Annotated in this window: 107 protein-coding genes, 2 tRNA genes and 1 other RNA gene (1 of these 110 running past the window's edge); 68 read left to right on the top strand and 42 right to left on the bottom strand. The window is 58.7% G+C overall.

What is annotated here, in order from left to right; all coding sequences use genetic code 11:
- The 3 genes from ACQZ63_RS07450 to ACQZ63_RS07460 all read right to left on the bottom strand — a co-directional run.
- Window positions 1-1257, bottom strand: partial view of a 5'-nucleotidase C-terminal domain-containing protein gene (locus tag ACQZ63_RS07450; RefSeq protein ID WP_035199683.1) — the 5' portion only. Its footprint begins 675 nt before the window's first position; the window shows 1257 of its 1932 coding nt (coding positions 1-1257); it begins with the start codon at window positions 1255-1257; its stop codon lies off the left edge, out of view.
- Window positions 1258-1474: 217 nt separating this feature from the next.
- Window positions 1475-1849 (bottom strand): outer membrane lipoprotein Omp10, encoded by a 375-nt coding sequence (gene omp10, locus ACQZ63_RS07455; protein ID WP_003511448.1) that lies wholly within the window; start codon window positions 1847-1849, stop codon window positions 1475-1477.
- 148 nt (window positions 1850-1997) lie between these two features.
- Window positions 1998-3443 (bottom strand): homospermidine synthase, encoded by a 1446-nt coding sequence (locus ACQZ63_RS07460; protein ID WP_019564920.1) that lies wholly within the window; start codon window positions 3441-3443, stop codon window positions 1998-2000.
- 323 nt (window positions 3444-3766) lie between these two features.
- Here ACQZ63_RS07460 and ACQZ63_RS07465 point away from each other — a divergent pair, with 323 nt between their 5' ends.
- Window positions 3767-4675, top strand: a complete 909-nt coding sequence (locus tag ACQZ63_RS07465; protein WP_003511446.1) for a sensor domain-containing diguanylate cyclase — start codon at window positions 3767-3769, stop codon at window positions 4673-4675.
- Here the strand turns inward: ACQZ63_RS07465 and ACQZ63_RS07470 are convergent.
- Together ACQZ63_RS07470 and ACQZ63_RS07475 are read right to left on the bottom strand one after the other, a co-directional pair.
- Window positions 4672-5307: an aminotransferase class IV family protein gene (locus ACQZ63_RS07470; protein WP_035199681.1), complete on the bottom strand. Its 636-nt coding sequence runs from the start codon at window positions 5305-5307 to the stop codon at window positions 4672-4674. The genes ACQZ63_RS07465 and ACQZ63_RS07470 overlap by 4 nt on opposite strands.
- Window positions 5308-5349: 42 nt before the next feature.
- Complete coding sequence (locus ACQZ63_RS07475; RefSeq protein ID WP_035199679.1) at window positions 5350-7200, bottom strand: M3 family oligoendopeptidase; 1851 nt, start codon at window positions 7198-7200, stop codon at window positions 5350-5352.
- A gap of 169 nt (window positions 7201-7369) precedes the next feature.
- Here ACQZ63_RS07475 and ACQZ63_RS07480 point away from each other — a divergent pair, with 169 nt between their 5' ends.
- Window positions 7370-8914, top strand: coding sequence for a sigma-54-dependent transcriptional regulator (locus tag ACQZ63_RS07480; RefSeq protein WP_003511442.1), 1545 nt, complete (start codon window positions 7370-7372; stop codon window positions 8912-8914).
- A 176-nt stretch (window positions 8915-9090) separates the two neighbouring features.
- Complete coding sequence (locus tag ACQZ63_RS07485; RefSeq protein WP_003511441.1) at window positions 9091-10998, top strand: DUF882 domain-containing protein; 1908 nt, start codon at window positions 9091-9093, stop codon at window positions 10996-10998.
- 85 nt (window positions 10999-11083) lie between these two features.
- On the opposite strand, the gene pyk is transcribed toward ACQZ63_RS07485, so the two are convergent.
- Both pyk and ACQZ63_RS07495 read right to left on the bottom strand, forming a co-directional pair.
- The gene (gene pyk, locus ACQZ63_RS07490) at window positions 11084-12523 is read right to left on the bottom strand and encodes a pyruvate kinase (RefSeq protein ID WP_003511440.1); all 1440 of its coding nucleotides are present in this window, start codon (window positions 12521-12523) and stop codon (window positions 11084-11086) included.
- Window positions 12523-12927: a DUF1036 domain-containing protein gene (locus tag ACQZ63_RS07495; protein WP_370647635.1), complete on the bottom strand. Its 405-nt coding sequence runs from the start codon at window positions 12925-12927 to the stop codon at window positions 12523-12525. The genes pyk and ACQZ63_RS07495 overlap by 1 nt, the downstream gene beginning before the upstream one ends.
- Window positions 12928-13200: 273 nt before the next feature.
- Between ACQZ63_RS07495 and ACQZ63_RS07500 the strand changes: the two genes are divergently transcribed.
- The 3 genes from ACQZ63_RS07500 (at window position 13201) to ACQZ63_RS07510 (ending at window position 14719) form a co-directional block, all read left to right on the top strand.
- Entirely contained in the window at window positions 13201-13989 is a 789-nt protein-coding gene (locus ACQZ63_RS07500; protein WP_035199675.1) for an N-formylglutamate amidohydrolase, read from the top strand.
- Between the two features lie 15 nt (window positions 13990-14004).
- Window positions 14005-14310 carry a DUF1244 domain-containing protein gene (locus tag ACQZ63_RS07505; RefSeq protein ID WP_035199673.1) on the top strand — a complete coding sequence of 102 codons (306 nt, stop codon included), beginning with the start codon at window positions 14005-14007 and terminating at the stop codon, window positions 14308-14310.
- 151 nt (window positions 14311-14461) lie between these two features.
- Window positions 14462-14719: a DUF2312 domain-containing protein gene (locus tag ACQZ63_RS07510; protein WP_006314683.1), complete on the top strand. Its 258-nt coding sequence runs from the start codon at window positions 14462-14464 to the stop codon at window positions 14717-14719.
- A gap of 69 nt (window positions 14720-14788) precedes the next feature.
- Here ACQZ63_RS07510 and ACQZ63_RS07515 read toward each other — a convergent pair whose 3' ends face one another.
- The 5 genes from ACQZ63_RS07515 to ACQZ63_RS07535 all read right to left on the bottom strand — a co-directional run bounded on the left by ACQZ63_RS07515 (window position 14789) and on the right by ACQZ63_RS07535 (window position 17700).
- Window positions 14789-15409: a tetratricopeptide repeat protein gene (locus ACQZ63_RS07515; protein WP_003511434.1), complete on the bottom strand. Its 621-nt coding sequence runs from the start codon at window positions 15407-15409 to the stop codon at window positions 14789-14791.
- A 100-nt stretch (window positions 15410-15509) separates the two neighbouring features.
- The gene (gene ykgO / locus ACQZ63_RS07520; protein ID WP_003497670.1) at window positions 15510-15635 is read right to left on the bottom strand and encodes a type B 50S ribosomal protein L36; all 126 of its coding nucleotides are present in this window, start codon (window positions 15633-15635) and stop codon (window positions 15510-15512) included.
- Window positions 15636-15774: 139 nt separating this feature from the next.
- Window positions 15775-16863: a 5-(carboxyamino)imidazole ribonucleotide synthase gene (locus tag ACQZ63_RS07525; protein WP_035199671.1), complete on the bottom strand. Its 1089-nt coding sequence runs from the start codon at window positions 16861-16863 to the stop codon at window positions 15775-15777.
- Between the two features lie 11 nt (window positions 16864-16874).
- Entirely contained in the window at window positions 16875-17342 is a 468-nt protein-coding gene (purE, locus tag ACQZ63_RS07530; protein ID WP_034501985.1) for a 5-(carboxyamino)imidazole ribonucleotide mutase, read from the bottom strand.
- A gap of 154 nt (window positions 17343-17496) precedes the next feature.
- Window positions 17497-17700, bottom strand: a complete 204-nt coding sequence (locus ACQZ63_RS07535; protein WP_003511431.1) for a YdcH family protein — start codon at window positions 17698-17700, stop codon at window positions 17497-17499.
- Window positions 17701-17936: 236 nt separating this feature from the next.
- On the opposite strand from ACQZ63_RS07535, the gene ACQZ63_RS07540 reads away from it, so the two are divergent.
- Window positions 17937-18113, top strand: coding sequence for a YdcH family protein (locus tag ACQZ63_RS07540; RefSeq protein ID WP_003511430.1), 177 nt, complete (start codon window positions 17937-17939; stop codon window positions 18111-18113).
- A 100-nt stretch (window positions 18114-18213) separates the two neighbouring features.
- Here ACQZ63_RS07540 and ACQZ63_RS07545 read toward each other — a convergent pair whose 3' ends face one another.
- The gene (locus ACQZ63_RS07545; RefSeq protein ID WP_003511429.1) at window positions 18214-18978 is read right to left on the bottom strand and encodes a sulfite exporter TauE/SafE family protein; all 765 of its coding nucleotides are present in this window, start codon (window positions 18976-18978) and stop codon (window positions 18214-18216) included.
- A gap of 103 nt (window positions 18979-19081) precedes the next feature.
- On the opposite strand from ACQZ63_RS07545, the gene ACQZ63_RS07550 reads away from it, so the two are divergent.
- The 6 genes from ACQZ63_RS07550 (at window position 19082) to ACQZ63_RS07575 (ending at window position 25799) form a co-directional block, all read left to right on the top strand.
- Window positions 19082-19735, top strand: a complete 654-nt coding sequence (locus tag ACQZ63_RS07550) for a thiamine phosphate synthase (RefSeq protein ID WP_003511427.1) — start codon at window positions 19082-19084, stop codon at window positions 19733-19735.
- An 8-nt stretch (window positions 19736-19743) separates the two neighbouring features.
- Window positions 19744-20844: a tetratricopeptide repeat protein gene (locus ACQZ63_RS07555; RefSeq protein ID WP_019564913.1), complete on the top strand. Its 1101-nt coding sequence runs from the start codon at window positions 19744-19746 to the stop codon at window positions 20842-20844.
- 164 nt (window positions 20845-21008) lie between these two features.
- On the top strand, window positions 21009-21809 hold the full coding sequence (locus ACQZ63_RS07560; protein ID WP_003511424.1) for an inositol monophosphatase family protein: 801 nt from the start codon (window positions 21009-21011) through the stop codon (window positions 21807-21809).
- A gap of 200 nt (window positions 21810-22009) precedes the next feature.
- Complete coding sequence (locus tag ACQZ63_RS07565; protein ID WP_035199661.1) at window positions 22010-23029, top strand: hypothetical protein; 1020 nt, start codon at window positions 22010-22012, stop codon at window positions 23027-23029.
- A gap of 2 nt (window positions 23030-23031) precedes the next feature.
- Entirely contained in the window at window positions 23032-24063 is a 1032-nt protein-coding gene (locus ACQZ63_RS07570) for a peptidoglycan -binding protein (RefSeq protein ID WP_003511422.1), read from the top strand.
- A gap of 89 nt (window positions 24064-24152) precedes the next feature.
- Window positions 24153-25799, top strand: a complete 1647-nt coding sequence (locus ACQZ63_RS07575) for an FAD-binding dehydrogenase (protein WP_448799116.1) — start codon at window positions 24153-24155, stop codon at window positions 25797-25799.
- Between the two features lie 11 nt (window positions 25800-25810).
- Here the strand turns inward: ACQZ63_RS07575 and ACQZ63_RS07580 are convergent, their stop codons facing one another.
- A complete protein-coding gene (locus ACQZ63_RS07580; RefSeq protein WP_111801842.1) occupies window positions 25811-27610 on the bottom strand; it encodes an ABC transporter transmembrane domain-containing protein in 1800 nt (599 codons plus the stop codon).
- A gap of 261 nt (window positions 27611-27871) precedes the next feature.
- Between ACQZ63_RS07580 and rpmE the strand changes: the two genes are divergently transcribed.
- Complete coding sequence (gene rpmE / locus ACQZ63_RS07585; protein ID WP_003506183.1) at window positions 27872-28093, top strand: 50S ribosomal protein L31; 222 nt, start codon at window positions 27872-27874, stop codon at window positions 28091-28093.
- A 151-nt stretch (window positions 28094-28244) separates the two neighbouring features.
- On the opposite strand, the gene rcdA is transcribed toward rpmE, so the two are convergent.
- The 3 genes from rcdA to ACQZ63_RS07600 form a co-directional block, all read right to left on the bottom strand.
- Window positions 28245-28760: a protease adaptor protein RcdA gene (gene rcdA / locus ACQZ63_RS07590; RefSeq protein ID WP_448799117.1), complete on the bottom strand. Its 516-nt coding sequence runs from the start codon at window positions 28758-28760 to the stop codon at window positions 28245-28247.
- Between the two features lie 405 nt (window positions 28761-29165).
- Window positions 29166-29357, bottom strand: a complete 192-nt coding sequence (locus ACQZ63_RS07595) for a DUF1192 domain-containing protein (RefSeq protein ID WP_003511418.1) — start codon at window positions 29355-29357, stop codon at window positions 29166-29168.
- The gene (locus ACQZ63_RS07600) at window positions 29354-30643 is read right to left on the bottom strand and encodes an MFS transporter (RefSeq protein ID WP_003511417.1); all 1290 of its coding nucleotides are present in this window, start codon (window positions 30641-30643) and stop codon (window positions 29354-29356) included. The genes ACQZ63_RS07595 and ACQZ63_RS07600 overlap by 4 nt, the downstream gene beginning before the upstream one ends.
- A 136-nt stretch (window positions 30644-30779) precedes the next feature.
- Between ACQZ63_RS07600 and ACQZ63_RS07605 the strand changes: the two genes are divergently transcribed.
- Window positions 30780-30935: a hypothetical protein gene (locus ACQZ63_RS07605; RefSeq protein ID WP_013761835.1), complete on the top strand. Its 156-nt coding sequence runs from the start codon at window positions 30780-30782 to the stop codon at window positions 30933-30935.
- 56 nt (window positions 30936-30991) lie between these two features.
- On the opposite strand, the gene ACQZ63_RS07610 is transcribed toward ACQZ63_RS07605, so the two are convergent.
- From ACQZ63_RS07610 to ACQZ63_RS07620, 3 genes are all read right to left on the bottom strand, one after another.
- Window positions 30992-32017, bottom strand: coding sequence for a class I fructose-bisphosphate aldolase (locus ACQZ63_RS07610; protein ID WP_111801841.1), 1026 nt, complete (start codon window positions 32015-32017; stop codon window positions 30992-30994).
- A gap of 190 nt (window positions 32018-32207) precedes the next feature.
- The gene (locus tag ACQZ63_RS07615) at window positions 32208-33410 is read right to left on the bottom strand and encodes a phosphoglycerate kinase (RefSeq protein WP_003511413.1); all 1203 of its coding nucleotides are present in this window, start codon (window positions 33408-33410) and stop codon (window positions 32208-32210) included.
- A 68-nt stretch (window positions 33411-33478) separates the two neighbouring features.
- Complete coding sequence (locus ACQZ63_RS07620; protein ID WP_025595388.1) at window positions 33479-35344, bottom strand: potassium/proton antiporter; 1866 nt, start codon at window positions 35342-35344, stop codon at window positions 33479-33481.
- Between the two features lie 386 nt (window positions 35345-35730).
- On the opposite strand from ACQZ63_RS07620, the gene ACQZ63_RS07625 reads away from it, so the two are divergent.
- Window positions 35731-35997 (top strand): hypothetical protein, encoded by a 267-nt coding sequence (locus ACQZ63_RS07625; RefSeq protein ID WP_003511410.1) that lies wholly within the window; start codon window positions 35731-35733, stop codon window positions 35995-35997.
- A gap of 200 nt (window positions 35998-36197) precedes the next feature.
- Here the strand turns inward: ACQZ63_RS07625 and gap are convergent, their stop codons facing one another.
- Both gap and tkt read right to left on the bottom strand, forming a co-directional pair.
- The gene (gene gap, locus ACQZ63_RS07630; RefSeq protein ID WP_003511409.1) at window positions 36198-37208 is read right to left on the bottom strand and encodes a type I glyceraldehyde-3-phosphate dehydrogenase; all 1011 of its coding nucleotides are present in this window, start codon (window positions 37206-37208) and stop codon (window positions 36198-36200) included.
- Window positions 37209-37270: 62 nt separating this feature from the next.
- Window positions 37271-39253, bottom strand: a complete 1983-nt coding sequence (gene tkt / locus ACQZ63_RS07635) for a transketolase (RefSeq protein WP_019564906.1) — start codon at window positions 39251-39253, stop codon at window positions 37271-37273.
- Between the two features lie 324 nt (window positions 39254-39577).
- Between tkt and ACQZ63_RS07640 the strand changes: the two genes are divergently transcribed.
- The 7 genes from ACQZ63_RS07640 to ACQZ63_RS07670 all read left to right on the top strand — a co-directional run bounded on the left by ACQZ63_RS07640 (window position 39578) and on the right by ACQZ63_RS07670 (window position 44454).
- Window positions 39578-39850, top strand: a complete 273-nt coding sequence (locus ACQZ63_RS07640) for a DUF4164 domain-containing protein (RefSeq protein WP_003511407.1) — start codon at window positions 39578-39580, stop codon at window positions 39848-39850.
- A gap of 11 nt (window positions 39851-39861) precedes the next feature.
- On the top strand, window positions 39862-40239 hold the full coding sequence (locus ACQZ63_RS07645; RefSeq protein ID WP_111801840.1) for a cell division protein ZapA: 378 nt from the start codon (window positions 39862-39864) through the stop codon (window positions 40237-40239).
- A 78-nt stretch (window positions 40240-40317) separates the two neighbouring features.
- Window positions 40318-40476: non-coding RNA, 6S RNA (gene ssrS, locus ACQZ63_RS07650), on the top strand.
- Between the two features lie 234 nt (window positions 40477-40710).
- Window positions 40711-41973 carry a hemolysin family protein gene (locus ACQZ63_RS07655; RefSeq protein WP_448799144.1) on the top strand — a complete coding sequence of 421 codons (1263 nt, stop codon included), beginning with the start codon at window positions 40711-40713 and terminating at the stop codon, window positions 41971-41973.
- Window positions 41973-42554: a 5-formyltetrahydrofolate cyclo-ligase gene (locus ACQZ63_RS07660; protein WP_003511404.1), complete on the top strand. Its 582-nt coding sequence runs from the start codon at window positions 41973-41975 to the stop codon at window positions 42552-42554. Before ACQZ63_RS07655 ends, ACQZ63_RS07660 begins: the two co-directional genes overlap by 1 nt.
- Window positions 42555-42659: 105 nt before the next feature.
- A complete protein-coding gene (locus tag ACQZ63_RS07665) occupies window positions 42660-43484 on the top strand; it encodes a TIGR00282 family metallophosphoesterase (RefSeq protein WP_111801839.1) in 825 nt (274 codons plus the stop codon).
- Window positions 43485-43611: 127 nt separating this feature from the next.
- Complete coding sequence (locus ACQZ63_RS07670) at window positions 43612-44454, top strand: MBL fold metallo-hydrolase (protein ID WP_013761825.1); 843 nt, start codon at window positions 43612-43614, stop codon at window positions 44452-44454.
- 37 nt (window positions 44455-44491) lie between these two features.
- Here ACQZ63_RS07670 and ACQZ63_RS07675 read toward each other — a convergent pair whose 3' ends face one another.
- A complete protein-coding gene (locus ACQZ63_RS07675) occupies window positions 44492-44995 on the bottom strand; it encodes a pyridoxamine 5'-phosphate oxidase family protein (RefSeq protein WP_003511401.1) in 504 nt (167 codons plus the stop codon).
- A 200-nt stretch (window positions 44996-45195) separates the two neighbouring features.
- Here ACQZ63_RS07675 and ACQZ63_RS07680 point away from each other — a divergent pair, with 200 nt between their 5' ends.
- A complete protein-coding gene (locus ACQZ63_RS07680) occupies window positions 45196-45942 on the top strand; it encodes a YebC/PmpR family DNA-binding transcriptional regulator (RefSeq protein ID WP_003497595.1) in 747 nt (248 codons plus the stop codon).
- Between the two features lie 54 nt (window positions 45943-45996).
- Here ACQZ63_RS07680 and ACQZ63_RS07685 read toward each other — a convergent pair whose 3' ends face one another.
- Both ACQZ63_RS07685 and ACQZ63_RS07690 read right to left on the bottom strand, forming a co-directional pair.
- Window positions 45997-46998 carry an LLM class flavin-dependent oxidoreductase gene (locus ACQZ63_RS07685; protein WP_019564904.1) on the bottom strand — a complete coding sequence of 334 codons (1002 nt, stop codon included), beginning with the start codon at window positions 46996-46998 and terminating at the stop codon, window positions 45997-45999.
- Between the two features lie 132 nt (window positions 46999-47130).
- Complete coding sequence (locus tag ACQZ63_RS07690) at window positions 47131-49440, bottom strand: methyl-accepting chemotaxis protein (RefSeq protein ID WP_111801838.1); 2310 nt, start codon at window positions 49438-49440, stop codon at window positions 47131-47133.
- A 248-nt stretch (window positions 49441-49688) separates the two neighbouring features.
- On the opposite strand from ACQZ63_RS07690, the gene ruvC reads away from it, so the two are divergent.
- From ruvC to ACQZ63_RS07810, 24 genes are all read left to right on the top strand, one after another.
- Window positions 49689-50201 (top strand): crossover junction endodeoxyribonuclease RuvC, encoded by a 513-nt coding sequence (gene ruvC, locus ACQZ63_RS07695; RefSeq protein ID WP_003511398.1) that lies wholly within the window; start codon window positions 49689-49691, stop codon window positions 50199-50201.
- A 31-nt stretch (window positions 50202-50232) separates the two neighbouring features.
- A complete protein-coding gene (gene ruvA, locus ACQZ63_RS07700; RefSeq protein WP_003511397.1) occupies window positions 50233-50850 on the top strand; it encodes a Holliday junction branch migration protein RuvA in 618 nt (205 codons plus the stop codon).
- 126 nt (window positions 50851-50976) lie between these two features.
- A complete protein-coding gene (gene ruvB / locus ACQZ63_RS07705; protein ID WP_003511396.1) occupies window positions 50977-52017 on the top strand; it encodes a Holliday junction branch migration DNA helicase RuvB in 1041 nt (346 codons plus the stop codon).
- A 52-nt stretch (window positions 52018-52069) separates the two neighbouring features.
- Window positions 52070-52288 (top strand): hypervirulence associated TUDOR domain-containing protein, encoded by a 219-nt coding sequence (locus tag ACQZ63_RS07710; RefSeq protein WP_075807662.1) that lies wholly within the window; start codon window positions 52070-52072, stop codon window positions 52286-52288.
- Between the two features lie 37 nt (window positions 52289-52325).
- Window positions 52326-52904: a DinB family protein gene (locus ACQZ63_RS07715; protein WP_111801837.1), complete on the top strand. Its 579-nt coding sequence runs from the start codon at window positions 52326-52328 to the stop codon at window positions 52902-52904.
- Entirely contained in the window at window positions 52904-53431 is a 528-nt protein-coding gene (locus tag ACQZ63_RS07720) for an NUDIX hydrolase (RefSeq protein WP_003511393.1), read from the top strand. Before ACQZ63_RS07715 ends, ACQZ63_RS07720 begins: the two co-directional genes overlap by 1 nt.
- Complete coding sequence (locus ACQZ63_RS07725; protein WP_111801836.1) at window positions 53428-53964, top strand: NUDIX hydrolase; 537 nt, start codon at window positions 53428-53430, stop codon at window positions 53962-53964. Before ACQZ63_RS07720 ends, ACQZ63_RS07725 begins: the two co-directional genes overlap by 4 nt.
- The gene (gene ybgC / locus ACQZ63_RS07730) at window positions 53961-54401 is read left to right on the top strand and encodes a tol-pal system-associated acyl-CoA thioesterase (protein WP_003511391.1); all 441 of its coding nucleotides are present in this window, start codon (window positions 53961-53963) and stop codon (window positions 54399-54401) included. Before ACQZ63_RS07725 ends, ybgC begins: the two co-directional genes overlap by 4 nt.
- 261 nt (window positions 54402-54662) lie before the next feature.
- Window positions 54663-55382 carry a protein TolQ gene (gene tolQ / locus ACQZ63_RS07735; RefSeq protein ID WP_003511390.1) on the top strand — a complete coding sequence of 240 codons (720 nt, stop codon included), beginning with the start codon at window positions 54663-54665 and terminating at the stop codon, window positions 55380-55382.
- Window positions 55383-55428: 46 nt separating this feature from the next.
- Window positions 55429-55887 (top strand): protein TolR, encoded by a 459-nt coding sequence (tolR, locus tag ACQZ63_RS07740; RefSeq protein ID WP_003511389.1) that lies wholly within the window; start codon window positions 55429-55431, stop codon window positions 55885-55887.
- A gap of 8 nt (window positions 55888-55895) precedes the next feature.
- Window positions 55896-57065 carry a hypothetical protein gene (locus ACQZ63_RS07745; RefSeq protein WP_111801835.1) on the top strand — a complete coding sequence of 390 codons (1170 nt, stop codon included), beginning with the start codon at window positions 55896-55898 and terminating at the stop codon, window positions 57063-57065.
- A 20-nt stretch (window positions 57066-57085) separates the two neighbouring features.
- On the top strand, window positions 57086-58393 hold the full coding sequence (tolB, locus tag ACQZ63_RS07750; protein WP_003511387.1) for a Tol-Pal system beta propeller repeat protein TolB: 1308 nt from the start codon (window positions 57086-57088) through the stop codon (window positions 58391-58393).
- Window positions 58394-58603: 210 nt separating this feature from the next.
- Entirely contained in the window at window positions 58604-59137 is a 534-nt protein-coding gene (pal, locus tag ACQZ63_RS07755) for a peptidoglycan-associated lipoprotein Pal (RefSeq protein ID WP_003511386.1), read from the top strand.
- Between the two features lie 158 nt (window positions 59138-59295).
- Window positions 59296-60288, top strand: coding sequence for a tol-pal system protein YbgF (ybgF, locus tag ACQZ63_RS07760; RefSeq protein WP_019564898.1), 993 nt, complete (start codon window positions 59296-59298; stop codon window positions 60286-60288).
- 30 nt (window positions 60289-60318) lie between these two features.
- A complete protein-coding gene (tilS, locus tag ACQZ63_RS07765) occupies window positions 60319-61656 on the top strand; it encodes a tRNA lysidine(34) synthetase TilS (RefSeq protein ID WP_111801834.1) in 1338 nt (445 codons plus the stop codon).
- 154 nt (window positions 61657-61810) lie between these two features.
- Window positions 61811-63775: an ATP-dependent zinc metalloprotease FtsH gene (gene ftsH, locus ACQZ63_RS07770; protein WP_013761814.1), complete on the top strand. Its 1965-nt coding sequence runs from the start codon at window positions 61811-61813 to the stop codon at window positions 63773-63775.
- Window positions 63776-63963: 188 nt separating this feature from the next.
- Window positions 63964-65316 carry a phosphoglucosamine mutase gene (glmM, locus tag ACQZ63_RS07775; protein ID WP_003511381.1) on the top strand — a complete coding sequence of 451 codons (1353 nt, stop codon included), beginning with the start codon at window positions 63964-63966 and terminating at the stop codon, window positions 65314-65316.
- Window positions 65317-65504: 188 nt separating this feature from the next.
- A complete protein-coding gene (locus tag ACQZ63_RS07780; protein WP_003511380.1) occupies window positions 65505-66350 on the top strand; it encodes an outer membrane protein in 846 nt (281 codons plus the stop codon).
- A gap of 216 nt (window positions 66351-66566) precedes the next feature.
- Window positions 66567-67745, top strand: a complete 1179-nt coding sequence (locus ACQZ63_RS07785) for a phosphoserine transaminase (RefSeq protein WP_113555446.1) — start codon at window positions 66567-66569, stop codon at window positions 67743-67745.
- A gap of 83 nt (window positions 67746-67828) precedes the next feature.
- A complete protein-coding gene (gene serA, locus ACQZ63_RS07790) occupies window positions 67829-69424 on the top strand; it encodes a phosphoglycerate dehydrogenase (protein ID WP_003511378.1) in 1596 nt (531 codons plus the stop codon).
- A gap of 225 nt (window positions 69425-69649) precedes the next feature.
- The gene (locus ACQZ63_RS07795; RefSeq protein ID WP_111801832.1) at window positions 69650-70732 is read left to right on the top strand and encodes a Tim44 domain-containing protein; all 1083 of its coding nucleotides are present in this window, start codon (window positions 69650-69652) and stop codon (window positions 70730-70732) included.
- Window positions 70733-71221: 489 nt separating this feature from the next.
- A complete protein-coding gene (locus ACQZ63_RS07800) occupies window positions 71222-72412 on the top strand; it encodes an OpgC family protein (protein WP_003511376.1) in 1191 nt (396 codons plus the stop codon).
- 205 nt (window positions 72413-72617) lie between these two features.
- The gene (mnmA, locus tag ACQZ63_RS07805) at window positions 72618-73814 is read left to right on the top strand and encodes a tRNA 2-thiouridine(34) synthase MnmA (protein WP_035199644.1); all 1197 of its coding nucleotides are present in this window, start codon (window positions 72618-72620) and stop codon (window positions 73812-73814) included.
- A 135-nt stretch (window positions 73815-73949) separates the two neighbouring features.
- Window positions 73950-74026 (top strand) — tRNA-Met (locus ACQZ63_RS07810).
- 793 nt (window positions 74027-74819) lie between these two features.
- Here ACQZ63_RS07810 and ACQZ63_RS07815 read toward each other — a convergent pair.
- A tRNA-Gly gene (locus tag ACQZ63_RS07815) sits at window positions 74820-74894 on the bottom strand.
- A 256-nt stretch (window positions 74895-75150) separates the two neighbouring features.
- On the opposite strand from ACQZ63_RS07815, the gene ACQZ63_RS07820 reads away from it, so the two are divergent.
- From ACQZ63_RS07820 to pbpC, 6 genes are all read left to right on the top strand, one after another.
- A complete protein-coding gene (locus ACQZ63_RS07820) occupies window positions 75151-75660 on the top strand; it encodes a prolyl-tRNA synthetase associated domain-containing protein (protein WP_013761810.1) in 510 nt (169 codons plus the stop codon).
- 54 nt (window positions 75661-75714) lie between these two features.
- Window positions 75715-76683 (top strand): thioredoxin, encoded by a 969-nt coding sequence (gene trxA, locus ACQZ63_RS07825; RefSeq protein WP_113555445.1) that lies wholly within the window; start codon window positions 75715-75717, stop codon window positions 76681-76683.
- A 68-nt stretch (window positions 76684-76751) separates the two neighbouring features.
- Window positions 76752-77423: an LON peptidase substrate-binding domain-containing protein gene (locus ACQZ63_RS07830; RefSeq protein WP_162763575.1), complete on the top strand. Its 672-nt coding sequence runs from the start codon at window positions 76752-76754 to the stop codon at window positions 77421-77423.
- 10 nt (window positions 77424-77433) lie between these two features.
- A complete protein-coding gene (locus ACQZ63_RS07835) occupies window positions 77434-77622 on the top strand; it encodes a Trm112 family protein (RefSeq protein ID WP_003511371.1) in 189 nt (62 codons plus the stop codon).
- 122 nt (window positions 77623-77744) lie between these two features.
- Window positions 77745-83189, top strand: a complete 5445-nt coding sequence (locus tag ACQZ63_RS07840; protein WP_113555444.1) for an alpha-2-macroglobulin family protein — start codon at window positions 77745-77747, stop codon at window positions 83187-83189.
- Window positions 83186-85264 (top strand): penicillin-binding protein 1C, encoded by a 2079-nt coding sequence (pbpC, locus tag ACQZ63_RS07845; protein WP_162763574.1) that lies wholly within the window; start codon window positions 83186-83188, stop codon window positions 85262-85264. The genes ACQZ63_RS07840 and pbpC overlap by 4 nt, the downstream gene beginning before the upstream one ends.
- Before the next feature lie 115 nt (window positions 85265-85379).
- Here the strand turns inward: pbpC and ACQZ63_RS07850 are convergent, their stop codons facing one another.
- Window positions 85380-85676 (bottom strand): hypothetical protein, encoded by a 297-nt coding sequence (locus ACQZ63_RS07850; protein ID WP_025595400.1) that lies wholly within the window; start codon window positions 85674-85676, stop codon window positions 85380-85382.
- 683 nt (window positions 85677-86359) lie between these two features.
- Window positions 86360-87523, bottom strand: a complete 1164-nt coding sequence (locus tag ACQZ63_RS07855) for a M20 aminoacylase family protein (protein ID WP_019564885.1) — start codon at window positions 87521-87523, stop codon at window positions 86360-86362.
- Between the two features lie 224 nt (window positions 87524-87747).
- Here ACQZ63_RS07855 and ACQZ63_RS07860 point away from each other — a divergent pair, with 224 nt between their 5' ends.
- Window positions 87748-88806 carry a D-alanyl-D-alanine carboxypeptidase family protein gene (locus tag ACQZ63_RS07860; RefSeq protein ID WP_046205618.1) on the top strand — a complete coding sequence of 353 codons (1059 nt, stop codon included), beginning with the start codon at window positions 87748-87750 and terminating at the stop codon, window positions 88804-88806.
- Between the two features lie 208 nt (window positions 88807-89014).
- Window positions 89015-90172: a CobW family GTP-binding protein gene (locus ACQZ63_RS07865; protein ID WP_112355071.1), complete on the top strand. Its 1158-nt coding sequence runs from the start codon at window positions 89015-89017 to the stop codon at window positions 90170-90172.
- 105 nt (window positions 90173-90277) lie between these two features.
- Here the strand turns inward: ACQZ63_RS07865 and ACQZ63_RS07870 are convergent, their stop codons facing one another.
- The 5 genes from ACQZ63_RS07870 to ACQZ63_RS07890 form a co-directional block, all read right to left on the bottom strand.
- Window positions 90278-90514, bottom strand: coding sequence for a sulfurtransferase TusA family protein (locus ACQZ63_RS07870; RefSeq protein WP_003511363.1), 237 nt, complete (start codon window positions 90512-90514; stop codon window positions 90278-90280).
- Window positions 90511-91809, bottom strand: a complete 1299-nt coding sequence (locus ACQZ63_RS07875; RefSeq protein ID WP_113555443.1) for a L,D-transpeptidase family protein — start codon at window positions 91807-91809, stop codon at window positions 90511-90513. Before ACQZ63_RS07875 ends, ACQZ63_RS07870 begins: the two co-directional genes overlap by 4 nt.
- A gap of 291 nt (window positions 91810-92100) precedes the next feature.
- A complete protein-coding gene (locus ACQZ63_RS07880) occupies window positions 92101-93054 on the bottom strand; it encodes an acetyl-CoA carboxylase carboxyltransferase subunit alpha (protein ID WP_111795483.1) in 954 nt (317 codons plus the stop codon).
- A 63-nt stretch (window positions 93055-93117) separates the two neighbouring features.
- Window positions 93118-94098 carry a site-specific tyrosine recombinase XerD gene (locus ACQZ63_RS07885; RefSeq protein ID WP_419457028.1) on the bottom strand — a complete coding sequence of 327 codons (981 nt, stop codon included), beginning with the start codon at window positions 94096-94098 and terminating at the stop codon, window positions 93118-93120.
- An 11-nt stretch (window positions 94099-94109) separates the two neighbouring features.
- Window positions 94110-94283, bottom strand: a complete 174-nt coding sequence (locus ACQZ63_RS07890) for a hypothetical protein (RefSeq protein ID WP_003511358.1) — start codon at window positions 94281-94283, stop codon at window positions 94110-94112.
- A gap of 188 nt (window positions 94284-94471) precedes the next feature.
- Here ACQZ63_RS07890 and ACQZ63_RS07895 point away from each other — a divergent pair, with 188 nt between their 5' ends.
- Window positions 94472-95053 carry a shikimate kinase gene (locus tag ACQZ63_RS07895; protein ID WP_003511357.1) on the top strand — a complete coding sequence of 194 codons (582 nt, stop codon included), beginning with the start codon at window positions 94472-94474 and terminating at the stop codon, window positions 95051-95053.
- 5 nt (window positions 95054-95058) lie between these two features.
- Window positions 95059-96192, top strand: a complete 1134-nt coding sequence (aroB, locus tag ACQZ63_RS07900) for a 3-dehydroquinate synthase (RefSeq protein WP_035199634.1) — start codon at window positions 95059-95061, stop codon at window positions 96190-96192.
- Between the two features lie 19 nt (window positions 96193-96211).
- Here the strand turns inward: aroB and ACQZ63_RS07905 are convergent, their stop codons facing one another.
- Window positions 96212-96493 (bottom strand): BolA family protein, encoded by a 282-nt coding sequence (locus ACQZ63_RS07905; RefSeq protein WP_019564879.1) that lies wholly within the window; start codon window positions 96491-96493, stop codon window positions 96212-96214.
- Between the two features lie 115 nt (window positions 96494-96608).
- Here ACQZ63_RS07905 and ACQZ63_RS07910 point away from each other — a divergent pair, with 115 nt between their 5' ends.
- The 4 genes from ACQZ63_RS07910 (at window position 96609) to ACQZ63_RS07925 (ending at window position 101329) form a co-directional block, all read left to right on the top strand.
- The gene (locus ACQZ63_RS07910) at window positions 96609-97247 is read left to right on the top strand and encodes a J domain-containing protein (RefSeq protein WP_013761799.1); all 639 of its coding nucleotides are present in this window, start codon (window positions 96609-96611) and stop codon (window positions 97245-97247) included.
- 68 nt (window positions 97248-97315) lie between these two features.
- Window positions 97316-98305, top strand: coding sequence for a cobaltochelatase subunit CobS (gene cobS / locus ACQZ63_RS07915; RefSeq protein ID WP_003511352.1), 990 nt, complete (start codon window positions 97316-97318; stop codon window positions 98303-98305).
- A gap of 107 nt (window positions 98306-98412) precedes the next feature.
- Window positions 98413-100314 (top strand): cobaltochelatase subunit CobT, encoded by a 1902-nt coding sequence (gene cobT / locus ACQZ63_RS07920; protein WP_013761798.1) that lies wholly within the window; start codon window positions 98413-98415, stop codon window positions 100312-100314.
- Window positions 100304-101329 (top strand): esterase-like activity of phytase family protein, encoded by a 1026-nt coding sequence (locus ACQZ63_RS07925; RefSeq protein WP_113555442.1) that lies wholly within the window; start codon window positions 100304-100306, stop codon window positions 101327-101329. Before cobT ends, ACQZ63_RS07925 begins: the two co-directional genes overlap by 11 nt.
- 4 nt (window positions 101330-101333) lie before the next feature.
- Here ACQZ63_RS07925 and ACQZ63_RS07930 read toward each other — a convergent pair whose 3' ends face one another.
- The 3 genes from ACQZ63_RS07930 to rpmB form a co-directional block, all read right to left on the bottom strand.
- Complete coding sequence (locus ACQZ63_RS07930; RefSeq protein ID WP_113555441.1) at window positions 101334-101666, bottom strand: pentapeptide repeat-containing protein; 333 nt, start codon at window positions 101664-101666, stop codon at window positions 101334-101336.
- Window positions 101667-101781: 115 nt separating this feature from the next.
- Window positions 101782-102420, bottom strand: a complete 639-nt coding sequence (locus tag ACQZ63_RS07935) for a queuosine precursor transporter (RefSeq protein WP_003511348.1) — start codon at window positions 102418-102420, stop codon at window positions 101782-101784.
- Window positions 102421-102531: 111 nt separating this feature from the next.
- Window positions 102532-102822 (bottom strand): 50S ribosomal protein L28, encoded by a 291-nt coding sequence (gene rpmB / locus ACQZ63_RS07940; RefSeq protein WP_003509888.1) that lies wholly within the window; start codon window positions 102820-102822, stop codon window positions 102532-102534.
- A gap of 251 nt (window positions 102823-103073) precedes the next feature.
- Between rpmB and ACQZ63_RS07945 the strand changes: the two genes are divergently transcribed.
- Window positions 103074-103847 carry a DUF3108 domain-containing protein gene (locus tag ACQZ63_RS07945; protein WP_013761795.1) on the top strand — a complete coding sequence of 258 codons (774 nt, stop codon included), beginning with the start codon at window positions 103074-103076 and terminating at the stop codon, window positions 103845-103847.
- A 5-nt stretch (window positions 103848-103852) separates the two neighbouring features.
- Here ACQZ63_RS07945 and ACQZ63_RS07950 read toward each other — a convergent pair whose 3' ends face one another.
- Together ACQZ63_RS07950 and gloB are read right to left on the bottom strand one after the other, a co-directional pair.
- Entirely contained in the window at window positions 103853-104293 is a 441-nt protein-coding gene (locus ACQZ63_RS07950; protein WP_013761794.1) for a cupin domain-containing protein, read from the bottom strand.
- The gene (gloB, locus tag ACQZ63_RS07955; RefSeq protein WP_003511345.1) at window positions 104293-105063 is read right to left on the bottom strand and encodes a hydroxyacylglutathione hydrolase; all 771 of its coding nucleotides are present in this window, start codon (window positions 105061-105063) and stop codon (window positions 104293-104295) included. Before gloB ends, ACQZ63_RS07950 begins: the two co-directional genes overlap by 1 nt.
- Window positions 105064-105170: 107 nt before the next feature.
- Between gloB and ACQZ63_RS07960 the strand changes: the two genes are divergently transcribed.
- The 4 genes from ACQZ63_RS07960 (at window position 105171) to ACQZ63_RS07975 (ending at window position 108481) form a co-directional block, all read left to right on the top strand.
- Window positions 105171-105932 (top strand): class I SAM-dependent methyltransferase, encoded by a 762-nt coding sequence (locus ACQZ63_RS07960; protein WP_111795480.1) that lies wholly within the window; start codon window positions 105171-105173, stop codon window positions 105930-105932.
- 84 nt (window positions 105933-106016) lie between these two features.
- Window positions 106017-107123: a histidinol-phosphate transaminase gene (gene hisC / locus ACQZ63_RS07965; RefSeq protein WP_019564874.1), complete on the top strand. Its 1107-nt coding sequence runs from the start codon at window positions 106017-106019 to the stop codon at window positions 107121-107123.
- A complete protein-coding gene (locus ACQZ63_RS07970) occupies window positions 107123-108052 on the top strand; it encodes a prephenate/arogenate dehydrogenase family protein (RefSeq protein WP_003511341.1) in 930 nt (309 codons plus the stop codon). The genes hisC and ACQZ63_RS07970 overlap by 1 nt, the downstream gene beginning before the upstream one ends.
- A 9-nt stretch (window positions 108053-108061) precedes the next feature.
- Window positions 108062-108481, top strand: a complete 420-nt coding sequence (locus ACQZ63_RS07975) for a GNAT family N-acetyltransferase (RefSeq protein WP_013761790.1) — start codon at window positions 108062-108064, stop codon at window positions 108479-108481.
- Here ACQZ63_RS07975 and ACQZ63_RS07980 read toward each other — a convergent pair.
- Window positions 108478-109479, bottom strand: a complete 1002-nt coding sequence (locus tag ACQZ63_RS07980; RefSeq protein ID WP_013761789.1) for a DUF2125 domain-containing protein — start codon at window positions 109477-109479, stop codon at window positions 108478-108480. The genes ACQZ63_RS07975 and ACQZ63_RS07980 overlap by 4 nt on opposite strands.
- Window positions 109480-109528: 49 nt before the next feature.
- Here ACQZ63_RS07980 and ACQZ63_RS07985 point away from each other — a divergent pair, with 49 nt between their 5' ends.
- The gene (locus tag ACQZ63_RS07985; protein ID WP_113555476.1) at window positions 109529-110056 is read left to right on the top strand and encodes a gamma-glutamylcyclotransferase; all 528 of its coding nucleotides are present in this window, start codon (window positions 109529-109531) and stop codon (window positions 110054-110056) included.
- Here ACQZ63_RS07985 and ACQZ63_RS07990 read toward each other — a convergent pair.
- Together ACQZ63_RS07990 and ACQZ63_RS07995 are read right to left on the bottom strand one after the other, a co-directional pair.
- The gene (locus ACQZ63_RS07990; protein ID WP_025595414.1) at window positions 110053-110850 is read right to left on the bottom strand and encodes a lysophospholipid acyltransferase family protein; all 798 of its coding nucleotides are present in this window, start codon (window positions 110848-110850) and stop codon (window positions 110053-110055) included. The two genes, ACQZ63_RS07985 and ACQZ63_RS07990, sit on opposite strands and share 4 nt — an antisense overlap.
- 123 nt (window positions 110851-110973) lie before the next feature.
- Complete coding sequence (locus ACQZ63_RS07995) at window positions 110974-111711, bottom strand: YdcF family protein (protein ID WP_113555440.1); 738 nt, start codon at window positions 111709-111711, stop codon at window positions 110974-110976.
- Window positions 111712-111753 lie beyond the last annotated feature (42 nt).

Raw genomic sequence — 111753 nt, forward strand, 5'->3', positions numbered from 1 at the left:
CTCGCCCTTCAGCTGGAAAGTCGCGACCGTGTTCTGGAACGGCAGAACCGTCAGGACTTCGCCCATCGAGACATCGCCGCTATCGATGGAGGAGCGCAGGCCACCGCTATTTGCGAAAGCGATGGTGACGCCCTGATCCTTGACGCGGGCCAGGGTCGCATCCGCTACCAGATTACCCATAGAGCATTCTTTGACGCGGCAAACCTTGCGGTCACCTTCGATCGGGCCTTCCGAAGTGCCGACGACCTTCGATTTCAACGCCTCGATTGGTGCTTTCAGTTCATCGATACGCTTGAGCGTTGCTTCGTCGGGTTTGAAGGATGAATCGATCAGGATCGGATCGCCCTTGCTTTCCTTGACCACGCCGCTGTCATCGAAGACGACGCGCAGGTCACCCAGGTATTTGCTGTATTGCCCTGCCTGAACGACCGGAACCTTGTAGCCGCCGGGATTGTCGACGAGTGTCGGATAAGGCCCTTCGGCCTTCTGATCGGTGTTGGAGAGCAACGTATGCGAGTGGCCGCCGACAACGACGTCCACATCCGGGATTTTCGCGATGAATTCGAGGTCGCGCGGATATCCGACATGGGTCAGGGCAATGATCTTGTTGACACCCTCGCCTTTCAGCTTCTGCACCTGTTCGCTGATTTTCGCGACATCTTCCGCAATGGTGATGTTGGGGCCGGGGGTCGCAAGTTCCGCCGTGTCGTTGGCGACAGCGCCGACAATACCGATTTTCTGGCCGCCGACTTCAAGGACGATGGACGGCTTGACGCGATCGCCGATTTTCGAGGCGGCGCTGGCAACCACATTGGCGGTCACGACCGGAAACTGAACCTTGTCGAGGAAGCCCGCAAGCCCGTCTTCGCTATCGTCGAATTCATGGTTGCCGACGGTCATGGCGTCGAACTTCATGGCGTTCAGCACTTCGGCTTCAACGGTACCCTTGTAGGTGGTGTAGAACAGCGAGCCTTGAAAATTGTCGCCGGCATTGAGCAGGAGAACGTTCTTGCCTTGAGCCTTGAGCGCGTCCCTTGTCTGGTTGATTGCGGTCAAGAGGCGCGCGGCGCCGCCAAAGCATTCGTTTTTGCCTTCCTCTTCCGCTGAGCAGGTCGAGTCGAATTTATTGATCGATTCGATACGGGAGTGAAAATCGTTAATGTGAAGAATGTTGAGTTCGTAGTCGGCCAGAGCCGCTCCGGCTGAAAGCGTTATCGCGGAAACGCTCAGCATACTCAGTCTCAAAATTTTCTTCATGGTCCCTCTCTCCTGTTCAAAGCGGAAGCCTTGGCCGGTCGATCATCATCAGGCCGTGCTCATTCTCTAGTCTGAAAGTATGTCAGTCTTTCAAAGCGCGATGTTTCCATTTAGCGGCAGCTGCCGCAAGCGGAAATTGTGACAGTGGCGCAATAAAGCAAAACGCACGCTTGAGGCGTGCGTTTTAAAAGCTCATGCCATTGAAAAGTCTGTGTTATCAGCCCTGACGCGTTAGCGAGAACTGGCTGTTGCTGTCTGTCGTGCAATTCAGTTGCGACGGGGAGACGAGCGCGCAGTTGACGCGCGATTGCGTGTTGCGCACCAATGACGTCATGTTGATCTCATAGAGCGTCGGCGAAATCGTAACATAGGTGCCGGATGCGAGAAGCGTGTTGGTATCGGTCGAACGGGTGGAGAAAGCACCGTTCTGGAATGTCGATACGATGCCGTTGCGGTCGATCCAGCGGCCATCCACGGCCGGGCCGCGGGCAAGCGAGGGTGCCATCGACGTCTGCTGGGAGGGACCCGGCGCAACGCATGAAGACACCGCGATTGCGGCACAAAGCAAAGCAGCGCTTGTCTTGAAGTTCATGAGCCTGTTCTCCTGCGATTCGATGAAACCCTGATGTTTCGACCATGCCGTGAAGCGTTATTTATTTCAAGGCAACGTTGTTTGCTCTCCCGGGTTCCTGACATCCGTCATGAAAACACCTGCGTGACAAATATGAGACGCCATGCCCTCAGCGCACGAGGATGTTGCGGAACTGCCAGGGATCCGAGGTGTCGATATTGTCTGGAAACAGTCCCGGGCGACCGTCGAGCGGCGTCCAGTCCGTGTAATGTCCTTCGACCGGTCCAAGATAGGGACGCTGCACCTCAAGGCAACGGCGATAATCCATTTCATCCGCCTCGACGATGCCGGCTTGCGGATTTTCCAGCGCCCAGACCATTCCGGCCAGTACCGCGGAGCTGACCTGCAATCCGGTCGCGTTCTGGCTGGGGGCGAGCGCCCGTGCCTCCTGCAAGGTTAGCCGCGAGCCATACCAATAGGCATTTTTGTCATGGCCGTAGAGAAGAACACCCAGCTCGTCGGCACCATCGACAAGCTCGTCTTCGCCAAGCACATGCTGGATCGGCTGCGGCGTGCCGCCATTACCGAAAAGTTCGTGCAGGGAAAGGACGGCGTCGTTGCAGGGGTGGTAGGCATAGTGACAGGTGGGCCGGTAGATCAGATCGCCATCGTCATTGCGGACGGTGAAATAGTCGGAAATCGAGATCGCCTCGTTGTGGGTGACCAGAAATCCATATTGCGGCCCTTGTCCGGGACACCATGTCCGTACCCGCGTATTGGCGCCGGGCTGATCGAGATAGATCGCTGCCTTGCTGCCCTTTTTTTGTTTTTTCGCGTTTTTTGGCATCCAGTTTTCATGCGTTCCCCAGCCGAGTTCGGCGGGCTGAAAACCTTCGGCGATAAAACCCTCGACGGACCAGGTGTTCCAGAATGCGCCGAATGGCTTGGGATTTTTTGCCCGCTGCGTATCGCGCTCTGCCACATGCACGCCCTTGACGCCGAGCTGCTGCATGAGCTTTGCCCATGCCTGCTGGTCATGCGGTCGCGGCTCTTCGATGTCGAGACCGCTATCCTTGGCGAGATTGACCAGCGCCTGTTTTACGAACCAGGACACCATGCCGGGATTTGCGCCGCAGGTGGAAACGGCCGTTGTGCCGCCCGGTTTCCGAGCCTTTTCTTTCAGCATGGTCTCGCGCAGCGAATAATTGGTACGGGAGGCATTGTCGGCGTCTGCATCGAAGTAAAAGCCGGGCCACGGCTCCACTACGGTGTCGATGTAGAGCATGCCATGTTTGCGGCAGAGCCTCATCAGATCGACGGATGCGGCATCGACCGAAAGATTGACGCAGAAGCCCTGACCCTGAACCCCTTTAAGGAGTGGCTTGAGCACCTCCTTGTAGTTTTCTTTGGTCAGATGCGTACGGATATGGCGAATGTTTCTCTCGGCCAGATACGCTGCGATATCCTCGCGCGGGTCGATGACGACGAGCCTGGTCTTGTCGAAGTTGAAATGACGTTCGATCAACGGAAGAGTGCCGCGCCCGATGGAGCCGAAGCCGATCATGATGATGGGGCCGTCAATATCGCCGTAAATCGGATGGTTTGCGTCCGTCATTCGTCATTTTTCCTTTTTAAGCCAATAAGTAAGCTAGATCATAAAAGCGTGCCACAATAAAGGGCAGGTGCATGACGGACATATGACGGTGGCGCAAGCCCGGGATGCGAAAGTTGTGACGGGTTGGTGTGTGGTGATCCCGTTCTGCGCGGTTGCGATCCGGCGAGATTGAAGTCGAGACCTTCCGACCGCATTCTTCCCCTTCGCATTTTAGAGACTACGTTTATAATCAAGTTCTTCTTTTCGTGTATATGCCCTAGGGCTTGGGGGCTTTTGCAAGATGACGAAAAGGGGGCTTTTCGTCATCACAGGAGTGTTGCCTGTTGAATAGTCTTATCGAGCGTGTCGCAGCGCTTCAGAGCGCCACCCCCGTTCTTATTGCACTTTACGATTCCGAAGACCGGTTGCGGCATGCCAACCCGTCGTTTCGGCAGAGCTTTCAGCTTGCCGACGATGATTTTTCGACCTGGGCGGAAATCATGCGCTTGAACCACCGTCTGCGAACCGGCGTGGTCGTCAGAAACAGCGATTTCGAGGGCTGGCTTTTGTCGGCGCAGTCCCGGCGCGGCAAGCTGCCGTATCGTGCCTTCGAGATGGACATGTATGACGGCCGCTGGTTCTGGATGACGGAGACGGTGCAGCAGGATGGCTGGATGCTGTGTGTCGCAAGCGATGTCACCGAATTGCGCCAGGGCTACAGAACCCTGCGGCAGGACCGGGATCTGGCGGTGCGCGCCTCGCAGACCGACGAATTGACGGGAACGGCGAACCGGCGTTTTGTTTTCGCCAAACTCGCGCTACAGGTGGAGCGGGTCGGCAAGGGGCTTGAAGCACCCTTTTGCCTTTGCACGCTCGACATCGACTTTTTCAAGCACATCAATGATCGTTTCGGCCACAAATGCGGCGATGCGGTGCTGCGCGATTTTGTCGGGATCGCCCATTCCGTCGTCCGGCGGGTGGATTGTTTTGGCAGGATCGGCGGTGAGGAATTCATGCTCATCCTGCCGCGCAGTTCGGTTGTTGAGAGCCGGGAGATCGTCGAGCGGCTACTGCAAAAGGTGCGTCTTTCCAGACCTCTGGCCGAGTTTCCGGATTTTTCCTATAGCTGTTCCGCTGGAATGACGACCTATCGGATGGCAGAAAGTGCCGACGATGTTTTCATGCGCGCCGATCAGGCGCTTTACGCTGCCAAGGAAAAGGGCCGCGACCGGCTTTTGGCGGTGACGGTTTAGACCAGCTCCGCCGCAATCAGCCCATGCAGCGAATTTCCCACGAACAGCCGTCGACCGGCAATATCCTCCGGCTTCAATGCCTGCCCGCGTGCCTTGCGCTGGCGGATGAGATCGGCACGCAGAACGCCCGGCAGAATACCGCTGTCGAGCGGCGGCGTCAGCAATTGCCCGTCCGGCATTTCGACGAAGATGCTGGTCGATGATCCCTCGCACAACTCGCCGCGCTCGTTGAGCAGCAGAACCTCGTCTGCATCCCCGGCTGAAAATTCGGCGCGGGCGGCATCATAGGGTTCCCGGCGCGATGATTTGTGGCGATAGAAGGTGTCGGTGGAATCAAGCCTGGTTTGCGTCGCGATGCGGATCCGCCAGACGGTTCCCTCCTGCAACGGCCGAAACTCGGCCGTTTCGATATCGAGCTCACCCTTGTAGTTCATGACCAGCTTCACGCAGAGCGGACTTTCGCCGCCCACCTTCTTCTCCAGTACCTGAACCGCGTTGACCGGTGCTCGGAAACCGAGCGCATCGGCTGAGCGCAATAACCGGCGCATATGCTGGTCAATGCGCTGAAAACCCGATTGCGGCTCCCAGCGCAGCGTTTCTCTCAAGGTCAGATCGGCGGGTTTGCGTTTCATTGCCTTTGCTCGTCGCCTGTCATCGGTATTTTTCGGAGGCAATCAGGCCTGTTTGCTGTCAAGCGCTTCCAGTTCGTCGATCAGCCCTTCGATCATGGCAAGACCCTTGTCCCAGAAGGAAGGGTCTGTCGCATCGAGGCCGAATGGTTTCAGAAGTTCCGAATGGTGCTTGGTGCCGCCTGCTTTCAAAAGCTCGAAATATTTCTCCTGAAAGCCGGTCTCGGCCTTCTGGTAAACGGCATACAGCGAGTTCACCAGGCAATCACCGAAGGCATAGGCATAAACATAGAAGGGAGAGTGGATGAAATGGGGGATGTAGGTCCACCAGGTCTCATACCCTTCGGAAATCTTGATCGCCGGGCCGAGGCTCTCGGCCTGAATGGAAAGCCACAATTCACCGATCTGTTCGGAGGTCAACTCACCCTGCTTGCGGGCGGTGTGCAGCTTGCGTTCGAATTCATAAAACGCGATCTGTCGCACGACCGTGTTGATCATGTCCTCGACCTTGCGGGCGAGCATGGCCTTGCGTTCCCTGACGTCCTTCGTGTCGTCAAGCAATTTGCGGAAGGTCAGCATTTCTCCGAAAACGGAGGCAGTTTCGGCAAGCGTCAGCGGCGTCGCGCACATCAGCGCGCCTTGGTCGCCGGCCAGCACCTGGTGCACGCCGTGGCCAAGCTCATGGGCAAGCGTCATCACGTCGCGCGGTTTGCCGAGATAGTTGACGAGGACATAAGGATGGGCCGAAGGCACGGTCGGATGCGCGAAGGCGCCCGGCGCCTTGCCGGGCCGGGCGGGGGCGTCGATCCATTGCTCATCGAAGAACCGGCGGGCAATATCGGCCATCTCCGGCGCAAAATCACCATAGGCGGACAGCACGGTGTCCTTCGCCTCATCCCAGGGAATTATCGTATTCGATGTATCGGGAAGCGGCGCGTTGCGGTCCCAGTAGTTCATCTGTTCCATGCCGAGCCATTTCGCCTTCATGGCGTAATAACGATGCGAAAGGCGCGGATAGGCGTTTTTCACGGCGGCAGCCAGAGCGTCTACGACCTCGCGCTCCACACGGTTTGCCAGATGGCGGCTGTCGGCGATGTCTTCGAACTTGCGCCAGCGGTCGGAAATATCCTTGTCCTTGGCCAGTGTGTTGGTGATGAGGGTGAAGACCCGCAGATTATTGGTGAAGGTGGTGCTGAGCGCCTGCGCTGCCTTCTTGCGAGTTTCCGGCTCCGGCTCCTGAAGCATATTGAGCGTTACTTCCAGCGAAAGGCTTGCGCCGTCTATGTCGAAGCGCAGGTCGGCCATCGTCTCATCGAACAGGCGGTTGAACGCGCTGGCACTCGTCATCGATTTTTCGAGGAATAGCTGTTCGAGCTGGTCATCGAGCTGGTGCGGCTTGTCCTTACGCAAATCCACCAGCCACGGCCTGTAGTGCCCAGCTAAGGCATCGTTTGCCATGCAGGCATCCATTACGGCGTCGTCGATGCGGTTCAGTTCAAGCGTAAAGAACAGCAGATGGGCGGAAATATCCGTCAGTTTCGCCTGGGCGTCGCCGTAAAGCTTGCCGTTTGCCGGGTTGGAGGTATCTGAAAAATACGTCAGCCCCGCAAAGGAACCGATGCGGCCGATAAGATCGTCCAACGCTTCATATTCCTTGAGAGCAGCGCCGATGCCGTTGGCGCCCGTCGCCTTTGCAGCGTCTTCAAGCTTGCCCTTCCATTTATCCTCGAAAGCCGCCGCCAGCGCCGCCGCCTTCTCAATGTCGCCCTTGTATTCCGGCGAATCGCCCGAGGGATAGAGATCCGAGAGTTTCCAGCCGGGCAGGTCGCCAAGGGCAGGGCCGGAGGTTTCGGCAAGCGAAAATACGGGGTGCGGTGTTGGGCGATTGAGGGTCATCGAACGCGTCCTTGTCGTTATGCCTGCGCAGCATATGGGGCCTTTGTTTCCCGCAGCAATGGATAAAATGCAAGCAAATCTCAAAACTGGATGTTCAAATCTCCCGTGCCAGAGTGCGCCACAAGGGACCGCATGACGCAGGTCCATAAACCGGAAACCGGAGCCAAAAATGACCGCGCATGTTCTCGTGATAGACGATGATCCCGTCCAGCGCCGCCTGCTCAAAAATGCGGTGGAACGTTATGGGCATCTGGCCTTGCTTGCAGAAAACGGCAGGGCGGGGCTGGAGCTGCTCAAGCAATATAGCGGCGAGATCAATGTTGTCGTCCTCGACCTGATGATGCCGGAAATGGATGGCCTCGCCTTCCTGAAAGCCGTTGGCGAACTCGGCACCGACGTCCCGGTCATCGTCCAGACGGGGCAGGGCGGCATCGATACCGTCGTGCAGGCCATGCGCGCCGGCGCCTTCGATTTCGTCGTCAAGCCGGTCTCGCCGGAACGGATCGGCGCCGCCATCTCCAATGCCCTCAAGCTCGACAGGAGAGAGGCAAAGGCCCGCACGGGCAGGCGCGGACGGAGCAATGCCGTGAATTTTACTGATATCGTTTCCGCAAGCCCGGCCATGCTGAGGGTGATAGAACTGGCGCAGCGCGCCGCCCAGTCCAGCATTCCCGTGGTGCTGGAAGGCGAATCCGGCGTCGGCAAGGAAATGGTCGCCCGTGCAATCCAGTCGGCTGGCGACAGGGCGAACAAACCATTCATCACCGTCAATTGCGGCGCTATCCCGCACAATCTGGTGGAGAGTATTCTTTTCGGTCACGAGAAGGGCGCTTTTACCGGTGCCACGGAAAAACACGTTGGCAAGTTCATGGAAGCGGATGGCGGAACGCTGTTCCTCGATGAAATCGGTGATCTGCCGCTCGACGTGCAGGTAAAGCTACTGCGGGCAGTTCAGCAGGGCGAAATCGAAACTGTCGGTTCCGCGCGTGTGCAGAAGGTGAATGTCCGCCTGATTTCCGCCACCAACAAGAATCTCATCGAAGAGGTGAAGGAAGGCCGCTTCCGCGAGGACCTGTATTATCGCCTCAACGTCTTTCCTATCACCATTCCGGCGTTGCGCCGGCGCAAGGAGGATATTCCCCATCTAGCACGGGTGTTCGCGGAGCGTTTTTCGGTGGAACAGAAATTGCCAAATCCCGTCGGCCTCGATGCTAGCGCGCTGGCACTGCTAACGGCCTATGACTGGCCGGGCAATATCCGCCAGCTTGAAAATGCGGTCTTCCGCGCCGTCGTGCTGTCGCAGGGCGAGGAACTGGCGGATTCCGATTTTCCGCAAATCGCGCTGCAATTGCCAGAATTCGCAGGTGGGGACGATGCGGGTGAGTCGATCCGGTCGCCGTCTGGATCGTCGCTGAAACTCGCCGCCTATTCTCCGCCGCCGCCGGCCGCCGAAAGTCACGCCATTCTGGATGAGGCGTCAGATATTTCCACCACGATATACCGGGGAGGAAACCTGATCTCCAGCATGGACGACTCAGGCAATATCAGGAAGCTGGCCGAGATCGAAGAGGAGCTTATCCGTTTTGCCCTTCGTTTTTATCGCGGGCAGATGAGTCAGGTCGCAAGGAAACTTGGTATCGGCCGCTCGACGCTTTATCGCAAGCTGAAGGATTATGGCATTGATCCGGACGATCCGTTGCGGGATGCGGCCTGATTGCACAAACCGCCTATTCGACGGCAGATAGCAAGATTCGTTAACTTCTGAGCAAGGATATCCGCTTACCGTCTATAAACCTCTTGTTAGTGGCTGATTCACTATATAGAGGAAGGTTGCATCTGTGTGGCAATTTTGCCATCGTGTCACCGTATTTGACGTTCATTTGAGGCAATGTGACAGAAATTGTCTTCCAGGCGGGGATCGAATTGCCATATCTGCATCGAAATATCGCGCTGTCGACCAAGATCGCGCGCGGCTTGATCAAGGATATATGCACGAAGCTGTCGGCACGCGCTGTCACCTTTGCCTGCTTGATGCTCGCCGCAATGCCATTCGCAGGTGTCTCGGCGACGGAAGCTTTCGCCGAAACGCGCAGTCTCAAACTGTATTATATCCATACACGCGAGAAGGCGGTCATAACCTTCAAGCGCAACGGAAAATACGACCAGAAGGGTCTGCAGGAGCTGAACCGCTTTTTGCGTGACTGGCGTCGTAACCAGCCGACGCGGATGGATCCGCGTCTTTTCGATCTTGTCTGGGAAGTCTACCGCCGCAGTGGCGCGACCGATTACATCAACGTTGTGTCGGCCTTCCGTTCGCCTGAGACTAACGGCCTCCTGCGCACGCGCACCAAGGGCGTGGCGGAAAAAAGCCAGCATATGCTCGGCAAGGCAATGGATTTCTACATTCCGGGCGTGAAGCTTTCCACACTGCGCGAAATCGGCATGCAGATGCAGATTGGCGGCGTAGGTTTCTACCCGACCTCGGGTTCTCCCTTCGTGCACATGGATGTCGGCGGCGTTCGTGCCTGGCCGCGCATGAGCCGTCAGGAACTCGTGCGTATCTTCCCCAAGGGCAATACGCTGCACGTTCCTTCCGATGGCAATCCGCTTCCCGGTTATGAACAGGCCTTGGCTGACTACAAGAAGCGCGTCAATTCCTCTTCCATTCAGGTTGCTTCCAGCGCCGGTGCCGGCCCTGCGTCCTCCGGTGGTGGCGGCAAGCGCAAGACACTGTTGCAGGCGCTCTTTGGCGGAGGCGACGAGGATGAAGATCCCGATAGCATCGCTACGCCGCAGCCCGCAGAACGTCCGGCTGTCGCTCGCCCTGCAACGCCACCGCCTGCTGCACCTGAGCCAGAACCGACGATCGCCGTTGCTTCCGCCCAACCGCTTCCCGGTGTGAGCACTGCGCCGCTGCCCATTGCACGTCCAGCTTTCGGCAACCAGCCTCCGGCCAATACGGGCCTTGCCACCGCGCTTTATTCTCCAGCCCGTAATGCGGCGCAGGATGCACTCCAGGCTGCGACAACACCGACGCCAACCTCTGCTCCGGCCGAGCGTCAGCAGTTTGCCGATCTGGCTGAGGTATCCGTGCCTGTGCCGACGCTTCTTGGGCCGCGTGGCATGCGTGGCGACGCTGAAGGATCGATCCTGACCGCATCCGCAGATGGTGCGACACCCGCAGCGACGGGCGAACTTGCGTCTATTCCGGTGCCGGCCAATCGTCCGGCTGTGGCGGAAGCCCTGCTGGCACAGGCCAATGCTGATCCGGAAGGCGACGAAGATCTCGCCGAAGAGCGGAAAGATACGCTTTCGCCGACTGTGGTTGCTGCTCTGGAACAGAGCGGTCAGGCCGCCCGTTCGCAGATCAATTCCGCTACCGTGCCGACAGCCGCGCCGTTCCCGGCTGCCGTCAACCACAAGGTTACAGTCGCGCCCGCCGAAACGGCTAAGGCTGAGCCAGAGGCAGGTTTCGGTGACGCCTTTGATCTGAAACCTTCCATCAATGGTGGGCTGACGGCCGGCTTACCGACCAAGGGCTCACGCCCGAGCAGGCAGGATGCCGCCGTTTCCCATCAGGCCATGGTCGGCGGTGGTCGTCTGACGCAGGATCTGATCTCTGACTGGGCGCTCAACCAGAACAAGGGCTCGACCGGCCGTTCGGTGAAGGCGCCGCGCGTCGTCGCCAACCGTATGCTCAGCCACGACATGTCGGCTTCCGCCACATCGGCTAGCTTCAAGCCCGGTGCAGCGGCGATCGAGTCCAGCCGTTTCAGCACGCCGGTGAAGATGCACTGAGCCCCGCTTTCTGCAATGCGGCCGAAAGGCCAACAAAAAACCCGCCGGTGACGGCGGGTTTTTTATTATGCTTGATATCGCGATATCAGACGCCGCTCTGGCCGTCCGAACCGATATAGGCGATGCGCACCATGTTGGTCGCGCCCGGGGTGCCGAGCGGCACGCCGGCGGAGATGATGATGCGGTCGCCCGGCTTGCCGAAACCTTCGGACACGACGATGCGACAAGCGCGGTTCACCATATCGTCCAGATCGCTGGCGTCACCGGTAACCACGCAATGCAGGCCCCAGACGACCGACAGGCGGCGTGCGGTCTGGATGATCGGCGAAAGCGCAATGATCGGAACCTGTGGCCGCTCGCGCGCGGCGCGCAGACCCGTTGTGCCGGACGAGGTGTAGGTGACGATCGCGGCGAGCTTCAACGTTTCGGCAATCTGGCGGGCAGCAAGCGAAATGGCGTCTGCACCCGTCGCTTCCGGCTGTGGGCGCTGCGCGTAGATGATGTTGGAATAATAGGGGTCCTGTTCCACCGTGCTGGCGATGGATGCCATGGTCGATACGGCTTCGATCGGATAATCGCCGGAAGCGGACTCGGCCGAGAGCATGATGGCGTCGGCGCCTTCGAATACGGCAGTCGCAACGTCCGAAACTTCCGCACGGGTCGGAACCGGAGCTGTGATCATCGATTCCAGCATCTGTGTGGCAACGACAACCGGCTTGCCGGCACGACGGCAGGCGCGGGTCAGCTGTTTCTGGATGCCCGGAACTGCTTCCAGCGGCATTTCCACGCCGAGATCGCCGCGTGCGACCATCAATGCGTCGGAAAGCTCGATGATTTCTTCGATGCGCTCAATAGCCTGCGGCTTCTCGATCTTGGACATCAGGCCAACGCGACCGCGCGAAATCTTGCGCACTTCGGCCAGGTCTTCCGGGCGCTGAACGAAGGAAAGGGCAACCCAGTCCACTTCGTTGGTTGCAAGAACGGCGTCGAGGTCGACGCGGTCCTTGTCGGTCAGAACGCCGACGCCGAGCAGGGTGTCGGGCAGGCTAATGCCCTTGCGGTCGGAAATCCGGGTGCCCGAAACAACAGTGGTGACGATGCTCTTGCCGTCGCTCTTCTCAGCGCGCAGATGCAGCTTGCCGTCATCGATCAGCAGGCGGTGGCCAGGCTTGACCGCTTCGAGAATTTCAGGATGCGGCAGGAAAACGCGGGTGTTGTCGCCGGGCGTATCGTTATTGTCCAGCGTAAACGTCTGGCCGGGAACGAGATCAACCTTGGTCTCGGCAAATTTACCGACGCGCAGCTTGGGACCCTGCAAGTCGGCCAGAATGCCGATGGGACGGCCGTTACGGCTTTCGACGGAGCGAATACGCTCAATCAGCGTCCGCATCACGTCGTGGCTCGCATGGCTCATGTTGATGCGGAAGAGATCGGCGCCGGCCAGATGCAGCTTTTCGATCATTGCCTCGTCGGAAGAGGCGGGGCCGAGAGTTGCAAGAATTTTGACTTTGCGGTTACGCTTCATCAGTTTTGATTTCCCTGTGTGCCTGGCGTATCGGAAAGCTGGACCATCCAGCTGCCCTGTCTGCCCGTGTCATATTCCTTGAAACCCATTCTCTGGAAGCTGCGGGCATAACAATCGTCTACGCCGGCGATTTTGAACTCGTTTTCCGCCACGCACATGTTGACGTCACCGGTCCAGCGGCCGCCGTGAGCGGCGTCCTCGGCATAAAGATAATAATAACGCGACTGCAACTCACCCTCTATCAGCGTTGCGCAGGTAGAGGAGGGGACCTGCCACCAACCTTCACTGACCCAGCCGTCCTGCGCCCGGTAGCCGATTGCGACCCCCACGAGGTTTTGCGTGCTGTTGCAGACGCGGAAATCCGCATGCGCGGCCTCCACGAAGACAAACGGGGTCAGAAACAATGCCGCTGCGGAGAAAAGACGGGCAAGATGCCGAAAGTGGCGAGGAAGAGCGAGAGATGACTGAGTCACGGCTTCCATCCGGATTCCATGGTTATAATGAACACACTTCTTGGCGTGGCCGCCAAAGAAAGTCAACGCGAGTTTAATCGATTATATTGTTCGTGGGATCGTGAGTGCGATAAGGTAGATGGCTGTTCTGTCGCCGAAACTTGCGCCCGGCCTCAAGCCATGCCATCAAGCTTTTCTCCTCAATCCTGCCCCAGAAAATTATCGATGAACGACTTCATACCCTATGAAATCATAGAAGGCGATTATGACAAAGGCATGGTTCTTCTGGCGGACCATGCCATGAACCTCCTGCCGGCACACTACGGCAAACTTGGCCTTCCGCAAACCGCTTTTCATCGTCACATCGCATTTGATATTGGCATTGAAGGGCTGACGCGCTCTCTTGCGGCCCGCCTCGGCGTGCCGGCCGTGCTTGGACGATTTTCGCGCCTCCTGATCGACCCCAATCGCGGCGAGGACGATCCGACCCTTATCATGAAGATTTCGGACGGGGCGATCATCCCCGGCAACCACCCGATTTCGGATGATGAATGGCAAAGACGGATCGAGTTTTTTCATCGTCCCTATCACAATGCCGTCGATCGCGTGCTCACCGGTGTAGCGCAGTCGTCGGGGGAAGCGCCGCTTGTTCTGTCGCTGCATTCGTACACGCCGTTCTGGAAAGAAACACCGCGTCCCTGGCATGCGGCGGTTCTGTGGGACACGGATAATCGTGCGGTCGATCCGCTTCTGGCGCATCTGCGCGCGACCGGCGACATTCTCGTTGGTGACAACGAACCCTATGACGGGGCGCTGAAGGGCGATACCATGTATCGCCATTGCATGATGAAGGGCATACCGCATGCGCTTCTTGAAGTTCGGCAGGATTTGATCGCGGATGAGGAAGGGATTGCCGAATGGTCGGACCGGCTCGCTCCCATTTTCGCCGCAATGAACGACGATCCCATTTTGCATGAATATGAGCTGTTCACCTCTCGCACCGGCCCCTACTGAGCCTGGAGCTGCCCCATGACGACACCGAATGACAAACAGCAGATTGAATTCGAGGCCGCCGCATTTCGCCGTCTCGTCGAGCATCTTCGCGAGCGTCACGATGTGCAGAACATCGACCTGATGAATCTCGCGGGCTTTTGCCGCAATTGCCTTTCCAACTGGTATGGGGATGCCGCTAACGAGGCCGGCGTTGCACTCACCAAGGAGCAATCCCGGGAAATCGTCTACGGAATGCCCTATGAGGAGTGGAAGGAAAAATATCAGGCGGAGGCGAGCGACGCCCAGAAAGCTGCCTTTGAGCAGAACAAGCCAACGGAATAACCCCCGATCGACGGAAACGACTTGACGTGAGGCCCGTCAGTGGGCAGGTCACAGGCCGGAATTTTTGCTGCCCGGCTGGCGGCGACCGGCGAAGGCTTCGCCTGGATTTAATGAACAAGGCTCACCCGAGCTGCTACCAATGAAGGATGATATGATGGACGAAACGAGCACCACCGAAACCGTCGCCGCCGCCGAACTGCGTCAATTCATCGAGCGCGTCGAGCGTCTCGAAGAGGAAAAGGCCGCCATTCAGGGAGACATCAAGGATGTCATGGGTGAGGCGAAGGGTCGTGGCTACGATACCAAGGCGATCCGCACCATCATCCGCCTGCGCAAGAAGGACGCCAACGAGCGTATCGAGGAAGAAACCATTCTTCAGACCTATATGGCTGCGCTTGGCATGGAATGATCGGTTGACGGTCCCACAATGAAAAATCGCCGCTTTTGCGGCGATTTTTGTTTGGATCGTCTGCGATATTCAGCTGCGAGTGCCAGCCAGCTTTTCAGAAAGGTCAGCGGCCTCTTTGCGGGCGTCCTTGTCCGCGGGATAGAGCGCGAGATAGCGTTCCCAGGCTTTCAGCGCCAGATCGTCACGGCCTGAGGCTTCGAGGATGTTTGCAAGGCTCGCCAATGCCGGAAAATAGCGCGGCTCCTTCTCCAGCGTCAGATTGATATCCGCCATCGCCTTTCGGGTGTCGCCATCCGCAAAATGCACCATGGCGCGGCGATAGGGCGCCTGCACGTAGTCCGGATCGAGTAAAATAGCCTGGTCGAGAAAATCGTAAGCGGCGGCGTTGCGCTTCTCGTCTGCGGCTTCGCCTGCCCATTGCATCAGGAGATTGATTGTCGCGCTGCCGGAATCGTTCCATTCGGAAGCGATCTGGTTGGCAATGCTGCGCGCCTTGACCGCATTCCGCTCTTTTTTCAGCGATGCGAAAAGACTGTCAACTGTCTTTGCAGGTGAAGGCGCAGCCTCCAGGGCTGCGGGAGGCTGACCATCTGCCGCATGACCAAGGGACGCCATTCCTGAAAGCAGGAGGCCCGAAAGCAGGAAACCCTGAGCGACGATGATAGCCGTGCAAAAACGATTTGGGCGCATGGGTTAAAGCTTAACCCGACTGCGCCCAATATCAAATGCAAAGTTCTGCACTGTCAACAAAGTGATCCGCGATGTGATCGCGAACCGCAGTGGCACTCAATCAGCCCTGACGAGCCTTGAAGCGCGGGTTCTGCTTGTTGATGATGTAGACGCGGCCCTTGCGGCGAACCAGGCGGTTATCGCGATGACGGGCCTTAAGCGCTTTAAGCGAATTCTTGATTTTCATTTTACTGGTCCGCAGTTTTGCACGGCTTTTACCGTGCTTATTCAAACAATCAAAAGCGCGCAACGGGGCGCGCTCTTTTCGGTTGGCAGGCAAATACCCGTTTGACCCCTGCCTGTCAACACTTCCAGACGTCTTTGCCTTAAAAGACTGAGGCTTTTCCTGTGTGCAAAAGCTCGGTCACATGGCCCATCTTGCGGCCAGGCCGTGCTTGTGTCTTGCCGTAAAGATGCACGAGACAGTCTTTTTTCGAAAGCCATGCTGGCACATCGTTGATGTCATCGCCGATGAGGTTCGTCATGACGCAATCCGAATGGCGGGCCGTGCTGCCGGGGACAAGACCGGAGACGGCTCGTATATGCTGTTCGAATTGCGAGACCACGCAGGCCGCTTCCGTCCAGTGGCCGGTATTGTGCACGCGCGGCGCCATTTCATTGGCAACGAGCGAACCATCGGTCAGGACGAAAAACTCGATGCCGATCACGCCGACATAGTCGAGCGCAGCCAGAAGCTTTTCCGCCGATTGCACGGCAACCGCCTTCGCCGCATCGGAGAGTGCTGCCGGCACCGTGGATGTATGCAGAATGCCGTTCAGATGAATGTTTTCGGCCGGATCGTAGCAGGTAACGGTGCCATCCCTGAAACGGGCGGCAATGATCGAGATTTCCCGCTCGAAAGCGACGAAGCTTTCGAGGATGAGCGGCACGCCACCGAGTGTTGCGAATGCGCCTGCGATGTCCTCACCACCCTTGAAAAGCCTCTGGCCCTTGCCGTCATAGCCCATGCGGCGGGTTTTCAGCACACCCTTGCCACCAAAAGCGGCCAATGCCGCCTCCAGTTCTTCCTGATTATCCACGGCGCGGAAATCGGCGGTCGGAATGCCGCAACCGTTGAGGAAGCGTTTCTCCGTCAGCCTATCCTGCGAGGCGCTGAGAGCCTGCGGCGGGGGATAAACGGGAACAGAAGCGCTCAGCGTCTCGGCTGCGGTGACGGGTACGTTCTCGAATTCGTAGGTCACGACATCGCAAAGGCGAGCGAGTTCCGCAAGCGCCGTCTCGTCACCGTATTCCGCGACGATCTGGCTGTTGCAGACCTGCGCCGCCGGACAATCGGCTTGCGGTTCGAGAACGATGGTGCGGTGGTTGAGGCGTGCGGCGGCCATTGCCAGCATGCGGCCAAGCTGCCCGCCGCCGATGATGCCGATGGTGAGATTGTTCGTATTCATCGTCATGTTAGAGGCTGTCACTGGGCGCTGTCCATGGGATATTCGGCAACGGCCGCTGACTGGCGCGCGCGCCATGCATCGAGCCGGTCTGCCAGGTCCTCGTCGCCCAGCGCCAGAACCGCAGCTGCCAGAAGTGCGGCATTGATAGCGCCGGCCTTGCCGATGGCAAGCGTTCCGACGGGAATGCCAGCGGGCATCTGGACGATGGAATAGAGGCTGTCCTGCCCGGACATCGTCTTGGATTGTACCGGGACGCCGAAAACCGGCAGCGGGGTCATGGCGGCGGTCATGCCCGGCAGATGGGCGGCGCCGCCGGCACCCGCGATGATGACCTTGAAGCCTTCGTCTTTCGCGCCATTGGCAAAATCATAAAGGCGATCAGGCGTGCGGTGGGCGGAAATGATGCGGGCTTCGTATTCCACGTCCAGCGCATCCAGCGTATCGGCGGCATTCTTCATGGTCTCCCAGTCGGACTGGCTGCCCATGATGATGGCGACGGGGGGTGTCTCTGCTGTCACTTCGCTTCTCCGGCTTACAGCATAGGCGCAAAAATCGATTTTGATTTCTGCAAGGCACGATGCGTAAATTCAATAGATTAGAGCGTCTCTCGTGCATCCGGCAGGAAGCACGGAAGCCACTCTAGGCAATGATATCGGGAATGACCTGATCTTCGATCTGGGTCATCTTGTCCTTGACGGCCAGCTTTTTCTTTTTCATGCGTTGTATTCTCAGCGCATCGCAGTTGGTCTGGATCATCGCGTTGATCGCAGCGTCATAATCCTCATGCTCCTGGCGCAGCCGCGCCAGCGTAAGCCTGATGTCCGCCTGGTCCTGATCGGGCATCTTGTCATCCCCATTTTATGCCAGCCGGAGAGCCTCCGGCGCGTATGTCATCGGTTCTCGAGCCTCTATCATCAAATCGCGGTAACGGGAAGTTATCCCTTGCGACCAAATTGCCCACTTATTGCCTTCATTTCGCCTTCGACAAGACCAACGATCCATGTCACATTGTCGTCGCAAACCTGAAACTCCAGCGATGGAGAGCTGGAGGTAGGCTTAAAAATGGAAGGACGTGCCGCATGACCATTCAGGCTCATATTGCATCGCTCGAAAAGAAACACGGTGCTCTGGAGGAGGAGCTCGAAAGTATTCTTGCTTCCCCGTCCTCTGACGATAGAGAGATCGCCGATCTCAAACGCCGTAAACTGCGCCTGAAGGATGAACTACAGAGGCTTCGCGCCTCCACAAGGCATTGATTGATGCCATTCCCCAGCCTTCGATGAAGGACTGACGGATTCTTTTTCGGCCCTGGCGGTACGTGCGTGCTGCCAGGGCTTTTTAGTGGCCGCCTTGGGTCTAGAAAGGCAGCCCGTCCCACAGCAGTTTCAGCGCCGCGATCAGCGCCATGGTATACATCAGCGGGTAGAACACTGATGGTTTCAGATATTTCACCACCCTTGCGCCGGCAAGCGTCGCCAGCATTGCCACCGGCAACAGGCTCGCCGATGTCTTGAGGTTGGTTGCATCAAGCGCTCCCAGCGCGAAATAGGGAATGAGCTTGATTGCATTCATGATCGCGAAGAAACGCACGCTCATGCCGGTATAGGTCTTGGGATCGAGCTTCAGCGGCAGAACATAGATCTGGAAGGGTGGGCCACCCGCATGGGCCACGAAACTCGCATAACCGGACAGGCTGGACCAGAGCGTTGCAGCCACCGGACGCTGCGGTCTGGCCGGAATCTCCTGCCCTTTGCGGCTTTTGAAGCTCTCCTGGAAATAACGCAGTACGAACAGGATCGTCACCGAGGCGACGACGAGGCGCATGGCGTCTGCCGAGATGAGGCTTGAGGTCGCCCAGCCGAGAGTAATGCCGGCGATCGCGCCCGGAAGCATGATGAGGAGCGTTTGCCGGTGGTTGTGGTGCCGCCAGGCCCATAGCGCCACAAGATCCATCACAATCAGGATCGGCAGGAAGATTGCCGCCGCCTGCACGGGCGGGATGGCAAGCGCCATCAGCGGCACGCCCATCAGTGCCAGCGCACCGCCCAACCCGCCCTTGGAAAGGCCGACAAGCACGACTGCGGGGATGGCGACGAGGAAAAAATGAAAATCGGTCAGCATGGATGAAGGTTGATCCTTTCGCCGGTCCGGTCTATCGGATTTATCATATCAAAACGAGTGCAGATAACGCCGAAAGTGTCTTCTGCCTGAAATGGACGAACCGATGACCAAAGTTGATAACCGTTGCCGCCTTGTTCTGATCGTCCCGCAATTGGACGACGCGCAAAAGCAGGCGACAGAATTGCAAGAAGCACTGCGAGGCGGCGATGTGGCTTCGGTCATCATTCCGCAATATGATCTGGATGACGCCACTTTCCAGAAACGCGCCGAATTGATCGTGCCGATGGTGCAGGAGGCTGGTGCCGCTGCCCTTATCGCGGGCGACAGCCGCGTTGCGAGCCGGGTGAAGGCGGATGGCCTGCATGTGGCGGGCAATGCCGAGGCGCTTGCGGAGGCCGTAGAAAATTTCGCGCCGAAGCTGATCGTTGGCGGTGGCAATGCCGATGATCGGCATAAGGCTCTGGAGATGGGTGAGTCCAATCCGGACTACGTGTTTTTTGGAAAGCTCGAAGGCGACATCAAGCCGGAAGCGCATCCCAAAAATCTGGCACTCGGCGAATGGTGGGCATCGATGATCGAGATTCCATCCATCGTCATGGGCGGCACCGATATCTCGTCGGTGGTTGCCGTGGCCGAAGCCGGCGTGGAATTCGTGGCGATGCGCAGCGGCGTTTTTGACAATGCCTCGGGTGCTGCCCAGGCCGTTTCTGAAATCAACGCGTTGCTTGACGAAAAAGCGCCACGGTTTGACGGTTGATACAGGCGATGTTGATGCGCTCGGTTCACGTCTGCCTTTCTATTTCGCTGCTGGCGCTGTCTTTAGGCGCGCCGGCGGGCGTTGCTTTTGCCCAATCCGGACCGCAAAGCGAAAGCAACGCGCTTTCCCGCCAGTTGGAGGATGAGGCGCAGCCTTCCCGTCAGGGCAGGGTGCAGTCCGAAGAGCAGAAGGACTTGCAACCGTCGCAGGGCGTCAACGTCTATCAGCGCATGGGCGCGGACCTGCCGGCCTTGCCGCCTGAAAAGGAGTTCAAGGGCCGGGTGGATGAGGCCTATGGGCATTTCCAGCGCGGCGAATATGTCCAGGCGCTCGACAAGGCGCTCAACCGTGCGCAGAACGGCGATGCGGCCGCCCAGACGCTGGTGGCGGAAATGATGTCGCGTGGTCTCGGCATCGCCCGCGACGAAAAGACCGCGGCCTTCTGGTACCAGCAGGCGGCACAGGGTGGCGATCCCGTCGCGATGTTCAAATTCGCCCTCATTTTGATGGAGGGCAAGTTCGTTACCCGCGACAAGGCGAAGGCCGACGATTACATGCACCGTGCGGCGGAAGCCGGCAATGCTTCGGCTCAGTTCAACTGGGGGCAGATACTGGTTTCGGAAAATCCCGGCGTAAAGGGATTGCTGATGGCCATGCCGTATTATGAAAAGTCCGCCGAGCAGGGCATTGCCGACGCGCAATATGCGGTGTCGCAGATCTACCACTCGGTCAAGGATGTGCCGGCCGAAAAGAAGGCCAAGGCGCGCGATTGGCTGACGCGGGCCGCAAAGGCAGGCTACGATACCGCGCAGGTCGATCTCGGCATCTGGCTGGTCAACGGTTTTGGCGGCGAGCGAAATCTGGATGAAGGCTTCCGCTGGCTTTACGGTGCTGCGCAGCGCGGCAATGTCGTGGCGCAGAACAAGGTGGCGCATCTTTACATTCAGGCGCTCGGCACACGGCCCGATCCGGTGGAGGCGGCCAAATGGTACGTGCTTTCCCGCCGCGCCGGGCTGAAGGATCCGTCTCTCGAGGATTTTTATCTCGGGATCACCGACGAGCAGCAGAAAAAGGCTATCGAGGCGGCAAATCGTTTCCGTCCGATGTGATGCAAGGCCGGTTGTTCGGCGCCAGCGTGCATGTGCAGGCTTTTTGCCTTGAATTTCCGCGCGTTTTGTGGTCTTGAACCGCAAACTTTCAATTCAAGAAAATAATGACGTTCCTGCCCGGCTAGCTTGCGGGTGGTTCGCAAGCTTTCCAGGAAACAAATTCGATGGCACGTTCAGCCCTTCTCAATGTGATGGTTCAGGCCGCCCTCAAGGCGGGTAAGTCTTTGTCGCGTGACTTCGGTGAAGTGCAGAACCTTCAGGTTTCGGTCAAGGGACCGAGCGATTTCGTATCGCAGGCGGACCTCAAGGCTGAAAAGATCGTGCGCGACGAGCTGATGAAAGCCCGCCCCACCTACGATTTTCTGGGTGAGGAAGGCGGCGAGGAAAAGGGCAGTGATGGTGCGCATCGCTGGATCGTCGACCCGCTGGATGGCACGACCAACTTCCTGCACGGCATTCCGCATTTCGCCGTTTCCATCGCGCTCGAGCGTAACGGAGAAGTCGTAGCCGGCGTGATTTTCAATCCCGCGACCGACGAACTCTACACCGCCGAGCGTGGCGGCGGCGCGTTCCTTAACGATCGTCGTATCCGCGTTGCCGCGCGGAAGGCCTTGACGGATTGCGTCATCGGCTGCGGTGTGCCGCATCTCGGTCGCGGCAATCACGGCAAATTCCTTGTCGAACTTCGCCATGTCATGGGTGAAGCAGCCGGCATCCGCCGCATGGGTGCTGCAGCACTCGACCTTGCCTATGTTGCAGCAGGTCGCCTCGACGGTTTCTGGGAAGCAGAGCTTTCGCCGTGGGATATGGCGGCCGGTCTGGTGCTGATTCGCGAAGCTGGCGGGTTCACCTCCGACGCCAAGGGCGGCGCGGATATCTTCGGCAGCGGCAGTGTTGCTGCCGGAAACGAATATATCCACAAGGCACTTGTGGAAGTTGCCAACCGTCCGATTCCGGGTCGTTGATCGATTTCGGCAGAAAACCTGCCGTTTAATCCAGGTTTTAGGCGCCCGGCGAACTATCGCCGGGCGTTTTTGTTTTTTCGGTCTTCGGTCAAGCCGGCTTTCGTGAAATGCCTGTGACGAAAGACAGGCTTTTCGCTTCAAATCGTCGCAATTTTCAAATAGCGTCCGGTTGATACGTGACCGAAGGGAATGCGAACGTTATGGCGGATTCGGAGTTGCTCGATCTCGGCGTGGAGAAGCCGGTGACCACACGGCAATACAGCCACAAGCTGTCCAGCCCCACACCGTTTCTGTGGACGATGGTTCTGTTTCTGATCCTCGTCGGCTTTCTGGCGGCCATTCTTTACCGGCAGGCGCACACGGCCTTCATGACGAATCCGGGCTTGAACGGCTTCATTCTCGGCGTTCTCGTCATCGGCATCATTCTGGTATTCACCCAGACCATGAGCCTGCGTTCGGAAGTCCGCTGGTTTAACGCATTCCGGGCCGCCGGCAGCGCCGAGAAAGTCGGCCGCGCTCCAAAACTGCTGGCCCCCATGAGCACGTTGATCGGCAAGCGTGGCGAAGTCCGGCTTTCTGCAGTTACGCAGCGGACAATTCTCGATTCCATCGCGACACGCCTTGATGAATCGCGCGATACTTCACGTTATCTTGTCGGCCTTCTGGTGTTTCTCGGCCTGCTCGGCACCTTCTGGGGTCTGATCGGCACCATCGGCGCCATCAGCAATGTCATTCAGTCGCTCGATCCCAGCGCCGGCACCAGCAACGATATTCTAAGCTCGCTCAAGTCCGGTCTCACCGCGCCGCTTTCCGGCATGGGAACGGCGTTTTCCTCGTCGCTCCTCGGCCTTTCAGGCTCGCTGATCCTCGGTTTCCTCGATCTTCAGGCCGGCCGTGCCCAGAACCGTTTTTACACCCAGCTCGAAAACTGGCTGTCGTCGGTGACGGATACGTCGGCGGATGGGCCAAAGGAATTCAACGCTGAACCCGGCGCAATGGTCAGCACTGAGCGCTCGCTCGCCGCCATGACGAGTCTTGCTGAAGGCATTCAAGGTCTGGTCAAGAACATGCGCAGCGAGCAGCAGATGTTGCGTGACTGGATCGAGGCGCAGCAGGAGGAATCGAAATCGCTTCGCCGCACGCTCGACCGGTTGTCGACACGTATCGACGGCGAGACAAAATCCTCCGGACGCACCCGGCACGATAACGGGAGCGAGTAGCCATGGCGCTTGCGCGCAACCGCCGCCGCGACAGGGGTGTGGATTATTGGCCGGGTTTCGTCGATGCGCTGTCGACGCTGCTCATGGCCATCATGTTCCTGCTGACGGTCTTCGTGCTGGCGCAATTTGTTCTGTCGCGGGAAATTAGTGGCAAGGACGAGGTGTTGACCCGCCTCAACAGCCAGATTGCCGAATTGACCGAACTTCTGGCCATGGAAAAGGGCAGCAAGCAGGATATCGAGGACGCGCTGGCGAGCCTGCAATCAACCCTTGCCGCATCTGAAAGCGAGCGCTCACGCCTGCAGTCGCTTCTCGATGCGGGATCGGGCAACAATGCAAGCGCCAATGCCCGGATTGGCAGCCTGACCGGCGAGCTGGATGACCAAAGACAGGCCAATTCCCGCGCCTCCGCACAGATCGAATTGCTCAACCAGCAGATTGCGGCGCTCAGGGCGCAGATCGCATCGGTGGAAGCCGCCCTGCAGGCGTCGGAAGCCAAGGATACCTCATCACAAGTCAAGATCGCCGATCTCGGCCGCCGTCTCAATGTTGCGCTGGCGCAGCGGGTTCAGGAACTCAACCGCTATCGTTCTGATTTTTTTGGGCGTCTGCGTGAAATCCTCTCGGATCGCGAAAACATTCGCATCGTCGGCGACCGCTTTGTCTTCCAGTCCGAAGTGCTCTTTCCATCCGGTGGTAACGACCTCAATCCGCAAGGGCAGGCGGAGATGGAGAAGCTGGCGGCCGCGCTGATCGATCTTGCCAAGGAAATCCCCACCGAGATCAACTGGGTTCTGCGCGTGGATGGCCACACGGACAATGTCCAGCTTTCCGGGTCCGGTCGCTTCCGTGACAATTGGGAACTTTCCTCGGCACGCGCAACCTCCGTGGTGAAGTTCCTGATCTCCAAGGGTGTTCCGGCCAACCGGCTGGTCGCTGCCGGTTTCGGTGAATATCAGCCGATTGCCGAAGGCGACACGCCGGAAGCACGCCAGCAGAACCGCCGTATCGAACTGAAGCTCACCGAACGCTGACACCTTAAGCCGTATCATAGCGGTTGCCTTGAGCTGCAAGTGAATTTACGTTCGCGTAAACGTAATTCTGTCGCATCTGGGAGGAGCTGATGGAGCGATATGATGTGATCGTTGTTGGCGCGGGGCTTGCCGGTCTGGTCGCAGCGACAGAGGCTGTTGAGCGCGGTTTCAGTGTTTGCCTTGTGGATCAGGAGGGGGAGCAGAACCTTGGCGGGCAGGCCTTCTGGTCGCTGGGTGGTCTGTTTTTTGTTGATAGTCCCGAACAGCGCAGAATGCGGGTGCGCGACAATCTCGATCTTGCAAGGCAGGACTGGTTCGGCTCCGCCGGTTTTGACCGCCCAGAAGATCATTGGCCGCGCCGCTGGGCGGAGGCTTATCTCAATTTCGCCGCGGGGGAGAAACGTCAATGGCTGCATCGGCTGGGCATGCGCTGGTTTCCCGTGGTCGGCTGGGCCGAGCGTGGCGGTTCCCTTGCTCATGGCCACGGCAATTCCGTTCCGTGTTTCCATGTCACCTGGGGCACTGGCCCCGGTGTGCTGGCGCCTTTCGTTGAAAAGGCAAAGACCATGACGGCAAGCGGTCGGCTCACCTTTCGGTTCCGCCACCGCGTCGATCATCTGGATATCACTGACGGCAGGGTGACGGGCATTTCCGGTGTTGTTCTTGCCAGGGATCCGGTGTTGCGCGGGCAACCAAGCAGCCGGGAAGAGCAGGGTGATTTTGTCCTTTCGGCCTCGGCGGTCATCGTCAGTTCCGGTGGCATCGGCGGCAATCAGGAACTGGTGCGGCGCAACTGGCCGTTGGAGCGGCTGGGCAAGCCCCCCGCGACCATGGTCTGTGGCGTGCCTGCGCATGTGGATGGCCGTATGATCGCTATTACGGAAGCAGCGGGCGGAACGGTCATCAATCGCGACCGTATGTGGCATTATACCGAGGGCGTGAAAAATCACGATCCGATCTGGCCGGACCATGGCATTCGTATTTTGCCCGGCCCCTCGTCTTTCTGGTGCGATGCGGATGGAAACCGGCTCGCTGCACCCGCGATGCCGGGCTTCGATACGCTCGGCACGCTTAAGATGCTGGGCGAACGCGGCAGCGGTCACAGCTGGTTCATTCTGACCAAGGCAATCATCAAGAAGGAATTTGCGCTTTCTGGTTCGGAGCAAAATCCGGATCTGACGGGCAAGGATGTGCGGCTACTGCTCAGACGGTTGGGCAAGGAGCCACCGGGGCCGGTGCGGGCTTTCATGGAACGTGGCGAGGATTTCGCCGTCCGTGATACGCTGGAAGAACTCGTGGCGGCGATGAATACCATAAACGGGGACAATCGGCTGAATATTGACCACATCCGCTATCAGATAGAGGCCCGAGACCGGGAGATCGAAAACGGTTTCAGCAAGGATACGCAGGTTACGGCGATCCACGGAGCGCGGCGTTATCTTGGTGATCGGTTGATGCGCACTGCAAAACCACATCGGTTGCTAGACCCGACAAAAGGGCCGCTGATTGCAGTGCGCCTGCATGTGTTGACGCGCAAGACGCTTGGCGGTTTGCATACGGACCTAGAGGCGAGGGTGCTGGACGCGGCCGGCAACCCTGTTCCGGGCCTTTATGCTGCCGGAGAGGTGGCAGGCTTCGGCGGAGGCGGCATGCACGGATATAATGCGCTGGAGGGCACATTCCTCGGCGGTTGCCTGTTTTCGGGCCGTGTCGCGGGGGGTAGCGTGATGGCTTAAGCCCACACGGCTCACGCTTGAGCGCGCAGTTCGTCCGGCCCTGTCTGGAATTGCAGCCGGGCAAGTCTCGCATAAAGGCCGTTCTGGCGGATAAGGCTCTGGTGCGTGCCTTCCTCGATGATACGGCCCTCATCCATCACCAGAATGCGGTCGGCCTTCAGCACAGTGGCGAGGCGATGGGCAATGACGATGGTGGTGCGGGTGTTCATCAGCTCATCGAGCGCCTTTTGCACCAGCGTTTCGCTTTCGGCATCCAGTGCGGAGGTCGCTTCGTCAAGAAGCAGGATAGGGGCGTTACGCAGGATGGCGCGGGCAATGGCGATGCGCTGGCGTTGACCGCCGGAAAGCGTTACGCCGCGCTCGCCCACCTGCGTGTCATAACCATCGTTCAGCCGGGCGATGAAGCTGTCTGCCTGAGCGGCGATAGCGGCCGTGCGCACTTCTTCGCGTGTCGCAGCCGGCCGACCGAATGCGATGTTATCGTGGATGGAGGAGGCAAAGATCGCCACATCCTGTGGAACAATAGACAGTCGCGCGCGCAGATCGGCAAGGCTAACATCGCGGATATCAACGCCATCGATGGTGATGCGGCCCTCCTGCGGATCGTAGAATCGCATCAGCAGCGAAAAGACCGTGCTTTTTCCCGCCCCGGAAGGGCCGACGATGGCGACGGTTTCGCCGGCATTGACCTTGAAGGAGAGGCCGGAGATGATCGGGCCACCGGTTGCGAGTGGATAAATGAAACTGACATTCTCGAATGCCGCTTCGCCGCGCGGCGGCTGAACCATCGAAACGGGTGCTGACGGCTCGGCAACGGGCGAGCGCTCGTTCAGCAGTTCGGAAAGCCGTTCAGCCGCGCCGCCCGCCTGTGCCAGTTCACCCCAGACTTCGGAGAGCTGGCCTAGGCCGCTTGCCGCGATGACCGAATAAAGCACGAACTGGCCAAGCGTACCCGCCGTCATGCCGCCGGACAAAACGCTTTGCGCGCCATACCAGAGAATGCCGACGACACTGCCGAAAACGAGCGCGATGGCGACGGCGGTGAGGATGGAGCGGGCGCCTATCGCTGCGCGCGCACCCTGATAGGCTGCTTCTACGGAGGCGCCGTAGCGGGCATTCGCAAGCGCCTCGGCGTTAAAGGACTGCACGGTGCGGCTCGCCCCGATAGTTTCCGAGGCATAGGCGGCGGAATTGGCCAATGTGTCTTGCGTATTGCGGGAGCGGGCACGAACCGAGCGCCCGAAAGCAATCAAAGGAAAAACGATGAACGGGATGGCCAGGAGCGCAAGGCCGGAAAGGCCGGGGCTGGTATAGATCATCATCGCCACCGCGCCGCAACACATGATGATGTTACGTAGCGCAACGGAAGCTGAGGAGCCGAAGGCCGAGCGAATCTGTACGGTATCCGCGGTCAACCGCGAGGTCAGCTCTCCCGAGCGGTTGGCATCGAAAAACTGCTGCGACAGCGTGGTGAGATGAGCAAAGACATCCCGGCGCAGATCGGCAACGACCCTTTCGCCGATGGTCATGACATAATAATAGCGCATGGCGCTGGCGAGAGCGAGAAGGACGGCAATGGCCAGAAGCACGGCGAAATAGCTGTTGATCATGCCACCGTCCGGCGTCTGGAAACCGTGATCGATGATACGGCGAACGGCAAGCGGCAAGGCGAGTGTCGTGGCGGAAGAAAGCACAAGCGCAAACAGGGCCGCTGCCATCAGGCCGCGATACCGCCTGAGATAGGGAAACAGGCCAAGCAGCGGCTTCAGGTTTCTCTGTTTAGCCGCTTTCTGCTCTTCAATGTCTGCCACGTCCGCTACACTCCTCGTTCCGTGCCGTTTTTCGGCCTTTTGCGGGTGAATTTCCGGCGCGCGGTAAAATTCTAGTCCCTGCGGCTATCTCCTTTCACAAGGGGATAGCAGGCTCTTGTTATCTGGGCGACCTTCATGTATAGGCTCCGCATCGAATTGGGAAGCCATAGCCCATCAGGACTATGGCTTCATTTATTGAAATGGCTCAGTTGACGCAATTGCGGCAAATGGACCGCACGTCACTTAACCAGGAAGATTGTCATGAAGGCTGATATCCATCCCGCTTATCACACGATCAAGGTCGTCATGACCGATGGCACCGAATACGAAACCCGCTCGACCTGGGGTTCGGAAGGCGCAGTCATGAACCTTGAAATCGACCCCAAGTCCCATCCGGCATGGACGGGCGGCAACCAGCAGCTTATGGACCGCGGCGGTCGCGTTTCCAAGTTCAACAAGCGTTTCGGCGGCCTCGGCCTCTAATCCACTTGTGGACGGATCATTTAAAAAAGCCCGGTTTTACCGGGCTTTTTTATTGTCTGTCGATCCGGTGAAACGAGCCCATTGTAGGCCAAAACAAAAAAGCAGGCCCATGAGCCTGCTTTTCGAATTGTCCGTATAAGGTCGTCTTTTCTCAGTTGATCGAGAAAGCCGTGCGCAGAAGGTTAAGCTGCGCCTGCACGCTGTTTTCGTTGTCCGGTACCTTGGTGGCTTCGGACGGGCGGTAAATTTCACGGTCGAGCAGGGCAACGCGGTTCTGGAGGCGGAGCGACCGCTCGATGAGGTCACGGAAGCACTCAGGCAGGTCGTTCCAGCCTGGAGCGTTGCGATCGACGTTGAAGCTGTCGAGCCGCACCTTGCTTTTTTCGCTGAGAACCTGATCGCGTGTCATCTCGCCATTGTTGACGGCGCGCTGCAGAAGCAGCCAGGACGCCATCTGCATCAGGCGGGTGGTGAGGCGCATCGATTCTGCCGCGTAAAGGACAGACGCCATGCGCGGCAGAACCTTTGAAGCGGTACGACCGGCTCCATCAAGATAGCTCGCCGTTTCCTCAACCAAGGTCATGCCTTCGGTATAGAGGGTCTTGAACTGGTTGGAAGCAGCCGCGCGACCCGCAAAGCTAATGGTATTTAAAACCTGTTCCGACATTTTCTTTAAATCCCTGCTCACGCACCACACTGTCAGGCAACGACGACCGGTAATATTTTGTTCCGGCCTTTAGTGTTTTCAGGATGGTATCTTTACCTGAAATGCGCAAGGCAATTATTAAAGAAGGGTTAATACCCACAGTTTTACGAAATCCGGTGATCGGTAAAAAAAGAGCCGCGAAAGCGGCTCTCAAGGTAAAACAGGGAGAAAAATCAGACCAATTCGCCGTATGGAGAAGATGCCTGAGGCCCAGAAGAACTGGACATGTATAGTAATCTCTCAGAAAGCTTAATTTTTGGTTAATGGTAAACGAAAGACTGCATCAAAATCGTTAATCTCGTTTGCCTTTGTGGCAGCAGCTTATCGAGTTAAGACTTGGCCGGAGGTTTTGCTGAAGGCCGCCTGTCAGGACCGGAAGAGGTTCTCCGCCGCAAGCCGGCCGGCAGACTTCCTTTTCCTCTCCTCTTCAAGTCGGGTGATTTCGGTTTGAAGAATGTCGATGCGGTTGCTCAGCTCGTCCACCGAAAGAAGGCTGAGATCGCTGCCGATCTCATGCGCTACCGGTTTTTGCGGACGGTCATCGTCCAAGAGGCTCATATGCCTGCTCCTTTTTCAACATGGTCGCCATCGTCCTCGGGATATTGCGGCGCGCGCGGGTCAAGCGCAATGCTTTCCGGTGTCACGAGCGGTGAGGGCGTTGTCGGCATCATCGTCGAGAAATTGTCCTTTTCGGCGTTCGAAAGCGTGGCGCGCTGACGGCTTCTGATGATGGCATAGGCCGTGATCAGCACATGGGCGACGGCTGTCACCAGGAACAGCGCATAGGGGCCGGAATAGGTCATGACCGCGCCGCCGAGCGTCGGGCCGATGATGGTGCCGATGCCATAAAGCAGTAGCAGTCCACCGGAAACCTTGACGAAGTCTTCCGATGCCGCAAAGTCGTTGGCATGCGCCACGGCGATGGGATAAAGCGCGTTGGCGGCGGCGCCGTAAATGGCGATCATCGGAATGAGCACATAGACATCATGCGGCTGCACGGCCGCCACGGCCAGGCCCGCAACCGCGCCAAGCCCCGCCAGTCCGGCAAGCACATAACGGCGGTCAATCCGGTCCGAAAGGCGGCCTGCAGGAAACTGGGCGAGTGCGCCGACGAAAATCGTGACGGAAACCATGATGGCGATCATGGTCGGATCAAGGCCCGCCCGCGCGCCGAAAACGGCGCCAAGCGTACCGTAAGCACCATTGGCGATGCCGATCATCAGGATACCGACGAAGGAGACCGGCGAATTCCGATAGAGGGCGGGTAAGTCCAGCTTCACCTTTTGCAAGGGCTGGGGACTGGCAGCCTTAGAAAGCGTGGCCGGCAGAATGGCGATGCAATAGATGATGCCGCAGATCATGAACAGCGAGCTATTGCTGATATCGCCCATCGGCACGATCATCTGCCCAGCCACGACGCCAAGCAGCGTTATGGCGATATAGAGCGAAAAGATCATGCCGCGGCTCTCATTGGTCGCGCGCTCGTTCAGCCAGCTCTCGATGATCATGGAAGTGCCGGCGGTGCAGAAGCCTGTAAGCGCGCGGAGCGTAATCCACCAGACATCATCGATAACGAGGCCGGTCATCAGCACGGTCAGGCAGACAAGCGCCACGAAGGAGGCAAATGCCCGCACATGCCCCGCACGGCGCACGATGGCGGGCGCCACAAAACACCCAATGACGAAGCCTGCCGCCCAGGAGGTGCCGAGAAAGCCCAGAATTTCATTGGAATAGCCTTCCGCCGAACCGCGCATGGGTAGCACGAGACCCTGAAGGCCGTTACCGAGAAAAAGAAACAGAGTGCTGGATAAAAGAGCGAATACGGGTAGAAGATTTCTGCTCATGAAGACACTCTCATGCGTTCGAACGTATGGTCGGCAGGCCATAAGACGGGGGTTACCCGAATGAGTTGCACTCTTCTGGTGAACGGTAAAAATGTCCAGCCTGTGACGATGCAGAAATAAAGAAAAGGCTCAATAAATGACAAAGGCGATCGGCCTTTTTTTACTGCTGGCGATGATTGTGCAGATCATCCGCCCCTTGGGCCTGCCCGGCCTCAAGAAAAGAGGCGATTGCTGGAAGATAGCGGTTGCCGCCTTCGTCATCTGGTCGGCGACGCTGCTTTTGCGCCCATAAAGAAAAAGCCGCCCAAGGGGCGGCTTCAATTTTTTATAAATGCCTGGGGCAATGCCTCAGGCAGCCTTTTCGAGTTCCTGCTTCCAGTTGCCCTTGGCAGCCAGGGTGTTCATCATCGCGCGGTGTGTGAAAGCACGCTGGCCGGCCGCGACATTTGCCTGTTTGCCGCCCCAAGCCTTGAGTGCGGTGTCCTGAAGGGCGCGGCCGTACGAATAGGTCAGCGACCAGGGCAGGTCGTAACCGGCATTCATGGCGGAGAGATGCGCCGTCGCCTCTTCGGAGGACTGGCCGCCGGAAAGGAAAGCGATGCCGGGAACGGCAGAAGGCACGGTCGCCTTCAGAACCTTCACGGTCTTTTCCGCCACTTCATCAACGGAAGCCTTGCGGGCATTCTTGCCGTCGATGATCATGTTCGGCTTGAGGATCATGCCTTCAAGGTTGACGCGGGCGTCGAACAGATCCGCGAACACGGTCTGGAGAACCCATTGCGTGACTTCCGCACAGCGATCGATATCGTGCGTACCGGGTTCGCCGTCCATCAGCACTTCCGGTTCCACGATCGGCACGATGTCTGCCTGCTGGCAGAGGGCGGCGTAACGGGCGAGCGACTGGGAGTTTGCCTTGATCGAACCCCAGCTCGGACGCTGATCACCGATGGTGATGACGCCGCGCCACTTGGCGAAACGCGCGCCGGCTTCATGGTACTTGCGCAGGCGCTCATACAGGCCGTCAAGGCCTTCGGTGATGAATTCACTCGGGTGGAAAGCCATCGGCTTGGCGCCGATATCCACCTTGATGCCCGGCAGGCTGCCGGCGGCCTTGATGATGTCCACGAATGGCGTACCGTCGGCGGCCTTCTGGAACAAGGTTTCTTCGTAAAGGATGACGCCGGAGATGCACTTCTTCATGGCGTCGTCGGAGCGGAACAGCATTTCGCGATAATCGCGGCGGGCGGTCTCGGTTGATTCCAGGTTGATGCTGTCGAAACGCTTCTTGATCGTTCCTGTGGATTCGTCGGCGGCGAGCAGGCCCTTGCCGTCTGCAACCATTTTGATTGCGATGTCTTCGAGACGTTCGGTCATTTGCTATTCTCCCAAGGCACAATAAATTCCCGATAACAGAAGTTCCAGGGCAGGGAAATGGCATGCTAACTCATTGAAACGATTGAAATCATTTCAATCGTTTGAAACTTTCCTCCCATGCGCACTTACCAAAAAACAAGGCCGGCCAAGCATCGCTTGTCCGGCCTCGTGTCAGGCAAGTGTGGGAAGTCTACTTGGCGGCGGTCAGGATGGCAACGCCCGGCAATTCCTTGCCTTCCATCCATTCGAGGAAGGCACCGCCTGCCGTCGAGATATAGGTGAAATCGTCCGAGACTCCGGCATGGTTGAGTGCCGCGACGGTATCGCCGCCACCGGCGACGGAGACGAGCTTGCCGGCCTTCGTGCATTCGGCGGCATGTTTTGCGGCAGCAACGGTTGCCGCATCGAAGGGCTCGATTTCGAAGGCGCCAAGCGGGCCGTTCCAGACCAGCGTTTCCGCGCGCGAAATCCAGGCTTTGATGCTTTCGACCGATTTTGGGCCGACATCGAGAACCATGGCGTCAGCGGGAATGGCGTTGATATCGACGATTTCATTTGCCGCACCGGCCTTGAATTCGCGGGCAACCACGCCGTCTTCCGGCAGTACGATCGCACAGCCGGATGTCGCCGCCTCGATCATGATCTGTTTTGCGGTTTCGGCAAGGTCGTGCTCGCAGAGGGACTTACCGACTTGTGCGCCACGCGCGGCAAGGAAGGTATTGGCCATGCCACCGCCGATGACGAGGGCATCGACCTTCTTGACGAGGTTCATCAGGAGATCGATCTTGCTTGAAACCTTGGCGCCGCCGACGATGGCGACGACCGGGCGAACAGGCTGGCCAAGGCCTTTTTCCAGCGCCTCAAGCTCGGCCTGCATGGTGCGACCGGCATAGGCGGGCAGATGACGCGCCAAGCCCTCGGTGGAGGCGTGCGCACGGTGCGCGGCAGAGAAGGCGTCGTTCACATAGATATCGCCATTGGCTGCCAGAGCCTCGACGAAGGCGGTGTCATTCTTCTCTTCGCCCTTGTGAAAGCGGGTGTTTTCCAGAAGCAGGATATCGCCATCATTCATTTTCGCGACTGCGTCGGCTGCCGGCGCACCGATGCAATCGGATGCGAAGAAAACGGCGTGATCCAGCACTTCCTCGACCGCAGGCACGATCTGGGAGAGCGACATGTCGGCGACCGGTTCACCCTTGGGGCGACCGAAATGGGCGAGCAGAATGACTTTTGCGCCTTTTTCGGAAAGCTCCAGAATGGTCGGTGCAACCCGCTCGATACGGGTGCTGTCCGTCACTTTGCCATCCGCAACCGGCACGTTGAGATCAACACGGACAAGGACGCGCTTTCCGGCAATATCGTTAAGGTCATCGATGGTCTTGAAGGCGGGCATAGGTCGATCCTGATTTCGTTGCGAGTTCGGGACGGACCATACTATGCCTGATTGCCGACGCAAGCCGGTCAGGCCTCATTTTCTCTTGCCTCGTCTGAAGGCGCGGAAATGCCCTTGCCGGCAGTGGTGGAGCCCGACTGGCGCCGCTGGGCCAGATAAGCGCGCACGCGGCGGAGAATTTCCGAAAAGCTGATAAAGATCGGCAGGCCGATAGCCGGTTCGACCGGCTCAAGCGAAATTCCGATCCCGGTAATCGCCTCATGTTCGTCCAACGCCCGAACGATGAGAACAATAGAACCAAGGCGCACCCGGTCGGCATAATCTGCCTTGCCGGAAAGGCGCGCCTCGATCAGTTCCGCGATGCTCATGGCATGCTCGTTGGCCGAAATAAGGCCGGGGCCGTAGGCGGCGTCAAGCTCCGTGGCCGGACGCGCGGGAGAGATTGCAAAGATTCCGAAGAAATCGGCGTCGTCATCCGCAACCGGCAGGGCGCTTGCAAACAGCCGGTCGATCAGCCGCGTATAACCGGGCGCGATAAAAAGATAGACGAGATCATTTTCGCGCAGGCGCCCGGCATATTGGTAGCGAATGGATTTGCCGTCGCGCACGACGAGCGAGGGCATTGCCCAGCGGGGAATACGCTCGCCCTGCATGATGGCGCTGCCTTTGGCCACGCGGTATGAAATCAGTTCGTGATTGGCAGTGCCGGGAAGGTCCACTTCCAGTTTGTCGACATCACCCATGCGCGGCGGCACGATCAGCCCGAGCCGTGTTGCCACCGGCTTGATCGTCCAGCCTTGCAGCAGAAGCGACACGAGCACGATGATGAAGGCGGCATTGAAATAGATTTGCGCATCGTCCAGCCCGCCAAGAATGGGCATGATGGCAAGCAGGATGGAAACCGCTCCACGAAGGCCCACCCATGCCACGAAGGAGGTTTCCTGCTGGGTATAGTTGAAGGGCATGAGGCTGAGCCACACCGCAAGCGGGCGGGCGACAAAGATCAGGAAAAGCGCAAGCAGCACGGCCGGAATGGCAATCGCTGGAAATTGCGATGGCGTTGCCAGAAGGCCGAGCATCAGGAACATGATGATCTGGGCAAGCCAGGTCAGCCCTTCATGGAAACGGCGGATGGTCTCCTTGGCAAAAATCCGGCGGTTGCCGGCAACGATGCCCGCCACATAAACCGCAAGAAATCCACTGCCGCCAATAGCGCCGGTGAACGAGAAGACCAGCAGGGCAAGAGCCAGCACGAAGATCGGCGCCAGCCCGCGGTCGGCAGCGAAACGGTTGACGACTGTTGCGATCATGACGCCGCCGAGCAGGCCGAAGATAACACCGAGACCCATTTCCTCGACGAACAGCAGCAGGAAGCCAGTGTCGATGCCGGCCAGTCCCTGTCCCTTGGCGATGATCTCGACCAGCGCGACGGTGAGGAAAATCGCCATGGGATCATTGGTGCCGGATTCGACCTCAAGCGTTGAGCGGACCTGATCGCGGATATGAATGCCGCCGATGCGCAATAGAAAGAATACGGCTGCCGCATCAGTAGAAGCGACGATGGCGCCGAGCAGCAGGCCTTCCAGCCACGACAGTCCGAGCAGCAGGGCGGCAGCGCCTGCGAAAAACACGGATGTGAGGATGACGCCGACGGTGGCGAGGGCGACGGCGGGCGCTGCCGAAAGCCGGAAGGATTGTATCGACGTACCGAAACCGGAATCGAAAAGGATGACGGCGAGAACGAGCGAGCCGAGCATATAGGCGAGCGGATTGTTGGTGAACTGGATACCGAGGCCATCCACGCCTGCCGCAAGGCCAATCATCAGGAAGAGCAGCAGGAGCGGTGCGCCGAACCGGAAGGCGATGAGGCTTGAGAACGCTGCGACGAGCACCAGAACAGTTGCCACCAGCAACAGAAGATAAAATGATTCCACGTCCACCGCCTCTTTCAAACCGCGCTGGCCGTCGCAATCAATGCCCTGCACGTTTGCAGTCAATGCGCCACGGGTTGCGGTCTGTCAGCGCTGTTGTGGGTGGCGATGAAAGGCGACGCAAGGCGGGGTGTATCGAATGATACGGCAGGGCCGAAGTGCATTGCGCACGACCGTTGTCCCTGTTCTTCTTGTCCGTTTCAAAGTGGACCAGACGAAGGCAGGAAATGGGATTTTTTTCGGCGCCCGGACGAAACGTTCATGGCGTGTAGCGCTGTGGATGTTTCGCGCAAACAATTCGCATGCCGGCGTTTCGACGTAACATAGAGACAATGCAGCTACGTTAGTTGTCGCGTCCGAGTTGCTTTCACCATGACCGGAGCGATCGGATGAAACGGAAATCCATTACTATATTTATTGCCTTGCTGGCGGTCGGCCCAATTGTTTCGGGCTGTTCTAGCACGGAACAGACGGCTGAAAACATGGCCGCCCAACGCGAGCGTTGCCGGGTGTTTGGTTACCCTGAAGGTTCGCGTGATTTCGCTGACTGCATGATGAAGCTTTCCATGCAGCAAAGCGATTTGAGGCAACAGACTTTCGATACGATCTGGAGCGGTAGCAGTTCGGATCAGATTATCATCAACAACAAGAAATAACGGGTTGTGCAGTTCATCAGACTTGGTCGGTTTGGTCTCATGCGCCTCTTGCCGGGCGATGGTTTTCGATCCGAAACGCCCCGCCTTGCTTCAGGAGCGATACCGGCGGGTCCCTCGTCCCGCCGGCAATTTTTTGGCAAAGAAAAACCGGCAGGATTGCGCCTGCCGGTTTTTCGTAATTCGCGAACCGTGGTGCTTGTTCAGATGGTCTTCGCAAATGCGACGGCCGTATCCGACATGCGGTTGGAGAAGCCCCACTCGTTGTCGTACCAGGAAAGAACGCGCACGAACTTGCCTTCCATGACCTTGGTCTGATCGATCGCGAAGATCGAGGAGTGGCTGTCGTGGTTGAAGTCGCGGGAGACCAAAGGCTCTTCGGTGTAGCCGAGAATGCCCTTCAGCTTGCCGTTGGAAGCGGACTTGATTGCTTCGTTGACTTCCTCAACCGTCGTGTCGCGCTTGGCGATGAACTTGAAATCGACGACCGAAACGTTCGGGGTCGGAACGCGGATCGACGTACCGTCCAGCTTGCCCTTGAGGTGCGGCAGAACGAGGCCAACGGCCTTGGCTGCACCCGTCGAGGTCGGGATCATGGAAAGGGCTGCGGCGCGGGCGCGGTACAGATCCTTGTGCATGGTGTCCAGCGTCGGCTGGTCGCCCGTGTAGGAGTGGATCGTTGTCATGAAGCCGTGATCGATGCCAACGACGTCATCGAGAACCTTCACAACTGGCACGAGGCAGTTGGTGGTGCAGGACGCGTTGGAAATGACCAGATGGTCTTTCGTCAGCTGATCGTCGTTGACGCCGAAGACAACCGTGAGGTCAGCGCCGTCAGCAGGAGCGGAAACGATGACGCGCTTGGCGCCTGCCGTCAGGTGGGCAGCGGCCTTGTCGCGGGCGGTGAAGATGCCGGTGCACTCGAGCGCGATGTCGACACCCAGTTCCTTGTGCGGCAGCGTTGCCGGATCGCGAACGGCCGTAACCTTGATCGGCTTGCCGCCGCCAACGATGATCGTGTCGCCTTCGACCTTCACATCTGCCGGGAACTTGCCGTGGATCGAATCGTAGCGCAGCAGGTGGGCGTTGGTTTCAACCGGGCCGAGGTCGTTGATGGCAACGACTTCGATATCGGTGCGGCCGGATTCGACGATGGCACGCAGAACATTGCGGCCGATGCGGCCAAAGCCGTTAATGGCAACTTTTACAGTCATTTATAGTCTCCCGAACAAGATATGTGCTTGGTCTTTGCGGAATGTGAGGGCTTGGGAAGCCCTCATGCAAGTTTTGCCTCGACTGCGGCGACGACAGCTTCCGCCGTGATGCCGAAGTGCTTGAAGAGATCCTTCGCCGGCGCGGACGCACCAAAGGAATGCATGCCGACGAAAGCGCCGTCGGAGCCGATGAAGTAATCCCAGCCCTGGCGGATGGCGGCTTCCACCGCAATTTTGACCGGAGCCTTGCCGATGATGGCGTTGCGGTAGGTTTCCGGCTGTTCCTTGAAGAGCTCGAAGCAGGGAACGGAAACGACGCGGGCGGAAACGCCCTTGTCCTTCAGCGTCGCTGCAGCCTTGAGCGCTACTTCCACTTCCGAGCCGGATGCAAAGATCGAAACCTTGGCATCGCTTGCGGATACGAGTTCGTAGGCGCCGTAAGCGGAAAGGTTCTTTTCTTCGTATTCCTTGCGCGAAGGCGCAAGGTTCTGGCGGGTGAGCGCCAGTGCCGAAGGACGATGCTTCTGCTCAAGCGCCAGCTGCCAGCATTCCGCCGTCTCGGTTTCATCCGCCGGGCGGAAGACGAGCAGGTTCGGGATGGCGCGCAGCGCGGCGATCTGCTCCACCGGCTGGTGGGTCGGGCCGTCTTCGCCGACGCCGATGGAATCATGCGTCAGAACGTGGACGACGCGGATGCCCATCAGGGCAGCCAGACGGATCGACGGACGGCAATAGTCCGAGAAGATCAGGAAGCCGCCGGCATAGGGAATGAGACCGCCATGCAGTGCGATACCGTTCATCGCTGCTGCCATGCCGTGTTCGCGGATGCCGTAATGCAGGTACCGGCCGGAGAAGTCCGTCGGCGTGATGGACTTCATCTGGCTGGTCTTGGTGTTGTTGGACGGCGTCAGGTCGGCCGAGCCGCCGATCATTTCCGGCAGGATGCCGTTGATGACTTCAAGCGAGTCTTCCGAGGCCTTGCGGGTCGCAACGGTCGGGTTGTTCTCGATGATCTTCTTCTTGAAGGCATCGATCGCGCTGTCGAAGTTGCCGGGCAGATCGCCGGCGAAGCGGCGCTTGAATTCGGCCTTCTTGCCGGCTTCAGTGGCTTCGAGACGGGCTTCCCAGTCCTGACGGGTCTTGGTCGAGCGCAGGCCGGCGAGACGCCATGCATCCAGCACGTCTTCCGGAATGACGAAAGCTTCGGCTTCCCAGTTGAGGCTCTTGCGGGCGGCGGCGATTTCTTCGGCGCCCAGCGGGTTGCCGTGAACCTTGTGGGTACCCTGCTTGTTGGGTGCGCCGAAACCGATCACGGTCTTGCAGGCGATGAAGGTCGGGCGGTCGGATTTATGTGCAGCTTCGATCGCGGCGGCAATCGCATCCGGATCATGGCCGTCGACGCGTATGGTGTTCCAGTGAACAGCCTGGAAGCGGGCGATCTGGTCGGTGCTGTCGGAAAGGCCAACTTCACCGTCGATGGTGATGTTGTTGTCATCCCAGAACAGAACGAGCTTGTTGAGCTTCAGGTGGCCGGCAAGCGCGATGGCTTCATGGCTGATGCCTTCCATGAGGCAGCCGTCACCACACAGCACATATGTGAAGTGGTTCTGCAGATCGGAGCCGAATTCTTCTTCCAGCTTGCGTTCGGCGATTGCCATGCCAACGGCGTTGGCGATGCCCTGGCCGAGCGGGCCGGTCGTCGTTTCGATGCCGGTCGCGTGGCCATATTCGGGATGGCCGGCGGTCTTGGAGCCGAACTGACGGAAACGCTTGATCTCGTCGATAGTCATGTCCTCGTAGCCCGTCAAATAGAGCAGCGAGTAAAGCAACATCGAACCATGGCCCGCAGACAGCACGAAGCGGTCACGATCCGGCCACAACGAGCTCTTGGGATCGAACTTCAAAAAGCGGGTGAAAAGAACAGTGGCGACATCAGCTGCGCCCATCGGCAGGCCGGGATGGCCGGAGTTGGCCTTCTCTACTGCATCCATGGCAAGAAAGCGGATTGCATTGGCCATCCGGTCGTGTTTGTCGCGAGAAATCATGGCTTTTCCGTCTGTTTCCGGGTGAAGGGAGATAGTTTTACGCAACTATCCAAAAAGCGGGTTGATCCATAGCAGGTGAGGCAGGCAAGTCAATAAATCCACGGGCAATTGCGGTTCTCTCAAGGATAAAAATCGTTTAGCAAAACGGGTGTCTCGAGAAAAATCGTGCGATATGTGTCGCCGTTTCCTCGTTCATCCACAGAGCAAAACGCCTCAATGCACTGGTTTGATTGACGTGATGATAAATCGGGTAATAACCTCTTGGATGTTGAAAAGGCCTGAAACCGGACGATTCGGCCGGTTACTTGCGAGTTGGAAAAAACGATGTCGGCTGAGAAGACCGTACAATCTGCGGTGACGGAGCTGAGCGCTGCCATCACAAATCTCGAAAATGCCATCGATATGCGTATCGAACGGCAAAGGGAGACGGGCGAAATCGATAACGAGGTCAAGCGGGTCCATGTCGATCGCGCAAGGCTCGCGCACGAGCTGGACCAGGCCGAGTTTCGCGCCAATCGTCTCGAAGAAGTCAACCGCGAGGTTTCCCGCCGTCTGGTGACGGCGATGGAGACGATTCGCGCGGTGCTGGATCGATAGGGAGCGGTTTCATGGCGCAAGTTACTGTTATGATCGACGGCAAGGCCTACCGCATGGCTTGCGAGGCAGGGCAGGAAGAGCACCTGACCGATCTCGCTACCCGTTTTGACCGTTATGTGGGGCATCTAAAGAGCCAGTTCGGCGAAATCGGTGATCTGCGATTGACCGTCATGTCGGGCATCATGGTGATGGACGAACTTTCCGAGCTCAACCGCAAGATCGAAAAGCTGGAGGGGGAAATAGCGTCCCTTTCTCGCAACCGCGACGGTATCGCCGAACACAAGGCAAGATCGGACGAGATGGTTGCCGTTGCCATCAGCGATCTGGCCGACCGTCTGAACGGTATTACCGAAAAACTCCTGGCGCGGCCAAAGCCTGCGGCGCATTGATCGCCGGCAAAGCTTTCCAGCAACAAAATTCGTTCGTGGCCCTCTGGTGGTTTGGTTGGATACGTCCTATATCTAAGAGGCGTTCTGCGCTTCCCGACAGGAACCACAATCCCTGGGGCCATACTCGATCCAAAGGGAGCTGTCCCTGGCCAGTCCCGTGGGGCTGGACACATGGCGCCCACCTACATTTGTAGGCACCCAGGATCGTAAATCTCCATCGGTCGCCGTGGATCGCACTTGAAGTTTCGGGTCACTCCCCGATTCTTCTTCTGACTCATATAGTGTCGACAGTTATTTTTCATTGCTGCCGGAGACGGCTTTTTTATGCTGCTGTCATTGCAATGGCGGAACAATTCCCTATTATCTCAATTGGTATGTCTGTCATGCCCTTTTTTTTGAAAGAGGGCGCTGCGGCCAAAACCGCGACGTGCCGTTCAACAGCCCAAAGAGCTAAACTTGTTTACTGAAATTATGATCGTGGTCCTGCTCACCGTATTTAACGGTGTGCTTGCCATGTCCGAGCTTGCCGTTGTCTCCTCCAGACCGGCGAGGCTCAAGGTGCTTGCCGCGCACGGCAGCAAGGGCGCCACGATGGCGCTCGGTCTTTCCGAAAATCCCGGACGCTTTCTTTCCACGGTGCAGATCGGCATCACGCTGGTCGGCGTTCTCTCCGGTGCGTTTTCCGGCGCCACCCTCGGCGCCCGGTTCACGGCATGGCTGTCGGTGCAGGGCGTCCCCGATCGGGTTGCCGATGCGTTGGGCGTGGGCTCCGTTGTCGTCGCCATCACCTACCTGTCGCTGATCGTCGGCGAATTGGTGCCGAAGCAGATTGCGCTGCGCGATCCGGAAAAGATCGCTGCCCGTGTTGCACCCACCATGGTGATGCTCTCCAAGGTCGGCGCGCCGCTGGTCTGGTTTCTCGACAAATCCGGCAAGGCCATCCTTGCGCTTCTCGGCCATAGCGGCACGTCCAATGCATCGGTCACAGATGACGAAATCCGCACGGTTCTGGCGGAAGCTCATAGCGCCGGCGTCATCGAAACCGAGGAATCGGCGATGATCACCAGCGTCATGCGCCTTGCCGACCGTAATGCCCGTGGCCTGATGACGCCGCGACGCGACGTGGAAGTCGTCGATATTGAAGACAGTGCGGAAGAAATCCGTGTTCAGCTTCGGGAAACGCAGCGTTCCCGCCTGCCCGTGCGCAACGGCGCCTCCGATGAAATTCTGGGCGTGCTTTTCGCCAAGGACGCTTTCGATGCGCTGGCATCCGGCAAGGAGCTGAATGTGCGCGAGCTTCTGCGCGAAGTTCCCGTCGTCTCGGATCTGACGAGCGCTGTCGATGTCATCCAGTCATTGCGCCGTTCCACCGTGCATATGGTGCTGGTCTATGACGAATACGGCCATTTCGAAGGTATCGTCAGCTCTGGCGACGTTCTGGAAGCAATCACAGGTGCCTTCCAGGAAGACAATGACGAGGAGCCCGCGATCGTCGAGCGCGAGGACGGTTCGTTCCTCGTTGCTGGCTGGATGCCCGCCGATGAGTTCGCTTACCGCATGGGCTTCCAGATCGACGAAGACGCCGAGTTCGAGACCGTTGCCGGTCTGGTGCTTGACGAGTTCCGTCGCCTGCCGGAACTGGGCGAACACATCACCCGCAACGGCTGGCGTTTTGAGGTCATAGACCTTGATGGACACCGTATCGACAAGGTGCTCGTGAGCCGGGCTGCCTGATGTCCGGCGACATCGCCGAAAAAGCAAGGCTGCGCGGCGAAAGGCTTGCCGCGCGTGATGCGTTGCCACAAGCCGAGCGTCAGCAAAAAAGCGAGGCGATGACGGCATATGGTGCATCTGCCATTCCGTTCTCGCCAGGTGCCGTTATTTCCGGTTTCATGCCCATCCGTTCAGAGGCCGATATTCGGCCGTTGATGGAGGCACTGCGGACAAGAGGCGGGCGCCTCGCCCTTCCCGTTGTGCTGAACCGGGAGACCATCGTTTTCCGCGCCTTTGATGCGGATGCACCGCTGGTGAAGACGGGCTTCGGCACGACCGGTCCGGCAGAGGACGCAGAAGTTCTCGATCCGGATATTCTGCTCGTCCCGCTTTCCGTCTTTGACGGGCAGGGTCAGCGTATCGGTTATGGCGCGGGTCATTATGATCGCGCGATTGCGAGATTGCACGGCAAAGGCCGAGCACCCGTTCTCATCGGCGTCGCATTTGATTGTCAGGAAGTGCCATCCGTGCCGGCGGAGCCGCATGACGTGCCGCTTCAGGCGGTTCTGACGGAGAGTGGCCTGCGCTGGTTTTCGGCTTAGCCGTTGATGACCGGTAGGAAAAAGGCGCTTTAGCACTTTTTAAAAGATGGATTACCCGTTAGAGGGGACGGAATTTAGGAACATGCGCAAGATCGGGGCGGGTGAATGAGGCTTCTTTTTCTCGGAGATATGGTTGGCAAGACCGGACGCACGGCTGTCTGGGACAAGTTGCCCGGGCTTGTTTCCGATCTGAAGCTCGATTTCGTCATCGTTAATGGCGAAAACGCCGCCGGTGGTTTCGGCATCACCGAGGATATCTATCTCGAAACCATCAATGCCGGTGCGGATGTGGTGACGACCGGCAACCATGTCTGGGACCAGAAGGAAGCCGTTTCCTTCTGCGAGCGCCATGACCAGTTCCTGCGGCCAGCCAATTATCCCGATGGTACGCCGGGCAAGGGCTCGGGCATTTTTTACGCCCGCAACGGCGCGCGTGTGCTTGTCGCCAACATCATGGGCCGGGTCTTCATGCATCCGGAACTGGACGATCCCTTCAAATCGGCGGAGAACATTCTCGCTGCCTGCCCGCTGAAGGAGCAGGCCGACGCCATCATCTTCGATTTCCACGCGGAAGCGACGAGCGAAAAACAGTGTTTCGGTCATTTCGTTGATGGACGCGCAAGCTTTGTTGTCGGCACCCACACCCATGTTCCGACTGCTGACGCCCAGATCTTGAACGGTGGCACGGCCTATATGTCGGATGCCGGCATGTGCGGTGACTACGACAGCTCGCTTGGCATGGAAAAGGAAGAGCCGATCAACCGCTTCATTTCCAAAATGCCGAAGGGCCGTTTCGAAGCCGCCAGTGGACCTGCGACGATCTGCGGCGTCGGCGTCGAGATTTCCGACCGGACCGGCCTTGCGGAAAAGATCGCACCGCTGCGAATTGGCCCGAGGCTCTCCGAAACCCTCCCGTCCTTCTGGGCGTGAGCTTTCGGCTTCTAGCGCTCATCACCCGTTCACAATGACGAGATCGTGAGCGTTCCGCCGCTGTTGGCGCTGGACGCCCTGCAAAACCTGCCTCATCTTCCTTTCTTCGCAAGTTCGAGGGAGTGGCATGATGCTGCGCGTGCTAATGCTTGCAATGGCCGGACTGGTTGCGTGCGCGGGAGCGGCCTTTTCCCAGGCTGGAAGCCGCCCTCCCGTCAGCCAGTGCCAGGCAATCGCCCGCAACATTCCCGGCGTCATGTTCGCCAGCTTCAAACCGGCAGGTGCCCAGCTGGCGCAGGCCACGGCTAAGGAAGAGGTGAAGATCAGCTTCATCGGCCATTCCACCTATCTCATCGAAAGTCCTGGCGGCGTGACGATCGCCACAGATTATAATGGCGTCTATCGCCCACCGGTCACGCCGACAGTGGTGACGATGAACCGGGCGCATATGACGCATTTCACTCTTAGTCCGGATCCGGCCATTCAGCATGTGCTGCACGGTTGGAGCGATACGCCCGGAGAAAAGGCCGAGCACAAGCTTCTGGTCGGTGATGTCTATATCCGCAACGTCGCGACTGACATTCGCAACCGCTGGGGCGATTACGAATCCTTTCAGGAAAACGGCAATTCCATTTTCATCTTCGAGGTTGCGGGGCTGTGTATCGGCCATCTCGGCCATCTGCATCACGAACTGACGGACAAGCATTATGCCGAAATCGGTCGTCTGGATGTGCTGATGGTTCCAGTGGATGGTGGTTTGACGATGGGGGCCGACAGCATGAGCCGCGTGGTCAAGCGCCTGCGCTCCGCACTGATCTTGCCCATGCACCGCACCGGGCCGCCGTTGGAGCAGTTTCTGACGATGTTTGGGGAAAGCTTCCAGATCGCCTACGCAAAAGATGCGATCATCCGGGTCTCAATGAGGAACCTTCCCCGCCAGCCGCAGATACTGGTGCCAAAAGGCATGTAGTAAAGCGACCGGCCAGGAAAGTCGGGGGAGTCGTATCTCAGGCGAAGGCGAGGTGCTGGCGAACGCCGACATCAGGCATTTTATCGTCGGACATATTGGCCTTGGCGATTTCCCAGCCGAATTTTAGCGTGCTGTCAGTCGAGGCCCAGATTTCCGCGTCGTCAACATGCAGCGCCAGCATCGTCAGTTGCGGATCGCTCTTACCGTGCTCGTACCAGGCTGCGGTTACGGAGTTCCAGTATTCTTCGATCTTTGTCCTGTCGTCGCGCGCCTCGAGCACACCCGAGAGGCAGGCGTGATAATCATGGTCCTTGCCGACGACACAAAAATGCGCCCGCGAACCCGGCTTCAGCGTTTTGACGAGATCGGTGTCTTTCTTGGAGAAAAACCAGATCGTGTTGGTCTTGGGGTCGGCGTGCGGTGCCATCGGCTGCATATGATTGTGCAGGCCCTCGAGGCCAAGCATGCCGGCATGGACCGAATTGACCTCATCCCAGAGCTGGCGGGCAGGGTTTTCTCTTGCTTCAGTCAGGCTGACCATGTGTTTCCTCCGTTGGGTTTGCTGCGGCGACCGGGAGGGTGAAAAATGTCCCGCTCTTCCGCTTTCATTGTCAAAACGAAAAGCGGATAAATCAGTTCCTTATATTCTTGCGGCCAAGAGAAAGCGCTTGCGGGCTTGAACGGCGGGCATATCGCACTTATAAGGCCCGCAATCTCCAAATTAAGACAATCAGGTTTTCCATGGCTGGTCATTCACAGTTCAAGAACATCATGCACCGCAAGGGCAAGCAGGACTCCGTTCGGTCCAAAATGTTTTCCAAGCTTGCGCGTGAAATCACCGTTGCGGCAAAGGCGGGCATGCCCGACCCGAACATGAACGCGCGCCTGCGCCTGGCAATTCAGAACGCCAAGGCCCAGTCCATGCCGAAGGACAATATCGAGCGCGCGATCAAGAAAGCTTCCGGTGCAGACAGCGAAAACTACGATGAGGTCCGTTACGAGGGTTACGGCCCGGGTGGCGTCGCCGTCGTCGTCGAGGCCTTGACCGACAACCGCAACCGCACCGCCTCCAACGTCCGCTCCATCTTCACCAAGGCTGGTGGCGCACTCGGCGAAACCGGATCGGTTTCCTTCTCCTTCGACCGCGTCGGTGAGATCACTTACAAGGCCGAAGTCGGCGATGCCGACAAGGTCATGGAAGCGGCTATCGAAGCTGGTGCCGACGATGTCGAATCTTCTGAGGACGGTCACACCATCATCTGCGGTTTCGAGGCGATGAACGAGGTTTCCAAGGCGCTGGAAGGCGTGCTCGGCGAAGCTGAAAGCGTCAAGGCCATCTGGAAGCCGCAGAACACGGTGCCGGTGGATGAGGAAAAGGCGCAGTCGCTGATGAAGCTCATCGACAATCTCGAAGACGATGACGACGTGCAGAGCGTCTATTCCAACTTCGAAGTTTCGGAAGAAATTCTCGCCAAGCTTTCCGCCTGACGGTTCAGATTTAAAAAAAAGCCCCGGCAGCGTCATCGCTCCGGGGCTTTTTGTTTAGGCGGCCTTCCTGATGGAGGTCCGCACATCGGCGAAGATCTCCACGGATCGCAGCCGTTTTTCGATATTGTGGATCGGCATCGAGACGATCAGTTCGTCGGCCTGCGTTTCGGCGAGGAAGCCGTCGAGGTGGCGTCCGATTGTTTCAGGCGAGCCGACCGCGGCGAAACGCAAGGTATGTTCCACCGAAAAACGCTCCATCTCGTTCCAGTGGTCGTCCATGCTGTGAACCGGCTTGGGGAACGGCACGCGTACATTGCGGCGCAGGTTGACGAATTGCTGCTGTGACGAGGTGAAGAGATATTGCGCCTCCTCGTCGGTATCGGCGCCGACTCCCATCACTCCAACCATCACATAGGGCTTGTCCAGCGTCGCAGAGGGCTGGAAGCGCTCGCGATAGATATGGATCGCCTCCATCAGCATGTCAGGCGCAAAATGCGACGCAAAGGAATAGGGCAGGCCGAGTGCCGCTGCCAGATGCGCGCTATAGGTGCTTGAGCCAAGCAACCAGAGCGGCACGTGCGAATTCATGCCGGGCACGGCAAGGATCGCCTGATCCTGCTGGGGCTGGCCAAGGTATTGCTGGAGCTCGATGATGTCGTGCGGGAAGTTCTCCGCACCGGCATCAAGATTGCGGCGCAGCGCCCTTGCCGTCCGCATATCCGTTCCCGGCGCGCGGCCAAGCCCGAGATCGACCCGGCCAGGCAACAGCGCCGCCAGCGTGCCGAATTGTTCGGCAATGACGAGCGGGGAGTGGTTAGGCAGCATGATGCCGCCTGAGCCGACGCGAATATGTTTCGTGGCGGCACCAACATGGGCGATGACGAGCGATGTGGCTGCGCTCGCAATACCAGGCATGCCATGGTGTTCCGCAAGCCAGATGCGGTTGTAACCGTGGTCTTCAGCCTTGATCGCCATGCGGCGAGAATTTTCAAGCGCCTGGCTGACGCTCTCGCCTTCGCCGATTGGCGAAAGGTCGAGAATGGAAAAGGGGATCATCCAACGCTCCTACACAAATTCTGTCTTTGATGCGGATGTAAGGCGCGTGTCCCGATTTACCATAGAAGTCGCGCAGAATTGAAGGATGGTTCAAAAAAATTGGGGCCTCGAAAGAGGCCCCTTTTCATTTTTTTAGCCCGCTCGACGGAATTGCCGGGTTTCGCGATGTTCTGGAGGTTGCCGGTCGGAAGCGAGCACGAATTGTCCGAGCCTGCCGTCCATCTCTCCCGCCTCGGAAGCGAGATTGTGAATGGCCGCCGTCGTCTCCTCCACCATGGCGGCGTTTTGCTGGGTCATGGTGTCGAGACTGGTGACGGTGCTGTTGATTTCCGCAAGCGTATGCGCCTCCTCGCGGGTGGATTCCATGATTTCTTCGATGCGGGAACTGATGGTCTGCACGTGCTTGCCGATGCCGGTTAGCGAGGCGCCCGCCTTTTCGACCAGTGCCACGCCAGTGGAAACCTCGTCGGTGGAGCGCTTCAGCAGGCTGGTGATTTCTTTTGCGGCGGCGGCCGAGCGTTGTGCCAGCTCGCGCACCTCCTGCGCCACAACGGCAAAACCTTTGCCGGCCTCGCCCGCACGCGCGGCTTCCACACCTGCGTTCAGGGCGAGAAGGTTGGTCTGGAAGGCGATTTCATCGATAACGCCGATGATCTGGTTGATCTGGCGCGACGAGGTCTGGATCGCTTCCATGGCGGCGATGGTCTGCTCCATGACGTGGCTGGACGCAGTGGCCTGCGTACTGGCGTCGCGGGCGATCCGTGTTGCCTGTTCGGCGCGTTCGATCTGGTCGCGGACGGCTTCGGTGATTGCCTTGATGGCGCTTGCCGTCTCGGTAATGGAGGCGGCCTGCCGTTCAGTGCGCTCAGCGAGCTGGTCTGCACCTACCCGCATTTCCTCCGAGCCGCCGCGAACGGCGGCGGAATTGCCGCCGATGGCCTGCATGGTCTCGCTGAGCCTTGCAAGCGCCGTATTGAAGTTGTGGCGCAGACTTTCAAGATCGTCTGGGAAGACAGTCTCAATGCGATAGGCGAGATTGCCGCTTGCCAGTCGATCCAGCCCTTCGTCAAGAGAACGCACGACCATTTGCAGCGTGCCGGCCTCGGCCTCTCGTTCCGCAAGATGTGCGCGGCGTGCCGTTTCGGCTTCCTCGCGCGTGCGGGACGTGGTCGCTTCCATTTCCCGCTGCAAAATGAGTTTTTCACGGAAACTGCCAAGCGCGCGCGCCATGCGGCCGATCTCGTCCTTGCGGTCCTGATTGCCGATCTCGGCATCGAGACGGCCTGCCGCCACTTCGCCAGTCAGCCCGGCCAGCTTCTCCAGCGGTGCGAACAGGCGCCGTGCAAAAAAGGCGGTTGCCGCGCACATGGCTGCCAGAACGCAAAGGCCGATGACGGCTAACGTGCCGGCAATCGAAATGGAACCGGCGTTCAACTCGCTGCGCAACATGCTTTCCACCGCGAGGTATTTTTCACCGGCAAACGAGAAGGCGCGGGCATAGGCATTGGCTTCGCCGTCCGGACGGTTGATCTTGGCAATCGTCATGCCGGACGTATTAAGTGCTTGTGCATGGAAGGCATAGATTGCCGGATTAAGGCTGACGAGACCGTTGCCATCCACGCCCAGAACCTTGCCATCGGCGGAAACGATCGCGGATTGTTCGGAGCTGCCGGCGGAGATGCCTTTCGCGAGGATCTGGCTGAAGACCTCTTGTTTGACGCGGAAGAGAACGATGCCCTTGAACGCACCGAATTTGACTACCGGAATACCGAAATAGATGCCGGCCTCTTTAGTCGCGGCGTCGATGCGCAGACCGGAGAAACTCGTCTGCGCCACGTCGTTCACGGCTTTTCCTGCGTTGGTGGCTCCGCGCGCAAAAGCAGCCCCAAGGCCGCTATCCGCCCAGGCGCCACCCGTGACGGTTTCCCCGAAAGCCGGTCCTTTCAGATAGGAGTAATAAACCGTGCCGGCCGGATCGATGAATAGAACATCGCTGAATGGGGTTCCCTTGAGGTAGCCGCCGATATCCGTCTGGGTTTTTTCATGGGTGGAATAATAAAAGCCGCTCGGATTTTCGGGCTTGATGAGCTTTTCTTTCTCTCCGTAGGGGTTCTCCTTGACGAAGACGCGTTGCAGTTCCGCCTTTGCGTCGCCGGAACTCTTCTGCACGGTGCCCCAGCCGCTGCGCATGGAAACTACCGCCATTTGCAGGGATTCGATCTTGGCGATGGAATCCGCCTGCGTTTCAAGCTGCTCAAGGCGTTCCTGCAGCATATCGCCCCTGAAGACGAGAATGCTCTCCATGGATTTCGACGCCTGTTCCTCGAGAACGCCGCTGCTGCTTTGATAGCCGAGAAGCGTGAGAGCCCCGGTCGAGATCGTCATCAGCGCAAGGAAAATCACGAGCACTTTGGTGGATATGGAATGAAAACGGTTCAGCATGGCCGATGCAGCCCTCAATGCCGTATCACTTCCCGCACCATGCATTGATGGCGCCACCGGATGGCTGATATGGCGAAAATATTGCGCTGCGGATCATCATGTCCGCAGCTCCCCTTTTTTGATTTTGTGCGGGAACAATGCGGTACGCGGTTTAAGCAGAGGTAAATGCTGCACTGCAAATTTGATCAATGTTGTCGTTTTGTTCACTTATCGCTGGCAGGGTCGCAGCCGAAAAGATAGGGTGGCTTATGCAAAAGACGATTCGAATCATCGGTATCGACCCCGGGTTGCGGCGCACCGGATGGGGTGTCATCGAAACCTTCGGCAACAGCCTTCGGTTTGTCGCTTCCGGCACGGTGACATCGGATGGTGATATGGATCTCGCCTCCCGCCTGTGCCAGCTGCATGATGGGCTGGCGGATACTGTTCACAGCTATCAACCCGATGAGGCGGCGGTGGAGCAGACGTTCGTAAACAAGGATGCTGTCGCCACGCTGAAGCTCGGTCAGGCGCGCGGCATTGCCATGCTGGTTCCGGCGCGGGCAGGGTTGCCTGTTTTCGAGTATGCGCCGAACGCGGTCAAAAAAGCCGTCATAGGTGTTGGGCACGGCGAAAAGCAGCAAATCCACATGATGCTGAAAATCCTGATGCCGAAAGCAGAATTCAAGGGTAACGATGCGGCGGACGCCTTGGCGATCGCAATCTGCCACGCCCATAATCGCGGCGGCGACAGGATGGCGCGGCTATTGGCAGCCGGTTGAATATTGAAGTCTCATTGCAGCGGGCGGCATCATGATCGGAAAACTTAAAGGCACCATCGAGGAAATCGGCACGGATTACGTGCTGGTGGATGTGCACGGCGTTTGTTACGTCGCCTATTGCTCGGCGCGCACACTCTCAAAAATAGGTTCCGCTGGTGAAGCGGTCGTCCTCTTCATCGAAACCTATGTGCGCGAAGACCAGTTGAGGCTGTTCGGCTTTTTGTCGGCACTTGAGCGGGAATGGTTCAATCTGCTGCAGAGCGTGCAGGGGGTCGGTTCGAAAGTGGCGCTGGCCGTCTTGTCTACCCTGTCGCCTTCTGAACTCGCCAATGCGATAGCGCTGCAGGACAAGGTGATGATTTCACGTGCGCCGGGCGTAGGGCCGAAGGTGGCGGTGCGCCTCGTTACCGAGCTTCGCAACAAGGCGCCTGCCTTTGCAGGAGAAGCTTCGGCTTCCATCGGACTCAAGCAGGAACTTGGCGAGGGTGTGGCCTCCGCGCCGGTGGCGGATGCCGTGTCGGCGCTCACCAATCTCGGCTATTCACGCGATCAGGCCGCAAATGCCGTTGCGGCCGCGCTGAAGAACGGCGGGGAGGGCGGCGACAGTGCCAAACTCATCCGGCTCGGCCTGCGCGAACTTTCACGCTAAGCTGCGCGCAGCAAGCGAACGAAGCCGGGTGCGATGCTGAATTTCGTGAAGCGCCTTCGTGCGACAGTCGTGATATAGCGGCGAAGACCATCTCTTGAATTGGTTTAGAACAATGGAATGCCCTCTATGAGCGATGCGGACAGACTGATTTCGGCGGACAAGCGCGGTGAAGATATCGACACCACAATGCGCCCGCAGTCGCTGGACGATTTTACCGGCCAGGCCGAGGCTCGCGCCAATCTCAAGGTGTTTATCGAGGCGGCAAAGAACCGTGGCGAGGCGCTGGACCATGTGTTGTTCGTCGGGCCTCCCGGTCTCGGCAAAACCACGCTGGCGCAGATCATGGCAAAGGAGCTTGGCGTCAACTTCAAGTCCACCTCCGGACCAGTGATCGCCAAGGCTGGCGACCTTGCCGCACTTTTGACCAATCTCGAGGAGCGCGATGTGCTCTTCATCGATGAAATCCATCGTCTCAACCCGGCAGTCGAGGAAATTCTCTATCCGGCAATGGAGGATTTCCAGCTCGACCTCATCATCGGTGAGGGGCCTGCGGCCCGCTCGGTGAAGATCGATCTTTCCAAGTTCACCCTCGTTGCCGCGACCACGCGTCTTGGTTTGTTGACAACGCCGCTGCGCGACCGCTTCGGCATTCCTGTCCGTCTGGCCTTCTACACTGTCGATGAGCTGGAGCTGATCGTTCGGCGCGGCGCGCGGCTGATGGGTCTGAACATGACCGACGATGGCGCACGCGAGATAGCAAGGCGTGCACGCGGCACGCCGCGCATCGCCGGACGGCTCTTGCGCCGGGTTCGCGATTTCGCTGAGGTGGCACGGGCGGAAGCCGTCACCCGTGAGATTGCCGACGAAGCGCTGACGCGGTTGCTTGTCGACAAAATGGGTCTCGATCAGCTGGACATGCGCTATCTGACCATGATCGCGGTCAATTTCGGCGGCGGCCCTGTTGGTATCGAGACCATCGCCGCTGGCTTGTCGGAGCCGCGTGATGCGATCGAAGACATCATAGAACCCTACATGATCCAGCAGGGTTTCATCCAGCGCACGCCGCGCGGCCGCGTTCTGACCGGCACTGCCTGGAAACATCTGGGCATGCAGCCGCCTAAAGATCTCGAGGCGGCGCAATTCCGGCTGACGCTGGAAGAGGATTGAGGGAACAAGCCCGGCGCTTTCGCATTTGATTTTCTTTGGTCAGGAAATGATGATGTCTGGATATCGCAAGGGTACGAAGGTTCGCTGGAAATGGGGCAACGGAACCGGCGAAGGAAAAATCGTCGAGACGTTTACTGATGATGTCGAAAAAACGATTTCCGGTTCCACGATAAAGCGCAAGGCCAGCAAGGACGAACCCGCTTATCTTATCGAGCAGGAAGATGGGGCGAAGGTTCTGAAGAGCAAGTCCGAGCTTGAACACGTCGATTGAAAAGCGCCGTTATCAGGCGCCATGAGAAGGGACGTCGATGGCATACGATCCGATGCGGGTTTTCCGCAAACTCGCGCGCAACAACCGGCTGGCTAATTTAAGGCTGCATCAGGCTTGTCTTCAGCTGTTGCAGGAGGAATTCGTGGCCGCTCGCGTCAGCTTCTTTCCAACCCTTCGGGCGACCCTGAACCACATCTACACCGTTGACCTGTTTTATATCGACGCGATTAAGGGCGGGGCGCTCGGCCTTGCCGCTTTTGAAGAGGAAGAGCCTTTCGCCACCATGGCGGAGCTGCATGCTGCCCAAGCGAAACTGGACGAAGAACTGATCGATTTTGTCGACATGCTGGATGAGGACGGCCTCGCTGCCATCGTCAATATTCATCGTGGAACACGCATCCAGCAGGATCGCTGCGATGATGTGTTGTCCCATCTCTTCCAGCATCAGACGCATCATCGCGGGCAGGTGCATGCCATGTTGTCCGGCACTATGATCAAGCCGCCACAACTGGATGAATTCATTGTGGGAGACGACGCAAAGGCGAGAAAAGCCGAGATGGATGCGTTAGGGTGGACGGAAACCGATTTGATGTTTCCAGCCAGCAGGTTCAGATAATGACGCAAGACACCACGGTGCAGGACACCCGTATCCGCATGAAATTCAAGCCGAAACGCATTTTCCAGATGCGCGTTGCGGGGCTGGCGTTTCGGGATGGCCACGTGTTGGTGCACCGCGCGTCCCATGAGAAATTCTGGACCTTTCCGGGTGGCCGCGCCGAAATGGGCGAGCGTTCCGAAGAAACGCTGGCGCGCGAAATGGTCGAGGAACTTGGCGTCGAGGCGAAGGTCGGGCGGCTTTTATGGGCGGTCGAGAATTTTTTCCATTATGAGGGTAAGGAGTGGCACGAACTCGGTTTCTATTACCTGATGGATTTGCCGGAGACCCTTGCCTTTCACCCGACGGATATCATTCACCGCGTTCAGGATGGCGATAACGAGCTCGAGTTTCGCTGGGTCGCTGCGACCCGTGATGCATTGACCGAACTCGATATTCCGCCCTATTTCATCGCGGATGAAATAGAACACCTGCCTGAGACCACAAGACACCTTGTCTGGTATGACGGCGACCTGGACGCCAAATGACTTCTGCCCCTGAGCGCCATATGATCCGGCTGGACCGCAAGCCGCAGCTGTTCAGCATGCGTGTGGCGGCGTTGATTTTCCAAGACAACTATCTTCTCGTCCAGCGTGGCGCCAAGGATAGCTATTGGGCCCTTCCGGGCGGGCGGGCGGAAATCGGTGAAAGCTCCGAGCAGACCATCATCCGCGAGATCGGCGAGGAGCTTGACCGGGATTGCGCCGTCGAGCGTCTTCTCTGGTCGGCGGAGAATTTTTTCGCCTATGATGATTATGCCGCGCATGAACTGGCATTTTATTATCTGGTTTCGCTGCGCCAGCCTTTGCCGTTCCATGAAAGCGATATAGTGCATCGCGTGCTGGATGGCGTCGAGGTGGAGTTCCGCTGGCTGCCCGCGCAGCCTTCCGCGCTGCTGGAACACGATCTCAGACCCCGTTTCATTGCTGAGCGCATCGAGATGCTGCCTCAGCGCCACGAGCATCTTATCGTCCGCGAAGGTCGTTCAGGTGCGGCCGAACTTTCCAAGGAGATATCATGAGCGAGCTTGTGGTTTCGCTTTCCGGCGAACTCATCGAACATGGGCACCGCCTGACCCAGCGGGTCTATTATGAGGACACGGATTTTTCCGGCCTCGTTTATCACGCGCGCTATCTGCATTTTCTCGAGCGCGGTCGAACCGACTACCTGCGTTGCCTCGGCTGCGAGCAAAGCGCACTCCTGACCGCCGACGAGGAGGGTCTCGTTTTCGTCGTCCATCGTATGGAGATCGATTTCAAGAGCCCGGCCCGGATGGATGATGTGTTGACGATCACCACCCTTACCGAAAAGGCCGGGGGCGCAAAAATGGTGCTCAATCAGGAAATCCGGCGCGGCGAAACGCTCCTTGTTGCCGCCAAGGTCATCATCGCCGTCATCAATGCCAATGGCCGGCCAAGGCGCCTTCCGGAGACGGTGGCCGAAAAATTCCTGAAGTAAGTTCGGGGCTGGTCCAGTAAATCCATCAGACGTGGCGCGGTTGTAACACTCCTTTAACCATAATGGTGTCTTACTTTAGCAACTGGCATTTGTGCGGCGCACGCCTTCCTTTCACCAAATTTATTGGCAAGTAAGGCTTACTGGCAAGTATCGGGGTATGGCAAAGGGGTTTGCGGCTGTTGCTGCATAGCTTCGAGCGTTAACACGCGTTTGAATCGCCCGGTCCCGTACCGGGCGTTTGGATTCGGGGATTGGATATTTATGGAACAGGCAGGTTTGGCAGCGGCGACGCACGATGTAAGTCTCTGGGCGCTGTTTATGCAGGCGGGCCTCATCGTGAAGTTCGTGATGATTGGACTTATCGCCGCCTCGGTCTGGACGTGGGCGATCGTCTTCGACAAATACGTAAGCTTCGGCAAGGCAAAGCGCCAGTTCGACCAGTTCGAACAGGTCTTCTGGTCTGGCCAGTCGCTCGAAGAGCTTTACCGCACTCTGGCAGAACGCCAGAATGTTGGTCTCGCGGCAATTTTCGTTTCCGCCATGCGGGAGTGGAAGAAATCATTTGAACGCGGCGCCCGTTCACCCATCGGTCTGCAAATGCGTATCGACCGGGCAATGGACGTGACGATTGCTCGTGAAGGCGAACAATACGAGGCCCGCCTCGGTTCGTTGGCGACGATCGGTTCTGCCGGTCCGTTCATCGGCCTCTTCGGTACGGTCGTTGGTATCATGACCTCGTTCCAGGCGATTGCCGGTTCGAAGTCCACCAACCTTGCGGTCGTGGCGCCGGGTATCGCCGAAGCGCTTCTGGCAACGGCCATCGGTCTTGTCGCGGCTATTCCGGCGGTTATCGCCTACAACAAGTTCACGGCTGACGCGCACAAGCTTTCCGCTCGTATGGAAGGTTTCGCCGACGAGTTCTCCGCGATCTTGTCGCGCCAGATCGATGAAAAACTTCAGACGCGGCAGGCAGCCCAATAAGCGCGCCGCGCAGTAATTTGCCGCAAGGCAAAATGGAGTAGATGTTATGGGTATGTCAGCAGGTGGCAGCAGCGGCGGTTCCGGTGGACGCCGTGGGCGCGGCGGACGTCGCAGGGGCGGCGCGATCAGCGAAATCAACGTGACGCCACTGGTTGACGTCATGCTTGTGCTTCTCATCATTTTCATGGTGGCCGCACCGATGATGACGGTCGGCGTTCCGATCGACCTGCCGCAGACATCTGCCAACGCGCTGAATTCGGATACGCAGCCGATCACGATTTCCGTCAATGCCAATGGCCAGATCCATTTGCAGGAAACGGAAATCCAGGCGGCCGAGGTGGCCGACAAGCTGCAGGCAATCGCCACGACAGGTTATAACGAACGCATCTTCGTGCGCGCGGATTCCGTTGCCGCCTACGGCGTCGTCGCCGACGTGATGGCGCGTATCCAGGCAGCGGGCTTCAAGAATATCGGCCTTGTGACCCAGCAGAAACAGGATAATTGACGTCAGCGATGAAGGGCAGCCTTACCACATCCGCGATCGTGCACGTATCGCTTCTGGCTTTCGCCCTCGTTTCCCTGGGCTCGCCGGAGCCTCTTGACGTGTCGCAGGCTGAGGCACTGCCTGTGGAGCTGGTGCCAATCGAGGAATTGAGCCAGATCCAGCAAGGCGACAAGAACGCGCCGAAGGCGGAAAAGTCGGCCCCGGTTCCGACTACACGTCCGGATATCGTTCCGAACGCTCAGAATGTCGGCAACAACGTGGCCGATATAGAAGCGCCGCCGACGCCTACTACAAAGCCGAACGACAATATCAGTGCGGCCGCTCCGCCAAAGCAGGAAAAGCCGCAGCCGGTTGTCGACACCAAGGCGAATGAGGTGAAGGAAATCGTCAAGGAAGAGACCTCGGCTCCGAAGCCGCAGGAAATGGCCGCCTTGCCGCAGACCAAGCCCGAGATCGCGCCGCAACCGAAGACGGAGCCGCCGCCGCAGGAAACGAAAGCGGAAGAGCCGCCCCCGGTGCAACAGGAACCGGCCGAAATTCCCGTGCCGCCGAATGTGCCGCGCCCGAATTCCCGCCCGGAGCCGCCGAAGCCGGAAGTGCCGAAACAGGCTGAGACCAAACCTGCCGAGCAGAAGACCGCTGAGAAGCCTGCAGAGACCAAGCCCGATCAGGCAAAGTCCACGGACAAGCCTTCCGACAAGAAGCCGGGTGAGAAAAAGCAGGAAACGGCAAAATCCGCTTCGTCGAAGGAAAGCGATTTTAACGCTGACGATGTTGCCGCGCTTTTGAACAAGCAGGCGCCCTCCGGTGGTGGTGCAAAGCGCTCCACCCAGCAGGCATCGCTTGGCGGCAAAAAGACCACGGGCGGTTCGACGCTCAGCCAGACGGAAATGGATGCGCTGCGTGGCGCAATCCAGAAAAACTGGCAGATCATTCCCGGCATGGCGGATGCCTCGGACGTTCGCGTTCGGGTCACCATGAAGCTTGACCGTGATGGATCCATCATCGGCCGGCCCGAGATCGAAGCAACGGGTGGTTCCGAGGGAACGCGTCGCGCCCTTTCCGGTGGTGCGTATCGTGCCATCATGCGTTCTGCTCCGTTCACGAACCTTCCTGCCGACAAATATGATGCATGGAACGAAGTCGTAGTGAATTTCGATCCCAGTGAATTGCTATGAATGCTGAAAGGCCTGGCAACATGAAGATATTTTCGCCGATCCGGCTGGTGCTCGCTGTCGCGGCCCTTATGTCGGTTTTCTCCGCACCGGCTTTTGCGCGGGTGGAAATCAACATCAACAAGGGTAACGTCGAACCCTTGCCCATCGCCATCACCGACTTCATCTCGGGTGACGGCATCGGCGCGCAGGTATCGGCCGTAATTGCTGCCGATCTGCAGCGTTCCGGCCTGTTTGCGCCAGTCAACAAGAGTGCCTTCATCGAAAAAATCGCCAACCCGGATCAGCAGCCGCGTTTTGAGGACTGGAAGGTTATCAACGCGCAGGCACTCGTAACGGGCCGCGTGACGCGTGAAAGCGATGGCCGTCTGCGTGCGGAGTTCCGCCTTTGGGATACTTTCGCAGGCCAGCAGATGACCGGGCAGCAGTTCTTCACGCAGCCGGAAAACTGGCGCCGTGTCGCCCACATCATCGCGGACGCCATTTATGAGCGCGTCACCGGTGAAAAGGGTTACTTCGATACCCGCGTCGTTTTCGTCTCCGAAAGCGGCCCGAAGACAGCCCGCAAGCGTCAGCTGTCGATCATGGACCAGGACGGTTTCAACGTCCGTAACCTCACCAATTCGAACGACATCGTCCTGACGCCGCGTTTTTCGCCGAACCGTCAGGAAGTCACCTACATGTCGTTTGAAGGCCAGCAGCCGCGCGTTTACCTGCTGCAGCTGGAAACCGGACAGCGCGAAGTGGTCGGTAATTTCCCCGGCATGACATTCTCGCCGCGCTTCTCGCCGGATGGCCAGAAGGTCATCATGAGCCTTCAGCAGGATGGTAACGCCAATATCTACACCATGGACCTGCGCTCACGAACCACGACGCGCCTGACGAACACGTCCGCGATCGATACTGCACCGTCATTCTCCCCGGATGGGCAACGTGTTGCCTTTGAAAGCGACCGTGGCGGCCGTCAGCAAATTTACGTAATGAATGCCGATGGTTCAGGACAGCAGCGTATTTCGTTCGGCGACGGGTCGTATTCCACGCCGGTCTGGTCGCCACGCGGCGATCTGATCGCCTTCACAAAACAATCGGGCGGCAAGTTCTCGATTGGCGTGATGAAAACCGACGGTTCGGGTGAGCGCATTCTGACCAGCGGCTTTCATAATGAAGGCCCAACATGGGCGCCGAACGGCCGTGTGCTGATGTTCTTCCGCCAGAACGCTGGTGCTGGCGGTCCGCAGCTCTATTCGATCGACTTGACCGGCTACAACGAACAGCTGATCAAGACTCCCACCTTCGCTTCAGACCCGGCCTGGTCGCCGCTTCTGGACTGATATTGACTGCCATGACGGCGCCGGCCCAACCGGCGCCGTCATGTTTTTACATATGCCGTACGGGAAACTGCCTCTTTCTTGCCGCAAAGTGTTGTGAGGGAGCAAAAAAGTGGGACGTTTCCTTTCTGTTAACCATAAGCGTTTGTCGGCTATTAACCTCGATCCGTTAGTGTCTGGCAACGTTATTGCAATCCCAAGGAGAGACCGGCGATGAGCCGTACACACACTTCGGCACTCAGCCCGATGCAGAAACTGGCCCGTAATCCGGCTGTTATCGCCATGACGCTCGCTCTTGCTCTCGCAGGCTGCGCGAACAAGAAGAACATGCCGAATAGCGCCGGTGAGCTCGGTCTCGGCGGTGCGGGTTCTGCGACGCCCGGCTCCCAGCAGGACTTCACGGTTAATGTTGGCGACCGCATCTTCTTTGATACGGACTCGACGTCCATCCGTGCAGACGCGCAGCAGACGCTTCAGCGCCAGGCACAGTGGCTTGCCCGTTACCCGAAATACGCCATCACCGTCGAAGGCCATGCCGACGAGCGCGGTACGCGTGAATACAACCTGGCGCTCGGCGCCCGTCGTGCCGCTGCAACCCGTGACTTCCTGGCGTCCCAGGGCGTTCCGGCGAGCCGCATGAAGACGATCTCCTACGGCAAGGAAAAGCCGGTCGCCGTTTGCGATGACATTTCCTGCTGGTCGCAGAACCGCCGCGCTGTGACGGTTCTCGGTGGCGCAGGCATGTAATCGCCTGACGCTTTTGTGATCTCGAATGGAAGGCGGTCTATGGGCCGCCTTTCGTTTTTTTCATAGTTTGGCCGAAGTTAAGTTGCTTTTTCGGTTGATATGGAAAAAATCCGGCTTGCGCCATTCCGGTGCAAATCATTTAAGGCAGGGCAAATGAGATGAAGAAACTTGTCGTGGCGGGAATGCTGGGGCTTGCAGCCTGCACCGGCTTGAGCGGCACAGCCGTTTCGGGTCCGCTGTTCGGTGCGGGGGGTAGCTTCGGCACGATCAACTCTCAGCAGGTCCCAATTGTGCGGGTTCAGGCCAATGAAGCCTATAAGGTTCAGCAGCTTGAAGAACAGATCCGGCAGCTCAACGGCCGTATCGAAGAAATGAGCTTCCAGCTTTTGCAGATGCAGGAAACGATCCGCAAGGCGCAGGAAGACAATGAATTCCGTTTCCAGGAACTGGAAGGCGGCAAAGGCGCGAGTACCACCGCGCCGAAAAAGAAGGCGGAGGCCACTCCGGCCGCTCCGCCGAGCGACGACGTTGCAACGATCATCGAAACGCCACCTCAGGGTGGCGCTTCCGTTTCGCCGTCCGCTTCCGCGAACGCGCCGACGAGTGCACCGGGAGAGACGACGCTTGGCTCCATCGAGCTTGATTCCAAGGGCATGCCGATCGGTGGCTCATTGAACCAGGGTGCCAATAATTCTTCCGGTAGTCTTCCGGGCGTTACCACCGGCAACGGTTCGCGCAAGACCGATCCGGTCAACACCGCAGCACTCACCAGCGAGGGCGATATTTATCAGGCTGCTTACGGCCATGTTCTTTCCGGCGATTACAAGCTGGCGGAGCAGGGGTTCCAGCAATATCTCCAGGGTTACCCGAAGGGCACCAAGGCCGCCGATGCCAGCTTCTGGCTGGGCGAGGCACAATATTCGCAGGGCAAGTTCAACGAGGCCGCAAAGACTTTCCTGAACGGCCATCAGACCTATGGCAAGTCTCCGAAAGCACCGGAAATGCTGATGAAGCTCGGCATGTCGCTTGCAGCTCTGGACAACACCGAGACCGCCTGCGCCACGCTGCGCGAAGTGCCGAAGCGTTATCCCAGTGCTTCAAAGACTGTGCTGAACAAGGTTGCCAGCGAACAGAAGCGGCTGAGCTGCTGATCTTGCTCCTGCCATGGCGGCGGTCTTTCCATGCCGGTTGATGTCCGCATTTTGAACGAAAAGACGGTTGCGCCGCTCGCTGCGGCTAGGTCTTTCGTCGAAAATCTTCGCAAACCCGTCCATATTCTCATCGCAATCTCCGGCGGTAGCGATTCCACCGGTCTGTTGCTGGCACTGCATGAGGCGAAGGCGGAGGCAGACCCCGACCGGGTGCGGCTTTCCGCCGTCACGGTTGACCATGCCCTAAGGGCGGAATCCGCTGATGAGGCTCACAAGGTCTCCTTGCTCTGCGCGGAACTCGGCATCCCGCATACCGTGCGCCGATGGGATGACCCCAAACCCGCTTCCGGCATTTCCGAAGCCTCTCGTCTTGCCCGATATACTCTGATCGCCGATGTTGCGAGCGACATTGGCGCTGATCTCGTCGTGACGGGGCATACTCTTGGCGACCAGCGGGAAACCGTGGCGATGCGTGCCGCCAGAAGCGGGAGCAGCGAAAATCTCGGCCTCGCCGGCATGGCGGATGCTGTATTATACGGTGGACGCCACTGGATCATGCGGCCGTTCCTGACCTGTGAAAGACAGGAAATCCGCGATTTCGTATCATCTCGCTCGCGTGGCTGGTTTGACGACCCGAGTAATGACAACGCGCGCTACGAGCGGGTTCGTGTGCGGCAGTCGCTTTCCGACTCTCCGCCGCCGTTTGATGCGCAGGCCGCCGTCAAACGACAGGCATATTCCGAGAAAACCGCCTTTTTCCTCCAACAAAACGTAGAAGTCTTTGACGCCACGCTCGCCAGATTGTCGGTTGAAGGCCTGATGCCCGATCTTCCCGAATTTCGGCACGGGCTAGCGGTGCTCATCGCTAATCTCGGTGGAAGGGCCTATTTCCCGGCGGCCAGCAGCATGGATCGGGTGTTGCAGTTTCTAAAAACCGGTGAGAACGGGCGGATAACGGTTGGCCGCGTTCTTCTCGATCGCCGAAAGGACGGGCTTTATCTTTTCCGCGAGCACCGGAATATGCCGGAACTGCAAGTCGAGGCTGGTGGGCAGGGCCTCTGGGACGATCGTTTCCTTGTGAAAAACACATCGGCTTTTCCGGTCAATATTGCGGCGGGCAGGACGGGTGGCATTGCGGATGCGGCAGCGCTTTTTCCAGCGGTGCCGCCAGGGATTGCAAAACAGGCGATGGCGATCCTGCCGCAAATTGCCACGTTGGTTCCCCCTCGAGCCTCTCCGGAAGGCGCCATGAGTATCGTGCCGAGGCTTGCCCCCTTCGATCTTTTTCTGCCGCGCTTCGACCTTGAGTTGGCGAATGCCATCGCGGTTTTATTCGGCCGTGCGGCCTATCCACAGCCGCCGGTTTAAATCCGGCCTCTTTTTCGTGAATTGCCTTGGAATAGTTTTTACACCAAAACGCATCAGATAACGCCCTTTGCCTTGGCAACGGCAGATGTCGTCCTTATGTTAGGGTCGAGTAATAGCGGGCAGCAAACATGTCCGTGTGAGTTCGGGGAGTTCGATGAACCCAAATTTCAGAAATTTCGCCTTGTGGGCCGTGATTGCCCTCTTGCTGATCGCTTTGTTCAGCATGTTCCAGACTTCGCCGACGCAAACGGGTTCGCGGGAAATTCCGTATTCCCAGTTTCTCCGCGATGTGGATTCCGGGCGAGTTCGCGACGTGACCGTCACCGGTAACCGGGTTCTCGGAACCTATACCGAAAACGGCACGGCCTTTCAGACCTATTCCCCAGTAATCGACGACAGCTTGATGGAGCGCTTGCAGAGCAAGAACGTCACCATCGTCGCGCGTCCCGAGAGCGACGGTTCTTCCGGTTTTTTGAGCTATCTCGGCACGCTTTTGCCGATGTTCCTCATCCTCGGCGTCTGGCTGTTCTTCATGCGGCAGATGCAGGGCGGTTCGCGCGGCGCGATGGGCTTTGGCAAGTCAAAGGCCAAGCTTTTGACGGAAGCGCACGGCCGCGTGACGTTTGACGACGTCGCAGGTGTGGACGAAGCCAAGCAGGACCTTGAGGAAATCGTGGAATTCCTGCGCGATCCGCAGAAGTTCCAGCGACTCGGCGGCAAGATCCCGCGCGGCGTGCTGCTGGTCGGCCCTCCAGGTACTGGTAAGACGCTACTGGCGCGCTCCGTCGCGGGTGAAGCTAATGTGCCGTTCTTCACCATTTCCGGTTCTGACTTCGTGGAAATGTTCGTCGGCGTCGGCGCAAGCCGCGTGCGTGACATGTTCGAGCAGGCCAAGAAGAATGCGCCGTGCATCATCTTCATCGACGAAATCGACGCTGTCGGTCGTCACCGCGGTGCGGGTCTCGGCGGTGGCAATGACGAACGCGAACAGACGCTGAACCAGCTGCTGGTCGAGATGGACGGCTTCGAGGCAAATGAAGGCATCATCCTCATCGCCGCCACCAACCGTCCGGACGTTCTCGATCCCGCACTTCTGCGTCCTGGCCGTTTCGACCGTCAGGTCGTCGTGCCGAACCCGGATATCGTCGGCCGTGAGCGCATCCTCAAGGTTCACGTTCGCAACGTGCCGCTGGCTCCGAATGTCGATCTCAAGGTTCTGGCACGTGGCACCCCCGGTTTCTCGGGCGCTGACTTGATGAACCTCGTCAACGAAGCCGCCCTGATGGCTGCTCGCCGTAACAAGCGCGTGGTTACCATGCAGGAGTTCGAGGACGCCAAGGACAAGATCATGATGGGTGCGGAACGCCGCTCCTCCGCCATGACCGAAGCGGAAAAGAAACTGACCGCTTACCATGAGGCGGGGCATGCGATTACCGCGCTGAAGGTTGCCTTGGCTGATCCGCTGCACAAGGCGACAATTATTCCGCGTGGCCGTGCACTCGGCATGGTCATGCAGTTGCCTGAAGGTGACCGCTACTCCATGAGTTACAAATGGATGGTGTCGCGTCTGGTGATCATGATGGGTGGCCGCGTTGCCGAGGAGTTGACCTTCGGCAAGGAAAACATCACCTCCGGCGCATCTTCGGATATCGAGCAGGCCACCAAGCTTGCCCGCGCCATGGTAACGCAATGGGGCTTCTCCGACGCTCTCGGCCAGGTCGCCTATGGTGAAAACCAGCAGGAGGTCTTCCTTGGCCATTCCGTCTCGCAGTCCAAGAATGTCTCCGAGGCAACGGCTCAGACGATCGACACCGAAGTCCGCCGTCTGATCGACGAGGCCTATACAGAGGCACGTCGTATCCTGACGGACAATCACGACGGGTTCGTTGCTATTGCCGAGGGTCTTCTGGAATACGAAACCCTCACGGGCGACGAGATTAAGGCTTTGCTGAGGGGCGAGAAGCCGGCACGCGATCTGGGTGACGATTCTCCTGGCAGCCGTGGCTCGGCTGTTCCGAAAGCAGGCACCAAGAAGGACGGCCCAAGCGAAGTCAAGGGTGACGGCGAAGCCAAGGGCGACGGCGAGGCTGAAGGCGGCATGGAGCCGCAGCCGCACTGATTGCCTGGCCAAGACGACTATTGAAAAAGGCCATCCGGTTTTCCGGGTGGCCTTTTCAGTTTGGTAACAAGATATAAGCCATTTTTGCGGTAATTTACGTGCTGTTTATCGTGGTTTGTGGCATTTAGCCAAAAACGCTTCCGGTAGTTTTATGCTATGCCGGAATGCCCGAAAGATTTGGAGTTCAAATGGCACGCCGTTATTTCGGAACCGATGGTATCCGCGGACAATCGAACGTCTTCCCCATGACGCCGGATCTGGCGATGCGTGTGGGCATTGCGGTCGGAACGATCTTCCGCCGGGGCCATCATCGCCATCGTGTCGTGATCGGCAAGGATACCCGGCTTTCGGGCTACATGCTGGAAAACGCGCTGGTCGCAGGTTTCACCGCGGCCGGCCTTGATGTCTTCCTGCTCGGGCCCATTCCAACCCCCGCTGTTGCCATGCTGACCCGCTCGCTGCGGGCCGATATCGGCGTAATGATCTCGGCGTCGCACAACCCATTTTCCGATAATGGAATCAAGCTTTTCGGACCCGACGGATACAAGCTTTCCGACGAGCTTGAGCTGGAAATCGAAGATCTTCTCGACAAGGATCTCTATGCCCAGCTCGCCAAGCCGAGCGAGATCGGACGCGCCAAGCGCGTGGATGGCGATATCTACCGCTATATCGAATTCGTCAAACGTACCCTGCCGCGTGATGTGACGCTGAGCGGGCTCAGGATTGCCATCGACTGTGCCAATGGCGCTGCCTACAAGGTGGCTCCCGCAGCACTCTGGGAACTGGGCGCCGAAGTCGTTACCATCGGCAACGAGCCGAACGGCATCAATATCAATCTCGAATGCGGCTCCACCCACCCGGAAGCCCTGCAGAAAAAGGTGCATGAGGTGCGGGCCGATATCGGCATCGCGCTCGATGGCGATGCGGACCGTGTCATCATCGTCGACGAACGCGGCGAGATCGTCGATGGCGACCAGCTAATGGCGGTGATTGCCGACAGCTGGGCTTCCGACAATACCCTGCGTGGTGGCGGCATCGTCGCAACCGTGATGTCCAATCTCGGTCTCGAGCGTTTCCTTGGCGACAAGGGTCTCACCCTTGCCCGCACCAAGGTGGGCGACCGTTATGTTGTCGAACATATGCGCAACCACAATTTCAATGTCGGCGGTGAGCAGTCCGGCCACATCGTCTTGTCGGATTATGGCACGACCGGCGATGGGCTGGTGGCAGCTTTGCAGGTTCTCGCCAAGGTCAAACGTTCGGGCCTTACCGTCAGCGAGGTTTGCCGCAAGTTCGAGCCGGTGCCGCAGCTTTTGAAGAACGTCCGTATTTCCGGCGGCAAGCCATTGGAAAATCCGATCGTGCAGCAGGCGATCGCCGATGCGGAAAGCGCATTGGCCAATAATGGCCGCCTCGTTATCCGCCCCTCCGGTACGGAGCCTTTGATCCGCGTCATGGCGGAGGGCGACGATAGTGCGAAGGTGGAGCAGATCGTCAACGATCTCGTCGGCGTCATCACCAATGCCCGCTCGGCTGCATAAATTGCGCCACCAAATGTGAAAAGAAAAAGCCGGCTTTCGAGTCGGCTTTTTCTTTGAGTATTGCCTAATAAATATAGTGAATGATCGTGGTTAATCGGGACTTAACCATTTTACGCCAATCTCCGTGACTGAACAGTTCACTGGCATTTGCTGCCGCAACGGCAGGTGCCTCTTCTGGAGTGGAAGTCATGAAAAACGCTTTGGCCGGCATTCTGGCCGTTCTGATGACCGGCACGAGCGCCTTCGCTGCCGATCTTTATCAAGCTGAACCTGCGCCTGCCTATGTCGAGGCACCCGAAGTGCAGATCACGCAGGCAAGTGGTTGGTATCTGCGCGGCGACGTCGGTTATTCCTTCAACAAGCTTCGCGGCGCCAACTATTATCAGGGTGGACCGGGTGGTTATCTCGCCGATTTCGATACGGCTAATGTCAAGGATAGCTACATCGTCGGCGCCGGTGTCGGTTATCAGTTCAACAACTATTTCCGCAGTGACGTAACCTTCGATTACATGGGTAAATCGGATTTCCGCGGGTCTACCATCGGCGGCTGTGGTTCCGTGCCCGGTCCCTGCGTTTCAGCGGATCTCAGCTCGCTTAGAGCATACACGCTGATGGCAAACGCCTATGTCGATCTTGGTACGTATGGCCGCATCACGCCTTACGTTGGCGGCGGTATCGGCGGCTCCTACGTCAAATGGGATAAGCTGCGCAATACCTCGTGCAGCACCAATGGCCTTGGCTGCGACCCGACCACCGAACATGGCGGCAGAGGCAAGTGGCGCTTCGCCTATGCCCTGATGGCCGGTGCATCGATCGATGTTACCTGTAATCTGAAGGCAGATGTCGGTTACCGCTTCCGCCAGATCAACAAGGGCGACATGTTCGATTTTGCGAATGGTGGCGGTCCTGGCCGCGACAAGGGTCTGTATTCGCATGAGGTTCGCGTCGGTGGCCGTTATGTCTTTAACGGCTGCGATACCGCGCAATACATGCCGCCTGCCGATATTCCGCTGCAGCCTGCCGTTTATAAATAAACGTCACGCCCGACTGTTAGCTTCAAGCCGCTCGCATCCTCCTCCGGTGCGGGCGGTTTTTGTTTTCAGCGGTATCCAATTCGTCGCATGACGCATATGGACTAAAATTCTCATGCGTAGCGACATATTCCGCTTGACGGAGGCCGGTGAGAGGAATAGCAACGGCGTCAGGACACCTCTCCCTAACGAGAGGCGCCTATCTGAAAGGGTAGTCAAATGACAGATATAGTGAAGCCGGACCTCCGTCCGGGCAATACGCATTTTTCTTCTGGTCCCTGCTCGAAGCGTCCCGGTTGGTCGCTAGATGCTCTCTCCGATGCACCGCTCGGTCGCTCGCATCGCGCCAAGGCTGGCAAAGCCAAGCTGAAGCAGGCCATCGATCTCACCCGTGAAATTCTCAATGTTCCTGCCGATTATCGCATCGGCATTGTTCCCGCGTCCGACACCGGCGCCGTTGAAATGGCCCTTTGGTCGCTGCTCGGTGAACGCGGCGTCGATATGCTTGCCTGGGAAAGCTTCGGTGCCGGCTGGGTCACCGATGTCGTCAAGCAGCTGAAGCTGAAGGACGTACGCAAGTTGGAGGCCGATTACGGCCTGCTGCCGAACCTGGCAGAAGTCGATTTCGACCGCGATGTGGTTTTCACCTGGAACGGCACCACCTCCGGTGTCCGCGTTCCCAATGCCGATTTCATTCCTGCTGACCGCAAGGGTTTGACGATCTGCGATGCCACCTCGGCGGCCTTCGCGCAGGATATGGACTTTGCAAAGCTCGACGTCGTCACCTTCTCTTGGCAGAAGGTTCTGGGCGGCGAGGGTGGCCACGGCGTCATCATCCTTTCGCCGCGCGCTGTCGAGCGTCTGCTGAGCTACGCGCCGGCATGGCCGCTGCCGAAAATCTTCCGCATGGTCTCCGGCGGCAAGCTCATCGAAGGTATCTTCACTGGCGAAACCATCAACACCCCGTCCATGCTCTGCGTTGAGGATTATATCGACGCGCTGCTGTGGGCGAAGAACCTTGGTGGCCTGAAGGCGCTGATTGGCCGTGCTGATGCCAATGCCAAGGTTATCTACGACTTTATCGAGAAGAACGACTGGATCGCCAACCTGGCCGTCAAGCCGGAAACCCGCTCCAACACCTCCGTCTGCCTGAAGATCGTCGATCCCGACGTACAGGCGCTGGATGCTGCTGCGCAGGCAGATTTCGCCAAGGGCATCGTTGCCCTGCTTGAAAAGGAAAATGTCGCCCTCGATATCGGCGCTTACCGTGACGCACCGTCCGGTCTGCGCATCTGGGCCGGCGCAACCATCGAGACGGCCGATATGGAAGCCGTCATGCCCTGGCTCGCCTGGGCCTACCAGACGCAGAAGGCAACACTTTCCAAGGCTGCCGCCTGATTTTGATACCGGCCCTGCGTTGATGCAGGGCCGCCGATTTCCCGCTTTTAAAACTGCACCGTTTTTCAAGGAGCCCCTGAACCATGGCACCTCGCGTACTCGTATCCGACGAACTGTCGGAAACCGCCGTCCAGATTTTCCGTGATCGTGGCGTCGAAGTCGATTTCCAGCCGAAACTCGGCAAGGACAAGGACAAGCTGGCTGAAATCATCGGCAATTACGATGGTCTTGCCATTCGTTCCGCCACGAAGGCGACCGAAAAGCTGATCGAAGCGGCGACCAATCTCAAGGTCATCGGCCGCGCCGGTATCGGCGTCGATAACGTCGATATCCCGGCCGCTTCGCGCCGCGGTATCATCGTCATGAACACGCCGTTCGGCAACTCTATCACCACTGCCGAACATGCGATTGCGCTGATGTTCGCCGTCGCGCGTCAGCTTCCGGCTGCCGATAGCTCCACGCAGGCGGGTAAGTGGGAAAAGTCGAAATTCATGGGTGTCGAAATCACCGGCAAGACGCTCGGTGTCATCGGTGCCGGCAACATCGGCTCCATCGTCTGCTCGCGCGCACTTGGCCTGAAGATGCACGTTCTGGCCTACGATCCCTTCCTGTCGCCGGAGCGCGCGCAGGAAATGGGCGTGACGAAGGTTGAGCTGGACGAGCTGTTGGCGCAGGCCGATTTCATCACCCTGCATGTGCCGATGACCGACAAGACACGCGGCATCCTCAATGCCGAAAACCTTGCCAAGACCAAGAAGGGCGTACGTATCGTCAATTGCGCCCGTGGCGGTCTGGTGGATGAGGCGGCTCTTGCCGACGCCATCAAGTCCGGCCATGTCGCCGGTGCAGGCTTTGACGTTTTCGAAGTCGAGCCCGCCACCGAAAGCCCGCTTTTTGGTCTTCCCAATGTCGTCTGCACGCCGCATCTCGGCGCTTCGACCACGGAAGCACAGGAAAACGTTGCACTTCAGGTTGCCGAGCAGATGTCGGATTATCTGGTCAAGGGTGCCGTCTCCAACGCCATCAACATGCCATCGATCACGGCGGAAGAAGCACCGCGCCTGAAGCCCTTCATCCGTCTGGCGGATGTTCTCGGCTCCTTCGTCGGTCAGGTGCAGGAAAGCGCCACCAAGGAAATCGAAATCCTTTATGATGGCGCAACCGCCAACATGAACACCAAGGCGCTGACCAGCGCGTTGCTGGCGGGCCTTATCCGCAGCCAGGTTGCGGATGTGAACATGGTTTCCGCGCCTGTTATGATCAAGGAAAAGGGCGTTATCCTGTCCGAGGTCAAGCGTGACAAGACCGGCGTTTACGACGGTTACATCAAGTTGACGGTCAAGACTGAAAACCAAGTCCGCTCGGTTGCTGGTACGGTGTTCTCGGATGGCAAGCCGCGCTTCATCCAGATCAAGAACATCAACATGGATGCGGATGTTGGATCGCACATGATCTACATCACCAACACCGACGTTCCCGGCATGATCGGCTTCATGGGCACCACGCTTGGTGAGGCTGGCGTCAACATTGCCAACTTCCAGCTCGGTCGTGAAAAGGAAGGCGGCGACGCCATCGCGCTTCTTTATGTCGATGGTCCGGTTTCCGAAGACGTGCTGGACAAGCTGCGCGCCAACCCGGCAATCCGCCAGGTCAGGCCGCTGACATTCAACATCGACTGATACCTATCGTTCCTCCCAAGGGAACAATAAGGGCCGGTGCAGGGGAAACCCTGTGCCGGTTTTTTTGTTTCTGAACCGCCGGTTTCACCGAAATGTGTGCGTGTTTCTCTCTTTGGTTGCATATCACGAAAAATTTAAGGCGGGCATACTAAAAATGATGATCATGAGTTGCTATATCGCGTGCTGATATGCCGCTCATGGGAGGGTGGCCAACAGGAGATAGTGATGTTTGCTGCCTTTCGGCGCTTCAAAGGTTTGTTCGCAGTCGCCGCGCTTGGTATCGCGGTATCTTTCGTAGCCGTCGATATGGCGGAAGCACGCCGTGCGAGCGGCGGTTTCGGTAGCCGCGGCACAAGGACGTTTTCCGCGCCGCCGTCGACCAGCACCGCCCCCGGCCAGACCGCGCCGATCAACCGCAGCATGACTCCTAACACCCAGCAAAACCAGGCGACGCCCGGTGCTGCACAGCCGGCGCGTCCCGGTGCGCAGGCACCGCAGCAGAGCCGTGGCCTGTTTGGCGGCATGATGGGTGGCTTGATGGGCGGACTGCTGATGGGTGGCCTGTTCGGCATGCTCATGGGCGGCGGTTTCGGCGGTATGGCCGGTTTCTTCGGTATGTTGCTGCAGGTGGCGCTGATTGGCCTTCTGGTCATGTTCGCCATGCGCTTCTTCGCATCGCGCCGTCAGGGCCAGCCGGCTTTCGGTGGCGCAGGCGGATCGCAGCGCACGGATCATTCCGGCTCCTCCTTTAACGGCGGCCCGCAGGCAGGTCCTTCCGCATCCTCGTTCAAGATTCCGAAGATCGGCGCGCTTGCAGGTGCTGCAGGCGGCGCAGCCGCGGCCACTGCCGCAACCGCAAAGCCGGTGGCACATGCCAATGCAGTGTCCGAAGGTGACGAAATTGGCATTACCCAGAGCGATCTCGAAGTCTTCCAGAAAATGCTGCAGGATGTTCAGGCTGCCTATGGGGCTGAAGATTACGGCACGTTGCGCAAGCTGACGACGCCGGAAGCCATGTCCTATCTTGCTGAGGAACTGAGCGACAACGCGACGAGCGGCGTGAAAAACGACGTGCGCGACGTAACGCTGCTGCAGGGCGACGTTGCCGAAGCCTGGCACGAAGAGGGCCAGGACTATGCAACGGTAGCCATGCGCTACTCTGCCATCGACATTATGCGCGACCGCACCTCCGGCAAGGTGATCGAAGGGGACGAGCAGCATCCGTCCGAAGCGGTGGAAATGTGGACCTTCGTGCGCCGTGGCGGTAACGACAACTGGCAGGTCGCCGCCATTCAGGCCGCTGCCTGAGACGACGCGTAGTCTTGTCTGAATGAAATAGCCCGGAGGTTTTACCAACCTCCGGGCTTCTGCGTGCCGCGATGCGTGATGCCTCGACATTGTCTTTCGTCGATAATTCAGTGATCGCGGTGGCAGATCGCAACTCTCCAAAAAAATGATTGATAAATCTAACGGGTGATATCTGTATCGTCCCGCGAGTGGTTGTCCGCGTTTTCCCTGCCATGCAGGGGTTTGCGCCCTCTTCGTCGAGGTGTGGCGCTGGCGCATAGCTCTTTTGCTCCACGGAATTGCCGTTTTTCATTCATCCGGTGTTCAGTCCGCGCATCCTAACCAGCATGCGTACACGTCAATGTTACTTTTCGCGCCGGTTCTAAACCGCTTTGGGAAGGGAACCACAGGCGCAAAACAGCGTTGACAATCCAATTCCCGGCCCGCCTCCCGCAAGCCGGGCTGGGTGGCCGGGCAATGCACGGCCCGCGAGAACGGAGAGCTATCGAGATGAAACGCTTTGACCTGATCGACGGGATGCGTGGTTACTTCCTCGTCTTCATGCTGATCAACCATCTGGTGTTTGCAGGCGGTTTCTGGCTGGTGGAAATCAATCACCGCCAGTTTGCCTTCGTGGAAGACGCGCAGGGCTTCGTCTTTCTGTCCGGTCTGCTGATCGGCATGGTCTATGCCCGCAAGATGATGAAATATGGCTATGATGCCGGCAAACAGATGATCTGGAACCGGGCGATGGAGCTCTATCGCTATGCGATGGGTCTCGTCATCGCCGTGCTGTTCTTCCGCATGGTCATCCCGCATGCGCCCTATATCTGGTACAACTGGCTGGGCATGACGTCGTTCGACGATCCGCTGCGTCTGGCAGCGATTGCGACATTCCTTTTCCAGCCGACATTCATGGATATTCTGCCGCAGTACATTGTTTACATGCTGTTCGCACCCGTCCTCGTTAAACTCTGCCTCGACGGCAAATGGGCTTATGTCATGGCAGGCTCGCTGCTGGTCTGGATGGCCGGCCAGCTCGGTCTTCAGCAGATCGTGACGACGCCGCTCAATGAACTCGTCAAGGGTGCCGACGAGCAGGGTATCCGCGTCAGCTTCAATCTTCTCGGCTGGCAGCTGGTGTTCTACTCGGCGCTGGTGCTGGGCGCGATGACGGCGCAGAACCGCATTCCGTGGAAGGCGATCTTCTCACCGCAACAAACATGGCTTCCGAAGGCGGCACTTCTCATCTGCCTGTTTTTTATGCCGCTTCGTATTGCAACCGCCTGGGGCCTGATGCCGGAATTCGTGATGGGCAAGTTCTCCACGATGGAGATCCGTGCCGATTTCGGCCCGGTCTACCTCATCAATTTCCTTGCTGTTGGTGTGGGTCTCACTTGGCTGGTGATCGCCGGTCCGAAGCATCACCGCCCGATCGTCCGCTCGATTGCGGAGGGCGTGATCTGGGTGCTCTCGCTGAAATTCCTGCAGCTGCTCGGCCGCCATTCGCTTCAGGTCTATGTCTGGCACGTGGCTATCGTCTATGGCGTCTATTATCTGGATGGCCGTACGGCCGAGCTTTCGCAGGTCAGCAAGACGCTGATCGCCCTTACCGCAATAGGCTTGCTGGCTTTGCCGGCCCTGTGGAGGGAGCGCGACAAGTGGATTGGCAGCAGCGGCCAGAAGACGGCGGGCGCTTAACAACCGGTCACCACCTCACTCTGATTGCTTTACGGGGCGGTTTTCCGCCCCGTACTTGCGTGCGCGGCCATTCCTTTCTATATGCAGCCCTTAAATCCGCATGGTGGCGAGGCAGGACAGTCTTTTTCGACTGAGGCTTCCCGCAGCGGATGACCGACAGGCGGCGGGGCCTTTACCCCCGTTATGACTGACGATGGGAAAAAACGTGAATACGCTCGATTTTGACAAGAGGCCGGAAGACACCCGGATCGTTGTCGCCATGTCCGGTGGCGTCGATTCTTCGGTTGTGGCCGGTATCCTCAAGCGCGAGGGCTATGACGTCCTCGGCATAACTCTCCAGCTTTACGACCACGGTGCGGCTGTGCACCGCGCCGGCTCCTGCTGTGCGGGACAGGATATTGACGATGCGCGCAGGGTCTGCGAAACGCTCGGCATTCCCCATTATGTGCTGGATTATGAAGCGCGGTTCCGCGAAACCGTCATCAATCCCTTTGCCGAAGCCTATGCGATGGGTGAAACACCGATCCCCTGCGTTGCCTGCAACCAGACGGTAAAATTCGCCGATCTGCTCGCCACTGCTCAGGAACTCGGCGCAGATGCGCTGGCGACAGGCCACTACATCCGCTCGCGTCCCAATCCCGTTGCCGGCCAACCGGGACGCCGCGCGCTCTATCGCCCGATCGATAGTGATCGTGACCAGAGCTGGTTCCTGTTTGCAACGACGCAGGAGCAGATCGACTATCTGCGGTTTCCGCTCGGCGGTCTCTCCAAGGCCGAAACACGCGCGCTGGCGGAAGACATGGGTCTCGTCGTCGCCAAGAAGGCCGACAGTCAGGATATCTGTTTCGTGCCGCAGGGCAAATATACCGATATCATCAACAAGCTGAAGCCAAATGCGGCGTTGGCGGGCGATATCGTCCATCTGGACGGGCGCGTACTCGGCCGCCATGACGGTATCGTGCATTATACCATCGGTCAGCGCAGGGGTATTGGTGTCGCGACTGGAGAGCCGCTGTACGTCGTGCATCTCGATGCGCGTGGCCGCAGGGTCATCGTCGGTCCGCGGGAGGCGCTGGAGACCCGCCGTGTCTATCTGCGAGACATGAACTGGCTTGGCGATGGCGCGCTCGCGGACGAGGCCGGGCAGGGCTTTGCCTGCTTCGCCAAGGTGCGCTCCACCCGCCCGCCAACCGAAGCGATGTTGCATGCCGATGAAAACGGCATCTACGTGGATTTGATGACCGGCGAGGCGGGTGTCGCTCCCGGTCAGGCCTGCGTGCTCTATTCTGCACCGGGCGCTGATGCCCGCGTTTACGGTGGTGGTTTCATCGAACGTTCGGAACGCTCGGTGGACGCCGAGGCTTCGCTGAAGGCGCTTTTGGAAAAGCCGGTTGCTGCCTGAAACAATTCGGTTTTCACCGCCGTGTGGAAAGCGAATTTTTTGCGCGTCATGCGCTTGACACTTTGGGGAGCGGCACCTTATAAGCCGCTCATCCTGATGGAGCGGACGGTCACATGGCTGTCACGTTTTCCCTGTGGCGGGGTAGCTCAGGTGGTTAGAGCAGCGGAATCATAATCCGCGTGTCGGGGGTTCAAGTCCCTCTCCCGCTACCATTCATCTTCAATGAGAAAAGCAAAGTTTGCGTCGTCTTCTGGACGTGCGTTGAGAATTTGCGGCATTCCTCGCACTGCCTGTGGCTGGCCGGACGCCAAAAAAAGGGAAACCCGCTTGCCGTATCGAAACAGCCAGCGGGTCTCAACCTTTACCCCCTCCCACAAGGGCGAGCGAACAAAAGCACATCAAATGAATTATGACAAGATCAAGGCGACCATATTGTTGCGGTAGAAGACTCTGTTTGCCAGTTTAGCGGCGGATGGCAGAGAGTAACCACTTCCGTATGCCGCTCGTAAGGGGAGCGGTAAGACACGATATTCTCGTTGCAGCGTAAGGGTGCGCCGGCAGCATACACATTTGCAACGGCACGTGGGTGATGGTGCACTTTGTATTTCGGGGCCGTTTCCCTTCCGTAAGTGATCATGTCGGCAGCGAAAGAAGCGGCCGGGATGGACAGGACGGCAAATACGGCAACCACACAAGTTCGTCTGAGATTTATGGACATGAGCTATCCCCTCGCGTTGACCAACGCAGGAAAACGCAATGCGCCCGGAAGCTGTTCCCTGTGCCAAATGGTATTTTCACGGGGCGACAAAAAAATGCCCGCTCGCGGCGGGCAATTCAGAGGGGAACTGAGGTTAGGAGCCTCGCGTCAAGAACGGATATCCTCGCCATAAGTTCCGTCTGATTACACGTCGCCCGATAAAAATCATGCACGCCAAGCCGACAGACCGGGAGCGGCGTCTTCATAAGCAATCGAAATAACGCAAGTAACTGTGTCCTGGGAAATTTTGGAGCGGGCGAAGGGATTTGAACCCTCGACCCCAACCTTGGCAAGGTTGTGCTCTACCCCTGAGCTACACCCGCTCAAATCCATCGGTCCGGGGTAGTACGCTGAACCGTGGGCCACCGCAATGCGGCGACGGGCGCTATATCGCTCAATCGATTTTGGAATGCAACAGGGAAATGACAAAAACGCGAAAATTTCTTTGAGAAATGCGACAAGCGGCGGAAATGATTGGGAATTTTCGCGCCGTCGCTTTTTCACGCGTTGCCAAGCCGCGGTTGCCCCCTTAATCATGACGGAGAGGATATCGGAATCGGCAAAGGCAGGCGGCAGGATATGGCGGAAAATTCTCCGAAGACGGCAGCGGACTTGTTCGCGTTTCTGGACGGGCTCGGCATCGAGCATAAGACAAAACAGCATGAGCCGGTCTACACCGTTGCCGAATCCCAGTCGTTGCGTGATCTAATCCCGGGCGGCCACACGAAGAACCTTTTTGTGAAGGACAAGAAGGATCAATATTTCGTTCTGACCGTTGAGGAGAACGCGGTCGTCGATCTGAAAAGCGTTCACAAGACGATTGGCGCGGCAAGCCGCGTATCCTTCGGCAGGCCGGAAAAAATGCTTGAATATCTGGGTGTCGTGCCGGGATCTGTCACGGTTTTCGGCGCCATCAACGACACCGGTGGGCAGGTCACCTTCGTACTCGACAGCGATCTTCTGGAAAACGAGCTGATCAACGGTCACCCGCTTTCCAACGACCAGACGACGACGATAGGAAACAAAGACCTCATTCGCTTCCTGGAGGCGACCGGCCACACGCCGCTTGTCTTGAAAGTCAGCGAGTGAGATACGATCTTTGCTTCAACCAAGACAATACGACAGAGATTACGGGAGACCGGCATGAGCGGCACGAACAATCCTTACGGCAGTTCCTATGGCGGGCAGATGTCCGGCAACGCGCAATATAGCGGGGAGCTGAACGGCGCGTCTTCCGGTCACATCAAGGACACCACAACGGCGGCCTTCTCCAAGGATGTTCTCGAGGAATCGCGCCACCAGCCGGTTCTGGTGGATTTCTGGGCACCGTGGTGCGGCCCGTGCAAGCAGCTTACGCCGGTTCTCGAAAAGGCAGTAAACGAGGCGAATGGCCGCGTGAAGCTTGTGAAACTGAATATCGACGATCACCCGTCTATTCCAGGCCAACTCGGCATCCAGTCCATTCCCGCCATCGTCGCTTTCCTGGATGGCAGGCCGGTGGACGGCTTCATGGGCGCGGTACCGGAAAGCCAGATCAAGCAGTTCATCGACAAGATCGCCGGACCTGATGCGGGTGATCCGAAAGCTGAGATCGAAGCGGTTCTGGCAGAGGCAAAGCAGCTTCTGGCGGATGGCGATCATAATGGCGCGGCACAATTGTTCGGCGCGGTTATGCAGGCCGATCCCGAAAACGCCGCCGCAATCGCTGGTATTGCCGAATGCATGATTGCCGTTGGACAATATGAACGGGCAAGCGAACTCCTCTCGTCCCTGCCGGCGGAAGAGGCCGCAGATGCTGGCATTCAGCTCGTCTCGAAAAAGATCGCGCAATATGAAGAAGCCCGCAAGATTGGTGACCCGGTGGCGCTGGAACGTGATCTCGCGCTCGATCCCGATAATTACGAGGCTCGTGTGAAGCTTGCCAAGGTCCTCAACGCTCAAGGGCGGCGGGATGAGGCAGCGGACCATCTGCTCTATGTCATGCGCAAGGACAGGACCTTTGATGATGACGGCGCGCGCCGCCAGCTTCTGGAGTTTTTCGAGGCCTGGGGCTTCAAAGATCCGGCAAGTGTGGCCGGGCGCCGGAAGCTTTCGTCGATCTTGTTTTCGTAATGCGGGCATATCCCGGCCATGGCGGTTGATCCGCCGGCCGGGCAGCGGTGAACAGGGGGCTTGATCCCATGCATGTCGGAAATGCGAGATATGTGAAGAACAACGATTTGCCGGAAACTGTGCCGGTATTTCCATTGTCGGGCGCGTTGCTTTTGCCGGAAGGCCACCTGCCGCTCAATGTCTTCGAGCCTAGATACCTCGCCATGATCGATATGGCACTGGCCGGCCACCGGGTCATTGGCATGGTGCAGCCGGCCCTTCACGTCATTGAGGGGGGGAATGATGGTGGTGCTTTCAGCGCTGTCGGATGTCTCGGTCGCATCACTTCCTTTTCGGAAACCGGGGATGGGCGTTATGTCATTTCGCTCACTGGCATCTGCCGCTTCCGCCTGCTGGAAGAGGTTGATGTGGGCAAGCCCTATCGCAGTTTCCGGCACGCTCCCTTCATCGCCGATCTTTCCGGTGAGTATGATGAGGACGCTGTGGACCGCGAAAATCTGCTGCGGGTATTCCGTGCGTTTCTGGATGCGAACCAGCTGGAAGCCGATTGGGAAAGCGTGGAGCGCGCAGGCAATCGTGTCCTCGTCAATTCGCTTTCCATGATGTCTCCCTTTGGTCCCGCCGAAAAGCAGGCGCTGCTGGAAGCGCCTGACCTGAGGACGCGGGCCGAAACATTGATCGCCATCACCGAGATCGTTCTTGCCCAGGGCTCGGGCGAGGCCGGTACTGTGCTGCAGTAGGATCGCCGCCATGGACGACAGGATGAGCAATGCCGATCCCAAGCTGCTTGAGCTGCTGGTTTGCCCCTTGACGAAGGGACGCCTTTCCTACGATCGCGCCCGCAACGAGCTGGTGTCCGAAAGCGCAGGGCTCGCCTACCCGATCCGCGACGGGGTGCCGATCATGCTGATTTCCGAAGCGCGCAAATTAGAAGACTAGCGTTAGCCCTGTCTGCCGCTCTCTCCACAGTGTCACGTCGCAAATTGACGATGATGCGTTGACAACCGTGCGTGGATTTGACCAGAGTCCCGCCCGACATGTCTGTTGCGGGGAGAAAACTGATGTCGTTGCGCGCGCTCGTCCGGATCTCGTTGATTGCGGTCTCAACCGCCATTACTCTTATTCCAGCTGTGGCGGCGGAACCTTCCCGCAAGGTGGTTACCACCAAAAATGGCGATTATTTCGGGTTCGATCTCAGAACCGAGCAGAATGTCTCGCTTGAGCAGTGCGGCGAGATTTGCGTCGGAGATACCGCCTGCAAGGCGTTCACCTACAATCCCAAGGTGCAATGGTGTTTCCTTAAATCGGATTTCAATCAGCTCAATGCCTTCCCCGGTGCCGTCGCCGGCAAGATCGTGCAGGTTGTCGCTGAAGCCGATATCGGTGCACCGCAGCGTCTTTCTTTCGTGACTGATAGCCTGCAGCAGGAAGCGCGCCGGCTGAAATCGGGCCTTGCGGCAAGCGCGGAGCAGGAGAGCCAGGGACTGGAGAACCTGCTGCAAACGGCAAGGCAGCAGGCGGCAGCCGACGCGATTGAAACCTACAAGGCGGCTCTTGCGATTTCGCCCGATGACGGTGCTCTCTGGGCCGAATTTTCGCAAAGGGCGGCGCAGGTTACCGACAATTACGCGATTGCCGGCCAGGCCGCTTCCGCTGCCATCAATGCCTATCAGTTGAGCCGCACGGTCAGTGCCCGCACCGAGGCGTTGAACCGGCTGGCCCAGGCTTTCGAAAAGACCCAGAATTATCGCGCGGCGCTTAATGCCTATAAGGAGAGCCTCACACTTTCCGATAATGCGCAGACGAAGGCGGCCTATGCCGATCTGCGCACGCGCCAGGGATTCCGCGTCGTCAACAATACGATTGATACGGATAGTGTCAGCCCGCGCGCATGCGTGCAGTTTTCCGAACCGCTGGTGAAGAACGGTGTCGATTATTCCTCTTTCGTCACATTGGATGGTGCTGCACCCAAGGCGATCGAGGCGAAGGGCAGTGAGATTTGCGTCGAGGGGCTGACCCATGGTCAGCGTTACAAGATTGCGTTCCGCGCCGGCCTGCCGTCCTCGGTGGAAGAACCACTGGAGAAGCAGGTCGATCTCGATATCTACGTGCGTGACCGTGCAGCGAGTGTCCGCTTCACCGGCGAGAACTTCGTGCTGCCGGGCACGGCGCGGCGCGGCATTCCCATCGTTTCGGTCAATGCCGAAAAGGCCGATCTGAAGCTTTACCGTATTGGCGACCGTAACATCACGTCGGTCTTGGCAAACTCGCAGTTTTTGACGCAGATGGACGGTTACAACGCCGACCGTATTGAAAACGAGATCGGCGAGCTGGTCTGGCAAGGTTCGATAGACATTCAGCCGGACCTCAACAAGGACGTAGTGACGAGCTTTCCGGTGGACGAAGCCTTGCCGGAGCGGAAGCCCGGCATCTATGTGCTGACCGCCGTACCGCCCGGCACCGCACCGGAGACATGGGATTCGCGCGCCACGCAGTGGTTCCTCGTTTCCGATACTGGCATCACCACCTATGCCGGCACCGATGGCCTGAACGTATTCGTGCGCTCGCTCGGCAGCGCCGCACCGCTTGGCGGGGTGGACTTGCAATTGCTCGCCAAGAACAACGAAGTGCTCGGCACGGCAAAGACGGATGCAGACGGCAGGGCAGTATTTTCGGCAGGCCTGATGCGTGGCACAGCGGCGCAGGCGCCCGCCATCCTCACAGCGCGCAACGGCGACAAGGACTACGTCTTTCTGGACATGACGCGCGCCGGTTTCGATCTTTCCGACCGTGGCGTGACTGGGCGCGCGGCCCCCGGCGCCATCGACGTGTTCAGCTGGACAGAGCGCGGCATCTACCGCGCCGGCGAGACCGTGCACGCGGCAGCGCTGGCCCGTGATGTTGACGGCAAGGCGATCGAGGATCTGCCGCTGACCTTTATCTTCTCGCGCCCTGATGGCGTCGAGGACCGGCGTTTCGTGAGCGACGGCAAGGCGCTCGGTGGCCATGCGGTCGATCTGCCCTTGCAGGCGAATGCCATGCGCGGCACCTGGACGCTGCGCATTCATACCGATCCGAAAACGGCTGCGATCAGCGAAAAGAGCTTTCTGGTCGATGATTTCGTGCCTGATCGCACCGAATTTGATCTCTCCAGCAAGGTGAAACAGATCGAGCCGGGCGCGGAAACGGCAATCGACGTCGATGGCCGTTATCTCTACGGCGCGCCCGCAGCTGGCCTGACGCTGGAAGGTGAGGTCGCCGTCAAGCCGACCCGGACGAGTACCGACTTCGAGGGTTATTTCTTCGGTCTAGCGGATGAGGAAAGCGAAGAGGAAAATCGCACCGCGCTTGCCGATCTTCCGGCGCTGGACGAAGAAGGCAAGGCAAGCTTCAATGTCGATCTGACGGATTTGCCTTCCACCACGCAGCTGCTTTCCGCCAACATCACCGTTCGGATGCGCGAGGCCGGTGGCCGCGCCGTCGAACGATCTCTGACGCTGCCGGTGAAGGCGCAAGCACCTGTCATCGGCATCAAACCGCAGTTTTCGGGTGATCTCGCCCAGAATTCCGTTGGCCGTTTCCACATTATCGGCGTGACAGCTGATGGCGCGAAACAGGCGATGAGTGGCCTCAGCTGGAAGCTCATCAAGGTAGAGCGAAACTATCAATGGTATCGTCAGGGTAACTCCTGGCGGTACGAACCGGTGGAATATACCAAACAGACCGAAACCGGCACGGTTTCCGTCGATGCCAATGGCGGTGAGATTTCCGTGCCTGTCACCTGGGGCCGCTACAGGCTGGAAGTGGAAGGTGCCGGCAATGGCGCACCGGTTTCGAGCGTCGAATTTGATGCTGGTTTCTACGTCGAGGCAAGCTCGACAGAGACGCCGGATGCGCTGGAAATCGCGCTGGACAAACAAAACTACAAGATCGGTGATACCGCAAAACTCAAGGTATCGTCGCGTTTTGCCGGTCAGCTGATGGTCACGTCAGGTTCGGAAAAGCTGATTTCCGTGCAGAATGCTGAGATCGGTGAGGATGGCGGCGAGATCGACATTCCCGTTACCGAGGAATGGGGCGCGGGGGCGTATGTGACGGCCACGCTGTTCCGTCCGGGCGATGCGCAGGAAAGCCGCATGCCGATGCGCGCCATAGGCATCAAGTGGCTTGCCGTCGATCCCGCCGAGCGCAAGCTTGCGGTAACGCTAGGCGCGCCGCAGAAGACGCTGCCGCGTCAGCCGCTTGAAATTCCGATCAGTGTCGCCGGCGCGGGCGTGGGCGAAAAGGCCTATGTCATCGTCGCGGCTGTGGATGTCGGCATATTGAACCTCACCCGCTATGAACCGCCGAAGCCGGATGAATGGTATTTCGGTCAGCGACGGCTGGGGCTGGAAATCCGCGACCTCTATGGCCGCCTGATCGACGGTTCGCTTGGCGCCACCGGCCGCCTTAGAACGGGCGGTGATGGCGGGGGCGCAGCACTGCAGGGCAGCCCGCCCACCGAAAAGCTCGTGGCCTTCTTCTCGGGACCTGTCGAACTTGACGCAGACGGCAAGGCGACGGTGAGCTTCGATATTCCTCAGTTCAACGGCACGGCCCGCATCATGGCTGTCGCCTGGACGAAGACGGGCGTGGGACATGCGGTCTCCGACGCCGTCATTCGAGACCCCGTGGTGGTGACTGCCAGTGCACCGAAATTCCTCGCGCCCGGCGATGTCTCGCAATTGCGGCTCGATATCGCCAATACCGATGGTGAGGCCGGCGACTACCGGCTGGATGTGACCAGCAACACGGCACTTACGGTCGATCAGGGTGAGATGTCGCAGACCCTGGCACTGCAAAAGGGCGGCAAGTCGTCGCTGACCGTGCCGTTGACAGGCGAACAGCCGGGCAATGGCGCAATCACCATCAAGGTCTCCAATGCCGCCGGTCTTTCGCTGGAGCAGGTATTGAATGTTCCCGTGCGTCCAGCCGTTCTACCGGTCACGACGCGGCGTGAAATCAAGATCGCGCCCAATAGCAGCCTGACGATCAATGGCGACCTTCTGGCCGATAGCATGCTTCTCGGTTCGTCCGTCGCCGTCAACGTCACACGCTCGCCAGCCTTCGATATTCCGGCGCTGGTGATGATGCTCGACAAATATCCTTACGGCTGCGCCGAGCAGACGACGAGCCGCGCTTTGCCGCTGCTTTATCTCTCGGAAATGACCAAGGATAGCGGCATTGCCGAGGACCCGGATACCCGCCGCCGCGTGCAGGAGGCGATCTACCGGGTGCTGTCCTTCCAGTCGAGTTCCGGCAGTTTCGGCCTCTGGTCTCCCGGTTATGGAGATCTATGGCTGGATGCCTATATCAGCGACTTCCTGACCCGTGCGCGCGAGCAGGGCTACGATGTTCCCGAGCAGGCGATGGTGCAGGCTTTGAGCAACCTGCAAAACGGTCTTTCCTACGATAGCAACGTCAAGGATCGCGGCAACGAGATCGCCTATTCGCTTTACGTTCTGGCGCGCAACCGCAAGGCGGCGATCAACGATCTCAGATATTATGCGGATACGGCGCTTGCCGATTTCCCCACACCGCTTGCCAAGGCGCAGGTTGCCGCAGCCCTTTCGCTTTATGGAGATCAGGCACGCGCGAAGACTGTGTTCGGTGCCTCGCTCGATATGGCGAGCCGTGCCACCAAGGTTAGCTTCGCAAGGGCGGATTACGGTTCCGCCCTGCGTGATGGCGCAGCGACGCTGGCGCTTGCGGCGGAAAGCCGTCCGGTTCCTGCCGTCGTGCCGCAACTTGCAGGTGCCGTGGCGAAGGAATGGGAAAAGAAACCCTATACCAGCACCCAGGAACAGGCATGGATGCTGCTTGCCGCCCGCGCCGTCAAAGGTGAGGACAAGGATATCCGTCTTGATGTGAACGGCGATTTGCAGACCGGCGGTTTCGGCAAGCGGATGACCGGCGACGAATTGCTGGCGGCACCCTTGAAGATCGCCAACGCGTCGGCTGATCCGGTCACGGCGGTGGTCACCACGGTCGCGCCCCCGGCACAACCGCTTGCCGCCGGTGGCGAGGGCTTCACCATTACCCGTACCTATTATTCCATGGATGGCGAGGAGGTGAACGCGAGCGAGGTGGTGCAGAACGAGCGTTATGTGGCGGTGCTGAATGTCACGCCTAAAAATGACTGGCAAGCACGCATTCTCGTGACTGACCTTCTGCCTTCCGGTTTTGAGATCGACAATCCGAGCCTCGTCAATTCTGCCGCCCTTTCGAATTTCGACTGGTTGCCGGAAACCGAAGCTGCGCATACCGAATTCCGCTACGACCGGTTCGTTGCGGCCTTCGATCGCACGGCTGGCGACAGTTCGGAAATCACGCTGGCCTATGTGGTCCGGGCCGTCACCCCGGGCACTTATGATCATCCGGCGGCCTCTGTCGAGGATATGTACCGGCCGCAATTTTCCGCCCGCACGGCAACGGGCCGCATGGAGGTGCGTTCGGCAACCCCATGAGGCGAAAAAAGGCGATCATCGTCGGCATCGTGTCGGCCGCTCTGCTTGTAGGCGGTGCGGCCTTCGGTCTCGATGCGCTGGACAACGCCTATCCGCCACCGCTGGAGGCTGCGCAGCAGCGGTCCTTCGAGGTGCTGGATAGAGACGGGCGGTTGCTGCGCGCATTTGCGACACCTGATGGCCGCTGGCGGCTGAAAACCAGCGCTGCAGAAGTCGATCCGCAGTTCCTGCGCATGCTGATCGCTTATGAGGACCAGCGTTTTTACGACCATCACGGCATTGACCCTTGGGCGCTGCTGCGCTCCGCCTGGCAATTGGCAAGCAACGGCCGGATCGTCTCCGGCGCCTCGACGCTTTCCATGCAGGTGGCGCGGCTGATCGAACCGCGCACCGACCGGTCGTTTTCGGCGAAGTTTCTGCAGGGATTGCGCGCGCTCCAGATCGAAAGACGGCTCGACAAGGCGGAAATCCTCGATCTTTATCTGAATATCGCGCCTTATGGCGGCAATCTTGAGGGTGTTCGTGCCGCAAGCATCGCCTGGTTTGGCAAGGAGCCCGCCCGGCTCGACACGGCGGAGGCGGCTCTTCTGGTTGCGCTGCCGCAATTGCCGGAGAAACGCCGACCGGACCGCTTTCCGGATGCGGCAAGGCAGGCGCGGGAGAGGGTTTTGCAGCGCCTTGCCGTAGAACGCGTGGTAGGTGAAGGCGAAGCAGAGCGGGCGACCCTTGCAGCCGTTCCCGCCAACCGGCGTGATCTGCCGGCCTATGCACCGCATATGGCGGCTGCCGCACGCGTGAAGTTTCCCAATGCCACCGAGGCGCACTCGACGCTCAGATTGCCGATCCAGCGGGAACTGGAAGCCGTTGCCCGCCATGCAGCGGAAAAGCTGACAGAAAAGGTCTCCGTCGCCATCGTCATGGCCGACGCGCAGACCGGTGATATTCTGGCTGAAGTTGGTTCCGCGGATTATCTCGATACTGCAAGGCGCGGTTTCGTGGAGATGAGCCGCGCCGTGCGCTCGCCGGGCTCCACCCTCAAGCCGTTCATCTATGGCCTTGCCTTTGAAAATGGTCTCATCGGGCAGGAAACTATCATCGAGGATCGCCCGGCGGATTTTTCCGGTTACCGCCCGCGTAATTTCGATATGCATTATCAGGGTGATGTCAGCATCAGGCAGGCACTGCAACTGTCGCTCAATGTGCCCGCCGTAAAGCTTCTGGATGCTGTCAGCCCGTCTGCGCTGATGGTGCGTTTCCGACGCGCGGGCGTGAAGCTCGTGCTTCCCACCACCGAGGCGCCGGGGCTTGCCATTGCGCTGGGAGGTGCTGGTATTTCGCTGGTTGATCTGGTGCAGCTTTATGCGGGTCTTGCCGGCGGCGGCGACCCTGTGCGGCTGGGGGACGGTGTACGCTCCGCGCCGCAACCGCTTGCCGGAGATCGGCTGTTTTCCGACGCTGCGATCTGGAACGTCTCCGACATCCTGTCCGGTGTGCTGCCGCCACTCGGCATGAAGCAGCGCGGCATCGCCTACAAGACCGGCACCAGCTACGGTTACCGTGATGCCTGGTCAGTAGGTTATGACGGGCGGCATGTCATCGGCGTCTGGGTCGGTCGTGCCGATAACGGCGCCGTCCCGGGCATTGCCGGTTATGCGACGGCAGCCCCGATCCTCTTCGAGGCTTTCGAGAAATCCGGCGTAGCGATCACGCCAATGCCTGCTGCACCTTCTGGCGTCGCGCGGGTGGCCGTGAGCGACCTTCCCGCCAACCAGCGGCGTTTCACATTGACCGCAAGCGGCCTGCTTTCGGCCTCGAGGCGCGAAAGCGCGCCGCGCATCGTCTATCCACCGGAAGGGGCTAGGGTGGAGCTCTCCAGCCAGTCAGGCATTTCGCCGCTAGTGCTGAAGCTGCAAGGCGGCCGCGCGCCCTTCCGCTGGCTCGCCAACGGCAGGCCTCTCCCGGATGCTTCGCTCCGCCGCAACAGCGAATGGCGACCGGAAGGGCAGGGGTTTTCAACGCTGACCGTGATCGACGCCGATGGCCGCGCTTCGAGCGTGCGCGTTTTCATCGAGTGAATTTTTGACGGCTTGCGCACCACGCGGCTGAACGCCGCGTCGCAGGCAGCTTCCTGCCCGCGTCATAGAAGTTCATTTGCAGAGACCTGATGCAACGTGGAAGGAGGAACGGCGATCACGCAACGTCGAGTGAATGACGATCGATACGCTCCTGAAGTGCGGCCACAACCGCATGCAGGAATTCTCGGCATCGAGGGTCGACGGTCTTCTCCAGTGTCATTTCCAGCCGGCTGCGGATCTTGTCCATGAACCCAACATGATCGAAGCTGTCGGCGGCGATATTTACCTCGACTTCTTCCATATAGTGCAACAGGTGCGGTTCCAGTGCGAGATTTGGGTCCATCCGGTATCGGGTGGCCATCTGCTCTGCAAGCGTTCCCATCTGTACGTATGGGCCATATTCGTTGATCATTCTGTCTCCTTCATCGGGTGTGAGCATCTTAGATAGGTGCTGTTTGTGGATGCACGAGATGTGTTTGCGATCAAACGCGCAAAAGACCGGAGCTAATTGGTAAAACGAACGTGACCAATCGATGCGGTCGTCGTTCGAAAATACCGGTGTGCACGCTGACCGAAACGGGACAGCTATTATGTTTGTCTAGGACTAGAGCCGCATGGCGAGCAGTGAAGCGGGTCACGACATTCCGCTCTTTTTTATATTATTGTTTTAAACTGAATTTACAGGAAAATGGTGTCCACGAGAGGATTCGAACCTCCGACCCCAGGATTCATACCACTTCGGCTTTAGCCGCCGCCCATCTCCATTGGATAGGACGTTCGTGGTCTGGACTGTCCCTTCACCATGAGCCTTTCGGCTTTTAGGTGCTGCCCATCCAGTCTCTACACCTTCACCGGATTTCTCCGGAGCTTGGCTCGGGATTGGCATGCTGGAAGACCAGCGAAGCTTTCCCCGACTTTGAGCAGATCGATTGCGTCGTTTCCGGGCGCAACCCCCAATTTGTCTTAGGAATCCTGTGCTCTATCCTGCTGAGCTACGTGGACACTGAATTGCTCTTTAACCTGCCGTTGCCGGCGGATCAACCGCGTTCTTTATCGCGGTCGATCTGTTCCTCTGCTTTCTTTGCGTCCCGGTAGTCAGTTCGTCAGGCGTTGCTCGGCAAGTTTCACCCAATAGGAAATGCCGTAGGCGATGGCGTCGTCGTTGAAATCGTATCCAGGGTTGTGAAGGCCGGCCGAATCGCCGTTGCCGATGAAGATGAAGGCACCCGGCCTTTCCTTCAACATGAATGAAAAATCCTCGCCCGCCATGGAAGGGTCGACATCGGGGTCGACGTTCTTTTCACCAGCTACATCGCGGGCGACGCGGATGGCGTGGTCGGTCTCGTCCGCATGGTTGAAGGTCACCGGGCAATAACGCTCATAGACGACCTCGGCTTCCGCTCCATTTGCAAGCGCTATGCCTTCCGCCATCTGCTTGATGCGATCCTGCGCGAGATCACGCACCGTCTCGTCCAGACTACGCACCGTGCCGGCAATCAGCGCGTCGTTGGGAATGATGTTGTGGCTGGAGCCGGCGTGAAAGCGGGTGACGGACACGACCACGGATCGGATCGGATCGGCATTGCGCGAGGCGATCATCTGCAGATTGCCGACGATCTGTGCGCCGATCGTGATCGGGTCGATCGTGCGGTGCGGCTGGGCCGCATGGCCGCCACGACCTTTGACAGTGATCGAGAACTTGTCCGGTGCCGCCATGATACCGCCCTTGCGGATGGCGAACGAGCCGAGCGGAATACCCGGCATATTGTGCATGCCGTAGACCTCATCGATGCCGAACCGCTCCATCAGGCCGTCCTCGACCATGGCGAGCGCACCCGCGCCGCCTTCTTCGGCGGGCTGGAAGATGACCGCGATGGACCCGGTGAAATTGCGGGTTTCCGCGAGATATTTGGCGGCGCCAAGCAGCATGGCGGTGTGGCCGTCGTGGCCGCAGGCATGCATGGCGCCTGCGGTTTTGGAAGCCCAGGGTTTGCCGGTTTCCTCAAGGATGGGAAGAGCATCCATATCCGCCCTAAAGCCGATGGTGCGATTGCCCGGAATATTGCCTCTGATGATGCCGACCACGCCCGTGCGGCCAAGACCGGTCACGATTTCGTCAACGCCGAAAGATTTCAGCTTGTCCGCAACGAAAGCTGCGGTGTTGTCGACATCATACAAAATCTCGGGATTTTCATGCAGGTGACGCCGCCATTCGCTGACTTCCTGCTGAAGTTCGGCGGCTCTGTTCAAAATCGGCATTCGTTCATTCCTGGGTTCATCGGTGCGGCATGGCGTAAAAGCCTATCCTCCGCGGTGGATAGTGCGCCGCATAATTGACGTAATCAATGTACTTTGCCATTGCTAGGACATATATGGTGAATATTGCCATTCCCTGACTGAAGACGGGAATTCGAGGATAAGCCTTGCCACAGAATCTTAAATCGCCAAACGCCGCCCGGCGGCTCTCCGCAGCCATTGCCATCATGACCGCCGGCCTTGTTGCCGCTGCACCCGTGGCGAATGCCAATCCGAAAATGGTGGTCGATGTCAAAACCGGCAAGGTGATTTCCCACCAGGAAGCGTTCCGCAAGTGGTATCCGGCCTCGCTGACCAAGCTGATGACCGCCTATATCGCCTTTTCGCAGATGAAGGCCGGCAAGCTCAGCCCGCAGACAGAAGTGGTGATGAGCAAGAAGGCCGCCGACCAGCCGGCCTCGAAAATGTATTTCAAGCCCGGCCAGAAGCTGACGATGGACAGCGCACTGAAGCTGCTGCTCATCAAATCCGCCAATGATATCGCCGTGGCGATTGCCGAAACCATCGGCGGCACCAGCGATAATTTCGTGGCGCAGATGAATGCGCAGGCGCAGCGGCTGGGCATGAGCTCCACCCGTTACATCAACGCCAACGGCCTGCCCGGCAAGGGCCAATATACGACGGCGCGTGACCTTGCGCTTCTGGCGTTGATCATCAAGCGGGAATTTCCGGAATATGCCCATTATTTCTCGCTGGAAGGTGTCACCACCGGCAAGAAGGACTACGCCAACTTCAATATGCTTGTTGGCCGCTTTGATGGCGCAGATGGCATGAAGACCGGCTTTATCTGTGCATCCGGTTTCAACCAGGTGTCCTCCGCCGTGCGCAACGGCCGTTCGGTCATAACTGTGGTGCTGGGGGCAGATAGCCTTGCCGGGCGAACCGACCAGTCCGCTGATCTGCTGCAGATGGGACTGACGGCGCCCTCGGGCCAAGGCGTTTCACTCGCCTCGCTGGCACCCTATGGCGATACCGCCGAGGTAAACGACGTCAGTGCCGAAATCTGCAATCCGAAGGCGGCCAAGGTGCGCAGCGAAAGCCGCGACGAGACCGGCCGCATGGTCATCCATTCGCCCTACGTTACGGAAATGACCCGTCCGCCGGAATATTCTTTCGCGGGCCTCATTCCCGGCAGTGAGACGGTGGCGGTCAACACCGCCAAGGGTGCGAGCGCCAAGGGACAAGTTGCCAACGTGCCGATTCCCATCCCGCGTCCGACATTCTGATTTCGCCTAACCGCACTCTTTATGGATGAGGGCGCGCGCGAAGCCTGAACGCTGCGCGGAATGTGTATTCGCAGCTTCGGTTTGTTATGATATTACAGTGTCGCTCGTGGCCTTCAGGCCCCGGGCGATTTTTTGTGATTATTGCGCGGTTCCGGATCTAATCTCGTCCAACGATCTGCCGGAGCGGCCATCAACATACAGGCAAGACATGTCTCGCGATCGCATACCGGTTTCCATCATCACCGGATTTCTCGGCGCCGGAAAATCGACGCTGCTCAACCGGCTTCTCAAAGACCCCGATATGAGCGACGCCGCGATCATCATCAATGAATTCGGCGATGTCAGCATCGACCATATGCTGGTTGAAAGTGCAGGCGAGGGCATCATCGAACTGGCGGAAGGCTGCCTTTGCTGCACCGTTCGCGGAGAGCTGGTGGATACGCTGGCGGAACTGATGGACGGCATCCAGACCGGCAAGCTGAAGCCGGTGAAGCGGGTCGTGATCGAAACCACTGGTCTTGCTGATCCTGCTCCCGTCATGCAGTCTGTCATGGGCAACCCAGTGATTGCGCAGAATTTCGTTCTGAACGGCATCATTACGGTTGTGGATGCCGTGAACGGCCTGTCCACACTCGATAATCACGAGGAAGCGGTCAAGCAGGCGGCGGTGGCCGACCGGCTGGTGATGACGAAGCGCGCGCTTGCTGATGCTTCCACAATTTCCACGCTGACGGCCCGCCTTCAGGCGCTAAACCCGCGCGCGACGATCGAGGATGGTGACCGGGCCGACTGGAGTGCTGCCGCACTGCTGGATAACGGTCTTTACGATCCCGGCAGCAAAAATGCCGATGTCGGCCGCTGGCTGGGGGAAGAGGCGGAACACGATCACCACGACCACGACCACGACCACGACCACGATCATGACCATGACCACCACCATCATGGCGACCACGATGGCCACCATCACCACCACGATGTGAACCGGCACGACGCGTCGATCCGTTCCTTCTCGATCATTCACGACCAGCCGATAGCCCCGATGGCGATAGACATGTTCGTGGACTTGCTGCGTTCGGCGCATGGGGAAAAGTTGTTGCGGATGAAGGCCGTCGTCAAGCTGTCGGACAATCCGGACCGACCCCTTGTGCTGCACGGTGTACAGAACATTTTCCACACACCCGAGCGCCTCGCGGCATGGCCGGACCCATCTGACCAGCGCACGCGCATGGTGCTGATTACCAAGGATTTGCCGGAGGCGTTCGTGCAGGACCTGTTTGCTGCTTTCACCGGCACGCCGGGCATCGACCGTCCGGACAGGCAGGCGATGACGGACAATCCGCTGGCGGTTTCGGGGTTGAGGTTTTAGGTCGCAAAACGGTGGTTGAAACCCGCGGGCAGGGCACCCTTTACCTTGTCGAGTATCTCACCCTCAAGGGGGGATCGAGTGGAGTATTCTCGGCAGCGAGGGTAATTACGCTCCCTTCACGATCCTGAATCGGTGTCCTTTGGTCAACGTCGTAGTTTCAACCAGGCTATGCCCATCCTGGTTGCACATATGGGCAATATCGATAACCGCCAGCGGGTCGGTCGTCTCTACAACAAGAACATCGCCCGCCTGCAGGCCAGCGAGTTTTTTACGGCTTCTTAAAACCGGAAGGGGGCATTTAAGCCCCCTCAAGTCGAAAACTATGTCAGCCGTGTCGGTCATTCCTTGGCCCAGAACTTCCAGAACGGCTTCTTTTCCGGCGCTTCCGCTGGCGGTGCTGCGGAAAAAGCGAGCGGGTTCATGGCCGGCACAGGGACCTGGGCGGAAGTTCCGTTCTGACCCGGCCCCGAAGCCGCAGGCGTAGCAGTGGCAACCATTGTCGGGGCCGCCGGGGCAGGGTTCGATTGCGGAGCTGCGGGCTGGGTCGCCGAAGGATGCGGGGTCCGCAGAGAAGACGCGGTTGCGGTGGTCGCCGGCGAAGATGAGGTCACCTGCTGCGCCTTCTTCTCCATCAGCGCGGCATATTCCGTTTCCTTCATCAGCTTGCCGGCCTTCAGCGCCGAGCCGGTCGGAGCGTAAGCGGGTTCGCGGCCCTTGCGCTTTTCGGCAACCAGCGCTTTGCGCTCCGCCTCGCTCGGGTCGTACCAGGCCATGCCGTCATATTTCTTCATCGCCTTTTCATAGGCGAGATCATAGGTCTTTTCGTAGCTAGAAAGTGCGCTCACCAGTGCCGGCGGCGTGCTCATGGCGGGGCATTGCGCAGATGCGTTGAACGTGCCGCCTTCGGTCTGCTGGTTGAAGACATATTTCTTCTCGCAGACATTCACTTCCGGCGGGCGTTTCGTGACTTCGAAATTGTCGTAACCGACCTTCAGCATCTTCCAGAAATCGAGATGTTCGCTCTGGCGGTGGCGGGCCATGTTTTCCGCGGTCATGCGGAAGGGAAAGGCCTGCAGCTGAACGGTCTTCTGGCCACCCTTGAAGGCGTCGCGGGCGAAACCGTAGATTTCAAGGATCTGCGCGTCCGTCATCGAATAGCAGCCGGAGGACGAGCAGGCGCCATGGATCATCAGGTTGGTGCCGTTGCGGCCGTTGGCGGCATCGTAGCGGTTCGGAAAGCCGGTGTTGATGGCGAGGTAATATTTAGAGTTGGGATTGAGGTGCGCGGGCGTCAGGTTGTAGAAACCTTCCGGCGCCTGCCGGTCGCCCTCTTTCACCTTGGGGCCGAGTTTGCCGGACCAGGCGCAAATCTGGTATTCGGCAATCTTGTCGAAGCGGTTGTCGCGCTTGGCCTTCCAGATTTCCAACGCGCCTTCTTCCTTGAAGATGCGGATCATGATCGGCGAGGTGCGATCCATGTTCTTCTTGTCGATCTCGGCAAGAATGGACGGAGAAAGCGGGTAATCAACCTTGTTTTTAACGTGGGAGACGTCGCGTTCGACGGTTTCGAGCGTATCGTTGCAGCCGCTGAGAATGAGCGCGGTGCAGGCGAGAAGTGCAAATTGTGTCAAACGCATGATCTGATCCGAAAGACGATGGCACGGGCGACGGAGTTCTACACCGTCCCGCGTGTATTTTAAATACGGTATTAACCGTTTACATCTTCTTAACTCAAATCGGACCCGCCCCTGCGGCCGCCGATACATTTGTTGATGTGACCGGACTATGGCCGAGTTGGGGCGAGATTCAAGGAAAATAAGGCTGGAGCTAGATTGTTTTGGCTTTTCTTCGATCCGCCAAAAAAATCTAACTCCCTCTTTTTGCGCATTTCCGGACGTAAACCGCTGCGCACTTTTACTGGAAACGCTCTAAAGGTTTCTGCCGATATCCAGGAATTTCTGGCGGCGTTCGGCGCGCAGCTGCGTGCCCGAGCGCTGCGAAAGATCGGCGAGCGCTTTGGCGATAATGTCGCCGGTGGCACCAATCACGGCCGCCGGATCACGATGCGCGCCGCCCATCGGCTCGGGAATGATGCCGTCGATGACGCCAAGCGACTTCAGATCTTCCGAGGTGATTTTCATGTTAGTTGCGGCTTCCTTGGCACGGGTCGAATCGCGCCAGAGAATGGAAGCGGCACCTTCCGGCGAAATCACCGAATAGATCGCATGTTCGAGCATGTAGACGCGGTTGCCCGTGGCGATCGCGATTGCGCCGCCCGAGCCGCCTTCGCCGATGACGACGGAGACGATAGGCACCTTGACGTTGAGGCACATTTCCGTCGAGCGGGCGATGGCTTCTGCCTGACCGCGCTCTTCTGCGCCGACGCCGGGATAGGCACCAGCGGTATCGATGAGGGTCACGACCGGCAGCGAGAAGCGGTCAGCCAGTTCCAGCACGCGGATCGCCTTGCGGTAACCTTCCGGGCGCGGGCTGCCGAAATTGTGCTTCAGGCGGCTTTTGGTGTCATTGCCCTTTTCCTGGCCGATAATGGCGACGGGCTGGCCATTAAAGCGGGCAAGGCCTGCCTGAATGGCAGCGTCTTCGGAAAATTTGCGGTCGCCTGCAAGCGGCGTGAAATCCGTGAACAGCGCCTTGGCGTAATCGACGAAATGCGGGCGCTGCGGATGGCGCGCGACCTGCGTTTTCTGCCAGGCGTTCAGCTTGGAATAGATATCCTGCATCGCGTCATTGACGCGTGATTCCAGGCGATTGATCTCCTCCGAGGTGTCTATGCTCTCGTCTTCATCGGCAAGCTTCTTCAGCTCGATGATCTTGCCTTCAAGGTCCGAGATAGGTTTTTCGAAGTCGAGATAATTGTGCATGAGATCCGTTTCCGATCGTTTTGCGCAAGGTTTGAGCCGGATTATCCGGCGGTTCCGGTCGCTCTAATCAAGGTTTTTGCCCTGTTTGGCAAGGGGGTGATGTGTTTGTACCAGCTCTTGCAGGCGTTCTTCCAGCACATGTGTATAGATTTGTGTCGTGGAAATGTCGGAATGGCCGAGCAGTTCCTGCACGGCGCGCAGGTCGGCGCCGTTCTGCAGAAGGTGGCTGGCAAAGGCGTGGCGTAGGACATGCGGTGACACCGCCGAGGGATTGAGGCCCGCTCGAATGGCAATGTCCTTCAGGTCGCGGGCGAAAACCTGTCGCGGCAGATGCCCTTCCTTGCTGTTTGAAGGAAACAGCCACGGACTTTCCGGACTGTCAGCCTTTTTGGGGGACGCGGGCGTCCTGCTTTTCTCAGGTACGAGCGACTTCCTGGCCGCGTCGTATTTTTCCATCGCCTCGATGGCCGCGCGAGACAGCAACACCATGCGGTCCTTGTTGCCCTTGCCGCGGATCATCAGGAAGCGTCCCTCCTGGCGCAAAACCTTGACCGGCAGCGAAACGAGTTCGCTGACGCGCATGCCGGTCGCGTAGAGAAGTTCGAGCAGGAGATGCATGCGGATGCGGGCAAGCTGGCCGGGGCCGGTTAAGGCGGCCTCTTCAGCAGCGATGCCAAGAAGTTTTGTCACGTCCGCGACGCTCATCGTCTTGGGCAAGGTGAGGCCCTTCTTGGGCGCATCGATGGTACCGGTCGGGTCGTCGCCGCGAAGTCCTTCAGAATAGAGGAACCGGTAGAATTGCCGCATGGAAGACAGGCGTCTTGCCTGCGACGTGGCTGCAAAGCCCTGAGTGGAAAGATGGGTCAGATAGGCCGACAGGTCTGCCATGGCGGCTTCCATCAAGGACTGGCCTCGGCCACCGAGAAATTCACGCAGATCGGAAAGGTCGCGTTCGTAAGAAGAGAGCGTATTGGCGGCGGCACCCCTTTCGGCGCTCATCATTTCCAGAAAACTTTCGAGCCGCGCGCCGTCCCGCCCGCTCATCTCTTTGCTACTCATGGGGTGCGCCTTGCCGGCTCCGCCGACGGCGGGTTCAGCCGCTCGGAAGGAATGCGCACCGTCACCTCGCGATCATTGGGCTTGACGAACATGACCAGCAGCACCATGCCGCCATAGATCAGCCCCGCGATGGTTGCCAGTATCATCGTGAAGCGGAAGAGGGTTGGCATGGCGGCTCCGTGAGGGTGGCAGTCTGAATGTATATGCGGTGCAGCGAAAGCGGCGACAAGATCAAAAAGCGGTAGTCCGCTGCTGCCGCATGCGGCGATGAATGTGATTCAACGCAATTCAGTCAGCAATTTGGCTTGACGCTTCGTAAACATTTGCAGATATCCATGCCAAACGGGCTTTCAATTTTATGAATGAAAAGAATTTATCTGTCCCGGTCACACTCGGGGAGCAAGCGCGGGCCAAGCTCGCCGGGCGCAACGTCGTCTTTGTCGGACTGATGGGGGCTGGAAAGTCCGCGATCGGTCGCATGGTCGCCCAGCAGCTCAAGGTCTCCTTCATCGACACGGATGTCGAAATCGAGCGTGTTTCCCGCATGACGATAGCCGAACTTTTCGCCACCTATGGCGAGGAGGAGTTCCGGGCGCTGGAAACGCGGGTCGTCAAGCGGCTGCTGCGTGGTGGCCCCAAGGTCATTTCTACCGGCGGCGGCGCCTTCATCAACGACAATACCCGCCGGCACATCACGCGCGGCAGTGTGTCGCTGTGGCTGAAGGCCGATATCGAGGTTTTGTGGGAAAGGGTCAACAAGCGCGATCATCGCCCGCTTCTCAAGACCGAAAACCCCAAGGCCACGCTGGCGGCTCTGATGGAGAAACGTTATCCGATCTATGCGGAAGCGGATCTGACCATCGAATCCCGCGATGTCCGCAAGGAGATCATCGTGACCGAAGTGCTGGCCGCCATCGCCGGCCTTGAACAGAAAGACTGAGCATCATGACGCCTTCCGAAATCCACACCGACGAACGTCTTGTCCATGTGCCGCTCGGTGAGCGCGCTTACGACATTCTGATCGGACCGGGCCTGATCGGCAGGGCGGGCGGCGAGATTTCGTCGCGGCTGAAGGGCAGGCGTGCCGCTATCATCACTGACGAGCATGTTGCACCGCTTTACCTCGAAGGCCTGATGGACGGCCTGCAGACGGATGGCATCGAAGCCGTTTCGCTGACCTTGCCCGCAGGCGAGAAGACCAAGAGCTTCGAACATCTGGTCACTGTTTGCGATGCCGTTCTCTCCGCACGGGTGGAGCGCAACGATGCGGTGATTGCACTTGGCGGCGGTGTTATCGGCGATCTCGCCGGTTTTGCGGCGGGCATCGTGCGTCGCGGCGTGCGTTTCGTGCAGATACCGACCTCGCTTCTGTCGCAGGTGGATTCCTCCGTCGGCGGCAAGACAGGCATCAATACCCGCCAAGGCAAGAACCTTGTCGGCGTTTTCCATCAGCCCGATCTGGTGCTGGCCGATACGGCGGTGCTCGATACGCTGAGCGAGCGCGAATTCCGCGCCGGTTACGCCGAGGTGGTGAAATACGGCTTGATCGACAAGCCGGACTTCTTCTTCTGGCTGGAAAAGAACTGGGATGAAATCCGCACCGGCGGTCCCGCCCGCATCCAGGCGATTGCCACAAGCTGCCAGGCGAAGGCCGATGTGGTGGTGGCCGACGAGAAGGAAAACGGCGTACGCGCCCTTCTGAACCTCGGCCACACATTCGGCCACGCGCTTGAGGCAGCAACGAATTATGACAGCAAGCGGCTGGTGCACGGCGAAGGTGTCGCCATCGGCATGGTGCTGGCGCACCAGTTTTCCGCCCGCCTCAACCTTGCAAGCCCTGATGATGCCGCGCGCGTTAAAGCGCATCTCAAGGCGGTTGGTCTGCCAGTGTCAATGAAGGATATTCCAGGTGAACTGCCGCCGGTCGAGATGCTGATGGCGGCAATTGCGCAGGACAAGAAGGTCAAGGGCGGCAAGCTCACCTTCATCCTCACTCACGGCATCGGCCAGTCCTTCGTGGCCGACGATGTCGCGACGTCCGAGGTGCAGTCTTTCCTGTCGGAAAAGCATCCCGGCTGAGGCTTAAGGCGCGCGTTACCTAGAACCGCGTCGGCTCCCCCGGCGCCGCCGCCTCGATGGCGAGGGCATGCAGCCCGGCGTCGAGTTCCGGTTTCAAAAGTGCATTGATCGCCCGGTGGCGCTCAATGCGTGACTTGCCTGCGAAGCTTTCAGACACTATCTGAACACGCATATGCGTCTCGCCGGTGCCGGTTATGTCCGGCTGATGGCCGGCATGCATCTGGCTTTCATCGATCACCACCAGGCGTTCCGGCGAAAAGCTCTGCCGAAGCTTTGTTTCTATGCGTTCTCGCAGGGACATGCGATGGGCTCCAATCCTGTTGGCTGGTCTTTAAAAGGGGCTACCTAAAAGCCTGCAACATTCCGCTTTGTCAATTCTTGTTGTGCGCCTTTTCGCACCCCATAATCAGGGCATCATGAAACTGGATTCGAAATATTTCGACCGCATCCGTACACGCAGAAAAAGGGACAGGGAACCTGAGGTTCAGGCCCCGACCTGCCAGTGGGACGGATGCGACAAGCCGGGCGCTCACCGTGCACCTGTCGGCCGCAATGCCGAGGGGCAATTCTTCCTGTTCTGTTTCGAGCATGTGAAGGAATACAATAAGGGCTATAATTATTTCTCCGGCCTGTCTGACACCGAGATCGCCCGTTACCAGAAGGAAGCGATCACCGGCCATCGTCCCACCTGGACGGTTGGCGTGAACAAGACTGCGCGCGACAGCCCGCTGCACTCCACGCTGCGTTCCGGCGCGGCGGGCGCGGCCAATGCCCGCATCCGCGATCCTTTTGGCTTCACGAATGGTTTTGCAAACGGGGCAAAGGCCGGCGGCCAGCGCCTGCAGCAGGACCGCAAGTTGAAGACGCTGGAGGCGAAAGCCTTCGATACGCTCGGCCTTTCTGCGGGTGCAAAGCAGGAAGAGATAAAAAGGCGCTATAAGGAGCTTGTCAAAAAGCACCATCCTGATGCTAATGGTGGCGATCGCGGCTCGGAAGAACGTTTTCGGGCTGTTGTTCAAGCATATCAATTGTTAAAGCAGTCAGGTTTCTGCTAAGCCAACGTTCGTGTTTACCGCCTGATTGATGATGTGGCCGGGTGGCCGCCGCCCGCCTTGGAGACGTGATGAGCAAAATCGACCTTGATATTTCCAACCTGCCCGACACGACGGTGTCCGTGCGGGAGGTTTTCGGCATTGATACGGATCTGCGGGTTCCCGCCTATTCGCAGGGCGACGCCTATGTGCCCGACCTTGATCCCGACTATCTTTTCGACCGCGATACGACGCTCGCTATTCTTGCCGGTTTTGCTCACAACCGACGCGTCATGGTTTCCGGCTTTCACGGCACGGGCAAGTCCACCCATATTGAGCAGGTAGCTGCCCGCCTGAACTGGCCCTGCGTGCGCGTCAATCTTGACAGCCACGTCAGCCGTATCGACCTCGTCGGCAAGGACGCCATCGTTCTTAAAGACGGCAAGCAGGTCACCGAATTCAAGGACGGCATTTTGCCCTGGGCCTACCAGCACAATGTCGCGCTGGTCTTCGACGAATACGATGCCGGTCGCCCGGACGTGATGTTCGTCATCCAGCGCGTGCTGGAATCCTCGGGCCGCCTGACGCTGCTCGACCAGAGCCGCGTTATCCGTCCTCACCCCGCCTTCCGCATTTTTGCGACCGCCAACACGGTCGGCCTCGGCGACACGACGGGCCTTTACCACGGCACGCAGCAGATCAACCAGGCGCAGATGGACCGCTGGTCCATCGTCACCACGCTGAACTACCTGCCGCATGAGCAGGAAGTGAACATCATTGCCGCAAAGGTAAAGAGCCTCAACAATCCGAAGGGTCGCGAAACCGTCTCCAAGATGGTGCGTGTGGCCGATCTTACCCGTTCGGCCTTCGTCAATGGCGACCTTTCCACGGTCATGAGCCCGCGTACCGTCATTACCTGGGCGGAAAATGCGGAAATCTTTGGCGATCTCGCCTTTGCGTTCCGCGTGACCTTCCTCAACAAGTGCGACGAACTGGAGCGCACGCTGGTTGCCGAACAATATCAGCGGGCTTTCGGCGTCGAGCTGAAGGAAAGTGCTGCGAACATCGTTCTCAGCGCCTGATCTTCCCCGGCTTGTCCGGAGAATATCACCGATGACTTGAAGACGCCGGCGGGCCGCGCATCCTTGGATTGGCGGCTCCGAAGCGTCGACAACTGACAGGAAAGACAATGGCAGCGCGCGGCGACAATTCCAGAGCAAAACCGGGTACGGCGGTCGATACCGAACCGTTGCGTCAGGCGATTGCCGGATGTGTGCGATCGGTTGCCGGCGATGCAGAGGTTGAGGTCGTTTTCGCCAATGAGCGGCCTGGCCTTGCCGGAGAGCGCATGCGCCTGCCGGAAATTTCCAAGAAACCCACCGCGCAGGAAATCGCCGTCACCCGTGGCCTTGGCGATTCCATGGCGCTTCGCCTTGCCTGCCATGACGCTGACACCCATGCGGTGATGTCGCCGCAGGGTGCCGAGGCGCGGTTGATCTTTGACGCTGTTGAGCAGGCGCGGGTAGAATCCATCGGTGCACTGCGCATGCCGGGCATGGCCTCCAACATTCAGGCCATGAACACGGAAAAATATGCCAAGGCGAATTTTTCGGGCATCAACACGAAGGACGATGCACCGCTTGCCGAAGCCGTCGCCCTTTTGGTGCGCGAGAAGCTGACCGGCGAAAAGCCACCGGCCAGTGCCGGCAAGGTTCTCGACCTGTGGCGCGACTTCATCGAGGACAAGGCCGCCGGCGACCTGAGCGACCTTTCCAAGGTGATTGGCGACCAGAAGGCTTTTTCGCGGCTGGTGCGCAAGATGCTGACCTCCATGCAGATGGCGGAGGAATTCGGCGACGACGATAACGAGCCGGAAAGCCAGGAGGCAGAATCCGACGAGGAGCAGCCGCGCACTAACGAGACCGAAGAAGAACAGGTCGAGGAAGAAGCCGGTTCCGATGCGACGCCCGCTGATGAAAGCGAGGCCTCGCAGGAGGAGATGGAAGAAGGCGAGATGGACGGCGCCGAGATGTCGGACGAGGAAATGTCCGACGATCTCGATGAGGATTCCGAGACGCCCGGCGAGACCCGCCGCCCCAACAGCCCCTTCGACGATTTCAACGAGAAGGTCGACTATCGCATCTTCACCCAGGAATTCGACGAGGAAATCCACGCCGAGGAACTGTGCGACGAGGCGGAGCTTGACCGCTTGCGCGCGTTTCTCGACAAACAGCTCGCCCATCTTCAGGGCGCCGTCGGACGTCTGGCGAACCGGCTGCAACGCCGCCTGATGGCGCAGCAGAACCGTTCGTGGGATTTCGATCTGGAAGAGGGTTATCTCGATCCGGCTCGCCTCGTGCGGCTTATCATCGATCCCATGCAGCCGCTCTCCTTCAAGAAGGAGCGCGACACCAAGTTCCGCGACACGGTGGTTTCGCTCGTCATCGACAATTCGGGTTCGATGCGTGGCCGCCCGATCACGGTTGCGGCCACCTGCGCCGATATTCTTGCGCGTACGCTGGAACGGTCGGGTGTGAAGGTGGAGATTCTCGGCTTCACCACCAAGGCGTGGAAGGGCGGTCAGTCGCGCGAGCAATGGCTGGCCAGCGGCAAACCCGGTTCGCCGGGTCGGCTCAATGATTTGCGCCATATCATCTACAAGTCGGCGGATGCACCCTGGCGGCGTGCGCGGCGCAATCTTGGCCTGATGATGCGTGAAGGCCTGCTGAAGGAAAACATTGACGGCGAAGCGCTGATGTGGGCGCATAACCGCCTCATCGGCCGCCCCGAGCAGCGCAAGATCATGATGATGATTTCGGACGGTGCGCCGGTGGACGATTCGACGCTGTCGGTCAATGCGGGCAATTATCTGGAGCGGCACCTGCGCGCCGTTATCGAACAGATCGAGACACGTTCGCCGGTGGAGCTTCTGGCGATCGGTATCGGCCATGATGTGACGCGTTATTACCGTCGCGCCGTGACGATCGTGGATGCGGACGAACTGGCTGGCGCGATGACCGAACAGCTTGCTGCTCTCTTCGAGGATACCAATACCGCCAGCTCGTCCCGCAAGGTTCGCCGTGCGGGATAAGCGGGGCCGGGCTTTTCTTTCCTTTAAATCGCTGGCGGTAGCTGCAGTTCTTGCGGTCGCAGCGCTTGTTCCGGTTCCGATCGGCGCGTCGACCATCGATGTTCCGGTCAGCGTTCGTCTGTTGTCAGGCTTCGAGGTTGGCACCAGCGCCAGGCGTTTCGGCAAGCTGGAATTTATCGGCGGCATGGTGATGAGCACGCCGGAAAAACTATTCGGTGCCATATCCTCCATCCGCTTTCGCCCAAACGGGCAGGAATTCGTTGCCGTGCTGGATACCGGCCACTGGCTCACGGGCAAGATCGCACGCGGCCCGTCGGGCGCGCTGTCCGGGTTGGTTGACGTGCGTATCACTGCCATGCTGGATGCCAGCGGCCGTGAACCTTCCCGCAAGATGGAAATGGATGCGGAAGGTCTGGCGCTGCGGGATGGCAAGGTATTCGTCAGCTACGAGCAGCGGCACAGGATCGATGCCTATCCCGATCCGGGGTTCGAGACATCAAAGCCGCTCAGCCGCCTGCCTCATCTCATTCCCAACAGCGAACTGCGCCACAATGGCGGCATGGAGGCCCTTGCGGTCTCGCCGGCCGATTCGCCGCTTGCCGGTGCCCTTGTCGTGGTGGCTGAAAAAAGCATCGATGCCGACGGCAATCTTCTCGCCGCCATACTGGAAGGCCCGTTGAAGGGCACATTCGCGGTCACCCATCACCCCTCATTCGACGTGACGGACGGCGCGTTCCTGCCCAATGGCGACCTGCTGCTTCTGGAGCGCCGCTTCAATTTCGCTGAAGGGGTGGGGATGCGCATCCGCCGCATCAAGGCTGCCGATATCAGGCCAGGCGCGGTGGTGGATGGCGAAATCCTGCTGGAAGCAGGCATGGTCTACCAGATCGATAATATGGAAGGCATGGATGTGGTGAAGGGGCCTGATGGTTCCACACGCCTCATCATCGTTTCCGATGACAATCACTCATTTCTCCAGCGCAATCTGATGCTGGAGTTCAAGCTGGTGGAGTGAAGGTTCACACCTGCTGCGCCGCCTTGTAGGCAGCCATCAGCTCCTCGACGGGAATGCCGTCGATCTTCATCCCTGTCATTCGGCATCCTGTTATCTGCGCGCCGGACAGGTTGGCGTTGCTCAGTTTCAGACCGGAAAGATTAACGTCGTCGATCGACCAGCCGGACATGTTGCTGTCAGTAAATGACGCGCCGGAAAAGTTGATCTGGTTGAAGCTGGTTCCGGCGAGATTGACGTCGTTGAACACCGTACCCGACAGATTGACGTCGTTGAAGGTGGAGCCTGAAAGCGTGGCGCTGGCGGCCTCCACAATATCGATAACGTCATTGATCTGCATATCTGCCTGCCTCTGAGCTGTGCCACGGACCGCAGACTGCAACGCAGTCGGCTGGTTTGCAAGCGCGATTCGATCCACGCTCCCACCCCAGCCTTAAACCTGGATGACAATGGTGTCAGCCCGATTTGGCGACCTTTGGCATCGGCTTCAGCGTGTTCATCAGTGCGCCGTAGGGCAGGAGCATCACGAGGCCGACGAGGATCTTCACCGAGAGGTCGCCGAGCGCCCAGGAAATCCAGCGCGGTGCCTCCAGAGCGAAGATGCCGAGCACGGGGGCATTTTCAATGGCGAAGGCATCGTTGGGACCGACGAAGGAGAAACTCGCAGCAAAGGCGATGGAGAAGAACAGCGCGGTATCCAGCACCGAACCCAGCATGGAGCCGGCAAGAGGTGCGTGCCACCAGCGCTGGCGGCGCAGGCGGTTGAAGACGGAAATATCGAGCAGCTGGCCAATCAGATAGGCGGTGCCGGAGGCAACGGCGATACGCGGGATCGAGGTCCAGAAGGACAGTGTGACGCCAACAATAAAACCGGCAAGTACGACGCGGCGCGCGACTGACGGGCCGAACTGGCGGTTTGTAAGGTCTGTGACGAGGAAGGCGACCGGATAGGTAAAGGCACCCCAGGTCAAAAGATCGCCGAGATTGACACCGAACAGCGATCCGGAAAGCGGGTATTGCACCAGAATATTGGACGCGACGACCACCAGTGTCATCAGCAGAACGTAAATGAGCGTGTAGCGCAGGTAGGGCATTTTTTTATCCTGGGTGATGCCACCAGTTGGAGCCGAATTAGAACAAGCAAAAGGCTTGAGCGGCAAAAGCCATTCAAGCCTTCTGAATATCAGTGATGTCGAAACCGCTAATTAAGCAGCTTCGGCCGTCTTCTTTGCGATCTGGCGGCGCAGGAGACGAGCGCGCATGCTCAGTTCGTTTTCGCCGGACTTCAGAAGGAAGGCATCGAGGCCGCCACGATGTTCAACGGAGCGCAGAGCTGCTGCGGAAACACGCAGGCGGAAACGCTGGCCGAGAGCATCGGAGATCAACGTAACCTGGCAGAGGTTCGGAAGGAACCGGCGCTTGGTCTTGTTGTTGGCGTGGCTGACGTTGTTGCCCGTCTGGACGCCCTTGCCGGTCAATTCGCATACACGGGACATGGGTACACCTATTTCGTTTGTCTGTTTCACCACTGGCTCGCCACCGGCAAAACCGTGGTGGCAATCCAACTGGCCATGATTGGAAAGTTGCGGTTCTATAGTCAGACGGGACTTAACAGTCAAGCCGCTCGCGAGCAAATGAAAGGAAATTCCGGCGTTTTCAACCGGCATCCGCTTTTTTATTGCCACAAGTCGGCGTATATGATCGCCCCATAAGGCCGCTTCCGCGCCTCTTTTAAGGTGATATCCAAATGATTGCCAGAGGAAAAAGCATTTTCATGGCTGTGACAATGGCGTTTGCAGGCGTATCTCCCTCGCTCGCCGCCGAAGCCCGCCATACAAGCGAATACAGCATCAATCTCGGTATTCTGCCAATTGCCAAGGCAAGTTTTTCGACTCGCATGAACGGCCCGAACTATTCGATTTCCGGTTCCTTCAGCTCAGCAGGGCTTGCAAGCGTTCTGGCGGATATTTCCGGCAAGACGACGATTTCGGGTGCCAAACGCGGCCATCGGCTGCAGGCGAACACATATTCGCTTGTTTACAAGGACGGCAAGCGGGTGCGGACCTATGATGTGGTCTATCGTAACGGCAACGTCACATCGACGACGGTGAAACCGGAGCCGAAGGCGCGGCCGGACAATTGGGTGAATGTGAAGGACGGCGACCTACGCTCCGTCCTCGATCCAATCTCCGGCCTCATCATTCCCGCCGGCGGCCGCATCTGCCCGTCGCGCCTGCCGATCTATGACGGCGAATCGCGGCTGGATCTGGTGTTGAGCCCCAGCGGCACCAAGCCCTTCAAGACGAATGGCTTCAGCGGCGATGCCGTGGTCTGCAAGGCGCGTTACGTGCCGAAGTCGGGTTATCGCCAGGGGCGCAAGGATATCGAATACCTGAAATCCATTTCCATGGAGATCTGGTTTGCCAAATCCGACAATATGGATGTCTATGCCCCGGTCTACGCCGTCATTCCGACGCGGGTAGGCCAAGTCTACATCACCGCCACCAAATACGGCGGTTGATGCAGTTACGGGGTATCACCCGGCGACCAGCCGGGTTCGGCCATCACGAAGCTTGAAAAGGCGAAACCCGGCGAGACGGTGCAGCCGACGAGGGTGAAGTCGCCGAGGCTTTCTGCCGATTGCCAGCAATTGGCAGGTACGATCACCTGCGGGCGCTCGCCTTCCAGAATGTCGGGGCCGAGGGTAAAGGTCTGTACCTCCCTGCCATCTTCGGAAAGATGCAGGGTGATCGGAGCGCCGGCATAATAGTGCCAGACCTCCACCGCATCGGTGACGCGATGCCAGTGAGAGCGCGTCCCCTTTTCCAGAAGATAATAGATCGCCGTCGAATGGCCGCGCTCACCACCTGCCTTGTCGCGAAATGTCTGGTGGTAAAAGCCGCCCTCGGGGTGCGGCTCCAGTTCCAGTTCGCGAATGATCGCTGCCGAAGACAGATCGGCGCCCATCAGAAATTGTCCTTGCGTGTGCGGATTTCGGCAAAGACTTCGGCATCGGTTGCGCCTTCAAGGCCAAGATGACTGCGGATGCCGGCATCGGCCACCCGCATATAAGGGTTGGTCTGTTTTTCCAGCCCGATGGTGGTGGGAATGGTGAATTCATTCGCCTGCCGCGCCTTTTCGACGCTTTCGGCGCGCTCGATTAGAGCCGCGTTATCAGGATCGACGGTGAGCGCGAAACGGGCATTCGAAAGTGTATATTCGTGGCCGAAATAGACTTTCGTGTCATCCGGCAGCGCCATTAACTTCTGGAAAGAGTGCCACATATCTGTTGCCGTACGTTCGAACAGGCGACCGCAACCCATGGCGAAAAGCGTATCGGCGGCAAACAGCAGGCCGTCATCGGGAAGGTAGTAGCAGATATGCCCCGCCGTATGACCGGGTGTGGCAATGACCTGAACGCGCCGTCCGGCAAATTCGAACTCGTCGCCATCGGCCTGGGAACGGTCGAGACCGGGGATCGCAATCGCCTCATCATGTGGGCCATGTATTTCGCACTGGAATTTGTCCTTCAGCGCCAGATTGGCTTCCACATGGTCCTGATGGTGATGGGTGGTGAAGATATGTGTGAGCTTCCAGCCATGCCCATGAAGAGCCTGCAGGATGGGGCCTTCCTCCGGCGCATCGATCGCGGCAGTCGCCCCGCTTTCTGGATCGTGCAGCAGAACGCCAAAATTATCACTGCGGCAAAGAAAGACGTCTATTTCCAAAGGTTTCATCGTGGTCCTCTCCATTTGCCGGCCTTAGCCGGCGCATTTGTCCGCCTGAATTTCAATGTAGGCGCAGACGCCTTGAAGTCCAACCGCCTGATGCTACATTCTCGCCCATGAACACCGATATCGTCGATCTGCGCGAATTCTATCATTCCCCGCTAGGCCGCTCGGCCGAGCAGGCGATCACCATGGCGCTTTCAACGCTCTGGCCGCCTTTGCCGGAGGAAAGGCTGGTCGGCCTCGGTTACGCCGTGCCGTTTCTGGAGCGGTTCCGTCATGACACGGAGCGCACCTTTGCCTTCATGCCGGCGGGGCAGGGAGCGGTGAACTGGCCGGCAGGCGAGCTTTCCTCCACGGCGCTGGTGTTTGACGAGGAGCTGCCGCTACCCGATTCGTCGATAGACCGGGTGTTGATGGTGCATGCTCTGGAATTTGCCGAAAATCCGCGCGAAACCCTGAAAGAACTCTGGCGGGTGCTCGCGCCCGGCGGGCGTCTGGTGATCGTGGTGCCGAACAGGCGTGGGGTCTGGGCACGCATGGAACATACACCTTTCGGCTCGGGCCGGCCCTATTCGCGCGGGCAGTTGACGGCGCTTCTGCGCGAGACCAATTTTACGCCGGGGGCAAGCGCCGAAGCGCTTTTCTTTCCGCCCACCACCAGCCGCCCGGTACTGAAATTCCGCCGATACCTTGAGCTTACCGGCCGCAGGCTCTGGCCGCTGTTTTCCGGCGTTATCGTGGTTGAGGCACAGAAACGTCTCTATCAGGGATTGCCCGTTACCCAGCGCGCCTCACGCCGGGTTTTCGTGCCGGTCCTGGCGCCTCAGGGTGTGCCCACCACCCGCACCGCCGCAAAGCACGGAAAGCCGCGCTGACCCTCGACAAAGGGGCCATTCCGGTCTAATGCCTCCGGCATTGCTTTTGCCGGGCTCCCCGGCGCATTTCCGAAGGTCGATCAAATGAGTGCAGAGCTTAGCCAACCTCTTCCGCGTCCGGGTATTCTGGATATCGCCGCTTATGTTCCCGGCAAGGAACATGTGGATGGCGTCGCGAAGGTTTATAAGCTTTCCTCCAACGAAACGCCGCTCGGGCCAAGCCCGAAGGCGATCGAGGCATTCGCCGCCACCGCCAGCCATCTGGAAATCTATCCCGACGGACAGGCGATTGCGCTGCGTCAGGCGATTGCAGACGTGCATGGCCTCAACATAGCGAATATCATGTGCGGTAACGGCTCGGATGAGCTTCTTGGCCTGCTCTGCCACGTCTATCTGGGTACGGGCGATGAGGCGATCATCACCGAACACGGTTTCCTCGTCTACAAGATCCAGATCATGGGTGCGGGCGCAACGCCGGTGACGGTGAAGGAAAAGGATTGCGCCGTTGATGTGGACGCCATTCTCGCCGCCGTCACGCCAAGGACGAAGATGGTTTTCATCGCCAATCCCGGCAATCCCACCGGCACCTATGTTCCGGTCGCGGAAATCCGCCGCCTTCAGGCTGGTCTGCCGAAACATGTCGTGCTCGTGCTTGATGCGGCTTATGCCGAATATGTACGCAAGAACGACTACGAGGCCGGTCTCGAGCTGGTGTCTGGGAACCGCAACGTGGTCATGACGCGCACCTTCTCCAAGGTTTACGGTCTGGCCGCACTGCGCGTCGGCTGGATGTATGGTCCGGCCGCCATCATTGATGCGCTGAACCGGGTGCGTGGTCCGTTCAACATGAGCGCGCCGGCGATCGCAGCGGGTGCCGCGGCCATCCGCGATCAGGCATTCCTGGAAAAGGCGATCTCTCACAACACGCTCTGGCTGGAGAAACTCACGACGGTCTTCACCAGTCTCGGCCTCAAGGTCACGCCATCAGTCACCAACTTTGTCCTCATCCATTTCCCGGACCAGGATGGCAAGCGTGCACCAGATGCGGACGAGTTCCTGAGCCGCCGCGGTTATATCCTGCGTGCCGTGCGCGGTTACGGTTTCCCCAATGCCTTGCGTATGACGGTTGGTTCGGAAGAAGCCAATCTTGGCGTCATCGCCGCGCTCACCGAGTTCATGGGGCAGGCGTAATGGGCGAGATCATGTTTGAGCGCATCGCGCTTGTTGGCATCGGCCTGATCGGCTCGTCCATTGCGCGCGACATCAAGGAACTGGGTCTTGCCCGGCATGTCACGATTTCCACCCGCAGCGCGGAAACGCTGAAGCGGGCAGAGGAACTGGCGCTTGGAAGCGAGTATACGACATCCGCCGCGCAGGCGGTCAGGGATGCTGATCTTGTGATCGTTTCAGTGCCGGTCGGTTCATCCGGGGCGGTTGCCGAGCAGATCGCGCCGCATCTGAAGCCCGGCGCCATCGTCACCGATGTCGGCTCTACCAAGGCCTCTGTCATCGCGCAGATGGCGCCGCATATGCCTGACAATGTGCATTTCATTCCTGGACATCCGCTGGCGGGTACGGAAAAATCTGGCCCGGATGCCGGTTTTTCCGGTCTTTTCCGCGAGCGCTGGTGCATCTTCACGCCGCTGCCGGGCACGGATGCGGAGGCGCTGGAAAGGCTCAAGGATTTCTGGCGGGCGCTCGGCTCGCGTGTGGATGAAATGGATGCCGAACACCACGACAAGGTTCTGGCGATCGTCTCGCATCTGCCGCACATCATCGCCTACAACATCGTCGGCACGGCGGACGATCTGGAGACGGTAACCGAGTCGGAAGTCATCAAATATTCCGCTTCCGGCTTCCGAGATTTCACGCGTCTCGCCGCCTCGGACCCCACCATGTGGCGCGATGTCTGCCTGCACAACAAGGATGCCATCCTCGAAATGCTGGCACGGTTCTCGGAAGACCTTGCTTCGCTGCAAAGGGCGATCCGCTGGGGGGAGGGCGACAAGTTGTTCGAACTGTTTTCCCGCACACGCTCCATCCGCCGCTCCATCATCGAGGCCGGTCAGGACGTCGATACGCCTGACTTTGGGCGTCACGCGCTGGATCAGAAGAAGTAGGGCGCTGAAGTGATATTGATATCGGCGGCGACGGATGACGATATCGAATGGCTGCTGCGGGAAGACAAATGGATCGATGAGGATTGGTTGCGGCGTTGCGTCGGACGCCGCGAATATCTCGTCGCGAAAGAAGATACGATTCTAGTCGGTTTTCTGCGGTTCTCGATGTTCTGGGGTAAGATCCCCTACATGGACATGATCCGCGTCGTTCCCGAGTTTCGGGGACATGGCGTCGGCGCAACGCTTACAGTTTTTTGGGAAACTCTGATGCGTGAGCAGGGTGCCTCACTGGTGATGACGTCCAGCCAGCAGGACGAGCGGGAACCGCAGATGTGGCATCGTCGCAATGGATACAAAGAAGCCGGCATCCTGCATCTTTCAAAAATTCAGGATGCCGCTGAGGTGTTTTTTACAAAAGCTCTCTGTTAAATCGGCGGGATCTTCCCCAGCGGAATGAAACCGCTGACGGTGGCGCGGCCGCGATCCACCACGAGGTCGACGGACGCCCTGTCGCCGCCGCCGGCGAGTGCGCGGAGCATTTTGCGGGCGGTATCGATGGTGGATTGCAGCTGCGGAAACGCCTGCTTGGCATTGTCCGACCAGGCGTCGAGCTTTTCGATCTCCAGCTTGAACTGGCCGGAGAGATAGCCCTCATTATCGAAGGAGAAAGGGCCGCTGATACGCATGGTGCGGCCTTCGCCGATATCAGCGACCAGCCGGCGAAGCTCGCCGCTCGCACCGTAAAGCCCGGCCGTATCGCTGCCGTCTACCATACCCGCCTTGCCGGCAAGGGTGACATCGGCGATGGCGTTGAGGCGCGGCAGAAGTTGCGGCCAATCCTTGATGACGGTTGACGAGTCGGTCAACGTTATCGCGCCGTCTAGATCGGCGCCGTTCTGGCGCAGATGCATTTCCGTCTTGGCGGCATCGAAATCGATCGTCTGGCCGGTAACGGTGGAAACCGCCTGAGCCTTCAGGCCGTCGATGACAAGCGAGGTACGGTCGATACCCCTAAGCTTGGTGACGATGCTCGACTGCATGTTCTGCCAGAGGGCTGAAACCGTCAGGCCGTGCGCGGTACGGATTTCAGCCGGTGCATCCAGTTCCCAGACAATGTGGCCGGGATTGTAGACTTGCGCTGCGGAACGCAATTCTCCGAACGAGGCTGAAACGCCATTCTGCTTGTCGTCCACCGTTACCTTGGAGCAGAAAAGGCCGATGCGGAACGGATAACCCTTGAACGCAATGTCGCCGCATTCGCCGCTGACGTTTCTGGCCTGCGAAGGCGAGATGACGTTCAGAACTGTCTGCTTCAGCTTGTCGGCGGCATAAAACCACCCGGCCGTGTAAAGTCCGATAACCAGCACGACGGCGATACCAAGCCAGAGGAATTTTTTGACCGTGCCGGATTGGCTTGACGATGCCATATTGATCTCCGATGAACAGACTTCAGATAAATTCGATTTGGCTTGGGATATGGACGATTTTTGGGTCTTTGGCTACGGTTCGTTGATGTGGAACCCGGGCTTTGCCTTTGAGGAAAGGCAGCAGGCGCGGCTGCACGGTTATCGACGCTCCCTCTGCATCAGTTCAAATGTGTACCGCGGCACTGAGGAGAAGCCCGGCCTTGTTCTCGGTCTGGAGCGCGGCGGCTCCTGCCTCGGCGTTGCCTTTCGCGTGCGCGGAGCGGACCATGGTTCGGTCATGGCCTATCTGCGCGAGCGCGAGCTGGTAACGAATGTCTACAAGGAACGCGTCGTTGCCATTGCGCTCGCCGATGGCACGCGCGGCAGTGCCGTGACCTATGTGGCCGATCCCGCCCACGAGCAGTATATTGGTGGTCTGGGTGTCGCGGAAGCGGCTACAATCGTGGCTGCCGCATCGGGCCGGTCCGGCCCGAATGCCGATTACGTCTTCAATACCGTGCAGCATCTGCAGGATATGGGTATTCGCGACACGCTGCTGGAAAGCATTGCCGCCAGTGTCGGCACGATCGCGGTTTAGCCGGCGGGAGTGTCTTGCCCCTGAAGTTCTGCGATACGCTTCACGGCGGTCGGTGGCAGCGGCAGGTGCGGATTGTTGCGCGCGGTCTCCAGCAGCAACTCGTCGCTCGCCTTTTCCGTCACCTCGATCAATGTCTTGAAAAACACGTCCGGGTCCAGTCCCGGCTCGATGGCCGGCAAGATCCGCACCTTGAAATGGCCGGGATAACGCATTGTCGAGCGGCGTGGCCAGAAGAGGCCGGGATGCATGGCGACCGGAATGACGGGGACTTTGAGGTCGCGGTAAAGACGTGCGATGCCATAACGATATTCGGGCTCAGCGCCCGGTGGCCGGCGTGTGCCTTCGGGATAGATTATGAGTTCGCGGCCAGCCGCCATCTCCTCTCTCGCCCGCTCCATGACCTTTAGCATCACCTTGCCGCGCGCGGCGCGGTTGACCGGGATCATGCGCTGCTTCATCGCATACCAGCCGAACAGCGGGATCCACAAAAGCTCGCGCTTCAGAATATAGACCGGATCGGGAAGGTTGGGCAGCAGCGCATAGGTGTCCCAGAAGGACTGGTGTTTGGGGGCGAAGATACAGCCGGTTTCGGGAATGTTTTCCAGCCCCTCGATCTCGAAGGTGGTGCCGACAATGGTCTTCATCAGCCAATGGTTGGATCGCGCCCAGTTCTTGGGGATTTCATAGGCTATTCTGCGCGGCAGGATGAAATAGATCGGCGTGAGCACGATCATGCGGACAATCAGATTGAGATAAAACAGCGTATTGAAAAGAAAAGAGCGCAGCTTGAGCATCGACAGAATTCCCGGGTTGCAGCCGTTCCGAAGCTCAGGCGCGCCTCGATGCCGGATGCCGATGCCAGACGCCTACACGAAAACAAGGCTCCGCAGCAAGCGTGTTCTCTCCGTTCTTTCCATTCACGGGGAAGAGGTTTCCGCCTTGATCGTGGGGTGATCGGCGCCCGCCTTGCGCAACCCGTCGCCCTTGCCGAGCCCGGTCAGGTCGCGTCCTGCTGCAATCACGAATTTCATGTATTCGTAGAGCATGGTCCGGACCACATCCGGCTCCGCGAACCAGTTGGTGCGGGCAAGGTCGGCGCTGATGACGGGATAGGCGATGAATTGAGTCTGCGGGCTGGCATTGTGCAATTCATGCAGGCTGCGATGCATATGGTAATTGTTGGTGACGACGACGATGGAGGAATAACCGTGGTCGCGTATCCAGCTCGCCGCCTCATTGGCGTTGCCGATGGTGTCTATGGCCTTGTAGCCCATGTCCACGCAGCAGGAAAACATGTCCGAAGAGCCTTGCGTCATCTTGCGGATTTGCGTGCGGGTGGTGGCCGGGTTGACGCCGGAAATCAGAAGGCGCTTGCCAACGCCGTCCCGCAGCAGGCCGACCGCCTGTTCGATGCGCTGATAACCGCCGGTCAGAACGATGATCGCGTCGCCCTTGGCGCCTTCGGGCGGGCGCATGGAGGCGACCGAATCTGCGAACCACAAAAAACCGCCGGAAAAAGCCCCGAGAGTAATGACGCAAAGCAGGATGAGACCGCGAATAAAACGACGCAGGCGACTTCGCCGCGACAACAGGCCTTTTTTTGCCTGTCGCGTGGTCGTCTGTTCCTGATCATGGTCCGTCCGACTCACAAACATTCCTCCTGAATACTCGCCGATTAAGGCAAGGAACAGGCATTT

Source organism: Agrobacterium sp. CG160-95, from assembly GCF_053521725.1.

Bases quoted from the DNA above. Each gene is read 5' to 3' on its own strand.
- omp10 (WP_003511448.1), bottom strand. From the start codon at position 1,849: ATGAACTTCAAGACAAGCGCTGCTTTGCTTTGTGCCGCAATCGCGGTG.
- ACQZ63_RS07460 (WP_019564920.1), bottom strand. From the start codon at position 3,443: ATGACGGACGCAAACCATCCGATTTACGGCGATATTGACGGCCCCATC.
- ACQZ63_RS07470 (WP_035199681.1), bottom strand. From the start codon at position 5,307: ATGAAACGCAAACCCGCCGATCTGACCTTGAGAGAAACGCTGCGCTGG.
- ACQZ63_RS07475 (WP_035199679.1), bottom strand. From the start codon at position 7,200: ATGACCCTCAATCGCCCAACACCGCACCCCGTATTTTCGCTTGCCGAA.
- ACQZ63_RS07480 (WP_003511442.1), top strand. From the start codon at position 7,370: ATGACCGCGCATGTTCTCGTGATAGACGATGATCCCGTCCAGCGCCGC.
- pyk (WP_003511440.1), bottom strand. From the start codon at position 12,523: ATGAAGCGTAACCGCAAAGTCAAAATTCTTGCAACTCTCGGCCCCGCC.
- ACQZ63_RS07500 (WP_035199675.1), top strand. From the start codon at position 13,201: ATGAACGACTTCATACCCTATGAAATCATAGAAGGCGATTATGACAAA.
- ACQZ63_RS07505 (WP_035199673.1), top strand. From the start codon at position 14,005: ATGACGACACCGAATGACAAACAGCAGATTGAATTCGAGGCCGCCGCA.
- ACQZ63_RS07510 (WP_006314683.1), top strand. From the start codon at position 14,462: ATGATGGACGAAACGAGCACCACCGAAACCGTCGCCGCCGCCGAACTG.
- ACQZ63_RS07515 (WP_003511434.1), bottom strand. From the start codon at position 15,409: ATGCGCCCAAATCGTTTTTGCACGGCTATCATCGTCGCTCAGGGTTTC.
- ykgO (WP_003497670.1), bottom strand. From the start codon at position 15,635: ATGAAAATCAAGAATTCGCTTAAAGCGCTTAAGGCCCGTCATCGCGAT.
- ACQZ63_RS07525 (WP_035199671.1), bottom strand. From the start codon at position 16,863: ATGACGATGAATACGAACAATCTCACCATCGGCATCATCGGCGGCGGG.
- purE (WP_034501985.1), bottom strand. From the start codon at position 17,342: ATGGGCAGCCAGTCCGACTGGGAGACCATGAAGAATGCCGCCGATACG.
- ACQZ63_RS07535 (WP_003511431.1), bottom strand. From the start codon at position 17,700: ATGCCCGATCAGGACCAGGCGGACATCAGGCTTACGCTGGCGCGGCTG.
- ACQZ63_RS07540 (WP_003511430.1), top strand. From the start codon at position 17,937: ATGACCATTCAGGCTCATATTGCATCGCTCGAAAAGAAACACGGTGCT.
- ACQZ63_RS07545 (WP_003511429.1), bottom strand. From the start codon at position 18,978: ATGCTGACCGATTTTCATTTTTTCCTCGTCGCCATCCCCGCAGTCGTG.
- ACQZ63_RS07550 (WP_003511427.1), top strand. From the start codon at position 19,082: ATGACCAAAGTTGATAACCGTTGCCGCCTTGTTCTGATCGTCCCGCAA.
- ACQZ63_RS07555 (WP_019564913.1), top strand. From the start codon at position 19,744: ATGTTGATGCGCTCGGTTCACGTCTGCCTTTCTATTTCGCTGCTGGCG.
- ACQZ63_RS07560 (WP_003511424.1), top strand. From the start codon at position 21,009: ATGGCACGTTCAGCCCTTCTCAATGTGATGGTTCAGGCCGCCCTCAAG.
- ACQZ63_RS07565 (WP_035199661.1), top strand. From the start codon at position 22,010: ATGGCGGATTCGGAGTTGCTCGATCTCGGCGTGGAGAAGCCGGTGACC.
- ACQZ63_RS07570 (WP_003511422.1), top strand. From the start codon at position 23,032: ATGGCGCTTGCGCGCAACCGCCGCCGCGACAGGGGTGTGGATTATTGG.
- ACQZ63_RS07575 (WP_448799116.1), top strand. From the start codon at position 24,153: ATGGAGCGATATGATGTGATCGTTGTTGGCGCGGGGCTTGCCGGTCTG.
- rpmE (WP_003506183.1), top strand. From the start codon at position 27,872: ATGAAGGCTGATATCCATCCCGCTTATCACACGATCAAGGTCGTCATG.
- rcdA (WP_448799117.1), bottom strand. From the start codon at position 28,760: ATGTCGGAACAGGTTTTAAATACCATTAGCTTTGCGGGTCGCGCGGCT.
- ACQZ63_RS07595 (WP_003511418.1), bottom strand. From the start codon at position 29,357: ATGAGCCTCTTGGACGATGACCGTCCGCAAAAACCGGTAGCGCATGAG.
- ACQZ63_RS07600 (WP_003511417.1), bottom strand. From the start codon at position 30,643: ATGAGCAGAAATCTTCTACCCGTATTCGCTCTTTTATCCAGCACTCTG.
- ACQZ63_RS07605 (WP_013761835.1), top strand. From the start codon at position 30,780: ATGACAAAGGCGATCGGCCTTTTTTTACTGCTGGCGATGATTGTGCAG.
- ACQZ63_RS07610 (WP_111801841.1), bottom strand. From the start codon at position 32,017: ATGACCGAACGTCTCGAAGACATCGCAATCAAAATGGTTGCAGACGGC.
- ACQZ63_RS07615 (WP_003511413.1), bottom strand. From the start codon at position 33,410: ATGCCCGCCTTCAAGACCATCGATGACCTTAACGATATTGCCGGAAAG.
- ACQZ63_RS07625 (WP_003511410.1), top strand. From the start codon at position 35,731: ATGAAACGGAAATCCATTACTATATTTATTGCCTTGCTGGCGGTCGGC.
- gap (WP_003511409.1), bottom strand. From the start codon at position 37,208: ATGACTGTAAAAGTTGCCATTAACGGCTTTGGCCGCATCGGCCGCAAT.
- tkt (WP_019564906.1), bottom strand. From the start codon at position 39,253: ATGATTTCTCGCGACAAACACGACCGGATGGCCAATGCAATCCGCTTT.
- ACQZ63_RS07640 (WP_003511407.1), top strand. From the start codon at position 39,578: ATGTCGGCTGAGAAGACCGTACAATCTGCGGTGACGGAGCTGAGCGCT.
- ACQZ63_RS07645 (WP_111801840.1), top strand. From the start codon at position 39,862: ATGGCGCAAGTTACTGTTATGATCGACGGCAAGGCCTACCGCATGGCT.
- ACQZ63_RS07655 (WP_448799144.1), top strand. From the start codon at position 40,711: ATGATCGTGGTCCTGCTCACCGTATTTAACGGTGTGCTTGCCATGTCC.
- ACQZ63_RS07660 (WP_003511404.1), top strand. From the start codon at position 41,973: ATGTCCGGCGACATCGCCGAAAAAGCAAGGCTGCGCGGCGAAAGGCTT.
- ACQZ63_RS07665 (WP_111801839.1), top strand. From the start codon at position 42,660: ATGAGGCTTCTTTTTCTCGGAGATATGGTTGGCAAGACCGGACGCACG.
- ACQZ63_RS07670 (WP_013761825.1), top strand. From the start codon at position 43,612: ATGATGCTGCGCGTGCTAATGCTTGCAATGGCCGGACTGGTTGCGTGC.
- ACQZ63_RS07675 (WP_003511401.1), bottom strand. From the start codon at position 44,995: ATGGTCAGCCTGACTGAAGCAAGAGAAAACCCTGCCCGCCAGCTCTGG.
- ACQZ63_RS07680 (WP_003497595.1), top strand. From the start codon at position 45,196: ATGGCTGGTCATTCACAGTTCAAGAACATCATGCACCGCAAGGGCAAG.
- ACQZ63_RS07685 (WP_019564904.1), bottom strand. From the start codon at position 46,998: ATGATCCCCTTTTCCATTCTCGACCTTTCGCCAATCGGCGAAGGCGAG.
- ACQZ63_RS07690 (WP_111801838.1), bottom strand. From the start codon at position 49,440: ATGCTGAACCGTTTTCATTCCATATCCACCAAAGTGCTCGTGATTTTC.
- ruvC (WP_003511398.1), top strand. From the start codon at position 49,689: ATGCAAAAGACGATTCGAATCATCGGTATCGACCCCGGGTTGCGGCGC.
- ruvA (WP_003511397.1), top strand. From the start codon at position 50,233: ATGATCGGAAAACTTAAAGGCACCATCGAGGAAATCGGCACGGATTAC.
- ruvB (WP_003511396.1), top strand. From the start codon at position 50,977: ATGAGCGATGCGGACAGACTGATTTCGGCGGACAAGCGCGGTGAAGAT.
- ACQZ63_RS07710 (WP_075807662.1), top strand. From the start codon at position 52,070: ATGTCTGGATATCGCAAGGGTACGAAGGTTCGCTGGAAATGGGGCAAC.
- ACQZ63_RS07715 (WP_111801837.1), top strand. From the start codon at position 52,326: ATGGCATACGATCCGATGCGGGTTTTCCGCAAACTCGCGCGCAACAAC.
- ACQZ63_RS07720 (WP_003511393.1), top strand. From the start codon at position 52,904: ATGACGCAAGACACCACGGTGCAGGACACCCGTATCCGCATGAAATTC.
- ACQZ63_RS07725 (WP_111801836.1), top strand. From the start codon at position 53,428: ATGACTTCTGCCCCTGAGCGCCATATGATCCGGCTGGACCGCAAGCCG.
- ybgC (WP_003511391.1), top strand. From the start codon at position 53,961: ATGAGCGAGCTTGTGGTTTCGCTTTCCGGCGAACTCATCGAACATGGG.
- tolQ (WP_003511390.1), top strand. From the start codon at position 54,663: ATGGAACAGGCAGGTTTGGCAGCGGCGACGCACGATGTAAGTCTCTGG.
- tolR (WP_003511389.1), top strand. From the start codon at position 55,429: ATGGGTATGTCAGCAGGTGGCAGCAGCGGCGGTTCCGGTGGACGCCGT.
- ACQZ63_RS07745 (WP_111801835.1), top strand. From the start codon at position 55,896: ATGAAGGGCAGCCTTACCACATCCGCGATCGTGCACGTATCGCTTCTG.
- tolB (WP_003511387.1), top strand. From the start codon at position 57,086: ATGAAGATATTTTCGCCGATCCGGCTGGTGCTCGCTGTCGCGGCCCTT.
- pal (WP_003511386.1), top strand. From the start codon at position 58,604: ATGAGCCGTACACACACTTCGGCACTCAGCCCGATGCAGAAACTGGCC.
- ybgF (WP_019564898.1), top strand. From the start codon at position 59,296: ATGAAGAAACTTGTCGTGGCGGGAATGCTGGGGCTTGCAGCCTGCACC.
- tilS (WP_111801834.1), top strand. From the start codon at position 60,319: ATGCCGGTTGATGTCCGCATTTTGAACGAAAAGACGGTTGCGCCGCTC.
- ftsH (WP_013761814.1), top strand. From the start codon at position 61,811: ATGAACCCAAATTTCAGAAATTTCGCCTTGTGGGCCGTGATTGCCCTC.
- glmM (WP_003511381.1), top strand. From the start codon at position 63,964: ATGGCACGCCGTTATTTCGGAACCGATGGTATCCGCGGACAATCGAAC.
- ACQZ63_RS07780 (WP_003511380.1), top strand. From the start codon at position 65,505: ATGAAAAACGCTTTGGCCGGCATTCTGGCCGTTCTGATGACCGGCACG.
- ACQZ63_RS07785 (WP_113555446.1), top strand. From the start codon at position 66,567: ATGACAGATATAGTGAAGCCGGACCTCCGTCCGGGCAATACGCATTTT.
- serA (WP_003511378.1), top strand. From the start codon at position 67,829: ATGGCACCTCGCGTACTCGTATCCGACGAACTGTCGGAAACCGCCGTC.
- ACQZ63_RS07795 (WP_111801832.1), top strand. From the start codon at position 69,650: ATGTTTGCTGCCTTTCGGCGCTTCAAAGGTTTGTTCGCAGTCGCCGCG.
- ACQZ63_RS07800 (WP_003511376.1), top strand. From the start codon at position 71,222: ATGAAACGCTTTGACCTGATCGACGGGATGCGTGGTTACTTCCTCGTC.
- ACQZ63_RS07820 (WP_013761810.1), top strand. From the start codon at position 75,151: ATGGCGGAAAATTCTCCGAAGACGGCAGCGGACTTGTTCGCGTTTCTG.
- trxA (WP_113555445.1), top strand. From the start codon at position 75,715: ATGAGCGGCACGAACAATCCTTACGGCAGTTCCTATGGCGGGCAGATG.
- ACQZ63_RS07830 (WP_162763575.1), top strand. From the start codon at position 76,752: ATGCATGTCGGAAATGCGAGATATGTGAAGAACAACGATTTGCCGGAA.
- ACQZ63_RS07835 (WP_003511371.1), top strand. From the start codon at position 77,434: ATGGACGACAGGATGAGCAATGCCGATCCCAAGCTGCTTGAGCTGCTG.
- ACQZ63_RS07840 (WP_113555444.1), top strand. From the start codon at position 77,745: ATGTCGTTGCGCGCGCTCGTCCGGATCTCGTTGATTGCGGTCTCAACC.
- pbpC (WP_162763574.1), top strand. From the start codon at position 83,186: ATGAGGCGAAAAAAGGCGATCATCGTCGGCATCGTGTCGGCCGCTCTG.
- ACQZ63_RS07850 (WP_025595400.1), bottom strand. From the start codon at position 85,676: ATGATCAACGAATATGGCCCATACGTACAGATGGGAACGCTTGCAGAG.
- ACQZ63_RS07855 (WP_019564885.1), bottom strand. From the start codon at position 87,523: ATGCCGATTTTGAACAGAGCCGCCGAACTTCAGCAGGAAGTCAGCGAA.
- ACQZ63_RS07860 (WP_046205618.1), top strand. From the start codon at position 87,748: ATGACCGCCGGCCTTGTTGCCGCTGCACCCGTGGCGAATGCCAATCCG.
- ACQZ63_RS07865 (WP_112355071.1), top strand. From the start codon at position 89,015: ATGTCTCGCGATCGCATACCGGTTTCCATCATCACCGGATTTCTCGGC.
- ACQZ63_RS07870 (WP_003511363.1), bottom strand. From the start codon at position 90,514: ATGACCGACACGGCTGACATAGTTTTCGACTTGAGGGGGCTTAAATGC.
- ACQZ63_RS07875 (WP_113555443.1), bottom strand. From the start codon at position 91,809: ATGCGTTTGACACAATTTGCACTTCTCGCCTGCACCGCGCTCATTCTC.
- ACQZ63_RS07880 (WP_111795483.1), bottom strand. From the start codon at position 93,054: ATGCACAATTATCTCGACTTCGAAAAACCTATCTCGGACCTTGAAGGC.
- ACQZ63_RS07885 (WP_419457028.1), bottom strand. From the start codon at position 94,098: ATGAGCGGGCGGGACGGCGCGCGGCTCGAAAGTTTTCTGGAAATGATG.
- ACQZ63_RS07890 (WP_003511358.1), bottom strand. From the start codon at position 94,283: ATGCCAACCCTCTTCCGCTTCACGATGATACTGGCAACCATCGCGGGG.
- ACQZ63_RS07895 (WP_003511357.1), top strand. From the start codon at position 94,472: ATGAATGAAAAGAATTTATCTGTCCCGGTCACACTCGGGGAGCAAGCG.
- aroB (WP_035199634.1), top strand. From the start codon at position 95,059: ATGACGCCTTCCGAAATCCACACCGACGAACGTCTTGTCCATGTGCCG.
- ACQZ63_RS07905 (WP_019564879.1), bottom strand. From the start codon at position 96,493: ATGTCCCTGCGAGAACGCATAGAAACAAAGCTTCGGCAGAGCTTTTCG.
- ACQZ63_RS07910 (WP_013761799.1), top strand. From the start codon at position 96,609: ATGAAACTGGATTCGAAATATTTCGACCGCATCCGTACACGCAGAAAA.
- cobS (WP_003511352.1), top strand. From the start codon at position 97,316: ATGAGCAAAATCGACCTTGATATTTCCAACCTGCCCGACACGACGGTG.
- cobT (WP_013761798.1), top strand. From the start codon at position 98,413: ATGGCAGCGCGCGGCGACAATTCCAGAGCAAAACCGGGTACGGCGGTC.
- ACQZ63_RS07930 (WP_113555441.1), bottom strand. From the start codon at position 101,666: ATGCAGATCAATGACGTTATCGATATTGTGGAGGCCGCCAGCGCCACG.
- ACQZ63_RS07935 (WP_003511348.1), bottom strand. From the start codon at position 102,420: ATGCCCTACCTGCGCTACACGCTCATTTACGTTCTGCTGATGACACTG.
- rpmB (WP_003509888.1), bottom strand. From the start codon at position 102,822: ATGTCCCGTGTATGCGAATTGACCGGCAAGGGCGTCCAGACGGGCAAC.
- ACQZ63_RS07945 (WP_013761795.1), top strand. From the start codon at position 103,074: ATGATTGCCAGAGGAAAAAGCATTTTCATGGCTGTGACAATGGCGTTT.
- ACQZ63_RS07950 (WP_013761794.1), bottom strand. From the start codon at position 104,293: ATGGGCGCCGATCTGTCTTCGGCAGCGATCATTCGCGAACTGGAACTG.
- gloB (WP_003511345.1), bottom strand. From the start codon at position 105,063: ATGAAACCTTTGGAAATAGACGTCTTTCTTTGCCGCAGTGATAATTTT.
- ACQZ63_RS07960 (WP_111795480.1), top strand. From the start codon at position 105,171: ATGAACACCGATATCGTCGATCTGCGCGAATTCTATCATTCCCCGCTA.
- hisC (WP_019564874.1), top strand. From the start codon at position 106,017: ATGAGTGCAGAGCTTAGCCAACCTCTTCCGCGTCCGGGTATTCTGGAT.
- ACQZ63_RS07970 (WP_003511341.1), top strand. From the start codon at position 107,123: ATGGGCGAGATCATGTTTGAGCGCATCGCGCTTGTTGGCATCGGCCTG.
- ACQZ63_RS07980 (WP_013761789.1), bottom strand. From the start codon at position 109,479: ATGGCATCGTCAAGCCAATCCGGCACGGTCAAAAAATTCCTCTGGCTT.
- ACQZ63_RS07985 (WP_113555476.1), top strand. From the start codon at position 109,529: ATGGACGATTTTTGGGTCTTTGGCTACGGTTCGTTGATGTGGAACCCG.
- ACQZ63_RS07990 (WP_025595414.1), bottom strand. From the start codon at position 110,850: ATGCTCAAGCTGCGCTCTTTTCTTTTCAATACGCTGTTTTATCTCAAT.
- ACQZ63_RS07995 (WP_113555440.1), bottom strand. From the start codon at position 111,711: ATGTTTGTGAGTCGGACGGACCATGATCAGGAACAGACGACCACGCGA.